The organism is Dactylosporangium salmoneum, from assembly GCF_039532525.1.
Lineage (GTDB): Bacteria > Actinomycetota > Actinomycetes > Mycobacteriales > Micromonosporaceae > Dactylosporangium > Dactylosporangium salmoneum.
Map to the genome: position 1 here is coordinate 60,242 of NZ_BAAARV010000016.1, position 115,343 is coordinate 175,584.

General features: G+C 74.6%; 87 protein-coding genes (2 of these 87 running past the window's edge). 35 read left to right on the forward strand and 52 right to left on the reverse strand.

All coding sequences use genetic code 11. The annotated features are described in order from the left end of the window. Both ABD352_RS08030 and ABD352_RS08035 read right to left on the reverse strand, forming a co-directional pair. On the reverse strand, positions 1–279 hold the 5' portion of the coding sequence (locus ABD352_RS08030; protein WP_344611591.1) for an FGGY-family carbohydrate kinase. Its footprint begins 1,206 nt before the window's first position; only the first 279 of its 1,485 coding nucleotides appear in the window; the start codon lies at positions 277–279; its stop codon lies off the left edge, out of view. A gap of 283 nt (positions 280–562) precedes the next feature. Continuing rightward, a complete protein-coding gene (locus ABD352_RS08035) occupies positions 563–1,534 on the reverse strand; it encodes a LacI family DNA-binding transcriptional regulator (protein ID WP_344611592.1) in 972 nt (323 codons plus the stop codon). Between the two features lie 163 nt (positions 1,535–1,697). Here ABD352_RS08035 and ABD352_RS08040 point away from each other — a divergent pair, with 163 nt between their 5' ends. Continuing rightward, positions 1,698–2,804 carry a glycoside hydrolase family 172 protein gene (locus tag ABD352_RS08040; RefSeq protein ID WP_344611593.1) on the forward strand — a complete coding sequence of 369 codons (1,107 nt, stop codon included), beginning with the start codon at positions 1,698–1,700 and terminating at the stop codon, positions 2,802–2,804. 85 nt (positions 2,805–2,889) lie between these two features. Further along, positions 2,890–4,443: a glycoside hydrolase family 183 protein gene (locus ABD352_RS08045; RefSeq protein WP_344611594.1), complete on the forward strand. Its 1,554-nt coding sequence runs from the start codon at positions 2,890–2,892 to the stop codon at positions 4,441–4,443. 76 nt (positions 4,444–4,519) lie between these two features. Here ABD352_RS08045 and ABD352_RS08050 read toward each other — a convergent pair whose 3' ends face one another. From ABD352_RS08050 to ABD352_RS08070, 5 genes are all read right to left on the reverse strand, one after another. Then, positions 4,520–4,828, reverse strand: coding sequence for a hypothetical protein (locus ABD352_RS08050; protein WP_344611595.1), 309 nt, complete (start codon positions 4,826–4,828; stop codon positions 4,520–4,522). Beyond that, a complete protein-coding gene (locus ABD352_RS08055) occupies positions 4,825–5,646 on the reverse strand; it encodes a carbohydrate ABC transporter permease (RefSeq protein WP_344611596.1) in 822 nt (273 codons plus the stop codon). The genes ABD352_RS08050 and ABD352_RS08055 overlap by 4 nt, the downstream gene beginning before the upstream one ends. Positions 5,647–5,656: 10 nt before the next feature. Then, positions 5,657–6,517, reverse strand: a complete 861-nt coding sequence (locus ABD352_RS08060) for a carbohydrate ABC transporter permease (protein WP_344611597.1) — start codon at positions 6,515–6,517, stop codon at positions 5,657–5,659. 182 nt (positions 6,518–6,699) lie between these two features. Then, the gene (locus ABD352_RS08065; RefSeq protein WP_344611598.1) at positions 6,700–8,028 is read right to left on the reverse strand and encodes an ABC transporter substrate-binding protein; all 1,329 of its coding nucleotides are present in this window, start codon (positions 8,026–8,028) and stop codon (positions 6,700–6,702) included. Between the two features lie 46 nt (positions 8,029–8,074). Continuing rightward, positions 8,075–9,196 (reverse strand): glycoside hydrolase family 183 protein, encoded by a 1,122-nt coding sequence (locus ABD352_RS08070; protein WP_344611599.1) that lies wholly within the window; start codon positions 9,194–9,196, stop codon positions 8,075–8,077. Positions 9,197–9,607: 411 nt separating this feature from the next. Here ABD352_RS08070 and ABD352_RS08075 point away from each other — a divergent pair, with 411 nt between their 5' ends. Both ABD352_RS08075 and ABD352_RS08080 read left to right on the forward strand, forming a co-directional pair. Further along, complete coding sequence (locus ABD352_RS08075; RefSeq protein WP_344611600.1) at positions 9,608–9,811, forward strand: hypothetical protein; 204 nt, start codon at positions 9,608–9,610, stop codon at positions 9,809–9,811. A 106-nt stretch (positions 9,812–9,917) separates the two neighbouring features. Further along, the gene (locus ABD352_RS08080) at positions 9,918–10,124 is read left to right on the forward strand and encodes a hypothetical protein (RefSeq protein WP_344611601.1); all 207 of its coding nucleotides are present in this window, start codon (positions 9,918–9,920) and stop codon (positions 10,122–10,124) included. A 30-nt stretch (positions 10,125–10,154) separates the two neighbouring features. On the opposite strand, the gene ABD352_RS08085 is transcribed toward ABD352_RS08080, so the two are convergent. Continuing rightward, complete coding sequence (locus tag ABD352_RS08085) at positions 10,155–10,655, reverse strand: ArsR/SmtB family transcription factor (protein WP_344611602.1); 501 nt, start codon at positions 10,653–10,655, stop codon at positions 10,155–10,157. A gap of 50 nt (positions 10,656–10,705) precedes the next feature. Between ABD352_RS08085 and ABD352_RS08090 the strand changes: the two genes are divergently transcribed. Then, on the forward strand, positions 10,706–11,254 hold the full coding sequence (locus ABD352_RS08090; RefSeq protein WP_344611603.1) for a peptide deformylase: 549 nt from the start codon (positions 10,706–10,708) through the stop codon (positions 11,252–11,254). On the opposite strand, the gene asnB is transcribed toward ABD352_RS08090, so the two are convergent. After that, positions 11,251–13,047, reverse strand: coding sequence for an asparagine synthase (glutamine-hydrolyzing) (gene asnB, locus ABD352_RS08095; RefSeq protein WP_344611604.1), 1,797 nt, complete (start codon positions 13,045–13,047; stop codon positions 11,251–11,253). The genes ABD352_RS08090 and asnB overlap by 4 nt on opposite strands. A gap of 113 nt (positions 13,048–13,160) precedes the next feature. Between asnB and ABD352_RS08100 the strand changes: the two genes are divergently transcribed. Beyond that, positions 13,161–14,501 (forward strand): ammonium transporter, encoded by a 1,341-nt coding sequence (locus ABD352_RS08100; protein WP_344611605.1) that lies wholly within the window; start codon positions 13,161–13,163, stop codon positions 14,499–14,501. Here the strand turns inward: ABD352_RS08100 and ABD352_RS08105 are convergent. Both ABD352_RS08105 and ABD352_RS08110 read right to left on the reverse strand, forming a co-directional pair. After that, entirely contained in the window at positions 14,445–16,520 is a 2,076-nt protein-coding gene (locus ABD352_RS08105) for a beta-galactosidase (RefSeq protein WP_344611606.1), read from the reverse strand. The genes ABD352_RS08100 and ABD352_RS08105 overlap by 57 nt on opposite strands. Before the next feature lie 22 nt (positions 16,521–16,542). Then, positions 16,543–17,547, reverse strand: coding sequence for a hypothetical protein (locus ABD352_RS08110; protein ID WP_344611607.1), 1,005 nt, complete (start codon positions 17,545–17,547; stop codon positions 16,543–16,545). A gap of 276 nt (positions 17,548–17,823) precedes the next feature. Between ABD352_RS08110 and ABD352_RS08115 the strand changes: the two genes are divergently transcribed. Continuing rightward, positions 17,824–18,012, forward strand: a complete 189-nt coding sequence (locus tag ABD352_RS08115) for a hypothetical protein (RefSeq protein ID WP_344611608.1) — start codon at positions 17,824–17,826, stop codon at positions 18,010–18,012. 101 nt (positions 18,013–18,113) lie between these two features. After that, positions 18,114–18,755: a hemerythrin domain-containing protein gene (locus ABD352_RS08120; RefSeq protein ID WP_344611609.1), complete on the forward strand. Its 642-nt coding sequence runs from the start codon at positions 18,114–18,116 to the stop codon at positions 18,753–18,755. On the opposite strand, the gene ABD352_RS08125 is transcribed toward ABD352_RS08120, so the two are convergent. Both ABD352_RS08125 and ABD352_RS08130 read right to left on the reverse strand, forming a co-directional pair. Then, the gene (locus tag ABD352_RS08125; protein ID WP_344611610.1) at positions 18,733–21,045 is read right to left on the reverse strand and encodes an ATP-binding protein; all 2,313 of its coding nucleotides are present in this window, start codon (positions 21,043–21,045) and stop codon (positions 18,733–18,735) included. The genes ABD352_RS08120 and ABD352_RS08125 overlap by 23 nt on opposite strands. Beyond that, complete coding sequence (locus ABD352_RS08130; protein ID WP_344611611.1) at positions 21,038–22,216, reverse strand: MFS transporter; 1,179 nt, start codon at positions 22,214–22,216, stop codon at positions 21,038–21,040. The genes ABD352_RS08125 and ABD352_RS08130 overlap by 8 nt, the downstream gene beginning before the upstream one ends. Before the next feature lie 149 nt (positions 22,217–22,365). On the opposite strand from ABD352_RS08130, the gene ABD352_RS08135 reads away from it, so the two are divergent. The 4 genes from ABD352_RS08135 to ABD352_RS08150 are packed head-to-tail and all read left to right on the forward strand — an operon-like array spanning position 22,366 to position 26,152. Next, positions 22,366–22,533, forward strand: a complete 168-nt coding sequence (locus tag ABD352_RS08135; RefSeq protein ID WP_344611612.1) for a hypothetical protein — start codon at positions 22,366–22,368, stop codon at positions 22,531–22,533. 3 nt (positions 22,534–22,536) lie between these two features. Then, positions 22,537–23,976: an MFS transporter gene (locus ABD352_RS08140; protein WP_344611613.1), complete on the forward strand. Its 1,440-nt coding sequence runs from the start codon at positions 22,537–22,539 to the stop codon at positions 23,974–23,976. After that, complete coding sequence (locus tag ABD352_RS08145; RefSeq protein ID WP_344611614.1) at positions 23,973–24,872, forward strand: LLM class flavin-dependent oxidoreductase; 900 nt, start codon at positions 23,973–23,975, stop codon at positions 24,870–24,872. Before ABD352_RS08140 ends, ABD352_RS08145 begins: the two co-directional genes overlap by 4 nt. Further along, positions 24,869–26,152: an LLM class flavin-dependent oxidoreductase gene (locus ABD352_RS08150; RefSeq protein ID WP_344611615.1), complete on the forward strand. Its 1,284-nt coding sequence runs from the start codon at positions 24,869–24,871 to the stop codon at positions 26,150–26,152. Before ABD352_RS08145 ends, ABD352_RS08150 begins: the two co-directional genes overlap by 4 nt. A 10-nt stretch (positions 26,153–26,162) precedes the next feature. On the opposite strand, the gene ABD352_RS08155 is transcribed toward ABD352_RS08150, so the two are convergent. From ABD352_RS08155 to ABD352_RS08175, 5 genes are read right to left on the reverse strand one after another with little or no spacing between them, the layout of a single operon-like run. Beyond that, positions 26,163–27,080: a dihydrodipicolinate synthase family protein gene (locus ABD352_RS08155; RefSeq protein WP_344611616.1), complete on the reverse strand. Its 918-nt coding sequence runs from the start codon at positions 27,078–27,080 to the stop codon at positions 26,163–26,165. Then, a complete protein-coding gene (locus ABD352_RS08160; RefSeq protein ID WP_344611617.1) occupies positions 27,077–28,084 on the reverse strand; it encodes an ABC transporter ATP-binding protein in 1,008 nt (335 codons plus the stop codon). The genes ABD352_RS08155 and ABD352_RS08160 overlap by 4 nt, the downstream gene beginning before the upstream one ends. Continuing rightward, positions 28,081–29,958 carry a dipeptide/oligopeptide/nickel ABC transporter permease/ATP-binding protein gene (locus tag ABD352_RS08165; RefSeq protein WP_344611618.1) on the reverse strand — a complete coding sequence of 626 codons (1,878 nt, stop codon included), beginning with the start codon at positions 29,956–29,958 and terminating at the stop codon, positions 28,081–28,083. Before ABD352_RS08165 ends, ABD352_RS08160 begins: the two co-directional genes overlap by 4 nt. Next, positions 29,955–30,908, reverse strand: coding sequence for an ABC transporter permease (locus ABD352_RS08170; RefSeq protein ID WP_344611880.1), 954 nt, complete (start codon positions 30,906–30,908; stop codon positions 29,955–29,957). The genes ABD352_RS08165 and ABD352_RS08170 overlap by 4 nt, the downstream gene beginning before the upstream one ends. A gap of 9 nt (positions 30,909–30,917) precedes the next feature. After that, complete coding sequence (locus tag ABD352_RS08175) at positions 30,918–32,537, reverse strand: ABC transporter substrate-binding protein (RefSeq protein WP_344611619.1); 1,620 nt, start codon at positions 32,535–32,537, stop codon at positions 30,918–30,920. A gap of 150 nt (positions 32,538–32,687) precedes the next feature. Here ABD352_RS08175 and ABD352_RS08180 point away from each other — a divergent pair, with 150 nt between their 5' ends. Beyond that, positions 32,688–33,413, forward strand: coding sequence for a FadR/GntR family transcriptional regulator (locus ABD352_RS08180; RefSeq protein ID WP_344611620.1), 726 nt, complete (start codon positions 32,688–32,690; stop codon positions 33,411–33,413). 187 nt (positions 33,414–33,600) lie between these two features. On the opposite strand, the gene ABD352_RS08185 is transcribed toward ABD352_RS08180, so the two are convergent. Next, complete coding sequence (locus ABD352_RS08185; RefSeq protein WP_344611621.1) at positions 33,601–34,278, reverse strand: FadR/GntR family transcriptional regulator; 678 nt, start codon at positions 34,276–34,278, stop codon at positions 33,601–33,603. A gap of 100 nt (positions 34,279–34,378) precedes the next feature. On the opposite strand from ABD352_RS08185, the gene ABD352_RS08190 reads away from it, so the two are divergent. Continuing rightward, entirely contained in the window at positions 34,379–36,412 is a 2,034-nt protein-coding gene (locus ABD352_RS08190; protein WP_344611622.1) for a beta-galactosidase, read from the forward strand. On the opposite strand, the gene ABD352_RS08195 is transcribed toward ABD352_RS08190, so the two are convergent. From ABD352_RS08195 to ABD352_RS08205, 3 genes are all read right to left on the reverse strand, one after another. Beyond that, complete coding sequence (locus ABD352_RS08195) at positions 36,373–36,789, reverse strand: DNA-binding protein (protein ID WP_344611623.1); 417 nt, start codon at positions 36,787–36,789, stop codon at positions 36,373–36,375. The genes ABD352_RS08190 and ABD352_RS08195 overlap by 40 nt on opposite strands. A 45-nt stretch (positions 36,790–36,834) precedes the next feature. Beyond that, the gene (locus ABD352_RS08200) at positions 36,835–38,028 is read right to left on the reverse strand and encodes a glycoside hydrolase family 27 protein (protein WP_344611624.1); all 1,194 of its coding nucleotides are present in this window, start codon (positions 38,026–38,028) and stop codon (positions 36,835–36,837) included. A gap of 81 nt (positions 38,029–38,109) precedes the next feature. Next, a complete protein-coding gene (locus tag ABD352_RS08205; RefSeq protein ID WP_344611625.1) occupies positions 38,110–38,499 on the reverse strand; it encodes a hypothetical protein in 390 nt (129 codons plus the stop codon). A gap of 124 nt (positions 38,500–38,623) precedes the next feature. Here ABD352_RS08205 and ABD352_RS08210 point away from each other — a divergent pair, with 124 nt between their 5' ends. The 4 genes from ABD352_RS08210 (at position 38,624) to ABD352_RS08225 (ending at position 41,849) form a co-directional block, all read left to right on the forward strand. Beyond that, positions 38,624–39,388, forward strand: coding sequence for an IclR family transcriptional regulator (locus tag ABD352_RS08210; RefSeq protein ID WP_344611626.1), 765 nt, complete (start codon positions 38,624–38,626; stop codon positions 39,386–39,388). 126 nt (positions 39,389–39,514) lie between these two features. Further along, complete coding sequence (locus ABD352_RS08215; protein ID WP_344611627.1) at positions 39,515–40,699, forward strand: FAD-dependent oxidoreductase; 1,185 nt, start codon at positions 39,515–39,517, stop codon at positions 40,697–40,699. A gap of 18 nt (positions 40,700–40,717) precedes the next feature. Continuing rightward, a complete protein-coding gene (locus ABD352_RS08220) occupies positions 40,718–41,332 on the forward strand; it encodes a TetR/AcrR family transcriptional regulator (protein WP_344611628.1) in 615 nt (204 codons plus the stop codon). A gap of 31 nt (positions 41,333–41,363) precedes the next feature. Beyond that, positions 41,364–41,849, forward strand: a complete 486-nt coding sequence (locus ABD352_RS08225; protein WP_344611629.1) for a TetR/AcrR family transcriptional regulator — start codon at positions 41,364–41,366, stop codon at positions 41,847–41,849. Here the strand turns inward: ABD352_RS08225 and ABD352_RS08230 are convergent. Continuing rightward, complete coding sequence (locus ABD352_RS08230) at positions 41,846–42,556, reverse strand: GntR family transcriptional regulator (RefSeq protein WP_344611630.1); 711 nt, start codon at positions 42,554–42,556, stop codon at positions 41,846–41,848. The genes ABD352_RS08225 and ABD352_RS08230 overlap by 4 nt on opposite strands. Before the next feature lie 68 nt (positions 42,557–42,624). Here ABD352_RS08230 and ABD352_RS08235 point away from each other — a divergent pair, with 68 nt between their 5' ends. Together ABD352_RS08235 and ABD352_RS08240 are read left to right on the forward strand one after the other, a co-directional pair. Beyond that, positions 42,625–43,302 (forward strand): N-acetylmannosamine-6-phosphate 2-epimerase, encoded by a 678-nt coding sequence (locus tag ABD352_RS08235; RefSeq protein ID WP_344611631.1) that lies wholly within the window; start codon positions 42,625–42,627, stop codon positions 43,300–43,302. A gap of 267 nt (positions 43,303–43,569) precedes the next feature. After that, entirely contained in the window at positions 43,570–44,514 is a 945-nt protein-coding gene (locus tag ABD352_RS08240; RefSeq protein ID WP_344611632.1) for an ROK family protein, read from the forward strand. Between the two features lie 212 nt (positions 44,515–44,726). Here the strand turns inward: ABD352_RS08240 and ABD352_RS08245 are convergent, their stop codons facing one another. Next, positions 44,727–45,557: a patatin-like phospholipase family protein gene (locus ABD352_RS08245; protein WP_344611633.1), complete on the reverse strand. Its 831-nt coding sequence runs from the start codon at positions 45,555–45,557 to the stop codon at positions 44,727–44,729. Between the two features lie 63 nt (positions 45,558–45,620). Between ABD352_RS08245 and ABD352_RS08250 the strand changes: the two genes are divergently transcribed. From ABD352_RS08250 to ABD352_RS08265, 4 genes are all read left to right on the forward strand, one after another. Then, on the forward strand, positions 45,621–46,271 hold the full coding sequence (locus ABD352_RS08250; RefSeq protein WP_344611634.1) for a pentapeptide repeat-containing protein: 651 nt from the start codon (positions 45,621–45,623) through the stop codon (positions 46,269–46,271). A gap of 87 nt (positions 46,272–46,358) precedes the next feature. Further along, a complete protein-coding gene (locus tag ABD352_RS08255) occupies positions 46,359–47,156 on the forward strand; it encodes an alpha/beta fold hydrolase (protein WP_344611635.1) in 798 nt (265 codons plus the stop codon). Between the two features lie 2 nt (positions 47,157–47,158). Further along, positions 47,159–49,555, forward strand: coding sequence for a SpoIIE family protein phosphatase (locus ABD352_RS08260; RefSeq protein WP_344611636.1), 2,397 nt, complete (start codon positions 47,159–47,161; stop codon positions 49,553–49,555). Beyond that, positions 49,552–49,899, forward strand: coding sequence for an STAS domain-containing protein (locus ABD352_RS08265; protein ID WP_344611637.1), 348 nt, complete (start codon positions 49,552–49,554; stop codon positions 49,897–49,899). The genes ABD352_RS08260 and ABD352_RS08265 overlap by 4 nt, the downstream gene beginning before the upstream one ends. Before the next feature lie 85 nt (positions 49,900–49,984). Here ABD352_RS08265 and ABD352_RS08270 read toward each other — a convergent pair whose 3' ends face one another. From ABD352_RS08270 to ABD352_RS08360, 19 genes are all read right to left on the reverse strand, one after another. Then, positions 49,985–50,281, reverse strand: coding sequence for a MoaD/ThiS family protein (locus ABD352_RS08270; protein ID WP_344611638.1), 297 nt, complete (start codon positions 50,279–50,281; stop codon positions 49,985–49,987). Then, complete coding sequence (locus tag ABD352_RS08275; protein WP_344611639.1) at positions 50,278–51,393, reverse strand: WD40/YVTN/BNR-like repeat-containing protein; 1,116 nt, start codon at positions 51,391–51,393, stop codon at positions 50,278–50,280. Before ABD352_RS08275 ends, ABD352_RS08270 begins: the two co-directional genes overlap by 4 nt. Positions 51,394–51,459: 66 nt before the next feature. Beyond that, positions 51,460–52,752, reverse strand: coding sequence for a lysine N(6)-hydroxylase/L-ornithine N(5)-oxygenase family protein (locus tag ABD352_RS08280; RefSeq protein WP_344611640.1), 1,293 nt, complete (start codon positions 52,750–52,752; stop codon positions 51,460–51,462). A gap of 10 nt (positions 52,753–52,762) precedes the next feature. Beyond that, positions 52,763–53,386: an isochorismatase family protein gene (locus ABD352_RS08285; protein ID WP_344611641.1), complete on the reverse strand. Its 624-nt coding sequence runs from the start codon at positions 53,384–53,386 to the stop codon at positions 52,763–52,765. Between the two features lie 6 nt (positions 53,387–53,392). Next, positions 53,393–54,982 carry a (2,3-dihydroxybenzoyl)adenylate synthase gene (locus ABD352_RS08290; protein ID WP_344611642.1) on the reverse strand — a complete coding sequence of 530 codons (1,590 nt, stop codon included), beginning with the start codon at positions 54,980–54,982 and terminating at the stop codon, positions 53,393–53,395. Next, the gene (locus ABD352_RS08295; RefSeq protein ID WP_344611643.1) at positions 54,972–56,162 is read right to left on the reverse strand and encodes an isochorismate synthase; all 1,191 of its coding nucleotides are present in this window, start codon (positions 56,160–56,162) and stop codon (positions 54,972–54,974) included. Before ABD352_RS08295 ends, ABD352_RS08290 begins: the two co-directional genes overlap by 11 nt. A gap of 26 nt (positions 56,163–56,188) precedes the next feature. Further along, complete coding sequence (locus tag ABD352_RS08300; RefSeq protein ID WP_344611644.1) at positions 56,189–56,941, reverse strand: 2,3-dihydro-2,3-dihydroxybenzoate dehydrogenase; 753 nt, start codon at positions 56,939–56,941, stop codon at positions 56,189–56,191. A 30-nt stretch (positions 56,942–56,971) separates the two neighbouring features. Further along, entirely contained in the window at positions 56,972–58,297 is a 1,326-nt protein-coding gene (locus tag ABD352_RS08305; RefSeq protein WP_344611645.1) for a cation:proton antiporter, read from the reverse strand. Next, the gene (locus ABD352_RS08310) at positions 58,290–59,075 is read right to left on the reverse strand and encodes a siderophore-interacting protein (RefSeq protein WP_344611646.1); all 786 of its coding nucleotides are present in this window, start codon (positions 59,073–59,075) and stop codon (positions 58,290–58,292) included. Before ABD352_RS08310 ends, ABD352_RS08305 begins: the two co-directional genes overlap by 8 nt. Further along, a complete protein-coding gene (locus ABD352_RS08315; RefSeq protein WP_344611647.1) occupies positions 59,072–59,872 on the reverse strand; it encodes an alpha/beta fold hydrolase in 801 nt (266 codons plus the stop codon). The genes ABD352_RS08310 and ABD352_RS08315 overlap by 4 nt, the downstream gene beginning before the upstream one ends. Then, positions 59,863–61,575: an ABC transporter ATP-binding protein gene (locus tag ABD352_RS08320; protein ID WP_344611648.1), complete on the reverse strand. Its 1,713-nt coding sequence runs from the start codon at positions 61,573–61,575 to the stop codon at positions 59,863–59,865. Before ABD352_RS08320 ends, ABD352_RS08315 begins: the two co-directional genes overlap by 10 nt. Further along, on the reverse strand, positions 61,568–63,187 hold the full coding sequence (locus tag ABD352_RS08325) for an ABC transporter ATP-binding protein (protein ID WP_344611649.1): 1,620 nt from the start codon (positions 63,185–63,187) through the stop codon (positions 61,568–61,570). The genes ABD352_RS08320 and ABD352_RS08325 overlap by 8 nt, the downstream gene beginning before the upstream one ends. Beyond that, complete coding sequence (locus ABD352_RS08330; protein ID WP_344611650.1) at positions 63,184–74,586, reverse strand: amino acid adenylation domain-containing protein; 11,403 nt, start codon at positions 74,584–74,586, stop codon at positions 63,184–63,186. The genes ABD352_RS08325 and ABD352_RS08330 overlap by 4 nt, the downstream gene beginning before the upstream one ends. Beyond that, on the reverse strand, positions 74,583–89,414 hold the full coding sequence (locus ABD352_RS08335) for an amino acid adenylation domain-containing protein (RefSeq protein WP_344611651.1): 14,832 nt from the start codon (positions 89,412–89,414) through the stop codon (positions 74,583–74,585). Before ABD352_RS08335 ends, ABD352_RS08330 begins: the two co-directional genes overlap by 4 nt. A gap of 73 nt (positions 89,415–89,487) precedes the next feature. Further along, the gene (locus ABD352_RS08340; protein ID WP_344611652.1) at positions 89,488–89,700 is read right to left on the reverse strand and encodes an MbtH family protein; all 213 of its coding nucleotides are present in this window, start codon (positions 89,698–89,700) and stop codon (positions 89,488–89,490) included. Then, on the reverse strand, positions 89,697–91,175 hold the full coding sequence (locus tag ABD352_RS08345; protein WP_344611653.1) for a tryptophan 7-halogenase: 1,479 nt from the start codon (positions 91,173–91,175) through the stop codon (positions 89,697–89,699). Before ABD352_RS08345 ends, ABD352_RS08340 begins: the two co-directional genes overlap by 4 nt. Then, a complete protein-coding gene (locus ABD352_RS08350; protein WP_344611654.1) occupies positions 91,172–91,405 on the reverse strand; it encodes a phosphopantetheine-binding protein in 234 nt (77 codons plus the stop codon). The genes ABD352_RS08345 and ABD352_RS08350 overlap by 4 nt, the downstream gene beginning before the upstream one ends. Continuing rightward, entirely contained in the window at positions 91,402–91,992 is a 591-nt protein-coding gene (locus ABD352_RS08355; RefSeq protein ID WP_344611655.1) for a GNAT family N-acetyltransferase, read from the reverse strand. The genes ABD352_RS08350 and ABD352_RS08355 overlap by 4 nt, the downstream gene beginning before the upstream one ends. Further along, entirely contained in the window at positions 91,993–93,021 is a 1,029-nt protein-coding gene (locus ABD352_RS08360; protein ID WP_344611656.1) for an iron-siderophore ABC transporter substrate-binding protein, read from the reverse strand. Positions 93,022–93,139: 118 nt separating this feature from the next. On the opposite strand from ABD352_RS08360, the gene ABD352_RS08365 reads away from it, so the two are divergent. The 3 genes from ABD352_RS08365 to ABD352_RS08375 are packed head-to-tail and all read left to right on the forward strand — an operon-like array spanning position 93,140 to position 96,002. Next, positions 93,140–94,159, forward strand: coding sequence for a FecCD family ABC transporter permease (locus tag ABD352_RS08365; protein WP_344611657.1), 1,020 nt, complete (start codon positions 93,140–93,142; stop codon positions 94,157–94,159). Continuing rightward, complete coding sequence (locus ABD352_RS08370; protein WP_344611658.1) at positions 94,156–95,157, forward strand: FecCD family ABC transporter permease; 1,002 nt, start codon at positions 94,156–94,158, stop codon at positions 95,155–95,157. Before ABD352_RS08365 ends, ABD352_RS08370 begins: the two co-directional genes overlap by 4 nt. Then, positions 95,154–96,002, forward strand: a complete 849-nt coding sequence (locus ABD352_RS08375; protein WP_344611659.1) for an ABC transporter ATP-binding protein — start codon at positions 95,154–95,156, stop codon at positions 96,000–96,002. The genes ABD352_RS08370 and ABD352_RS08375 overlap by 4 nt, the downstream gene beginning before the upstream one ends. On the opposite strand, the gene ABD352_RS08380 is transcribed toward ABD352_RS08375, so the two are convergent. The 3 genes from ABD352_RS08380 to ABD352_RS08390 form a co-directional block, all read right to left on the reverse strand. Next, positions 95,978–96,496 (reverse strand): TrmH family RNA methyltransferase, encoded by a 519-nt coding sequence (locus ABD352_RS08380; RefSeq protein WP_344611660.1) that lies wholly within the window; start codon positions 96,494–96,496, stop codon positions 95,978–95,980. The genes ABD352_RS08375 and ABD352_RS08380 overlap by 25 nt on opposite strands. Positions 96,497–96,577: 81 nt before the next feature. Beyond that, positions 96,578–97,081, reverse strand: coding sequence for a flavin reductase family protein (locus tag ABD352_RS08385; RefSeq protein WP_344611661.1), 504 nt, complete (start codon positions 97,079–97,081; stop codon positions 96,578–96,580). Between the two features lie 63 nt (positions 97,082–97,144). After that, on the reverse strand, positions 97,145–97,534 hold the full coding sequence (locus tag ABD352_RS08390) for a hypothetical protein (RefSeq protein ID WP_344611662.1): 390 nt from the start codon (positions 97,532–97,534) through the stop codon (positions 97,145–97,147). A gap of 137 nt (positions 97,535–97,671) precedes the next feature. Here ABD352_RS08390 and ABD352_RS08395 point away from each other — a divergent pair, with 137 nt between their 5' ends. The 4 genes from ABD352_RS08395 to ABD352_RS08410 all read left to right on the forward strand — a co-directional run bounded on the left by ABD352_RS08395 (position 97,672) and on the right by ABD352_RS08410 (position 101,462). Beyond that, on the forward strand, positions 97,672–98,370 hold the full coding sequence (locus ABD352_RS08395) for a 4-carboxy-4-hydroxy-2-oxoadipate aldolase/oxaloacetate decarboxylase (RefSeq protein ID WP_344611663.1): 699 nt from the start codon (positions 97,672–97,674) through the stop codon (positions 98,368–98,370). After that, positions 98,363–99,430, forward strand: coding sequence for a 4-oxalomesaconate tautomerase (locus tag ABD352_RS08400; RefSeq protein ID WP_344611664.1), 1,068 nt, complete (start codon positions 98,363–98,365; stop codon positions 99,428–99,430). The genes ABD352_RS08395 and ABD352_RS08400 overlap by 8 nt, the downstream gene beginning before the upstream one ends. A gap of 14 nt (positions 99,431–99,444) precedes the next feature. Continuing rightward, entirely contained in the window at positions 99,445–100,398 is a 954-nt protein-coding gene (locus ABD352_RS08405) for a VOC family protein (RefSeq protein WP_344611665.1), read from the forward strand. Between the two features lie 68 nt (positions 100,399–100,466). Continuing rightward, positions 100,467–101,462 carry an amidohydrolase family protein gene (locus tag ABD352_RS08410; RefSeq protein WP_344611666.1) on the forward strand — a complete coding sequence of 332 codons (996 nt, stop codon included), beginning with the start codon at positions 100,467–100,469 and terminating at the stop codon, positions 101,460–101,462. A 1-nt stretch (position 101,463) separates the two neighbouring features. Here the strand turns inward: ABD352_RS08410 and ABD352_RS08415 are convergent, their stop codons facing one another. From ABD352_RS08415 to ABD352_RS08430, 4 genes are all read right to left on the reverse strand, one after another. Then, entirely contained in the window at positions 101,464–102,135 is a 672-nt protein-coding gene (locus ABD352_RS08415) for a hypothetical protein (RefSeq protein WP_344611667.1), read from the reverse strand. Between the two features lie 142 nt (positions 102,136–102,277). After that, positions 102,278–104,470, reverse strand: a complete 2,193-nt coding sequence (locus tag ABD352_RS08420; protein ID WP_344611668.1) for a carbohydrate-binding protein — start codon at positions 104,468–104,470, stop codon at positions 102,278–102,280. Between the two features lie 14 nt (positions 104,471–104,484). Next, a complete protein-coding gene (locus ABD352_RS08425) occupies positions 104,485–106,677 on the reverse strand; it encodes a ricin-type beta-trefoil lectin domain protein (RefSeq protein WP_344611669.1) in 2,193 nt (730 codons plus the stop codon). A 334-nt stretch (positions 106,678–107,011) separates the two neighbouring features. After that, the gene (locus ABD352_RS08430; RefSeq protein WP_344611670.1) at positions 107,012–108,040 is read right to left on the reverse strand and encodes a LacI family DNA-binding transcriptional regulator; all 1,029 of its coding nucleotides are present in this window, start codon (positions 108,038–108,040) and stop codon (positions 107,012–107,014) included. A 73-nt stretch (positions 108,041–108,113) separates the two neighbouring features. Here ABD352_RS08430 and ABD352_RS08435 point away from each other — a divergent pair, with 73 nt between their 5' ends. Further along, positions 108,114–108,965, forward strand: coding sequence for an SAM-dependent methyltransferase (locus tag ABD352_RS08435; RefSeq protein ID WP_344611671.1), 852 nt, complete (start codon positions 108,114–108,116; stop codon positions 108,963–108,965). 168 nt (positions 108,966–109,133) lie between these two features. Here ABD352_RS08435 and ABD352_RS08440 read toward each other — a convergent pair whose 3' ends face one another. Together ABD352_RS08440 and ABD352_RS08445 are read right to left on the reverse strand one after the other, a co-directional pair. Next, positions 109,134–110,009 (reverse strand): TIGR03560 family F420-dependent LLM class oxidoreductase, encoded by an 876-nt coding sequence (locus ABD352_RS08440; RefSeq protein WP_344611672.1) that lies wholly within the window; start codon positions 110,007–110,009, stop codon positions 109,134–109,136. A 35-nt stretch (positions 110,010–110,044) separates the two neighbouring features. Next, positions 110,045–110,539, reverse strand: a complete 495-nt coding sequence (locus tag ABD352_RS08445; protein WP_344611673.1) for a pyridoxamine 5'-phosphate oxidase family protein — start codon at positions 110,537–110,539, stop codon at positions 110,045–110,047. Between the two features lie 37 nt (positions 110,540–110,576). Here ABD352_RS08445 and ABD352_RS08450 point away from each other — a divergent pair, with 37 nt between their 5' ends. From ABD352_RS08450 to ABD352_RS08460, 3 genes are all read left to right on the forward strand, one after another. Beyond that, complete coding sequence (locus tag ABD352_RS08450; RefSeq protein WP_344611674.1) at positions 110,577–110,945, forward strand: Mth938-like domain-containing protein; 369 nt, start codon at positions 110,577–110,579, stop codon at positions 110,943–110,945. Between the two features lie 123 nt (positions 110,946–111,068). Then, on the forward strand, positions 111,069–114,581 hold the full coding sequence (locus ABD352_RS08455; RefSeq protein WP_344611675.1) for a ThuA domain-containing protein: 3,513 nt from the start codon (positions 111,069–111,071) through the stop codon (positions 114,579–114,581). A 167-nt stretch (positions 114,582–114,748) separates the two neighbouring features. Then, positions 114,749–115,343, forward strand: the start of a protein-coding gene (locus ABD352_RS08460) for a glycosyl hydrolase family 18 protein (protein ID WP_344611676.1). The gene runs 1,307 nt beyond the window's last position; the window shows 595 of its 1,902 coding nt (coding positions 1–595); the start codon lies at positions 114,749–114,751; its stop codon lies off the right edge, out of view.

Here is a 115,343-nt window from a genome sequence, read left to right on the forward strand (position 1 = left end):
GCCGTCCTCGTCGGCGATGACCACGCACGGCCCCATCCCGCTGACCCCGACGGCGACGATCCGCTCCGGCGCCGCCGGATCGGCGAGCAGCTCGCGGACGATGGAGACGGCCTCGTCCCACCAGACCTCGGCGTCCATCTCCACGTGCCCGGGGTGCGGCCGGCGCACGTCGTGGTTGCGCGTGGCGCTGGCGAGAATCGTCCCCTGCAACGAGACGAGCACGCCCTTGGTGCTCGAGGTCCCGACGTCGATGCCGACGACCGCGGCGCTGTTCGTCATGGAGCCAAGATGGCAGAAATCGATTTCAGCGTCAATGGCGCCGAGGGGCCCGGAGTCGCACAGGAACGCACGCGTTCCCGTGCCCGCGGCCCGTGAAACCGTTATGACCGAACAACCCGCGCGCACAGGGCCGCCGCGCGGCGTTGCACGGCCCCCGGGAGGCGCGCCACTTGCGAGCGCCTTCGAGCCTCAGGCGGCGTTCCGGCCGGGCGGCTAAAGGCCAGCGGACGAGCACTGGCGGACGAAGGCCGGCGGACGAGCACTGGCGGACGACCGCGGGCGGTCAGCGAGGGGCGACGCGGCTGCGCAGCACGATGGTGCGGGCCGGCTGGTCGTCGCCGTTGATGCGCTCCAGCAGCAGGTTGGCCGCCGTCGTGCCGATCAGCCGGGCCGGCAGGGCCACCACGGTGATGGGCAGCGGCACCAGCGGCACGAAGGGCAGGTCGCCGAAGATGGCCAGGCCCGTGGCCGGCGGCAGGATGCCCCGCTCGGCCAGCACCTGCAGGGCGCCGACGCTCATGAGGTTGTTGGCCACGAAGACCGCGTCCGGCGGCTCGGGCAGCTCCAGCAGCTCGGCCATCGCCTGCTCGCCGCCGTCGACCCGGAAGTTGGCGTAGCGCAGCAGGTCGGGGTCGGGGGTCAGGCCCGCGGCCGTGAGCGCGCCGGCCCAGCCGTCGGCGCGGCCGGTGGCGGTCTCGACGTCCTTGGGGCCGGTGATGCAGGCGATGCGCCGGTGGCCGGCCTCGAGCAGGGCCTTCGTGGCCGCGCGGCCGCCCGCCCGGTTGTCGACCGTGACCGCGTCGATGTCGAAGCCGTGCGGGCCGCGGTCGACCGCGACGACCGGGCGGCCGCGCTCGATCAGCTCGCTGACGTCGCTGTGGTCGCCGGCGGCGGCGAGGATGACGCCGGCCATGTTCGCGCCGATGGCGATGTCGAGGTACTTCGCCTCTTTATCATGATCTTCGTCGGTGTTGCACAGGACGACCGAGTAGCCGGCGGCCTGGGCGACGTCCTCGACGCCGCGGGCGAGGGAGGTGAAGAACGGGTTCTCGATGTCCGGGATGACCAGGGCGATCACCTCGGAGTTCTGCCGGCGCAGCGTCCGGGCCGTACGGCTCGGGCGGAACGACAGGGCTTCGGCGGCCTCGCGCACCCGCTTGGAGCGCTCGGGGCTGACGTTCATCCCGTTCATGACGCGCGACACGGTCGCCGGGGAGACGCCGGCCAGCCGGGCCACCTCATAAATCGTTGACATGACTCCCCTGTCCGGGCCGGGTGCCACCGTACCTGCGAGTTTATCCGGCCCGTGCCGCCGCGATTGACACGTTACCCGCGGCAGCCTACAGTCCCCTGAAATCGATTGCACACGGGTTGTGATCACTCATACTCCCGCGCCTATCGCAAGGAGCCTCGCGAGCATGAACGCAATCTCGCGGCTGCGGACCGTGCAAACGCGGTCGATCAGCCCGGAGAACTTCGACGGCTCGGCCGGCGGCGGGGGCCGCGCGACCGAAGGCACCGGCGCCTCCTGCGCCCGCGACCTCGGGCCCGGCTGGAAGATCTCGCCGAGCGTCGACATCGAGCCCGGTGCGACCTTCACGCTGGGCGAGATCGAGGGCGCCGGGCGCATCACGCACTTCTGGATCACCACCCACAAGGACAACTGGCGCACCCTGCTGCTGCGCGCCTACTGGGACGGCCGCGACGAACCCGCGGTCGAGGTGCCCTACGGCGACTTCTTCTGCCACGGGTGGGGCGAGTTCGCCCAGGTCAACTCCCAGATGGTGGCGTCCAACCCGCACGGCGGCTTCAACTCGTACTGGCCGATGCCGTTCCAGAACGGCGCCCGGCTCACCATCGAGAACACGTCGGTCGTGCCGGTCCGGGTGTACTACCAGATCACCTACGAGATCGGCGGCGACTACAGCGGCGAGGGGTACTTCCACGCCCAGTGGCGGCGCAGCAACCCGCTGGAGTACCTCAAGACGCACGTCTTGCTCGACGACGTCGTCGGCGCCGGGCACTACGTCGGCACGTATCTGGCCTGGGGCGTCAACAGCAACGGCTGGTGGGGCGAGGGCGAGATGAAGTTCTACCTCGATGACGACGACGAGTACCCCACCATCTGCGGCACCGGCACCGAGGACTACTTCGGCGGTGCGTGGAACTTCGACGTGCCCGGCAAGGGCTATACCGAGTTCTCCACCCCGTACCTGGGCATGCCGCAGGTCATCCGCCCCGACGGGCTCTACGTCAGCCAGCAGCGCTTCGGGCTGTACCGCTGGCACGTGAGCGACCCGATCCACTTCGCGACCCGTCTGCGCGTCGAGGTCCAGGCCCTGGGCTGGCGCTCGGGCTGGCGCTACCTGCCGCTGCGCGACGACATCGCGTCCACGTCGGTGTTCTACCTCGACCGGCCGACCACCAACCGGCCGGCGACCCCGAGCGCCGACGACCTGGAGATCCATTTAGGCGCCGCGCCGGTACCCGACCTCGGCGCACAACCCCCGAGGCAACCGGACTGATCCCGGACCGCGGCCCCACAGCGTCGGGACTCCGGACCGCGCCGCATCGGGCGGCGCGGCGGGTCCCGAGGTAAGGAGCCCGCAAGTGCCCCTTCGAAGCAGTCTCCGAAAGACCGCCGCCGCCACGGCGGTCCTCGCCCTCACCACCACCGGCCTCGTCGCGCTCGACGCGGCGCCGGCCCTGGCCACGGCGGCGCACACGTCGGCGAGCCTCATCGAGAAGCTCACGGGGCCGGACGGCCCGAACAACACCTGGGGCCGGTGGGACGTCAAGGCCACCGACCTCGGCATCCTGTGGGACAACGGCGCCGGGCAGACCCTGGCCGCGTTCGGCGACACGTTCGGCGACGCCTGGGTCGGCCCGGGCGGCGGCGTCCTCGGCCCCGGCGACGGCTACTGGCGCAGCAACGTCCTGCTCCGCTCCGGCGACACCAACCTGGCCGACGGCATGCACTTCGACAGCGCGGTCACCGGCGCCGACGGCCGGGCCCGGGAGATCGTGCCGGGCCTGCACCAGCCGGACGGCACCGGCGAGGTAACCAAGATCCCGACGGCGGGCATCTCGGTCGGCACCCGGCAGTACCTCTCGTTCATGTCGGTGCGCCACTGGGGCCCGCCCGGGCAGTGGGACACCAACTACGCCCGGATCGCGTACTCCGACGACAACGGCACCACCTGGTCCACGGCCGGCACCCCGACGTGGAACAACCCCGGCCTCAACGACCACTTCCAGATGCAGGCGTTCGCGCGCAACGGCGGGTACGTCTACGTCTACGGCACGCCCAGCGGGCGTCTCGGCAGCGCCTACGTGGCCCGCGTGCCGGAGGCGCAGATGCTCACCCAGAGCGCGTACCAGTACTGGAACGGCAGCACCTGGGTGACGAACAACGAGGCCGCCGCCGTGGCGATCGTCGGGGCGCCGGTGTCGGAGCTGTCGGTGCGCTACGACAGCTGGAGCGGCAAGTGGCTCATGATGTACCTGCAGGGCGAGGACATCATCATGCGCACCGCCACCAGCCCGCAGGGGCCGTGGAGCGGTTCGCAGGTGGTGGTCAGCTCGGCGGACTACCCGGGCCTGTACGGCGGCTTCATGCACCCGTGGAGCGCCGGCGGCACGATCTACTTCACCATGTCCCAGTGGGACCCGTACAACGTGTACCTGATGAAGGTGCAGATCAACGCGGCCGGGCAGATCGTCAACCCGAACCTCATGGGTGACCCGAGCTTCGAGCGGGGCGCGCTCAACAGCACGGGGACCGGCGGCTTCTGGGCCTGCAACGGCAACTGCGGCATCGACAACGCGCACTGGGGCTACTCGGGCGACCGCAACGGCTTCGCGCGGTACAACCACGGCTGGCAGGACGTGCACCAGACGGTGCCGGTGACCGCGAACACCAACTACCAGCTCACCGGGTGGCTGCGCACGTCGCCGAACAGCGACAACGGGTTCTTCGGCGCGCGGGGCACCGACAACGCGGTCATCTCCGAGGCGCACTTCGTCGCGGTCGGCCCGTGGACGAGGTTCGTGGTGAACTTCAACAGCGGCAACCGCACCGCGGTCGTGGTCTACGGCGGGGTGTGGACCGACCACGGCGACATCTGGATCCAGCTCGACGACTACTCGGTCGTCAAGGTCTGAGGCAACGCAGAGGCGGCCGCGCGCGGGTCAGAGCGACTCGAGCGCGGCCGCCGCACCGTTGGCGGCCGCGCGCGGGTCAGAGCGACTCGAGCGCGGCCGCCGCACCATTGGCGCGCAACGTCGACAGCGCACGAAGGTACGGCCCGGTGAAGCGCGGATCGTCCACGAGGGAGCCGAACAGGTCGCGCTGGCGCAGGACGTCGCGCATGCGGGCGTCGGCCGGCAGCAGCCCGACGCCGAGGATCGCCCGGTCGCGGGCCAGGCCGAGCTCCAGCAGCCGGTCGACGACCATCGCCTGGTGGGCGCGGTGGAAGCCACCGACGCCCACGTGCACGATCCCGGCGCGCAGGCCGGCGCGGTCGTACGTGAAGCGCTCCGGCGTCACTTGATGCCCGAGATGCGCACGCCGTTGACGATGAAGCGCTGGAAGAACAGCAGCAGCACGAGGGTCGGCAGCGACGCGATCGCCGAGCCGGCCATGAGCATGCCCCAGTCGTTGCCGCGCTCGGTGCGGAACGAGCCGAGGAACTGCATGATCTGCGTGAGGTTCGGGTCGGTGATGGTGAGGATCGGCCAGACGTAGGCGTTCCAGTAGGCGAGGTACGCCGTGATGCCCATGACCGCGAACGGCGCGCCGGACTGCGGCAGGAAGATGCGCACGAAGATCTGCCAGCTGGTGGCGCCGTCGATGCGGGCCGCCTCCTCGATGGCGAGCGGCACGCCGAGGTAGAACTGGCGCAGGAAGAACATCTGGGCGGCCGACGCGACGCCGGGGATGATGAGCACCGCCATCGTGTTGAGCATGCCGAGCTTGCTGACCACCATGAACGAGGTGAGCAGGATGGCCATGCTCGGGATGAACATGGGCAGGATGCAGTACAGCCACCAGAACTTCTTGCCGGGGAACTCCAGGCGCGCGAAGGCGTAGGCCGCCATCGAGTTCACCACCAGGCTCAGCGCGGTGAAGATGAGCGCGCCGATGAAGGTGACCACCATGGCCCGGGAGAACTCCGGGTCCTTGACGATGGTGACGTAGTTGTCGAAGTTCCACATCTCGGGGAAGAACTGGAACGGCGAGCGCAGCACCTCGGTCTTGCCCTTGAAGGCGGCGATCGCCATCCAGGCCAGCGGGAACAGCACGCTGAGCGTGATGATCACGACGAACGCCCAGGAGGCGACGCGCTGCAGCGGGGTCTTGTTCATCGCGCGCCTCTCAGCCGTCGACGGACTTGTCGGAGTTGACCAGCCGGAAGATCACCAGCGAGAGCAGGCCGAGCGCGATGAACAGCAGCAGCGAGGCCGCCAGGGAGAAGCTCGTCGCGTACGGCGTGAAGTCCCGGAACCGCTGGAAGATGTACAGGTTGGGGGTCGTCGAGGAGTCGACCGGCCCGCCGTTGGTCATGACCAGGGGCAGGTCGAACATCTGGATCGCCAGGGTGCACTCGGTCACCAGCAGGTACAGCACCACGTTCTTCAGCAGCGGGATGGTGATGGAGAACGTGCGGCGCAAGTACCCCGCGCCGTCGATCGCGGCGGCCTCGTAGTACGCCTCCGGGATGTCGAGCAGGCCGGCGAGCATGATGAGCGTGGTGAGGCCGAAGCGCAGCCAGATGCCGGTGACCGCGATCGAGGGCAGCACCACGTCGGGGTCGTTGAGCCAGTCGACCGGCCCGATGCTCAGGAAGCCGACCATCCAGTTCGTGACGCCCTGGTCCTGGTACATGAAGCCGAAGATGATGGCGGCCACGACGGAGGAGACGACCGCCGGCAGGTAGACCGTGGTCTTCATGAAGGCGGCCACCTTGCCGCTGAGCGTCTTGATGAACGTCGCCAGCACCAGCGACAGGACCAGCTCGGCGGGGACGGTCAGCAGGGTGTAGTACACCCCGAGCCCCAGCGACTTCCAGAAGCCGTCGCTGGTGAGCACGTACTTGTAGAAGTCGAGGCCGACGAACACGGACGGCTGGTAAAAGCTGATCTTGAAGGTGCTCAGGTAGAACGAGTAGAGCAGCGGCCACACGACGAAGATGCCGAGCAGGATCACCATCGGCGCGATCATCAGGTAGGCGGTCACGCCGTCCCGGCGGGGCCGGCGGCGGCCGCGGGGGCGGGCAGCGTCACCGGCCGGGGCCTCGGGAGCGGACGCCGCTTCCGCGAGGCCCGCCGGACTTAAAGTCGACACGGGTCGACCCCCTCGAGATACGGGGCGCCCGGGAGCGCGGCCTGCGCGCTCCCGGGACGCCGGGAACTTGGCGGTCAGCTCTTGGGGGCGGTGCCCTTGAGCTGCTGCTTCTGGATGACGTCGTTGATCGCGTCGTCGGCGGTCTTCATCGCCTTGGGGATGTCGGCGGTGTTCTTCATCGACGACTCGAGCGCCGTGCCGAAGGCGAGCGCCACGTCGAACGGGTAGGCCGGCTCCTGCTTGCCGTGCGCGACGATCTGCTCCGAGATGACCTTCATGAACGGGTCGCTCGTCGCCTCGGGGGTGCCGGCCAGCGCCGTGTCGACGGAGGTGCGCACGGTGTACTTCGAGAAGCCGCTCGTCTTGAAGAAGTCGGCCATGATGGCGGGGTCGCCGGCCAGCAGGTACTTCACGAAGTCCGCCGCCTGCTGCTTGTTCTTGGTCTTGCCGTCGACCGTGAGCGTCCAGCCGCCGAGGGTGGCGGTCGGCTTGCTCGGGTCGCCGTCCAGCGACGGGAACGGCGCCACCGCGGTCTTGGACAGCATGTCCTTGTAGTCCGCCTTGAGCGCGCCGACGGCCCACGAGCCGTTGGCCATCATCGCGACCTCGCCCTGGCCGTAGGGCAGCGCGTCGGGGTAGCCCACCTTCGGCGTGCGCGGCATGAGGTTGCCCTGGTACAGCGACTTGTAGAGCTCGGCGATCTTGGCGAAGCACGGGTCGGTGGCGCGGCCCTTCGACCAGTCGTCGGTGATCGGCAGGTAGCCGCAGGCGTTGTACTGCAGGCCCCAGCTGGACCAGGCCAGGTCGTTCGCGGTCGAGGCGATGGTCATGCCCTTGACGTTGCCGGTGGTGAGCTTCTGCGCCCAGGTGAGCAGGTCGGCCCACGTCTTGGGCGGGCTGGCCGGGTCGAGGCCGGCCGCCTTCACCAGGTCGGTGCGGTAGTACAGCACGGTGGAGGGCTCGACGAGCATCGGGTAGGCGTAGTGCTTGCCGTTGATGGTCACGAAGCTCTTGACGTTGTCCTTGACGTCGGCGAACGCGTCGGCCGGCAGCAGCCCGTCGAGCTCGGTGAACTGGCCCTGGGCCACCCCGGCGGGGATGTTGCCGTAGCTGGTCGTGGCCACGTCGGGCGCCTTGCCCGCGGCCTGGGCCGCCTTGAGCTTCTGCTGCCAGGTGTCGGCCGGCACGACCTGGTAGTCGATCTTTACCTTGCTCTGCGAGGCGTTGTACTGGTCGACGTACTTCTTGAACCAGGCCTGCTGGTAGTCCTCGAACTTCTGTTGCCAGAACGTCACCGTGGTCTTGCCGTCGCCGCCGGCCCCGCTGCTGCCACCACAGCCGGCGAGGGCGGCGGCGGCGAGCACAACGGCGGTCAGCGCGGCCGTAATCCTCAAACGAGTCACGTGCCACTCCTCCTCAATGCGCGATTCAATCAAAACAGCGGCGGAACTATTTGCGGTCGGATCGCACCAGGTCGGCCCGGTACCAGAACACGTTGTAGGGGCCCCACAGCGACAGCGCGAAGTACACGGTGCGTCCGTCGCCGCTCACGCGCGGCCACAGGTACGGCGCGTACAGCCCGGGCGCCTCGGCCTGCGAGACGAGCGTGATGGCCTCGCCCCACGGGCCCCACGGCGTGACGCCCTCGCGGATGACCGCGCTCTCGTCGGCGCCGCGGGTGTACGTCATCAGCCACCGCGACAGGTAGGGGCTCCACGCCACCGACAGCTCGCCGGCGGTGTCCTCCACGACCGTCCGCGCGGCGGCGGGGTCGGGGCTCCACCGCGGCTCGCCGCCGGCGGTGGTGCCCGCGAAGTACCGGTACGCCGACTGGTCCTCGACGTCGCGCTCCGCGACCTTCATCAGCGAGACCGGGCCGAAGCGGCCGTGCGTGACGCCCCAGAAGTAGATGTCCCCGCCCACCTTCGCCGTGCCGACCTGGACGAACCGGCTGTCGCCGGGCCAGCGGGGGGTCGCCGGCTTCGTCCAGGTCTGCCCACCGTCGACGGACTTGGCGAACCCGGAGTAGTTGGTCTCCCACTCCCCCGGCTCGCCCCAGTGCCGCACCGACATGTAGGCCAGGTACATGGCGCCGCCGGCCTCGAACCCGTAGGTGGGGATCGTGGTCATCTCGGCGCCGTCGGCCTTGCGGGAGTCGATCAGCTCCTTGGCCCAGCCGATGTCGTCCACGACGTACCCGTCCAGGCGCAGGCCGTCCGCGGGATCGTCGTCGCCGGTGTACGCCAGGGTGTTGGACCGCCACTGCGTGCCGCCACCACCGGTGAGGCCGGGGTCGCGCTGTCCGAACGTGTCACCGAAGACCATCCACGTCTTGCCGCCGGCCTCGAACATCGAGCCCAGGTCCTGCCCGGCGATCGCGAACCGGTCGGTCCGGTTCGGCGAGCCGGGCCCGGTCACCTGTGCGACCTGCCGCACCTGGGCCACGCCGGCCAGCACGAGCGGCTCGTCGCCGGTCGCGATCATCGGCTCACTCCCCTTCGAGCAGCCCGCCGCCAGGACCGCCGAGACCGTCAGGAACGCCCAGGTGGCGACGTACTTGCGAGGCTCCATCGCCGCCCCCTCGATCTCGGTTGCGTAGCAGTGAACTCGAAGAAATCGGTTTCGTCAAGAGTCCGGGCATCACGCAGCTTTCAGCGCTCTGAGCTGGGGAAACTGAGCTTGAAACCGATTGCAGCAAGGGCTCCCGCAGGCCGCGTGCGCACCCCTCCAGGGCCACCGTCCGGTGGGCAAATGCCCAGGTGAACAACGATGTGACCGCGGACACGAGGGCCCACATTGCAAATCGATTACACGCAGATTACCAAGGGGCTCAGGCGAGCGGCTCGACCGTGAACACCAGTTCCTGACCCTGCTTGAACGGCCGCACCACCTCGACGTTCTCGTAGGCGACGCCGCCGGGAATGGGCGCGCGGCTGCGACCGCAACCACCCCGCCTACAGCCCAGGCCAGGTCGCCCAGTGCGTGCAGGGCTCGGCCTTCCCGGACCGCTACGACCAGGTCGCCTCCACCGCGCAGTCGCTGCTGACCCGGGCCGAGCGGATGGCCATCGTCTTCGCCAAGGGCACCACGAACGACGTGTACGTGGCCCTGTCGAACGGGTCGAGCTTCCCGCCCAGCACGAAGTGGCACGACTTCTTCGGGCTGCCGGGCGAGACCACCCTCTGACCAGCCCGCACCACGCGGCTACCGAGCGCCGCACCCACGGCGTCCGGTAGTACGTGCGGTCTAGAGTCTCGCGCAAGCCCATCCCAGCGACAGGCCCGAGCGCCCCATGCTCGTCGAGGCCGGCAGCGACGCTTCCAGCGACGCGCGGAACTATCGCTGCCATCAGCGGCTCTGGCTCTGGCCCCTCCCGCCGCCGGTTGACTTCGAGTTCGTCGTCGAGTGGCGGGACGTCGGCATCGGCCAGGTCTCCGCGACCATCGATGGAAGCGAAGTCGTCCGCGCGGCGCAGCACGCCGCACCGTTCTGGGTTTGACGCCGCCGGCGCGGTGGAGCTGCGGCCGGGCTACTGGGGCGCGTCGGGGCCCATCATCGGGAAGACGCGGGCGACCACGGCCACCGGGCCGGTGCCCGGCGCCGGGCGGGCCTCGCGGTGGCGGTACCGCTCCACGAGCGCCCGCACCGCGCCGGCCAGCTCCGCCATCTCGTCCGGCGTGAGGTACACGACCTGGGAGAACGCTTCGTCGCGGCGCCACTGCGCCGGGGCCTCGTCCCGCATGGCCAGCCAGCGCCGGTAACTCTCGTCCTCGAGGCCCCGGGCGAGCTCGCCGAGGTCGGCCGGCGGCCGCTCGCCCGCCAGCCGCCAGGGCTTCTCCCGCCCGCGGCCCGGGACCGGCTCCACCAGTCCGTGCCGGGCCAGCTGCCGCAGGTGGAAGGAGTGCAGGCCGGACGAGCCGCCCAGCTCGCGGGCCGCCTCCGTCGAGGTCACCGTGCCGCGCTCGCGCAGCAGTTCCAGCAGGGCCACCCGGACCGGGTGGCCGAGTGCGGCGACGGGCTGTCGGGTCATCACTTTGCAAAGTATGGTGTTTGCAAAGCTTTGAGGCAAGGAGACTCGCGATGACCGTGCTGCCCATCCGGCTCTTCGGAGATCCGGTCCTGACCACGCCCGCGGAGGAGGTGACGACGTTCGACGCCGAGCTGCGCCGCCTCGTCCGCGACCTGACCGACACGCTGCGGGCCGAGCAGGGTGCCGGCCTGGCCGCCCCGCAGCTGGGCATCGGCGTGCGGGCGTTCGCCTTCCACGTCGGCGGCGTGCGGGGCCACCTGGTCAACCCGGTGCTGAGCTTCCCCGACGAGCAGGAGCAGGACGGGCCGGAGGGCTGCCTGTCCATCCCCGGGCTGTACTTCGACACCAAGCGCCGCCTGCACACGGTCGCCAAGGGCTTCACCGACCGGGGCGACCCGATCCAGGTGGTCGGCACCGGCGAGATGGCCCGCTGCCTGCAGCACGAGACCGACCACCTCGACGGGGTGTGGTTCATCGACCGCATGGACGCGCAGCGGCGCCGCGCGGCGATGCGGGCCATCCGCGAGGCGCCGTGGTTCGGCAACGACGCCCCGCGCGTGAAGGTGAGCCCGCACCCGCTGCTGGGCGGGCGCCGCTAGACGAGCACGCGCACCGGCTCCCGGCGCATCCACACGTCCAGGCTCAGCGCCTGCTCGGCCGAGCGCCGGGTCGGGTGCCCGGCCAGCCCGGGGTCGAGCAGCGGGGCGGCCGGCGAGTCGGTGGCGACGCGCTCCAGCGTCTCGCGCAGCGCCCGCTCGTACTCGGGGTCCTGGGTAACCGGGTACGGGCTCTTCACCCGCTGCACGACCGACTCCGGCAGCGCGTCCGCGGTCGCCGCGCGCAGCAGGCTCTTCTCCCGGCCGTCGAAGGTCTTCATCGACCACGGGGTGTTGTAGACGTACTGCACCAGCCGGTGATCGCAGTACGGCACCCGCACCTCGAGGCCGTGGGCCATGCTCATCCGGTCCTTGCGGTCGAGCAGGATGCGCACGAAGCGGGTCAGGTGCAGGTAGCTGATCTCGCGCATGCGCCGGTTCCGCGGGTCGGGGTCGTCGCCGTGCTCGACCTCGGCGAGCGCGTCGCGGTAGGCCTGCGCCCGGTAGCCGGGCACGTCCAGCTCGGCCTGCAGCCCGGTGTCCAGGGCGGTGAGGTCCGCTTCGGCCATGACCAGCCACGGGAAGGTGTCGGCCCCGACCGTCTCCGGCGTGTGGAACCAGGAGTAGCCGCCGAACACCTCGTCGGCCGCCTCGCCGGACAGCGCCACCGTCGAGTGTTCGCGCACGGCCCGGAACAGCAGGTACAGCGACGTGAAGATGTCGCCGCCGAAGGTGGGCAGGTCGGCCGCGTCGATCACGGCGGCCCGGTCGAGTGGGTCCATCAGGTCGCCCGCGTCCAGCACGATGTCCTGGTGGGTGGTCCCCACGTGCCCGGCCAGGGCGTGGACGTACGGCGCGTCCGGCGTGGGGCGGAAGGCATCGGGCGTGAAGTGCTCGGCCTGGCCGGCGAAGTCGACGGCGAAGGAGCGCAGCGGGCCCTCGCCGCGGGCGGTCAGGGCGGCGTGGGCCAGCGCGGTGATGGCCGAGGAGTCCAGGCCGCCGGAGAGCAGCGCGCACAGCGGCACGTCGGCGATCGTCTGGCGGGCCACGATGTCGTCGAGGAGCCCGCGCACCGTGCGCACGGTGGTGCCGAGGTCGTCGCGGTGCTCGGCGTAGCTGGGGCGCCAGTACCGGCGGCGGTGCACGCCGTCGCGGCTGACCCGCACCGTCTCGCCGGGGATGACCTCGCGCAGGCCGCGGTACACGCCGTGACCGGGCGTCTTGACCAGGGCGAACAGCTCGCGCAGCCCGTCGGCGTCGACGACCGCCTCGGCGAGCGGGTGGGCGAAGATCGCCTTGGGCTCGGAGGCGAAGAGCACCGCGCCGTCGGCGGTGCGGTAGTAGTACAGCGGCTTGACGCCCATCCGGTCGCGCACCAGCACCAGCTTTTCGCGCCGCACGTCCCAGACGCCGAAGGCGTACATCCCGTTGAGCAGGTCGACGAAGTCCTCGCCCCACTCGACGTACGCGCGCAGCGCCACCTCGGTGTCGCTCTCCGTGCGGAACCGGTGGCCCCGGTCGCGCAGCTCGTCGCGCAGCTCGCGGTAGTTGTACAGCTCGCCGCTGTAGGTGATGGCGGCGATCTCGCGGCCGTCCTCCTCGACGACCATCGGCTGCGCGCCGCCGGCGAGGTCGATGACGGCCAGCCGGCGGTGCCCGAAGGCCACGTGCTCGCGCACCCACAGCCCCTCGGCGTCCGGCCCGCGCAGGGCCATCGTGCCGGTCATGGCCCGCGCCGCCGCCTGCTCGGCCCGCACGTCACGCTCAAGGTCGACCCAGCCCGCGATGCCACACATGGGACGGCGGTACCCCCGTGTCGGAGGGGTAACCGGCGTAACACGGCCGAAACTCGGCGGACGTTCCGGCGAAATTCCTCCCCGGCAGGCTGTCCCGGCCGCCAAGAGGCGAGATGAAGGGGAACGCGATGCCGCAGGGCTTCAGCGCCGGGGACACCGCCTGGCTGCTCGTCAGCGCCGCACTGGTACTGCTCATGGTCCCCGGCCTCGCCCTGTTCTACGGCGGCATGGTCCGGGTGAAGAGCGCCCTCAACATGCTCATGATGTCCTTCGCCTGCCTGGCCGTGGTCACCGTCGTGTGGGTCGTCGCCGGGTACTCCCTCGCCTTCGGCCCCGACGCCGGCGGCGGGCTGATCGGCGGGCTGCGGCACGTGGGCCTGCAGGGCATCGACGGGCACCACCTCACCGGCTCGGTGCCGACCGCGGCCTTCGCGGCCTTCCAGCTGATGTTCGCCGTCATCACCGCCGCGCTGCTCAGCGGCGCGATCGCCGACCGGGCCAAGTTCGGCGCCTGGATCGGCTTCGTGGCCGTGTGGGTCCTCGCCGTCTATGTGCCGATCGCGCACTGGGTCTTCGGCGGCGGCTGGATCGCCACCCACCTGCGCATCTTCGACCTCGCCGGCGGCACCGTCGTGGAGATCAACTCGGGCGCCTCCGGGCTGGCCCTGGCCCTGGTGCTCGGCCCGCGCCTGGGCTTCCGGGGCGATCCGATGCGCCCGCACAGCCTGCCCCTGGTCGTGCTCGGCGCCGGGCTGCTGTGGTTCGGCTGGTTCGGGTTCAACGCCGGCTCGGCCCTGACCGCCGGCGGCGGCGCGGCGATGGCGTTCCTGAACACGCAGGTGGCCGGCGCGGCCGCGATCTGCGGCTGGCTGGTCGTGGAGCGGTTGCGCGACGGGCACCCGACGACGCTCGGCGCCGCCTCGGGCGCGGTGGCCGGGCTGGTCGCGATCACCCCGTCGTGCGGCTCCGTCAGCCCGCTGGGCGCGCTGGCGATCGGCGCGATCGCGGGGGCGGCGTGCTGCTTTGCGGTGTCGTTGAAGTACCGCCTGGGCTATGACGACTCCCTGGACGTGGCCGGCGTGCACGGCGTGGGCGGGCTGCTCGGGACGCTGCTGATCGGGCTGCTGGCCACGAGCGCGGTCACCGGCGGCGATTCCGGCCTGTTGTACGGCGGAGGCCTCGCGCTGCTGGGCCGGCAGGCCATGGCCGTGGTGGTGGTCGCGGCGTACGCGTTCGGCGTCACCTGGCTGCTGGCCAAGGGGGTCGACCGGCTGGTCGGCTTCCGCGTGAGCGAGGAGCACGAGCGGACCGGCCTGGACCTGGTCGTGCACGCCGAGACCGCCTACGAGCTGCACGCGACGTCGGGCGGGGCGCGGACCGTCGTGCCCCACCAGGGCCTATCGCACGCGCCACGCCCGGCGCGCCTCGACGCGAACCCGGTCGACGGCCAGTAGCGGGCCGCCGGCGGCGTCGGCGCGGCGGCGGGCGTCCTCCGGCAGGTGCACGGGCGCGCCGGGGTCGAGCGGCAGCACGTGCAGGGTGACCTCGCGGCCGGGCCCGTAGCCCGCGTCGCGCAGGCTCACCACCCAGTGCGAGCCGTCCCAGAACCGGTCCGTGGCGGCGCGCCCGTCGATGCGCAGCTCGGCCACGTCCCCGGCCCAGTCGATGTGCAGCAGCGCGTCGGACTCGCCGGCCCACCCCGGCAGGTCCAGCGCGTACACGGCGGCAAGCTCGTCGAACACGCGGGCCGAGGGCGCGGAGGCGCGGCCGGCCCGCTCGCCGTACCGCCGCGGCGGGCGGAACTGCCGGACCGGGCGCGCGACGACGTCCTGCGCGGGCGCGCCCGGCCCGTCGGGGCGCAGCGGCAGCGGGCGGAACGCGCCGGCGGCGGGGTCGTACTCGAGCACCTCGGGCGCCGGGCCGGCGCCGCGCGCGACGATCCGCCCGTCGGCGCCCCACCCGAGGTCGGCGGCGGACAGCAGCAGCCGCCGCTCCCCCTCGCGCACCCAGGCGATCGCGGAATCCCCGGGCGTCAGCACGAGCAGGTCGAGCCCCGCGGCGCCGTCGCGCAGCCGCAGCGGCGAGCGCCCGGGCTCGACCTCGCCCACCCCGGCCACCTCCACGGGGATCCCCTCGTCCGCGCACAGCACCAGCGTGGGCACCGCCCCGGGCAGCACCGTGAGCGCCGACGCGGTGGCCCAGCGCAGCCGCACCCCGCCGGCCTCGAGCCCGACCGGCCACCGCGCGAGCGTGCCGGGCGGAATGTCGACGGGCCGCGACGGCAGCTCGACGCCACCGACGGTGAACCGCGCGCCGGGGTACGTCGCCAGGGGCTCGTGCGGCTGGTGCCAGGCGATGAACAGGAACGCACCGCGCACCGCCCACCGCAGGCCGTCGCCGCCGGGCAGCCACGAGGGCGCGGCGGTGAGCTCCTCGGCGAACGCGGCCAGGAACGCGTGCTGGCGGCGCAGCTCGGCGTGGCCCGCCGACAGGGTGCCGGCCTCGCCGATCGGGGCGTGGAAGTCGTACCCGAGGCGGGGAACGTCGTTGGGGTACCCGGTGGCGTGCGACTCGTGCGTGCCCTCGGCCTGGCCTTCGACGGCGACGCCGGGCGGGTTGGTGCCGCCGGCGTACATGTAGTAGCCCTGCCACACCGACCCGCTGCCGAGCTTGCAGTGCGCGACGGCGGCGACGTCGCGCCCCGAGGGCCGCGGCCGGCGGTGGTACGCGGTCGCCATCCCGCCGCCGAGCTCGCACGTGATCGGCGGGACCGGCCCGGGCGGCGCGGCCGGGCGGGGCGGGTCCCAGGCGTGGGAGAAGCGGAACTGGGCCCGGAAGGCGGGGTCCCAGGGCGCGTCCGCGTCGGCCCAGAAGCCGTCGCCGTAGCCGGAGTACACCGGCACGACCTCGCCCTCGGGCAGCCGCGCCCCGTCCCACGCGGTCGCCGTCCACAGCGGCGCCGCGATCCCCGCCCCGAGCGCCAGCCGCTTGAGCGTGACCAGGTGCCCGGGGTCGTCGAGCAGCTCGTTCTCCAGCTGCACGGCCAGCGGCACGCGCCCGGCCACGGCCCCGCCGATCCGGCCGAACCACTCGCGCACCAGCTCGAGGTACGCGGGGTCGTCGCTGCGATGCGCGACCGGCGACTCCCGCACCCAGTCGGGGAAGCCGCCGTTGCGCAGCTCGCCGTGCACCCACGGCCCGATGCGCAGCACGGTGTCCAGGCCCGTCGCCGCGCACAGGTCGAGGAAGGCGGCGAGGTCGAGCCCGCCGGCGAACGACGCCTCCCCGCGCCTCGGCTCGTGATGGATCCAGGGGACGTACGTCGACACGACGCTCACCCCGCCGGAGCGCATCAGCTCGAGGCGCTCGGCCCAGCGCGCCCGCGGGACCCGGCTGTAATGCAGCTCGCCGGAGACGGGGATCCACGGCCGGCCGTCGCGCAGCATCCCTCGCCCGGTCAGCCGGTCCCCCATGATCACACGGTAGCCGGTGCGCTCAGCCCGCCCTCACGATGGCCAGCACCGCGGCCACGATGCGGGCCCGCTCGGCCCGGTCGCGCAGCAGCCGCACGACGTGCTCGCCGCCCGGGTCGTCCTGGTGCGGGAGGCGGTCGATGAGCGTGCCCGCGCCGTCGCCGAAGACCAGGCTGATCACCTCGGTGACGACGGTCTCGGCGTCCTCGCCCGCGCGCAGCCGGGCCCGGATGGCGATGACCGCCTCGTGGGCGAGGTCCTGCAGGTGTACCTCGTCCCGCTCCCCCTCCCCCACCAGGTCCAGGGCGTGCAGCTGCGGGCCGTCGGGGTCGGCGGGGGCGAAGCGCGGGACCGGCACGTGCTTGTGGCCGAGCGGGCCCTCCACGTAGCGGGCGTACCACTCTGGGCGGCTGCGCATGACCCGCAGTACCGCGTCGATGTCCCGGCGCACGTCGGAGCCGTCGGCGGCGTCCCAGCGGCCGGTGAACCGGCAGCGCTGGTCGGTCCACGCCTCGGTCGGCCAGACCTGTGAGCCGGCGGTGGCGGGGTTGCCGACCCACACGAGCATCTGCACGCTCAGGTGGACCAGCCAGCGGTCGCCGCCCAGGCCGTCGACTAGCCACTTCGGCGGGCGGGGGCGCTGCAGGGCGCCGATCGCGCCGCGGCGGCGGCGATGGCCGTCCACGGTGGCCGAGGTGAGCAGGCCGCCGATCCAGGCCTCGAGGTTGTCGATGGGGCGCACCGAGCGGTGCACCACGTCGTGCACGACCGCCTCCACGTCGTCCTGGAAGCGGTCGAAGCAGTCGTCGACGAGGTGGCGCACGGACACCGCGCAGCCGTTGTGGCCGCGGCGGCGCTCCAGGCCCTGGGTCAGGCCGCTCCACACCACCGGGTACGCCACGCAGTACGCGCCTCCGACCAGGCGCTTGCGCTCGGCGTCGCCGGCCTCCGCGACGCTCGCCGCGAGCGTCCCGAGCCGCGCGAGCCGGCGGACGTCCTCGGCCGCGGTCGGCCCGGATCGAGGCATGACGAATCCCTTCATCGCTGGCAGGGATGGCTTTGGCGCGACGGCCGGATCGCTGTCGTCAGTCTGGCAGCGTGCGAAGTGGAATGAACGATCCGTTCCGGTCGTCAGGTGATCCGTTCGGAGGGGGCCGATCCGGCTCCGACCGGTCCGTCAGGATCGCCCAGCCGCACCACGGCGTACGCGACGACAGGCTCACGCAGGGAGGTCGACCTCGGATGGCATTGCCCCGCCGATGTGGGAGCACCGGCCGCTCCGCCGATCTGGGAGCATAGGGACATGGCCCCGCAATCCGCGCAACCGCCCGGCGACCGCCTCGCCGAGCTGCTGCGGCGGGAGCTGCGCAGCGCCCGGACCGAGGCGCTGGACGACGGGGCCGACCCGGACGAGGTGACCGCCGACCTGACCGAGCGGATCCGCCGCCTGCGCCGGCTCAACGAGACCGGCTGGGACGAGGACCGCCCGTAACTGTGTGGGCGGTGTGTGGGTCCCGTTGGTGGGCCCGCGGCGCCGCGGGCCCCACGCTGGAGCGCATCGGTTCGATGTGACTATGCAGCGGAGGTACATAGATGGGACCCGACGTCCAGGAGATGGTGGTAATCCACCGGGTGTTCCGTCGCGAGCTGGCGGCCATCCCGGCGCTGGTGCGCGCGACCACCCCCGGCGACACCGCCCGCGCCGGCGTCATCGGCGCGCACGCCGACTTCGTGCTGGGCTTCCTGCACGCCCACCACTCGGGCGAGGACGAGCTGCTCTGGCCGCTGCTGCTGCAACGGGCGGCGCCCTCGGCCGAGCTGGTGCGCACCATGCAGGCGCAGCACCACGGGGTCGAGGAGGCCACGGAGGCGACCCGCGACGCGCTGCGGGCCTGGACCGCCGCGCCGGACCGCCCGGCGGCGGATCGGCTGGCCGGCCTGGTCGAGCGGCTGCGCGAGGCGCTGGTGGCCCACCTCGACCTGGAGGAGCGCGAGATCCTGCCCCTGGTGAGCCGGCACGTCAGCGCGGCCGAGTGGGCGGCGCTGGCCGAGCACGGCAAGAACGCCACCCCGCGCCGCCAGCTGCCGCTGGTGTTCGGCGCGCTGCTGGAGGACGCGAGCGCGGACGAGCGGGCCGGGCTGCTGGCCGCGGTGCCGGCGCCGATCCGCTTCTTCCTGCGCACGGCGGGGGCGCGCCAGTACCGCCGGCACGTCACCCGCGTCCGGGCGGCCTGACCCCCCGGGCCAGTTCGGCGACGCGTTCGAGGGGGAGCAGGCGCCCCTCCTCGAACGCGGCCCGGAACCCCTCCTCCCCCAGCGCCGCGCGCAGGGCCGCCGCCTCGGCCCGGGCGGCGCGCCGGTCGGCCGGCACCCGCCCTGCCTCCCCGGACGAGGGCGCGGCAGGCTCGCCGGTGACGGTCGCGGCGGCGCCGAGCAGGACCGCGGCCGCGCGCGGGTCGCCGAGGCGGTGGGCCGCCGCGGCGAGGGCGGGCAGCGCGTAGGCGAGCGTCCACCGGCTGCCCGCGGCCGCCGAGCGCGTCACCGACTCGGCGAGCAGCCCGGCGGTGGCCGGCAGGTCACCCTCGGCCTCGGTGACGGTGGCCCGCATGTTGAGCACGAGCGCGATGGCGAACGCATTGTCCGTGCCGCGGGCGACCCGCTCGGCCTCCTCCAGTCGGCGCCCGGCGGCGGCGAGGTCGGCGGCCAGGATGGCGACCTGTGCCCGCACCCCGAGCAGCAGCGCCCAGGCCCACCGATCGGCCGGCTCGTCCGGCGCCGTCCCGTCCGGCTCGGCCACCGCGGCCACGACCCGCCGCGCGCCGGGCCCGTCCCCGACGAACGCGGCGACCAGCCCCGCCAACGCGGCCGTCTCCACCGATACGCCGGCGCGCAGCGCCGCGGTGGTGTCCGCCCACGCCCGGTCGAGGTCTCCGAGGGCGTAGGACAGCACCCCGCTCGCGGCGAGCGCGGGCGCCACGGGCCTGCCGGAGGACAGGGCGGGGCCGAGCCAGCCGAGGGCCTCCGTGGCGTGGGCGCGCAGGGCGAGGTACGGCCAGACGGCCCACACCAGGTCCGCGACTTCGGCGGCGCGGCCGGCCGCGAGGAGGTGCCCGGCCGCCGCGGCCAGGTCGGCGTGGGAGCGCTCGAGGCCGTCCAGCCGCCCGATCAGGCCCGGCCCGCGCAGGTCGCCGGCGGCCTCCAGCGCCTCGGCGAGGAAGTGCTCCGCGTGCCGGTCGGCCGTCGGCGCGGCGTCGGGCGAGGCCGCGAGGCGCTGCCGGGCGTACTGCCGGATCGGCTCCAGCATGCGCAGCCTCGTCCGCCCGTCGGCCTCCGGCGGCACGCGGGTCAGCAGGGATTGCTCCACGAGCGCGGTCAGCCCGGTGAGGCCCGTGCCGCCGACCGCCTCGGCCGCCTCCACGGTGAACGGCGCCCGGAAGGCGGCCAGCCGGGCGAACAGGCGGCGCTGGTCCGCGTCGAGCAGGTCGTGGCTCCAGTCGACCGTGTCCCGCACGGTCTGCTGCCGCTCGGGCAGGTCGCGCAGGGCCCCGGCGGACATGGCCTCGTCCAGCCGCTCCAGCAGGGCGGCCGGCTCCAGCAGGCGGGCCCGGGCGGCGGCCAGCTCCAGGGCCAGCGGCAGGCCGTCCAGGCGCCAGCAGATCGCGGCGATGGTCGGGGCGTTGGCCGCGGTCACGGTCAGCGGGGCGCCCATGGCGGCGGCCCGGTCGAGGAACATCGCCACCGCCGGCGCGCCGGCCACGCTCGCCGGGTCGTCCAGCGCCCACGCGTCGGGCCCCTCGAGCGGCTCGACCACCACCTCGTGCTCGGCCCGGATGCGCAGCGGGGACCGGCTGGTGGCCAGCACGACCAGGTCGGGGCAGGCCGCGACGAGGGCGGCCACGGCGTCGGCGGCGCCGGGCAGGTGCTCCAGGTTGTCCAGCACGAGCAGCAGCCGGCGCCCGGCGAGGTGGGCGGCAAGCGCGTCGAGCAGGGGGCCGCGCCGGCGCTCGGGCATGCCCAGCCGGCCGGCCACCTCCTCGAGCAGCCGCGCCGGGTCGCGCTCCCGGGCGGGGTCGCGCTGCCGGGCCGGGTCGCGTAGTGCGGCGAGCTCGACCACGACGTGCCCGTGCGGGAACTGCCCGGCGGACCGCGCCGCGACGTCGAGAGCCAGGCTGGTCTTGCCGACCCCGCCCGGGCCGGTGAGCGTGACGAGCCGCCGCGCGGACAGTAGCCCCAGAACCTCCGCCGCCTCCTCGTCCCGGCCGATGAGCCGCGACGCCGGGGGCGCGACGGCCGGCGCGGCGGCGGACGCGGTCAGCTCCTCGAACTCGGCCTCGGTCAGGCCGAGCGCGTCGGCGAGGGCGCGGACCGTGTGCGGGTACGGCCGCCGCCGCACCCCGCGCTCCAGCCCGCCGATCGCGTTGACGGTCAGCCCGGCCCGCGCCGCCAGTTCCTCCTGGGTGAGCGCGCGCCGCTCCCGCCACTGCCGCAGCAGCACGCCGAAGGCCCCGGGCCGAACGTCAGTCACGCCGATACGCTAACGACGGCTGGGCGATCATGAACCGCCACAGCACCAGTTGTACCAACGCGAGCGCCACGGCGAAGGGCATCAGGGTCCACACGCCGGCGTGCTGGGACAGCCAGCCGGCCAGCCACGGCAGCGCGGCCCCGCCCACCACCGAGAAGCCGTTCATCACGCCGATGGCGGTGGCGACCAGGCGGGGCTCGACGAGGTCCGGCACGACCGTCATCGCGGTCGGGAAGAGCGGGGCCAGGCAGAAGCCGAGGAGCACGAAGCCGGCCGTGGCGACCGCCGCGACCGGGGCCGCCCAGATGAGCCCGGCGCCGCCGGCCACGCCGAACAGGCACACGGTGGCCATCGCGCCCGGTCCGACGCCGGCCCGCGCCGCGGCCGGGCCGATGAGGAAGCGCCCCAGGGCCAGGCCGAGCCAGTAGCCGCTGACCGTGTAGCCGGCCACCAGGGCCGGCTCACCGTGCTCGCGCACGAGGAAGGTGAAGGCCCACGTGCCGACGGCGATCTCGAGCCCGACGTACAGCGTCAGGAACACCGAGCCGAACACCACCGCCGGCCGCCGGACGGCCTCGCCGAGCGCGCCGCCGGTGCGCGCTCCCCCGGCGACCGGCGAGCGCGGGTGGGCCAGCAGGAAGCCGGCGACCAGCGGGAGGGTGACGATGCCGAGCACGAGCCACACCGAGGTCCAACGCAGGTACTGCACCAGCCAGGCCGCCAGCAACGGCCCCGCGAGCGCCCCGACGCCGAAGAACGCGTGCAGCCGGTTGAGCAGCGCGGACGAGCGGGGCAGCCCGGCCAGGTACACGTTGAGCAGTGACTCGAGCAGCCCGGTGCCGTACCCCAGCAGCAGCTGCACCGCCACCAGCACCGCGAACGGCGGGCGGGTGGCGAGCGCGAACGCGGCCGCGGCGTGCACGGCCCCGCCGACGGCCAGCGCCGTGCCCATCGGGACGCGCTGCAGCACCGCCCCGGCCGTCGCCCCGGCGACCATGAACCCGGCCGAGCTGGTGAAGAACGTGAGGCCGATCGTCGCCTCGTCCACGCCGTAGTCGGCGATCTGGGCCGGCAGCAGGATGCCGCCCACCCCGGCGCCGAGACCGACGAGGACCATCGCGGCGTACGACAGCCGCACCGGCGCCCGGGGCGGGCGAGGCGTGAGATGCACGCCGAGATGGTAAGGCGCCGCAAGGGCCCACGCCCGTTGCCGACCGCACTGGTCGCGCGGCCGGACCCGGCCGGGTGGGTGACGCCTGCGAAGGGCCACCGACGGCTGTTTCCTATCTTTCCTATAGGAAAACTGCTATCGTCGTCCGCATGCGCTTGCGGCGATTCTTGAGCCGGCTGCTGACCGCGCCGATCGACTGGTTGCTGAGCCTCGCGGACGAGCCGCCGCGGCGCACCAGCCCGCAGGAGGCCTCGCTCTGGGCAGAGCTGGCGACGGAGCTGCAGCTGCGCCGGATCGCCGGCCGCGCGGCCCGCTGAGCGGTGGACCGCGGGCACCGCCTGATCCTGCTCGTGTGCCTCGGCGCCGGCTGGACCACCCTGCTGGACCAGGCCATCCTCACCGTCGACCTGCCGGCCCTGCGCGCCTCCCTGGGTGCGAGCGACGCCACCCTGCAGTGGGTGATGGCCGGCTACTCGCTCACCTTCGGCCTGGCGCTCGTCCCGGCCGGCCGCCTCGGCGACATGTTCGGCCGGCGGGCATTCTTCGCCGGCGGGATCGCCCTCTTCGCCGCCGGTGGGATCGCCGCCGCCTGCGCCGACCGGGCCTGGCTGGTGGCGGCGGCGCGGCTGGCCCAGGGCGCCGGCGCGGGCACGGTCAACCCGCAGATCATCGGCCTCTTCCAGGATCTCTTCCGGGGCAGGGCGCGGGCCCGGGCGCTGGGCGCCTACGCGGCCATCGGCGGCCTGTCCGCCTCCGCCGGCCCGCCCCTGGGCGGCCTCATCCTGCAGCTGGCCGGCCCCGACCCCGGCTGGCGCCTGGTGCTGCTGGCGAACCTGCCCTTCGCCCTCGTCACGGTCCCGCTCGCGCTGCGCGTGCTCCCACCCGGCCGCCCGTCCGGCCGCCGGAGCGACCTGGACCTGCCCGGGGTGCTGCTGCTCGGGGTGGCCACCCTGGGCGCGGTCCTGCCGCTGGTCGGCACCCCCGGCGGCTGGCGCTGGGCGCTCCTCGCCGCGCCGGCCGTGGCGGGGCTGGTCGCCTGGGAGCGGCGCTACACCGCGCGGGGCCGCACGGCGCTGCTGCTGCCGGCGCTGATGCGCAGCCGCGGCTACGTGCTCGGCACCCTCGTGGCCATGTGCTACTTCGGCGCCACCCTCGCGCTCAACCTCGTGCTGTCGTTGTACCTGCAGGAGGACCTCGGCCTGCCCCCGCTCGCCGCGGCGGCCATGGCGCTGCCCAGCGCGCTCGGCTTCGCCGCCGCCTCGGCCCTCGGCGCCTCCGTGGTGGGCCGCTACGGCCGGCCCGGCGTGACGGTCGCGCTCGCGGCGGCGGTCGCCGGCGTCGGGGTGGACGCCGCCGCCGTGGCGGTGCTGCCCGGCCGGCCGGGCGCGGACACCGCGCTGATCGTCGCGCTCGCCGCCGGGCAGCTCGTCACCGGTGTGGCCGGCGGGCTGGTCAACGCCCCCAACCAGGCGCTCACCCTCGAGCACGCCCCGCCCGGCGCCAACGGCCTGAGCGCGGCGATCCTGCAGCTCGCGCAGCGCCTCGCGGCCGCCGTCGGCATCGCCGCGGTCACCGCCCTCTTCCTCGGCGGGGCGGCCGGCGGCCGGGTCGCGCTGCTGCACGGCGTGCTGCTGTGCCTCGGCCTGGTGCTGCTCGCGCTCGTCTTCGCCATCGCCGACCGCGACCGCCCGGGCCGCGACCCGGGCCGGCCGTCCCACCAGACATCGGAGCACGAGGCATTGGAGGTAGCCCGACCATGACACTGCACGTCGCGCTGGAGCTCGGCGGTGGGCGCGATCCCGCCGACATCGAGGCCCTCGCCCGCGCCGCGATCGCCGCCGAGGAGGCGGGCGTCGCGCTCGTCACGCTGGCCGACGAACCGGTCGGCGGGGGCGTGCGGATCGAGGCGGGGGTGCGGGCGGCGTTCCTGGCCCGGCGTACCGCGCGGATCGGCCTCGCCCCGCAGCTGCACGTCACCGCGACCGAGCCGTTCCACCTCGCCACCCAGCTGGCCAGCCTCGACCACGCGTCGCTCGGGCGCGCGGCCTGGGTGGTCGGCGCCGCCAACACCGAGGAGGCGCTGGCCACCATCGGGCGGGCACCGCTGGACGCCGCCGGGCTGCGCCGCGAGGTCGACGACGTCATCGACGTGGCGCGGCGGCTGTGGGACTCGTGGGAGGACGACGCCGTGATCCGGGACGTGCCGAGCGGGCGGTTCCTGGACCGCGACCGGGTGCACCACGTCAGCTTCGAGGGCGCCACGTTCTCCATCGCCGGGCCGCTGATCACGCCGCGGCCGCCGCAGGGGCAGCTCGTCGTGCTCGGGGCGGACGCGCTCGGGGTCACCGCCCGGCTGGACGTGGCGCTGGTCGGCGGCGGCTCGATCGGCGAGGTGCGGCGCCGGGCCGAGCTCGCCCGGGCCGGGGGCGCCCCGCTGGTCTTCGCCGACTTCGCCGGCCCGCGGCCCCTGCCCGAACTGCTCGCCGCCCTGGACGGCGTCGTCGACGGCGTGCGGCTGCACCCGGCCGCGCCCGACGACGACCTGGCGTGGCTGTCCACCGTGGACAAGCCGCCGCTGCGCGCCACCCTGCGCGAGACGCTCGGCCTGCCCCGCCCCGAGAACCGCTACGCCACCTCCGGAAGGGAAACGACATGAGCCGGCTGCATCTCGGCGTCTTCTTCACCGGCGTCGGACCGAATCTGCTGTGGACGCGGCCGGACTTCGCGCCGCACACGCACATCGACACGTTCGTGCACGTCGCCCGGACCCTCGAGCGCGGGCTGTTCGACGCGTTCTTCCTCGGCGACGGCCTGCGGGTGCGGGAGAACCGCGGCCGGGTCCACGACCTCGACGTGGCCGGGCGCCCGGACGCGATCACCCAGCTCGCGGCGCTCGCCGCGGCGACGGAGCGCATCGGGCTGGTCGCCACGCAGAACACGACGTACAACTTCCCGGCGGATCTGGCCCGGCGCCTGGCGAGCCTCGACCTGGTGTCGGGCGGGCGGGCCGGCTGGAACGTCGTAACCACCGACAACGCGTGGACCGGGGCCAACTTCCGCCACGGCGGCTGGCTGGCGCACGAGCGGCGCTACGAGCGGGCCGGCGAGTTCGTCGAGGCGGCCAAGGCGCTGTGGGCGGCCCGGCCCGGCGAGCTCGTCGAGCGCCGCACCGGCCTCGTCGACCTGCGCGCGGAGGCGACCGTGCCGGCCAGCCCGCAGGGGCGCCCGGTGCTCTTCCAGGCCGGCGACTCCCCCGGCGGGCGCGACCTGGCCGCCCGCCACGCCGACGTGGTGTTCTCGGCCAACACCGGCTACGCCGAGGCGGTCGCCTACGCCGCCGACCTGCGGGCCCGGCTGGCGGCCTACGGGCGCGCCCCGGACGCGGTGCGCATCCTGCCCGGGGCCTCGGTCGTGCTCGGCGACACCGCGGCGGAGGCCGAGGAGAAGGCGGCGTGGATCCGCCGCGAGCAGACCACCGGCCCGCGGGCCATCGCCTATCTCGAGCAGTTCTGGGGCAAGGACCTGTCGGGCTACGACCCGGACGGCCCGTTGCCGGACATCGAGCCGGCGGACGGGGAGCTCGACCCGTCCCGCGGCACGATCCCGATCGAGATGCGCACCGGAAAGGTGGAGCGGATCCGGCAGTGGCGGGAGCTCGCCGCCGAGCGCAACCTGTCGATCCGGGACCTCGTCATCGAGGTGACGCCCGCGCACGGCGCGTTCGTCGGCACGCCCGGGCAGGTGGCCGACGAGTGGGCGCACTACGTGCGCACCCGCGCGGTGGACGGGTTCAACCTGCTGCCGCAGCTGCTGCCGGGCACGGTCGAGGAGGTGGTGGACCGGCTCGTCCCGCAGCTGCAGGAGCGCGGCGTGTACCGCACCGAGTACGAGGGCACCACACTGCGCGAGCACCTCGACCTGCCACCGGTCGGCTGACCGGGCCGGCTCAGCGCAGATCGGCGGCGGCCAGGTACGTGCCGACGGCGGCGATCTCGGACTCGTCGAGCGGGATCTGCGGCACGGCCGTGGTCGGGTGCGCGATCACGCCGAGCAGGTACAGCGCCGCCTTGAACGCCCCGAGCGCCGACGAGCCGTGGCCCATCCGGGACCGCCCGACGGCGACCAGGTCGAAGAGGCGCACCAGCCGCTCCTGCTCGCGCCGGGCGGCCACCCAGTCGCCGTCGCGGGCGGCCCGGTACAGCCGCGCGTACCCGTGCGGGTCGACGTTGCCCAGCCCCGGCACCACGCCGTCGGCCCCCATCCACAGGGCCGAGTCCACGGTGATCTCCGAGCCGGTGAAGACGGCGAAGCCCTCCGGGCGGTCCAGCAGCAGCCGGCGCAGGGCGGCGTCGTCGCCGCTGGAGTCCTTCAGGCCGGCGAGCACCCCGTCGGCGGCCAGGGCCAGCAGCAGGTCGCCCGGCAGCTTGCTGTGCACGGAGACGGGGAGGTCGTAGGCGTACAGCGGGATGCCGGTCCGCTCGGCGAGGGTACGGAAGTGCAGCTCGATCTCGGCCGGGTGGGTCCGGGTGTAGAAGGGCGCGGTGGCGACCAGGCCGTCCACGCCGGCCCGGACCGCGGTGAGCGCGTGGTCGAGCACCCGCAGGGTGGTCATGTCGATCGCGCCGGCGAGGACCGGCACCTGCCCGGCGACGTGCCCGACGACGGTGTCGAGCACGACCCGGCGGTGGGCGTCGGGCAGGAACGCCACCTCGGAGGTCGACCCGAGGACGAACAGCCCGTCGACGCCCCCGGCCAGCAGGTGATCCACCAGCCGGACCAGGGACCCGGTGTCCACCTCGAAGTCCGGCGTGAGCGGGGTGCACACCGGGGGGATGACGCCGGTCAGTGCGGTGGCGGTGGTCATGCGCGCTCCTGTGCTTGGCTGATCAGTTCACGGTCGGTGGCCCCGTCGCGCACCGGATGGAAGCAGCGGAAGGCGTGCTCGCCTTCCGACGTGAAATCGGGCATTGCTCCCGCACAGGCCTCGTCCGCTTTCCAGCAGCGGGTGCGGAAGGGACAGCCGCTCGGGGGCCGGGTAGCCGAGGGCACCGGGCCGGCGAGCGGGATCGGGTCGATCGGGTGCAGCAGGCCGGGCGTGGCCGAGAACAGCGCCCGGGTGTACGGGTGGCGGGCGCCCTGCGGCACCGCGGTGGCCGGGGCCTGCTCGACGATCCGGCCGAGGTACATCGTCACCACCCGGTCGCTCATCCGGCGCACGGTCTGGATGTCGTGCGACACGAACACCAGCGCCAGGTTGAGCCGGGCCTTGAGGTCGAGCAGCAGGTTGAGGATCTGCGCCCGCACCGAGACGTCCAGGGCGCTCGTCGGCTCGTCGGCGATGAGCAGGTCCGGCTCCAGCGCCAGGGCGCGGGCGATGGCCACCCGCTGGCGCTGGCCGCCGGACAGCTGCCCGGGCAGCGCGTCCAGCGCGCCGGCCGGCAGCCCGACGAGGGCGAGCAGCTCCCGCACCCGCGCGTCGCGCTGGGCGCCCTTGCCGCGGCGGTGGACGTCGAGCGGGTCGCGCAGGATGCGGCGCACCGGCAGGCGCCGGTTCAGCGCGGTCGACGGGTCCTGGAAGACCATGCCGGTGCTGGAGCCGATCATGGTACGGCGCCGGGCCGCCGGCAGCGCCCAGATGTCCTCGCCGCGGAAGCGGACGGTGCCGGCCGTCGGGCGCTGCAGCCCGACGAGCACGCGGGCCAGGGTCGACTTGCCGCAGCCGGACTCGCCGACCACGCCGACCGTCTCCCCCGCCCGGACGGTGAGCCCGGCGCCGGTGAGCGCGTAGACCCTGTCCCGGGCGAAAAGCCCGCCGGTGCGCGCCTTGTGCACCACGTGGACGTCGCTGAGCTCCAGCAGGTCGGTCATCGGGACACCTCCGCCAGGTCGAGGGCCGGGTGGTGGCAGGCCACCGCGTGGGTCGCGCCGATGAGGTCCGGGGCGGTGTCCCGGCAGACCTCGGTCGCCATCGGGCACCGGTCGGCGAAGCGGCACCCGGCCGGGAAGCCGGACGGCGAGGGCACTACGCCGCGGATCTGGGTCAGCCGCTCGGCCCCGGCCTCCAGGGACAGCACCGAGCCGAGCAGGCCGCGGGTGTAGTGGTGGGCCGGTGCGCCGATGAGCGCCGAGGTCACGCCGGACTCGACGATCTGCCCGCCGTACATGACGACGATGCGATCCGTGACGTCGGACACCAGCGCCAGGTCGTGCGAGACGAGGATGAGCGCGAAGCCGAGCTCCTCGCGCAGCCGCAGGAGCAGCTCGATCACCTGGGCCTGCACCGTCACGTCCAGGGCGGTCGTCGGCTCGTCGGCGACGATGAGCCTCGGGTCGCGCGACAGGGCCATGGCGATGAGGACCCGCTGGCGCTGGCCGCCGGACAGCTCGTGGGGGTACGCCGACAGGGTCCGCGCCGGGTCGAGCCCGACCATCTCCAGCAGCTCGGCCGGCCCGCGCCGGCCGCCGCGCCGGACGAGCTGCTTGAGCTGGGCCCGGATGGTCATCGCCGGGTTGAGCGAGGACAGCGCGTCCTGGTAGACCATCGCCATGTCGTGGCCGAGCAGCCGGCGGCGCTGCCTGGCCGAGAGGCTCAGCAGGTCCCGGCCGGCGAACTCGACGCGGCCCCGCACCCTCGCGCCGCGCGGCTGCAGGCCCATGACGGTGAGCGCGGTCAGCGACTTGCCGCAGCCGGACTCGCCGACGAGGCCGAGCACCTCGCCCGGGCGCACGTCGAAGGAGATGCCGTCGACGATGTCGACGTCGGCGTGCCGGCCCGGGAAGCCGATGGCCAGGCCCTCGACGCGCAGCACCGGCTCGCCCTGGGGCAGCGGGCGGGCCCGCTCCGCGATGCGCCGGGCCGCCTCGGCGAGGCCGGGCAGCTCGGTGACCTCGCCGGACCCGGGGTGGGCCCGTTCCATCGTGTCGTCGGTGTTGCTCCGCGCCTTCGTGCCGGGCGCGGCCCACGCGTCCGCGACGCCCTCGGCGAGGATGTTCAGCGCCAGCACCGTGACGAGGATCAGCAGGCCGGGGAAGACGGTGGCCCACCAGCCGCCGAGCAGCACCATGTTGCGCCCGTCGGCGATGACGCTGCCCCAGGACGGGTTCGGCGGGCGGACCCCGGCGCCGATGAAGGACAGCGAGGCCTCGAAGACGATCGCGTCGGCGACCATGACGGTGCAGAAGACCAGCACGGGCGCGGCGCAGTTGACGGCGACGTGGCGCACCAGGATGTGCCACGTGCGGGCGCCGATGGTGCGCTCGGCGGCGATGTAGTCCTCCTCGTACTGCGCGAGCACGTTGGCCCGCACCACCCGCGCCACGGACGGCACGTAGAGGAAGGCGATCGCCAGCACCAGCACCTGGATGCCGCCGCCGAAGACCGCGACGAGCACGGCCGCCAGCGCGATGCCGGGGAAGGCCATGACGACGTCGAGGACCCGCATGACGGTCTCGTCGACGCCGCGGCGGGAGGTGGCCGCCACGGCGCCGATGAGCGAGCCGGCGACCAGCGCGATGAGCGTGGCGCCGAGACCGATGAGCAGCGAGAAGCGGGCGCCGTACATGAGCCGGCTGAGGATGTCGCGGTTGCTGCTGTCCAGGCCCATCCAGTGCCCGCCCGACGGCCCGCCGCCGACGCCTTCCTGCACGTAGGGCGAGTGCGGGGCGAGCAGCGGGGCGGCCAGCGCGGCCACCGCGACGACGGCCAGGAGGACCACGGCGATCCAAGGCGCCAGGCGCTTCATGCGGCGCTCCTCAGGCGGGGGTTGACCAGCAGGTACAGGACGTCGACGAGCAGGTTCACCACGACGAACCCGACGGCGATGGTGAGCACCACGCCCTGCACGACGGCGGGGTCGCCGTCGCGCACCGCGTTGATCATCAGCTGGCCCATGCCGGGCAGCGCGTAGATCTGCTCGATGACCACGGCCCCGCCGAGCAGGTACCCGATGCGCAGGCCGAGCACGGTCAGCGGGTTGATGAGCGCGTTGCGCAGCACGTTGCGCCCGACCACCACGACCGGCGGCAGGCCGCTGCCGATCGCGGTGCGCACGTAGTCCCTGTCGAGCTCCTCGACCATCGAGGTGCGGATGATCCGGGTCAGCTGGGCGGCGACCGGCAGCGACAGCGACAGCGCGGGCAGCGTCATCGAGCGCAGCCAGCCGGAGAACGAGTCGGCCGGGTTGATGTAGCCGCCGGTGGGGAACCAGCCGCGGTCCACGGCGAGGTACTGGATCATCAGCAGCGCCAGCCAGAACGCCGGCGCGGCCACGCCGACCAGCGACACGAGCCGGATCACCTGGTCCGGCCAGCGGTCCCGGAAGATCGCCGCGGTGACGCCGAACAGCAGCGCCAGCACCACCGCGACGAGCAGGCCGAGCAGCGTCAGCTGCAGGGTCAGCGGCAGCGCGGTGGAGACCGAGTCGATGACCGGCGCCTTGGTCAGCACGCTGGTGCCCATGTCGCCGTGCAGGAGGTCGCCGACGAACCGCACGTAGCGCACCGGCAGCGGGTCCAGCAGGCCGTTGTCGACCTGGAACTGGTGGACCTGCTCCGGGGTCGGGTTGGCCCCCTGGAAGTACGCGTACTCCGGCTTGCTGTCGGAGAAGCGCATGACGATGAACACGAACGCGATGACGCCCAGCAGCAGCGGCACCAGAATCAGCAGCCGGCGGACCAGCATGCGCACGACCATGCCCACGGCTCAGGTCCGTTTCGCCTGCAACAGGTTGATCCCGGGGTACCCTTGCGCCCGCACCCCGCTCAGCTTCTTGGCGTCCCACGCCGTCATCAGCTCGGTGTGCACGACCGGGTAGAGCACCGCCTGCTCGGCGATGACGTCGAGGTAGGCGTGCACGAGCTCGAGCTTCTTCTTGGCGTCGGGCTCGGCCGTGGCCGCGTCCATCTTCGCGAAGAGGTCCTTGGCGGCCGGGCTCGAGTCCCACTTGGTGTACTTCATCCAGGTGCCGCCGGACGTGTAGTTGTACCGCAGGATCAGATCGGCGTCGAGCCCGAACTGGTTGGGGTTGGACGCCGCCGCCACCACCTGGTACCCCTGCGACTGGTCCATCTTGGTGAACAGCGCGCTGGTGTCCTGCGGCTGCAGCGTCGTCTTGACCCCGATCGCCTCCCAGGAGTTGGCGATGGTGGGCAGGCAGTCGACGATCCAGCTGACGTTGACGGCCATCAGCGAGATGGTGAGCCCGGTGACCCCGGCCTCGGCGAGCAGCGCCTTGGCCTTGTCGGGGTTGTAGGCGTACACCGTGGAGGCCTTCTGGTAGGAGGGGTTCTCCTGGTTGAGGAAGCTGGTCGAGGCGGCGCCGTGGCCCTTGAGCGCCACGTCGATCATCTTGCCGGTGTCGATCGCGTAGAACAGCGCCTGGCGCACCCGCACGTCGTCGAACGGCTTCTGGGCGGTGTTGAACATCAGGAACATGTGGTTCATGCCCTTGCCGCCCTCGACCGTCAGCCCCGACTTCGCGAGCTGGTCGATGTTCGCGTACGGCACGTTGTCGGCGATCTGCGCCTCGGCCGACCCGCCGGAGATCTTCGCGACCCGGGCGGAGGCGTCGACGATGCTCAGCCAGTTCATCTTCTTCACGGCGGCCGGGCGCGGGCCGTTGTACCCCGCGTAGGCCTCGAACGTGGTGTTGGACTTCGGCTGGTGCGAGGCCTGTTTGTAGGGCCCGGAGCCGACCGCCTTGCCGGACTTGGCCGCGTCCCAGCCGCCGGCCACCCCGAAGACGTGCTTCGGCATGATCTTGGCGATGGTGAGCCGCTGCACGGCGTCGGGGAACGGGAACTTGAAGAACAGCTCGACCGTGCGGTCGTCTACCTTGCGTACGGTCTCGAGCCAGGAGCGGAAGAACGAGCCGATGAGCACGTTGGCCTTCGGGTCCAGCACCCGCTCGTAGGTGAACAGCACGTCGTCGGCGGTGACGGGCTGGTCGTCGTGCCACTTCGCCCCGTCGCGCAGCGTGAAGCGCCAGGTGGTGGCGTTGACGTCGGACGGCAGCGCGGTGGCCAGGGCCGGGTACGGCGCCCGCGTGACCGGGTCGGTGTCGAGCAGACCCTCGTAGATGTGGCAGTTGGCGGCCATCGTGAACGCCGACGCCGTCATCGTGGGGTCCCAGCTCTGGTCGTTGCCGTAGCCGATGACCGCGGTGATGAGGTCCTTGTCCCCTTCCCCGCCGGACGATCCGGTCGAGGCTGGCCCGCCGCAGGCGGCGAGGGTCGAGCTGATCGTCGCGGCGGCGCCGAGTGCGCCGCTGTACCGCAGGAAGTCGCGGCGGCTGAACGCGTGCCGTGAAGCCAGGGTGTGCACGGTGCCTCCTATGTGGGCGGTTGTGAGATCGGCCTAACATTGGACGTCCCACATCCCATGTCCTGTCGTAGTCTGGAGGCTAGGACGTCTATCGCACGACGGTCAAGAGTTCGTAGGATGTCCCACCAAGCCACAACCCTGGGGAGCGACATGACCACGGCGCGCAGTGATCGACTCGGCAATCGGCGCCGTAGCCGGGCGCTCGAGGTGCAGGACGAGGTCAAGGAGCTGATCCTGCGCCGCCGCCTGGTCGCCGGCGACCCCCTGCCCACGGAGTCGGAGCTGGTCGAGGAGCTGGGCGTGGGCCGCAACGCCGTGCGCGAGGCCCTGAAGGCCCTCCAGGCCGTCGGCATCGTCGACATCAGGCACGGCTTCGGCATGTTCGTGGGCCGGATGTCCCTCAACGGCCTGGTCGACGAGCTGGCCTTCCACAGCCGGATCACCATGGGCGACGAGCGCAGCCACCTGGGGTACATGATCGAGATCCGCGAGGCCCTGGAGAGCGGCCTGGTCCAGCTGCTCATCGACCGCGACCCCGTCGCCGAGCCCGTCGTGGACGAGGTGCTGGAGCGCATGGAGGCCGAGGCGAAGGTCGGCATGGTCTCGCCGGAGACGGACAAGCTCTTCCACGACGCGCTCTACCGGCCGCTGAACAACCCGCTCGTCGGCCAGCTGCTGGGGGCGTTCTGGGACGTGTACCACCAGTTGCGCGACGACCTGGGCGAGCCCGACGAGGCGCCGGACGACGTGGCCCGCAAGCACCGGGACATCCGCAACGCCGTGGTGGCCGCGGACCGCGACGCGGCCGCATCTGCCATGCGCGCCCACTTCGCCGGGGTCCGCGCCCGCCTGGCGCGCCTACAAGAGAAGAACTGAGAAACAGGCTTTCGCGACATGCCGGGCGCTGCGCCCGCCTGGCGCGCCTACAAGAGAAGAACTGAGAAACAGGCTTTCGCGACATGTCGGACGCTACGCGCCACGACATGTCGGATTTATACCCCGACAGGCACCGACAGGTGATACATGCGAACCTCGCGGTTCGCAGCGGGGCAAAGGCCGTCAGTCAGGCGGCCATCGCGGCCCGGGCCTGCGCCACCCGCTGCTTCACGTCGTGGAAGTGCAGCCGCATCGCCTCCCGGGCCGCCTCCCGGTCGCCGGCCCGCAGCGCGTCGACGATGCGCCGGTGGTTGGCCACGGTCTGCTCGGCGCCGTCGGGCGGGGCCAGCTCGTCGTCGCAGGAGTGGTACACGTCCCAGAACAGCCCGATGAGCTGCAGCACCAGCTCGTTGCCGCAGCTCTCGTAGAGCAGCGCGTGGAAGGCCCGGTCCGCCCCGGCGTCGTGCGCCATGCCGTTGACGAGCGCGTCCAGGGCGGCGAACCGCGCCTCGCTCACCGTGCCGACCACGTCGCCGACGAGCCCCACCTCCAGCAGCTCGCGCACCTCGACGAGGTCCTGCAGCGCGCGGATCCCGCCGCCCGGGCCGGAGCGCACCCGGAAGGTCAGCGACGGGGTGAGCACATCCAGGGACGCGCGGCCGACGAAGGTGCCGTACCCGTGGCGGATCTCGACGATCCCGAGGGCCTGCAGCGCCCGGATGGCCTCCCGCACGCTGTTGCGGCTGGCCCCCAGCAGGTCCATGAGCTGCGGCTCGGTCGGCATCGGCGCGCCCGGCGGCAGCTCCCGGTCGTGGATCAGCTCGACGATCCGGTCCTGCACCGAAGTTCCCGCGCGCTTGGCCATCGACCAACCCCTCCCAGACCTTGACGCCCGTCGGCGCAGCCTCCTAAGGTCCGAGGACAGAGGACGTCCTACGTCCTACCACTTCCCGAGAGGCTCACCGATGACGATGCCTGGGCTCATGTTCGGCGGGGACTACAACCCGGAGCAATGGCCCGAACCGGTATGGGACGACGACGTGCGGCTCATGAACGACGCCGGGGTCACGCTCGTGTCGGTCGGGATCTTCGCGTGGGCCGCGGTGGAGCCGCGCCCCGGGCAGTACGACTTCGGCTGGCTCGACCGCGTGCTCGACAAGCTCGCGGGCGCCGGGATCGGGGTCAGCCTGGCCACGATGACCGCCTCGCCGCCGCCGTGGCTGGCCGCCCGGCACCCGGAGACGTTGCCCCAGCGGGCCGACGGGACGCGGCTGTGGCCCGGCGGCCGGCAGCAGTACTGCCCCTCCAGCCCCGTCTACCGCGAGCACGCGGCCCGGCTCGTCGAGCGCGTCGCCGGGCGGTACGCCGCGCACCCCACGCTGCGGCTGTGGCACATCGGCAACGAGTACGGCTGCCACGTCCGGCAGTGCTTCTGCGACGTGTCGGCCGAGGACTTCCGGCGCTGGCTGCGCGGGCGCTACGGCGACCTGGACGCGCTGAACGAAGCCTGGTCGACGACGTTCTGGTCGCAGCGGTACGGCGAGTGGTCCGAGATCCTGCCGCCGCGCACCGCCCCGACGTTCGCCAACCCGGCCCAGAAGCTGGACTTCGCGCGCTTCAGCAACGAGGCGATCCTGGCCTGCTACACGATGGAGCGCGACATCGTGCGGCGGCACACCCCGCACGTGCCCGTCACCACGAACTTCATCGGCCTGGTGCACAAGCCCATCGACTCCTACCGCTGGGCCCGCGAGCAGGACGTGGTGAGCCTCGACAGCTACCCCGACCCGTACGACCCGCGGGCCCACGTCGAGGCGGCCTTCGGCTACGACCTGGTCCGCGCCGCCCGCGGCGGGCAGCCCTGGCTGCTCATGGAGCAGGCGCCGGGGGCGGTCAACTGGCGGGAGCGCAACGCGGCCAAGCCGGCCGGGGTGCTGCGGCTGTGGACCTGGCAGGCGATCGCCCAGGGCGCCGACGCCGCGCTGTTCTTCCAGTGGCGGCAGTCCGCGGGCGGCGCGGAGAAGTTCCACTCCGCGATGGTCCCGCACGCCGGCCCGGACAGCCGCGGCTACCGCGCCGTGCGCGAGCTGGGCCGCGAGGTGGGCCGGCTGGCCGAGGTGGCCGGCACCCGGGTCGCCGCCGACGTCGCCGTGGTGCACGACTGGGACAACTGGTGGGCGCTGGAGTCCGACGCCCACCCGGCCGTGCTCGACCTGCTGCAGGCCCACCGCGTGCACTACGACCCGCTGTTCGACGCGCACGTGAGCGTCGACGTGGTCCCGCCCGGCGCCGACCTGAGCCCCTACCGGCTGGTCGTCGTCCCGAACGCGTACCTCATGAGCGCCGCCACCGCGCAGCGCCTGACGACCTACGTCGAGCTGGGCGGGCACCTGGTGGTCTCGTTCTTCTCGGGCATCGTCGACGAGGCCGACCGCGTGCACCTCGGCGGGTACCCGGCGCCGCTGCGCCGCGTCCTCGGCCTGAGCGTCGACGAGTTCCACCCGCTCGCCCCGGATGCCACCGTCGCCATCGACGGCGGCCACGGCACGGTCTGGTCGGAGTGGGTCGTGCCCGAGGGGGCCGCGACCGTGGCGGCGTTCCGCGACGGCGAGCTGGCCGGCCGCCCCGCCGTCACGCGCCACGAGTTCGGCGCCGGCGTGGCCTGGTACCTCGCGACCCGCCCGTCCATCATGCGCGCGCTGCTCGGCCGCGCCCTGTCCGAGGCCGGCGTGACCCCGGTGCTGCCGGACCTGCCCGCGGCCGTGCAGGCGGTCGAGCGCCGCGGCGACGCTCGCCGATACCTGTTCCTGCTCAACCACGGCGCCGAGCCGGCCACGGTGGCACTGCCCGAGCCCGGAGCGGACCTCCTGTCCGCCGACGGCCGTCCACTGTCGACGGTGACGCTGCCGCCGCGCGGCGTCGCCGTGATCCGCACGGCCTCGACCGGGGCCGCGACCGATCACGTCGCCGGGTCGCTTCGGCCCTCCAGCCGCTCGTAGCGCTGCCGGGCCGCCTGCGGGGTGCCCAGGCCGAGGCTCAGCGCGATGTCCTGCCAGGTCATCGCCCGGGCGCGGGCGGTTCTGAGCAGGTAGAGCTCCGTGGCGTCCACTTCCGCCCGCACCTCGGGCAGCAGGGTCAGCGCCGCGACCAGGTCGGACTTGTCCAGCGGGGGTTCGCCCGGGGCCGGCGGGATCGACCCGGCGGCCATCGCCGCCGCGACGCGGACCACCTCGTGCGGGGCGGCGACGTCCGCGTGGGTGTGCCGCGAGCGCAGCTCGGGCGATCCGGCGTGGCGCTCGGTGAGGTGGGCCAGCGCGGTGTACACCCGCTCCGCGCGCCGCGCCTCGGGGTCGGGGAAGGTCAGCATCTCCGTCATACCTTCGGAGCATGCCAGCTAAACGATCCGTTTTCAACAGATTGTTCAAACTCGCCGGACCACGCGGAACATGACGGCCCCGTGCGCGGGCACCGTCGCGCCGATCCGTCCGGTGCTGCCGCTCGTGGTGCCGGTCCAGAGATCGCGCACGGTGTACCGCCCGGGGCCGGGGTCCCAGCCGATGGTGGCCGCGGCGCCGGTCTCGTTGAACAGCACCACGGCGGTGTCGCCGCCGGCGAGGGGCCGGGTCAGCACGTCGAGCCCGCCGGAGGAGGACACCAGCCGGGCCGGGCGGCCGAGCGGGTCCTGGTCGACCGCGATGACGTCCCGGTTGGCCAGGTCGGCGAGGGTCTGCGGGGCGGCGGCGGTGAGGTCGGCGCCGGCGATGAGCGGCGCCGCCATCGCCGCCCACAGGCTGAGCTCGGCCCGGTCCTCGGTGGCGCTCATCCCGTTGCCGACCTCGAGCATGTCGGGGTCGTTCCAGCCGCCGGGCCCGGCGTAGCCGGACAGCCCGACGGTGGCGTGGAAGACGGCGAGGAGGCTCGCGAACGTCGGCGCGATGTCGGGCGTGGTGCGCCACAGGTTGCCGTAGCCGGCGCCCCACGCCCACACCCGGTCGGCGCCCCAGGAGCACAGGCTGAACACGATCGGCCGCCCGGTCGCGGCGAGCGCGTCGCGCATGGCGGCGTAGCGCTCCCGGGCCGACGCCTCGTCGCCGCCCTCGCACGACGTCTGGCCGCACCCGGGTCCCGCGTAGCAGTTGTCGTACTTCACGTAGTCCACGCCCCAGGCCGCGAACGCCGCCGCGTCCTGCCGCTCGTGCCCGAGACTGCCGGGGAGGCCCCCGCACGTCCGCACGCCCGCGTCCTCGTAGATGCCGAGCTTCAGCCCGCGGGCGTGCACGTAATCGGCGAGCGCCGCGATGCCGTGCGGGAACCGGACGGGGTCGGCCCGCAGGTCGCCGCGGGAGTCGCGGGCCGGGGCCATCCAGGCGTCGTCGATGGTGACGTAGACGTACCCGGCGTCGCGCAGCCCGGTCGCGACCATCCGGTCCGCCGTCGCGCGGATCAGGTCCTCGGTGACGTCCAGGCCGTAGGCGTTGTAGTCGTTCCAGCCCATCGGCGGCGTGCGGGCCAGGCCGTTGCCGAGCCGCGGCAGCGGGTCCCCGGACGCCCGGAGCAGTGCCAGCGCGGCGAGGACCAGGAGCACGGCCACCCACGCCGTCCGGGGAACCCGCATGACCGGAAGGCTAGCCGCCGGCCCTGGCAGTCTTCTGCCGTTCGGCTGCCAGTGCCCTGGACGGGCCTCGCCCGGCCGGGATCAGCGGGTGAGGTACCGCGGGATGTCCCCGCTGAGCAGCGCGGCCCGGCCCAGGCGGGTCAGCGTGATCTCCTCGCGCACGTAGTCGGCGCCGAGGTAGCGCCACAGCACCAGCCGGTTGTGCTCCAGCACCTGCACCGCCTCGTAGACGATCTCGCGCACCGGCGCCGCGTGCGGCGAGGCCTGCAGCAGCGAGACCCGCTGCAGCTCCGGGATGCCCTGGGCGATCTGGCGGAACACCTGGTCCACCTGCAGCAGCGGCCGCTGCTCGTGCAGGGTCGCCCCGCAGCCCAGCCACAGCACGACGACGGCCAGCTCGCGCGGGTCGGACTCGTACAGCGCGCGCAGGTCGGCGATGCAGGCGAGGTTCGGCTGGTGGGGCGCGCTCATAGCGACAGTCTTCCATCTGGCGGAAGATTCCCGGCGCCGCCACGGCCATCGCCGCGCGTCCATGGATCCTTGACGCACCCGGCGGGGACGCCATACCGTTTCGCGAGAGGCCGGGGGGACGTCGATGACCACCGCCAGTGCTGCCGCCCGTACCGTCACCAGCCGCGTGCTCAGCGTCCTCGACGCGTTCAACGGGGAGCACCGCCGGCTGAGCCTCTCGCAGATCAGCCGCCGGGCCGGCATGCCGCTGGCCACCGCGCACCGCCTGGTCGGCGAGCTGGCCGCCTGGGGCGCCCTGGAGCGCGCCGCCGACGGCCGCTACCAGATCGGCCTGCGGCTGTGGGAGGTCGCCGCGCTCGCGCCGCGGGGGCTGGGGCTGCGCGAGGCCGCGATGCCGTACCTCGAGGACCTCTACGAGGCCACCCACCAGCACGTCCAGCTCGCCGTGCTCGACGGCGTCGACGTCGTCTACGTGGAACGGATCTCCGGCCGCCACGCGCTGGGCGTGCGCTCCCGGGTCGGCGGCCGCCTGCCGGCCCACGCCACCGGCGTCGGGCTGGTGCTGCTCGCGCACGCGCCGGCCGGGGTGCTGGAGGAGTACGTCGCCCGCCCCCTCGTCGCGTTCACCCCGCTCACCATCGCCGACCCGGCGCGGCTGCGGGCCACCCTGGACAAGGTCCGCCGGGCCGGCCACGCGGTCAGCGACCGCCAGGTGCAGATGGACGCGGTGTCGGTGGCCGCCCCGGTGCGCGACCTCGAGGGCCGGGTGGTCGCCGCCCTGTCGGTGATCGTCCCCTTCGACGGCATGCAGCCCGCCGCCCTGGTCCCCGCGGTGGTCACGGCCGCCCACGGCATCTCCCGCACGCTGCTGCGCCGCGCCGCCGCCTGACCACCTGGGAACCCGGCCTTTCGCCCATACCGCACCCGGCCGAGGGCCATCCTGAGGAAGACACGGGTGGCCGTTGACGAACATGTTCGTTACGATCGTGTTCGGCAACGGAGAGAGGGGACACAGGTGGAGGACATCGTGATCGTCGGGGGTGGGCTCGGCGGGCTCACGCTGGCGCGGGTGCTGCACATCCACGGCATCGAGGCGGCCGTGTACGAGCTGGACGACTCCGGCCGTGCCCGCGGCCAGGGCGGCATGCTCGACATCCACGACGACAGCGGGCAGGTCGCGCTGCGCGAGGCCGGGCTGTTCGAGCAGTTCCGCGGGATCGTGCACCCCGGCGGGGAGGCCATGCGCATCCTCGACCGGCACGGCAACGTGCGGGTCGACGAGGAGGACGAGGGCGGGCGCGGGCGGCCCGAGGTGGACCGCGGGGACCTGCGGCGCATCCTCGTCGAGTCGCTGCCCGAGGGCACGATCCGGTGGGGACGCAAGGTGGCGGGCGTCGAGCCGCTCGGCGGCGGGCGGCACGAGGTGCGCTTCGCCGACGGCTCCAGCACGACCGCGGGGCTGCTCGTCGGGGCCGACGGGGCCTGGTCGCGGGTGCGGCCGCTGGTCAGCGACGCGAAGCCGAAGTACGCCGGGATCACGTTCTTCGAGATCGACCTGTTCGACGCGGACCGGCGCCACCCCGGGGCGGCGCAGGTGGTGGGCGGCGGGATGCTGTTCGCGCTCGGGGCGGGCAAGGGGTTCCTCGCGCACCGGGAGACCGACGGGAGCCTGCACGTCTACGCGGCCCTGCGGGTGGACGAGGACTGGATCGCCGAGGCGGGCTTCGGCGGGGTCTGGTCCGGGCCGGCGGGCTCTCGCCCCGATCCGGGCTCCGGCGGTACCGCGGAAGCCAGGAGCAGGCTCGTGGAGCAGTTCCAGGGCTGGGCCCCCGAGCTGGTCGCCCTCATCGAGGAGGCCGACGGGCCGCTGGTGCCGCGGGCCATCCACGCGCTGCCGGTCGGGCTGCGCTGGGACCGGGTGCCCGGCGTGACCCTGGTCGGGGACGCGGCCCACGTCATGTCCCCGTTCGCGGGCGAGGGGGCCAACCTCGCGCTGCACGACGGGGCGCTGCTGGGCAAGGCGCTCGCCGAGTGGCCGGGCGACGTCGAGGGCGCCCTGGGCTCGTACGAGGAGGCGATGTTTGCCCGGGCCGCGGCGTCGGCGGCCGAGGCCGCGGAGAACCTGGAGATCTGCTTCCGCGACGACGCCCCGCAGAGCCTCATCGACCGGTTCGCCGCCTACGCCGCAGCGGGGCGATAGGCACTACCCTCTCACCGCATGGCGGTGCGCGGTGAGACGTACGGCGGGCAGACGCGCCAGGAGCGCGCGGCCGGCCGCCGGGAGCGGCTCGTGGCCGCGGCGGTGCAGCTCTTCGCCGACCGCAGCTTCGACGAGGTCACCGTGGCCGACGTGTGCGCCCGGGCGAGGGTCGCCAAGCGGCACTTCTACGACGACTTCACCGACCGCGCGGCCCTGCTGCTGGCGGTGCACCACGAGCTCAACGAGTGGCTGCTGGCCGGGGTGGCCGCAGCCGTGCCCCGCCAGCCCGCCGGCGTCGAGGAGCTGCTGCGCCCGATGCTCGCCGCCCTGGTCCGGCAGCTCGCCGAGCACCCGCAGCGGGCCCGGGTCATCTACATCAACGCCCCGCGGATGGAGCTGCACCGGCGGGGCGTGCTGCGCCGGGACGCGCGGTTCCTCGGCGCCCTGGCCCGGCCGGTGCTGCCCGTCCCCCGCGATCCGGCGCGCTACGAGCGGGTGTTCCTGGCGCTGATCGCGGGGGTGAGCGAGGTCGTCATCGACTGGGTCTGGCACGGCATGACCGACCCGCCGGAGCCGCTGGTCGAGGACCTGACGGCGTTCGGCGTGTCGGTCATGGCCGGCCTCAGGAGCTGACCCGCTCCTGCTCCGGCAGGTCGGTCACGCCGTGCGCGACCGCCTCGTCGTGGCGGCGCCGGGCGCCCGGCAGGGCGAGGGCGGCCACCACGGCCAGGGCGGCGACGCCCGCGCAGACCCCGAGGCCTGCCTGACCGCGGCGGTCGACGAGATCCGCCGCGAGACGGGCGACGTCCCGCTGGATCGCGTGCCGGCGGTCATCGCCGCCCAGGTCGCCGCCGTCGGCCCGCAGGGCCCCACGGGCCAGCTCATGCTGCTGCTGCGCTCCTCCGGCGACGAGCGCGCCGAGGAGATCCGCCGGGGTGTGCTGCGCACCTCGGCCGAGCGCCTGGCCGCGGCGGCCGGCTGGCGCCCCGGCGACGACGACACCCTGCTGCGGGCCCAGGTGGTGCTGGCCGCGGCGCTGGGCATCGTGCTGCTGCGCGCCTCCGGGGCCCTCGAGCCGCTGCAGTCGGCCGGCGAGGAGAACCTGACCGGCCCCCTGCGCGAGATGGTCGGCGCGCTGCTGGACCGCTAGCCGGGCCGGGTCACCTCGAGCTCGAAGGCGTAGCGGTCCGCGCGGTAGGTCGACACGGCCCGCTCCACCGGCCGGTCGCGCTGGTCGAACGCCGTCCGCTCGACCACCAGGGCCGGGCCGAACGCGGGCACCTCCAGCAGCGCGGCGGTGTCGCGGTCCAGCACGGTGGCGCGGATGGTCTGCTCGGCGCGGCGGAGGCTGATGCGGTACCGCACGAGCAGCGTCTCGTAGAGGGAACCGTCCAACGCCCCGTCCAGCAGCCCCGGGACCGCGGCCGCGGGCAGCCACGAGTCCTCGACGCACATGGGCACCCCGTCCGCGGTGCGCACCCGCGAGACGTGCACCACCTCCTCGGCCGGGCTCAGCCCGAGCGCGAAGCCGACCTCGGCCCCCGCCGCGGTGATCCCGGCCGACCGCAGCACCGAGCCGGCCCGCAGCCCGCGCCCGCGCATGTCCTCGCTGAACGAGGTGAGCTCGATCCCCTTGGTGATCGCCGGCCGGGCCACGAACGTGCCGGCGCCGCGCACCCGGTACACCCGCCGCTCCCGCTCCAGCCGCTCCAGGGCCTGCCGCACGGTCATCCGGCTCACGCCGAACTGCTCGGCCAGCTCCCGCTCGGCGGGCAGGCGCGCGTGCGGCGCCAGCTCCCGCTCGATGAGCCGGCGCAGGTGCTCGTGCAGGATGCCGTGCTTGGTCGTCTGGTCCATACCACCGCGATGGTACAGCGGCCTGCTACGCTTTCGTGGTCTAGACCAATATCGGATGGAGGGTCGCGATGAGACCGGTCCTGACCAAGCTGGCCGGCGGGCTCGTGGTGTCCTGCCAGGCCCCCGAGGGCCACCCGCTGCGCTCCCCCGACGCCATCGCGCGGCTGGCCGCCTGCGCGGAGCTGGGCGGCGCCGCGGCCGTCCGGGTCAACCACCCCGACGACGTGCGCGCGGTGAAGGCCGCGGTGTCGCTGCCGGTGATCGGGCTGCACAAGGTCCGCGCCGACGACCGCTACCTCATCACCCCCACCTGGGCCCTGGCGGAGGCCCTGGCCGAGGCCGGCGCCGACATCATCGCCCTGGAGGCCACCGGCCGCGCCGACGTCCCGGTCGCCGAGTTCGCCGGCCGGGTGCGCGCCGAGCTGGACCGCCCGGTGATGGCCGACGTCGCGACCCTGGAGCAGGGCGAGGCGGCCTGGGCGGCGGGCGCGGACCTGGTGGCGAGCACGCTGTCCGGGTACACGGCGGACAGCCCCCAACGGACGGACCCCGACCTGGCCCTGGTGGCCCGGCTGGCGGCGGCCGGGGTGCGCACGGTCGCGGAGGGCCGCCTGGCCACAGCCGAGCACGTGTCGGCCGCCTTCGCCGCGGGCGCCTACGCGGTCGTCGTCGGCACCGCCATCACCGACCCGCTGGCCCTGACCCGCCGCCTGGCCGCCGCGACCCCCACCGGAACCACCCGATGACCTCCGGACCCACCGCCGCCCCGACGCCCACCGGGACCCTTTGATGACCTCCGCGCCGCCCGGCGGCCTGGCGTCCTCGCCCCGCCGCGCACTCACCCTTCGGCCCGCCGCCACCGTCGCTGCCGCGGGCGCTCCTGCCGCGGGCGCTCCTGCCGCGGGCGCTCCTGCCGCGGGCGCTCCTGCCGCGGGCGCTTCCGGCGCGGGCGTCCCCGGCGCGGGCGTCCCCGGCGCGGGCGCTCCCGGCACGCACCTCGCCGCGGTGGCTCGATGACCGCCACCATCGGCATCGACATCGGCGGGACGAAGATCGCGGCCGCGCTGGTCGGCCCCGACGGGACCGCGGGGCGGGTGCGGCGCGTGGCCACCCCCGCCACCGAGGGGCCGGACGCGGTCCTGCGCGCCGCCATCACCCTCGCCCGCGCCACCGCCCGCGAGGCCGCCGACGCCGGCGCGGCCCCGCTCGCCTGCGGCGTGGGCACCGCCGGCACCGTCGGCGAGGACGGCCGCATCTCCCACGCCACCACCTCGCTGCCCGGGTGGACGGGCACCGACGTGCGCGGCGCCCTGGCCGCCGCGCTCGGCCTGCCCGTGGTGGTCCGCAACGACGTGCAGGCCATGGCCGTGGCCGAGTCCCGCCTCGGCGCCGCCGCGGGCGCCCGCACCGCGCTGGTCGTCGCGGCCGGCACCGGCATCGGCGGCGCCGTGGTCGCCGACGGCATGCTGCTGTCCGGCCGGACCGGGTTCGCCGGCAGCGTCGGGCACCTGCCCTCCCCCGTCACCGCCGGCCGGCCCTGCGGCTGCGGCGCCCTCGACCACGTCGAGTCCTACGCCGCCGGGCCCGCCATCGCCGCGGCCTATGCGGCGCGGGCGGGGCTGGCCGTGGTACCGCCGCTGGAGACCGTGGCGGAGGCGGCCCGCGGCGGCGCACCGGAGGCGGAGGCGGCGATCGCCGAGGCCGCCCACGTCCTGGGCGCCGGCCTGGCCACCGCGGCCAACCTCCTCGACCCCGACGTCGTGGTCCTCGGCGGCGGCGTGCTGGGCCTGGGCGACGGCTTCGTGCAGGCGGTGGCCGCCACCCTGCGCCGCGCCGCCCTGCCCGGCCCGGCGGAGGTCCCGCTGCGCATCACGACCTTCGGCCCCGCCGCCGTCCTCACCGGCGCCGCACTCCTCGCCCACGAGCTGGGCAGATCGGCGGTGCGGTTCATCCCGTGAGGGCCGGCATCTCCCGCGCGGCGGCGCCCCGCGGCTCACCCCGCACCGACGCACACGTCCCGCACGGCGGCGCCCCGCGGCTCACCCCGCACCGACGCACACGTCCCGCACGGCGGCGCCCCGCGGCTCACCCCGTAGCGGCCCGCACGTCCCGCGCGGCGGCGCCAGCGCCGCGCTGCCGGCCCGCGAGCCCGGCAGAACGGCGGGACGGCTCACCCCGTAGCGGCCCACACCTCCCGCGCGGCGGCGGCCAGCGCCGCGCCCTGGCGCAGGCCCGCGTCGACCGCCGCGGCCCGCCGGGAGGGGTCGAGCACGTTGGGGCCGATCGCCTCGACCGCCTGCTCGTCGGGCTCCACGACCAGGCTGCGGTGCGCGCCGGCGGCGGCGATCTCGCGCCGGATGACGGGGGCCAGCAGCGCGCCCATCGGGGCGATCACGATCATCGCGGCGGCCCCGGCGGCCAGGTCGGCGTTGGTGCCCGAGCGCACGCCGCCGTCCATGTACCGCCGGTCGCCGATCGTCACCGGCGGGAACACGCACGGCACGGCGCAGCTGGCGGCCACGGCGAGCGGCAGCGGCACCCCGCCGGCCCGGTCGAAGACGGCCGGCTCGCCGTCCGCGGTGTCCACGGCGGTGATGCGCAGGTCGCGGCCGGGCCACTCGGCCACCGGCAGCTGGGCGCGCAGCCGGGCGACGTGGGCCGCCTCGTCGCCGGTCGGCGCGGCCAGGGCCATCCGGCCCACCTCGGCCATCGCCTCGGCGCGGGGGCGCGAGCGGTCGGCCAGCAGCGCGAACGCGGCCAGCGCCGGGGTCACGTCGACGGCCGGGGCGGCGCCGTCCACCGCCGCGCGCTGGTGCTCGACCGCGGCGGCCAGGTCGACGCCGGCGGCGAGCACGGCGCCGACGACGGAGCCGGCCGACGTACCGATGATCAGGTCCGCGTCGGCCAGGGCGACGCCGGCCCGGCGCAGGCCCTCGAGGATCCCGAACTCCCAGGCGATGCCGGTCATCCCGCCGCCGCCGAGCACCAGCGCTCTCGTCATTACCGCAAGGTAACACCCGGCGGCTCATCCGGCGGACACGCCTTCGCCGGCGACCATGGAGGCATGCCGGCCCGGCGCACCGTCGGCGCGTTCACCCTCATGGCGGTCGCCCTGGTCGCCGGGGCGCTGGTGCTCGGGCACGGGCACGGCGCCGACCACGGGCGGCGCTGCGCCGACAACCGGGCGGTCGACCTCGGCGGGCAGACGATCACCGCGATCGACCTCGACGGCAAGCCGTTGCGCTGCGCGAACCTCGAAGGGTCCACAGTGGACGGTCCGATCGGCCAGGCCAACCTGAGCGGGGCCAACCTGCACCGGGCGACGCTGCGCGACGGCGCGATGACGGACGTGGACCTGACCGGCGCCGATCTGAGCCGGGCGGTGGCCCGGTCTGCCGAGTTCACCGGCGTGAAGCTGAACCGGGCCGACCTCGGCGGCGCCGACCTGCGCGACAGCACGCTGACCGACGTCGGGCTGACCCAGGCCCAGCTGCGCGACACCGACCTGCGCGCGGTCGCCTTCGTGCGGACCGACCTGCAGGGCGCCGACGCCCGCGGGGCCGACCTGACCGGCGCCACGCTCACCGACTCCAACCTGCGCGGCGCCCGCCTGGACGGCGCCGACCTGGGCGGCACCACGTGGGTGAACGTGGTCTGCCCGGACGGCGCGAAGTCGACCGACGGCAGCTGCGAGGGCCACCTGCACCCGCGCTGAGCCGGGACGCGGGGACGCCGATCCCCACCGGCTTCAGGCCGCCGCGTACTTTACTCAGCACGGCGAGCCCGGGTAGCGTCACAGCCCGTGAGCGTTGTGGAGCGTAACAACGTGCGGCTGCTCGGCCCGCAGGACGCCCCCGCCATGGTCTTCGCACACGGGTTCGGCTGCGACCAGAACATGTGGCGGTTCGTCGCCCCCCGCTTCGCCGACGACCACCGGGTGGTGCTCTTCGACTACGTGGGCGCGGGCGGCTCCGACCTGTCCGCCTACTCGCCCGAGCGGTACGGCTCGCTGGACGGCTACGCCGACGACGTGCTCGAGCTGCTCGCCGAGCTCGGCCTGCGCGACGTCGTCTTCGTCGGGCACTCGGTGTCGGCGATGATCGGCGCCGTCGCCGCGATCAAGGAGCCGGACCGGTTCGGGCGGCTGGTCCTGGTGGGGCCGTCCCCGAAGTACATCGACGACGGCGACTACTACGGCGGGTTCAGCGCCACCGAGATCGACGAGCTGCTCGACTCGCTGGACAGCAACTACTTCGGCTGGTCCAGCGCGATAGCCCCGGTGATCATGGGCAACACCGAGCGGCCGGAGCTGGCCGAGGAGCTGAGCAACAGCTTCTGCCGCACCGACCCGGCGATGGCCCGGCAGTTCGCCACGGTGAGCTTCCTCTCCGACAACCGGGCCGACCTGGGCCGGGTGCCGGTGCCGACGCTGATCCTGCAGTGCTCGGACGACCTCATCGCGCCGCGCGAGGTCGGGGAGTACGTCCGCGCCCACATCCCCGGCAGCGAACTGGTGGTGCTGAAGGCGACCGGCCACTGCCCCCACCTGAGCGCCCCCGACGAGACCTACGAGGCGATCGCCGCCTTCGTGCGGGACTGACCGTGCCCGAACCGCTGCCCGATGAGAACGCGGAGGATCTCTACGACAGCGCGCCGTGCGGGTACCTCTCGCTGCGCCCGGACGGCACCATCGTGCGCGTCAACCGGACGTTCCTGGACTGGACCGGCTACGGCCCCGGGGAGCTGACCGGCCGGCGGATCCAGGAGATCTACGCGGGCGGCAGCCGGATCTTCCACGAGACGCACCTCGCGCCGCTGCTGCACCTGCAGCGCGAGGTGCGCGAGATCGCCGCCGAGTTCCGCCGCGCCGACGGCACGCGGCTCGACGCCCTGATCAACGCCCAGCTGCGGGACGGCCCGCCGGCACTGATGCGGATGACCGTGTTCGACGCCACCGACCGGCGCACCTACGAGCGGGAGCTGCTGGCCGAGCGGCGCCGGGCCGAGCGCAACGCGACCCGGGTCCGGCTGCTGCAGGACGTGGTGCTGCGCTGCGCCGCGCTGGAGCGGGCCGAGGAGATCGCCGGGCCGATCGAGCGGGTCGGCGCCGAGGCCTTCGCGGCCACCCGCACCCGGGTGTTCCTGCTGGACGAGACGGCGGCCGCGCTGCGCCCGCTGGACGGGGCGGGGCCGCTGGTCTCGCTGGACGACCCCGGCCCGGAGGCGCAGGCGGCCGGACGGCTCGACGTCGTGGAGGACGCCGCCGCGGGCGGGGTCCGGATCGTCACGCCGCTGGTGGCCGACGTGCGGGTACTCGGGGTGGTGTCGTTCGAGTTCGACGGCGGCGGCGCGCTGGACGACGGGGCGATCGAGCTCATGCGCACGATCGGGCGGCAGGCCGGACAGGCCCTGGACCGCATCCGGCTGCTGGAGGAGACCACCCGGCGGGCCTGGCAGTCGGGCTTCCTGGCCCGGCTCAGCCGCGCCCTCTCCGAGACCGCCGGCTACGCGGGCCGGGCCCGCCGCCTGGTCGAGCTGCTGGTCCCGGAGGTCGCCGCGTACGCCCAGATCGACCTGGAGGAGGCCGGCGCGCGGGCCTCGGCGCCGGAGGGCGCCGACGGCTGGACCGTCCCCACCGACGTGCTCGCCGCCGTCCACGCGGCCGGGCGGGCCGGCCGGCTGACCGGGGTGCCGCTCATGGCCACCGACGGCCGGCGGGCCATGGTGCTGCCGCTGCGGGCCCGCAACGCGGTCATCGGCACGCTGCTGCTGACCGCGGCCGAGCAGGACGCCCCCGGCCGAGCCGGGCGGGCCGACGTCGGGCCCGACTTCCTGGCCGACCTCGCCGACCGGGCCGGGCTGTCGCTGGACAACGCGCGGCTGTCCGAGCGGGACCGGGAGGTCGCCGACACGCTGCAGCGCAGCCTGCTGTCCGGGACGTGGCCGCAGGATCCGCGGTACCGCGTGGCGACCGAGTACCGCCCCGCGGTGCACACGCTGGAGGTCGGCGGCGACTGGTACGACGTCTTCGCCACCTCGGCCGAGAGCGTCGGCATCGTGGTCGGCGACGTGGTCGGGCGCGGCCTGCACGCGGCCAGCGCCATGGGCCAGCTGCGCAGCGCCGTGCGCGCCCTGGCCACCGCTCAGGACGGGCCGGCCGCGGTACTGCGGCACATGGACGAGTTCGTCGCCTCGTTCGCGGCCGGGCAGATGACCACGGTCGCCTACGCGGAGCTGTCGCTGGACAGCGGCGAGCTGCGGTACGCCTGCGCCGGCCACCTGCCGCCGCTGCTGGTCGAGCCGGGCGGGGTGCCCACCTACCTGTGGGAAGCCCGCTCCGGCCCGCTGGGCGCCACCGCCGGCGGCCGGGCCCGGGCCGAGGCGGCGCTGACGGTACCCCGCGGCTCGCGGCTGCTGCTCTACACCGACGGGCTCGTGGAGCGCCGCGGCGAGCAGCTGCAGCGGCGCCTCGACCGGCTGGCCGAGCTGGCCGCCGAGCACTGGCAGACCCCGCTGTCCGCGCTGGCCGGCCGGCTCAGCGACGCGATGCTGCCGGACGGCGGTGGCCACGACGACATGTGCCTGCTCGCCCTCGACTTCGCCGACGCGCCGCCGTTCCGGGCCGAGGTCCCGGCCCGGATGTCGGAGCTGGCCGGGCTGCGCGCGGCGCTGGACCGCTGGCTGGCCACCCAGGGCGTCGGCGACTACGACCGGTTCGGCATCGTGCTGGCCACGGCCGAGGCGGTGGCCAACGCCATCGAGCACGGCTACGACTTCGACGAGGGCCGGGCGGTCGGGGTGCTCGCCCAGGTCGACGGCGACGCGGTCGCGGTCCGGGTGGCCGACTCCGGCCAGTGGCGCCCGCCCCGCTCGGCCCTGCAGCGGGGCCGCGGCCTGGCGCTGATCGGCCGGCTCATGACCAACCTGGTGATCGACCGCGGCGTCGGCACCACGGTCCTGATGCGCCGCACCGTCAGCCCCGGAAGGCTTGGAGTATGAGCGGCGAGCGTCAGGTCCGGGTGTACTCCGCCGGTGGTTGCGAGATCGTCCAGCTGGTCGGCGAGATCGACCACGCCACCGCCCCCCTCGTCGAGCGCGACGTGCTGGTGAGCGTCCGCGCCTCGACCGGCGTCGTCGTGGACCTCTCCGAGACGACGTTCCTGGACAGTGCCGGCCTGCTGTGCCTGGACCGGGTGATCACGGTGTTCAGCGACCGGGGCGCGCCGGTGCGGGTGGCCGCCCCGGCCGCGGGCATGGTCCGCTTCACCCTGGACCTGATCGGCTTCCTGCCCGGCCTGCTGGCCGAGGACGTCCCGGCGGCGCTGGCCGAGATCGCGGTCTGACCGGCGGTCGAGGCTAGCCTCCGGCCATCGCGCGAGGACGTCCCAGCGGCGCTGGCCGAGATCGCGGTCTGACCGGCGGTCGAGGCTAGCCTCCGGCCATCGCGCCGACGACCAGCAGCGGCTGGGCGCCGCGGGCGACCGGCTCGGGCAGCGGGGCGTCCGGGGAGTCGTTGCTGAGGTCCTCCTCGCAGGCGTAGAAGCGCACGAACGAGCGCCGCCGGCCGGTCGCGCGGTCGCGGATCGTGCCGCGCAGCGCGGGGTACAACTCCTCCAGGGCATCGATGACCCGCCGCAGGGTGACCTCGGGGCCGACGTCCAGCTCCACCTCGCCGCCGACCTTGGCCAGGGTCTTGAGGTGCGCCGGCAGCACGACGCGGATCACGGCAGCGCCTGCACCTCGACGGACAGCACGGCCGGCAGGTCGCGCACGATCGGCGCCCAGCTGTCGCCGGCGTCGGAGGAGCAGTACACCTGGCCGCCGGTGGTGCCGAAGTAGATTCCGCAGTCCTCGAGGGTGTCGACCGCCATCGCGTCGCGCAGCACGTTGACGTAGCAGTCGCGCTGCGGCAGCCCCTCGGTCAGCGGCTCCCACGCGTCGCCGCCCTGCCGGCTGCGGTAGACGCGCAGCCGCCCGTCGGGCACGTAGTGCTCGGAGTCACTCTTGATCGGCACGACATAGACGGTCTCTGGCTCGTGCGCGTGCACCGCGATCGGGAAGCCGAAGTCGCTCGGCAGGTCGCCGCTGATCTCCCGCCAGTTGCCGCCGCCGTCGTCGGAGCGCATCACGTCCCAGTGCTTCTGCATGAACAGCACGTCGGGCCGCGACGGGTGCATCGCCAGCCGGTGCACGCAGTGCCCGACGTCGGCGTCGGGGTCGGGGATCTGCCCGGAGACCAGCCCGCGGTTGATCGGCCGCCAGCTGTGCCCGGCGTCGTCGGAGCGGAACGCCCCGGCCGCCGAGATCGCCACGTAGATCCGGTCCCGGTGCACCGGATCGAGGATGATCGTGTGCAGGCACATGCCGCCCGCGCCCGGCTGCCAGCGCGGCCCCGACGCGTGGGTGCGCAGCCCGGTGAGCTCCTGCCACTCGTGCCCGCCGTCGGTCGAGCGGTAGAGGGCCGCGTCCTCGCCGCCGGCGTAGACGGTGTCGGGGTCGTCATGGGACGGCTCGAGGTGCCAGATCCGCTTGAACTCCCACGGTCTCGGCGTGCCGTCGTACCACAGGTGCTCCCCCACCTCCCCCGCGTAGGTGAAGTCGTTGCCGACCGGCTCCCACGTGCGGCCGCCGTCGTCCGAGCGCTGGATCAGCTGCCCGAACCAGCCGCCGGACTGCGACGCGTAGAGCCGGTCGGGATCGGCCGGCGAGGCGTTGACGTGGTACACCTCCCAGCCCCCGAAGTGCGGGCCGTCGATCTGCCAGTCGCGGCGCGCGCCATCGGCCGTGAGGACGAACGCTCCCTTGCGCGTGCCGACCAGGACTCGGACGCCGGTCACCGGCACCACCCCCTTGCTCGCATCCTTGCACGGAAGGGACGGCGCCGCTCGGCTTCGCCACGTCACTCAGGGTGCCGTGTTGACCAGCGGGCGTGGGACTGCCGCGGGACCGGCGGGGCGGCGGGCGGCGATCGAGGCGGTGATCTCGCCCGCACGGACGGCCACGGCGGAGAGCAGGGTGGACGTGATGCCGTGGGCGTGCTCGGTGCCGCCCTGCAGGTACACCCCGGCGCGCAGGGCGGGGTCGGTCGCCACCCGGTAGTCGCGCCCGACGAGTGGCAGGCGCTCCTCGTCGCGGCGGCAGTGGACGGCGGCCGCGCCGAGCAGGGCGAGCGCGTCGACCGGGCGGTAGCCGGTGGCGTAGACGATGACGTCGGCCGCGAGCTCCGTGCGCGCGCCGGTGGGCAGGTGCTCGACCACGGCGGTCACCCCGTCGGGGCGGGCGTCCAGACCGGCGATCCGCGAGGCGTTGAGCATGCGCAGGCGGGGGCGGCCGAGGACCTGCTCGCGGTACGCCCGGCGGTAGAGGTCGGTGATGAGCTCGCCGTCGACGACGGAGTAGTTGGTGTTGCGGTGGTAGTCGAAGAGCATGCGCTTGACGTCGGCCGGGGCGTCGAAGTACAGGTCGACGGCGGACGGGTCGAAGATGCGGTTGGCGAAGTTGCTGTCGTCGGCCGGGCTGTAGCCGTAGCGGAAGAACACCGAGCAGACCTCGGCCGTCGGGTAGCGCTCGTGCAGGAACGCGACCGACTCGGCGGCGCTCTGCCCGGCGCCGACCACGACGAAGCGGCTCGGATCGGGCGAGGCGAAGGACGCGGCGCGGTGCAGCATGTCGAGGTTGTGCCAGACCCGCTCGGCCGGGACCACGCCGGGTGGCAGGCTCGGCTCCAGCCCGACGGCCACGACCACGTTGCGGGCCCGCAGGCGGCGCGGGCCGGCGACGACCTCGAGCAGCTCGCCGTCCTCGACCGGCACGACGTCGGTCACGGTGTGGCCGTAGAGGACGGGCACGCCGACGCGGTCCGCGGCCCACCGCAGGTAGTCGTGGAACTCCACGCGCAGCGGGTACATCGTCTTGTAGTTGATGAAGTCGGCCAGCCGGCCCTGGGCGTGCAGGTAGGACACGAAGCTGTAGCCGCTGGCCGGGTTGCGCAGGGTCACCAGGTCCTTGAGGAACGACACCTGCATGGTGGCGTCCTCGAAGAGCATGCCCCGGTGCCAGCCGAAGCGCTCCTGCTTCTCCAGGAACGCGGCGCGGACGGGCTCCCGGGCGGTCGCGTTGTGCTCCTCGATCGCGATCGCCAGCGCGAGGTTGGACGGGCCGAAGCCGATGCCGACGACGTCGTACACAGGGTCCATCTCGAACCTTTCAGCTGAAGGTGAGCTCGGCCGCGGTGGCCACGACGCCGCAGCGGTCGCGGACGTGGCGCAGGGCGTCGCGGTGGTGGGCGGGGCTGAAGTCGGCGACGGCGTCGGCGACGACGAACGGCTGCAGGTCGCGCATGAACGCGTCCAGGGCCGTGGCAAGCACCCCGATGTGCGCGTAGACGCCGGTGATGACGAGCTGGTCGCGGCGGCCCAGCACGTCGGCGAGCGGGGTGCCGGCGAAGGCGCTGTAGCGGCGCTTGGTGATCCGCACGTCGCCGGGGGCGGGGGCGAGCGCGTCGAGGATGGCCAGCGCCCGGTCGTCCGGCGGCGGTCCGTCGCCCCAGAAGTCCTGCAGCAGGCCGCGCTCGGCCCGGCTCTGGCCGCCCGGCTGGGCCGAATACACGACCGGGATGCCGAACTCGGCGGCGAGCTTGCGCAGCGCGTTGATGTTGTCCACCACCCGGCCCAGCAGCGCCTGGTCGGCGGTGCCGAAGGGGGCCAGGAAGTAGTGCTGCATGTCGTGCACCAGCAGGACCGCCCGATCGGGGTCGGGCCGCCAGGGCACGCGGGCCTCGGCCAGGGTGAAGCCGGTCGGCACCGGGTACGGGGTGATGCGAGGCAGCACTGGGGTTCAGCCTTTCTGCAGAGCGCGCAGGGCCGCGCGCAGCTCGCGCCGGCTGGTCTTGCCGACGCCGGTGACGGGGAACGCGTCGAGGACCTGCAGGCGGTCCGGGATCTTGTAGGCGGCCAGGCCCCGCTCGTGCAGGTGCCGGCGCAGGGCGGGCAGGGTGGGCGGGTCCTGCCCGGCCCGGGGCACGACGAAGGCGCAGGTGCGCTCGCCGAGGTAGGCGTCGGGCACGGCGACCACGGCGGCGTCGTGCACGGCGGGGTGGGTCAGCAGGTGGTTCTCCACCTCCTCGGCGGCGATCTTCTCGCCGCCCCGGTTGATCTGGTCCTTGGCCCGCCCCTCCACGACGAGGTACCCGTCGTCGCGGCGGCGGACCACGTCGCCGGTGCGGTAGAAGCCGTCGGCGGTGAACGCCTCGCGGTTGTGCGCGGCGGCCCGGTAGTAGCCGCGGATGGTGTACGGGCCGCGGGTGAGCAGCTGCCCGGCGGCGCCCGGCGGCACGGGCCGGTCCTCGTCGTCGACGATGCGGATCTCGTCGTCCGGGCTGATCGGGCGCCCCTGGGTGTGCAGCACGACCTCGTCGGGGTCGTCGAGGCGGGTGTAGTTGACCAGGCCCTCGGCCATGCCGAAGACCTGCTGCAGGCGGCAGCCGAGGGTCGGGGCGACCCGGGCGGCGACGGTGCTGCCGAGCTTGGCCCCGCCGACCTGGAGCACCTCCAGGCTGCTCAGGTCCGGCCCGGAGGCCATGGCGGCGACGGCGTCGAGCCACAGCAGGGCCAGCGGGGGTACCGCGGCCGTGATCGTGACCCGCTCGGCCGCGATGAGCGGGAGCACGGTCGCGGGGTCGGGCCGCCGGGCGAGGACGATCCGGCCGCCGGCGTGCAGCGCGCCGAGCACCCCGGGCGAGGACATCGTGAAGTTGTGCGCGACCGGCAGCGCGGCGAGGTAGACGCTGTCCGCGGTCAGGCCGCAGATCTCGGCGCTGGCCCGCACGCTGTAGAGGTAGTCGTCGTGGGTGCGCGGGATGAGCTTCGGCAGCCCGGTGCTCCCACCCGAGAGCTGCAGGAAGGCGACCTCACCGGCAGATGGGAGACCCAGGTCCGGGTAGGCGCTCTCGTACAACGTGGACAGTCCGATGTGGATGCCAGGGGCGCCCGCCACGATGGTGGTCGCCGGGGCCGCGGCCGCCGCGAGGGTGCGATGGTCGAAGCCCTCGTGCACGTCGGTCGTGATGAAGGCGACCGCCTCGGTGTGGGCGCAGAAGTAGCCGATCTCCGCCGCCCGGTGGGCCGGCAGCGCGAAGACCGGCAGCGCGCCCAGGCGGAACAGCGCGAAGACGACGTCGAAGTACTCGGCGCGGTTGGGCAGCTGCACCACCACCCGGTCGCCGCGGCGCACCCCGATGCGGTGCAGCCCGCCGGCCAGGCGCAGCGCGCGGTCGCGCAGTTCGCCGTAGGTGACCCGGCGCTCCCCGTCGACGACCGCGATCCGGTCCGGGTGGGCGTCGGACCGCGAGCGCAGCAGGTCGTCGAAGGTCTGGCCGGTCCAGTAGCCCTGCTCGCGGTACCGACGGGCGAACTCCTCAGGCCACATCGGCGCTCTCCGCGGCCAGGCCGAGCGCGGCCAGCATCGTGCCGAGCTTGGCGGACGTCTCGGCCAGTTCGGCCGCCGGGTCGGAGCCGGCGACGATCCCGGCCCCGGCGTAGAGGTCCAGCCCGGCGGGGTCGGCCAGGGCGCAGCGGATGGTGACCGCCCACTCGCCGTCGCCCTCGGCGTCGACCCACCCGACCATGCCGGTGTAGAGGCCGCGGTCGAAGGCCTCCAGCTCGCCGATGGCGGCGCGGGCGGCGGCGGTCGGCGTGCCGCACACGGCCGGGGTCGGGTGCAGCGCGGTGGCGAGCGCGAGGGCGCTCACCCCGGGGTCGGCGACGGTGCCGGCCACGACGGTGCCGAGGTGCCACATGGTGGACGTGCGCACCAGCGTGGGCTCGGCCGGCACGCTCAGCTCGGCGCAGTGGGGCCGCAGCGCGCCGGCCACCGCGTCGACGACGACGGCGTGCTCGTGGCGGTCCTTGGCCGAGCGCAGCAGGGCGGCGGCGCGGCGGGCGTCCTCGGCCGGGTCGGCGCTGCGCGGCGCCGAGCCGGCGAGGGGGTGCGCGGCGACCCGCCGCCCCCGGCGGGAGACCAGCAGCTCCGGGCTCGCCCCGAGCAGCGTGCGCCCGCCGCCGGCGTCGATGCCGAAGGTGTACGCCGAGGGCTCCCCCGCGGCCAGCGCCCGCACCACGGGGGCGGGGTCGAAGCCGGGCGCGTCGACCCGCAGCGAGCGGGCCAGCACGACCTTGGTGTAGGCGCCGGCGTCGATGTGCCGCACGGCGCGCGCGACGGCCTCGGCGTAGCGGGCCGGCTCGGGCGCGGGCCGCAGCCCCAGGATCCCGACGGTGCCGGCGGCCCGCATGGCCTGCCCGGCCGAGGGCGGGGCGCCGCGGCGCAGGCGCATCGGCACGACGAGGTGGTCCCGGCCGCCGGGGGCGAAGGGAACCGCCCCGACCACGGCGCGGACCGGGTGCCCGGCCGCCTCGGCCACGCCGAGCACCGCGCGGACGCGCCGGTCAAGGTCGGCCAGGCCGTCGGGGCGGCCGGACGGGGGCACGGCGAAGTACGTCCCCTCGGCCAGCAGCGTGCCGCGCGGCGACGCGAACACCGACGAGGCGCCGGGCCGGTACTCGGCCACGAGATCGGGCTCGGTCTCCACGGAGACGGAGACGGTGGTCACTGGTGGTTGCTCCCTTCGGCCGGCGCTCAGGCGCGCAGCGTTGCCCCGCCGTCGACGTACAGGTCGTGCATGGTGATGTGCCGGGCCCGGTCGGAGGCGAGGAAGAGCACGGCGTCGGCGATGTCCTCGGGCGCGGCGAGCCGCCCGAGCGGGATGCCGGCCCGGAACGCCGCCGGGTCGCCGGCGACGACCGCGGCCGCCCCGCCCGGCCCCCACAGGGCCCGCTGCATGGGCGTGTCGGTCGACCCGGGCGCGACCACGTTGCAGCGGATGCCGAAGGGCGCCAGCTCCAGCCCGAGGCTCTTGGTGAAGTGGGTGGCGGCCGCCTTCGACGCGGCGTAGGCGGCCATACCGGCCCGCGGCACGCCGGCCGCGTTGGAGGAGACGGTGACGATGACGCCGGACCGGCGGGGGACCATCCGCCGGGCGACCGCGCGGCTGGCGTGGAACACCCCGGCCGCGTTGACGGCGAACGTGTCGGCCCAGTCGCCGTCGCCGAAGTCGACGACCGGCCCGGTGCGCAGGATGCCGGCGACGTTGGCCAGCACCGCGATCGGCCCCAGCTCGGCCTCGGCCCGCTCGACGAGCGCGTCGACCTCGGCCGCGACGGCCACGTCGGCGGCGATGCCGGCAATCCCGTCGTGCCCGGCGGCGAGCTCGGCCACCGCGTCGCCGTCGCGGTCCACGGCGGCGACCCGGGTCCCGCCGGCCGCGAACGCCAGCGCCACGGCCCGGCCGATGCCACGGCCAGCCCCGGTGACCACCGCGATCCCGTTCATGATCCTCCTCGTTTGTGAGGTTAGCCTAACCTAATTTCCGACCGACGCCAGAGCCCGCCCGCGCTCGTTCTCGGCCGGGGTCACGTCGACCCGGGCCATCGCCCGGCGCAGGATCGGCGGCCCCATCACCGACGTGACCACCGCGATGAGGACGATGACCGTGTACGTGGCCACATTGAGCACGCCGAGGCGCAGCCCGGTGGTGGCCACCACGACCTCGACCACGCCGCGGGCGTTCATCCCGGCGCCGAGCGCGATCGCCTCCCAGTGCGACAGGCGGCTCCCCCGGGCCCCGAGGTACGCCCCGGCGAACTTGCCCAGGATCGCGATGGCCAGCAGCGCCACGGCGGCGACGAGGACCCGCCAGTCGGCCAGCGCCGTGAGGTCCATCCGCAGCCCGGCGGTGGCCAGGAAGATCGGGGCGAGCACGGACAGCGTGACCGTGCGCAGCGGCGCCAGGTCGGTCCACAGTGGACGGGTGGCGTCCCCAGGCTCGCCGCGGGCCTGCCCGACGAGGATCCCGGCGACGAACGCGCCGAGGAGGGCCTCCATGCCCATCGCGTGGGTGGCCGCCGCGCCGAGCAGGATGACCACCACCGCGGTGGTGACCCGGGGCCCGCCGTCGCCGGCCCGCCCGGCCGCCCGCAGCGCCCGCCGCACGACCGGGCGGCCGACCAGCAGGGCGGCGGCGAGGAAGCCCACGAGGTACACCAGGGACAGCGCGACCGACCCGGCGTGCACGCCGGTGGTGGCGGCGGCCGCGACCACCGACAGCAGCAGCCACCCGACGGCGTCGTCGACCGAGCCCGCGGCCAGGGTGAGCTGCCCGATGTCGCGGTGCAGCAGGCCCATGTCGGCGAGGGTCTTGGCGATGACCGGGATGGCGGTCACGCACATCGCGACGCCGAGGAACAGCGCGAAGACCCAGCGCTGGGTGCCGCCGGGGATGAGCGCGCCGGGCACGACGAACCCGGCGGCGACGCCGAGCGCCAGCGGCAGCAGCAGCCCGGCCAGGCTGACCCGCACCCCGGTCGACCCGCGGCGGCGCAGCAAGGCCACGTCGACCTGGGCGCCGGTGACCCCGACGAGCAGCAGCACGCCGACCTGGCCCACCGCGTCGACGAGGTGCAGCTGGTTCGCGTCGGCGGGCAGCAGCCAGGCCACGGCACCGGGGGCGAGCGCGCCGAGCAGCGACGGGCCGAGCAGCACCCCGGTGAGCAGCTCGCCGACCAGCGCCGGCAGGCCGAGGCGCACCGCGAGGCGGCCCAGCGCGAGGGCGAGGAGCAGCAGCAGCGACAGCTGCAGCAGGAAGACCAGCAGCGCGTGCGGCGCGAGGCTCGGCAGCGGGCTACTCATCGTCGTCCTCGTGGTGGTCGAGGTTGACCACGCCGCGGCGCCAGTACCCGTCGATCTCCAGCCACTCGCGGTTGAGCCCCAGCCCGCGCAGGTGCCGGCGGATCGGCTTGAGCCCGGTGGCCTCACCGGCGATCCACACGTAGCCCTCGCCCGGCGGGATCGGGTGGGCGAGCACCGCCTCCGTGAGGGTCTCGCCGCGGTCGCGGTGCAGCCAGCGCACGGCCGCGTCGGCCCGGGTGGTCAGCGGCTGCTCCTCCTTGGCCCCGTCGACCTCCACGAAGGCGTGCACCCGGGCCCGCTCGGGCAGCCGCTCCAGCCACGCCCCGAGCGCGGGCAGGGCGGTCTCGTCGGCGCCCAGGAGGTACCAGTCGAAGGTGAACGGCACGACGTTGGACCCTCGCGGCCCGAGGATGCCCACCCGCTGCCCCGCAGTCGCCCGGGCGGCCCACGTCGCGCCCGGGCCATGCCCGTGCAGGGCGAAGTCGATGTCCAGCTCGCGCCGCTCGGGGCGCAGGTAGCGCACCGTGTAGTCGCGGTAGATCGGCAGCGGCGCGCCGGGCGGCGGCGGCTCCAGGCCGTCCTCGCCGAGCGTCGGCATGACCGGCAGGTCGGCGCCGGGCTCGGGGAAGAACACCTTGACGTGGTCGTCGGGGGCGGCGTGGCAGAAGCCGTCGAGCTGCTCGCCGCCGAGCGTCACGCGGACCATGCCCGGGGTCAGGGTGCGGACCCGGCGCACCTCGAGCAGCCGCGGGGTGAGCTCGTGCCAAACGAGGGTCATGAGGGGTCCTCCTGGTGGAAAAAGGCGATCATTCGGGCATTCACCGGGCCGGGCTGCTCCAGGTATCCGTAGTGGCCGGCGTCGGGGATCTCGGCGTAGCGGGCGCCAGGGATGGCCGCGGCCACCGCGCGGGCGCCGGGGGCCGGCGCGACGATGTCGTCGGCGAAGCCGAGGACGAGGCAGGGAAGACCGATGCCGGCGTACTCCCCCAGCCGATCCGACTCCGCATCGAACTCGGTCCGGCTCGCAGCACTCGCCCCGGCTCCCGGCAGCGACAGGGCGAACACGTCGAGCCAGTCCTGGGCGGCGCGGTCGTCGGCGAGCGTGCGCGGCGAGAGGTTGAGGACGGCCCGGACCACCGCGAGGTACTCGCCCGGCACCTCGGCGTCCCTCGCCGTGGCCGCGCCGATCGCCTTCTGGAACGCGCCCTGCCGCCCGAAGGTGGCCATGAGCACGGCCCGGTCGACCAGCTCGGGCCGGCGAAGGCACAGCTCGGCCGCGACCCGCGCGCCCATCGACGACCCGGCGAGGCGGCACGGCGCGAGGCCGAGCCGCTCGATCAACGCGGCGGCGTCGGCCACCAGGTCGTCGAACGTGACCATCGGCGGCGTGTCGCTGGGCGGCACACCGCGCGCGTCGAAGGTGACGACCCGGAACCCGGCGGCGACCAGCGCCGGCACCTGGTGCAGGTGCCAGGTGCGGCCGCGGGCCCCGCCACCGGCCAGCAGCAGCACCGCCGGGCCCTCGCCCTGGTCCTGGTACCGCAGCCGCACCCCGTTCACCTCGATCACCGGCATGCCGCCTCCAGCGGCTCGCCGGTGCCGTCGGCCACGATCCGGCCGGCGTCCAGCCGCACGACCCGGGGCAGCCGCTCGATGGTGCTGGGCCGGTGTGCGATCACCAGCACCGTGCGGTCGCGGCGCAGCCGGGCCAGCGCGGCCTCGATGCGGTGCGCGGTGGCCGGGTCCAGGTCGGCGGTGGCCTCGTCGAGGATGAGCACGTCCGGGTCGATCATCGCGGCCCGGATGAGCCCGACCAGCTGCCGCTCCCCGGCGGAGAACCGCTCCCCGCGCCGCCCCAGCTCGGCGTCGAAGCCGCCGGGCAGGCCGGCCACCCAGGCGTCGAGGCCCAGGCGCGCGGCCGCGACGGCGAAGTCGGCCCTGGTCGGCTCGCCCGGGGCGAGGGCCAGGTTGTCGGCCAGGGTGCCGGCGATGACGTGCACCTGCTGGGGGATGAGGACCAGGCGGCGGCGCAGGACGGCCGGGTCGAGGGCGGCGAGGTCCTCGCCGTCGAGGCGGACAGTGCCGGCGTCGGGGCGGTAGAGGCCGCACAGCAGCTTGGCCAGCGTGGTCTTGCCCGAGCCGGTCTCGCCGACCAGGCCGGCGTGCTCCCCGGGGCCGAACGCCACGTCGATCTCGCGCAGGACGGGTTCGCCGTCGCGGTACGCGTACGTGAGCCCCTTCGCGACGAGGCCCCTTCCGGACGTGCGAGCCGCGGGCGAAGTCGCCGGCGCCCCGGTCGCGTCGAGCAGGTCCAGCAGGCGGGCCAGGCCGACCCGGGACTGCAGCATCTCGCCGACCACGAGGGTGAAGTCGTCGACCGAGCTGAACAGGTCGCGGCTGGCCAGCACGAAGGTGACCACCACGCCGACGCTGACCACGTCGCCCCCGGCCAGCAGCCCGCCGCCGACCAGCAGCGCGGCCGTGGTCAGCCCCTGCACGACCCAGGTCCCGTCGATCCAGGTCGCGGCCCGCTGGGCGGCCCGGGCGGTGCGCAGGTACCCGCCGGCGTCGCCGCGCAGCCGGGCCAGCCAGGTGCCGGTCGCCCCGTCGATCTGCAGCTGCTCCCGGGCCTGCAGGCTCTCCGCGAACGTGGCCGCCAGGGTCGCCTGGGCCGCCGCCTCCGCCGGGTACGCCCGCTCGGCCGCCCGCCGGAACGCCCGCGTGATGAGCCACATCGGCGGGGCGAACACGACGAGCAGCAGCGCGGACAGCTCCCACGACGAGGTGAGCAGCACGATCGCGGTGAAGACCAGGTACCCGCCGAGCGAGATGACGTCCGGCAGCTGGCTGCGCACGAACGTGGCCAGCTCGGCGATCTCCACCGTGGAGCGCCGCAGGAGGTCGCCGCCGCGGTGGGCCTCGAGGAACCGCAGCGGCGTGCCGCCCAGCCGCTCCACGACCAGGTCCCGCAGCCCGTGCACGACCCGCTCGCCGGCCCGGGTCAGCAGCACCTCGGACGCGCGCAGCAGCAGCATCCGGGCGACGACCAGGACCAGCACGGCGGCGGCGATGGCCAGCAGCCCGTCGCGGTCGTGGTCGAGCAGCCGGTCCACGGCCCGCCCGATGAGCACCGGCACCAGCGTGAGGGCCAGCGTGGACAGCAGGTTGACCGCGACCCCGGCCGCGACGATCCTGCGGTGCGGGCGCAGGTGCGGCCAGGCGCGGCCCAGCACCCGGCGCAGGTCCGGCTCCTCGGCGAGCATCCGCACGTCAGCCATTGCCCACCAGCTCCTCCACTCGGTCCGCGTGCTCGGCCACCGCGGGGCGCGAGGTGGCGAAGATGACGGTCACGCCCAGCTCGCGCAGGCCCGCGAGGATGCGCTGCTCGGTCCGCGCGTCGACCGCCGAGGTGACGTCGTCGAGCAGCAGGACCCGGGCGCCGCGCAGGAGCCCCCGCGCGAGGGCCAGGCGCTGGAGCTGGCCGCCGGACACGGTGTTGCCGCGCTCGCCGACCTCGGTGGCGAAGCCGTCGGGGAGGCCCTCGACGAACTCGAGGATCGCGGCGGTACGGCACGCCGCCCGCAACTGCTCGGCGGTGATGTGGTCGCGGCCGAGGCGGAGGTTGTCCTCGATGGTCCCGGACAGCAGCAGCGGCCGCTGCCCGACCAGCGTGACGGCGCCGCGGACGTCCTCGATGCGGGCCTCGCGGAGGTCCGTCCCCCCGTAGCTGACGGTTCCTTCGTCGGGGTCTTCGAGGCGCGCGAGGAGCCGTAGCAGCGTCGACTTGCCGCTGCCCACCGGGCCGGTGATCGCCACGAACTCGCCCGGCTCGACGTCGAGGTCCGGGAGCTTGATCGGCGCGCGTTGCTCGCGCCTGACCGCGGCGCTGACGATCCGGACCTCACCGGTCTCGCCGAGGTCCCGGTTCCCGCCGGACAGCTCGGGCTCGGCGGCCAGGACGGCGCCGACGCGGCCGGCCGCGGTCCAGGCGTCGCCGAGCTGGTTGAACCGGAAGGTGAGCATCATGACCTGGCGGCCCAGCAGGGTCATCCAGCCGGCGAAGGCGACCAGCCCGCCGACCGAGAACCGCCCGTCCAGCACCGCCAGCCCCCCGGCGGCGAGCCCGACCGCCGTGGCCAGCCAGGGCACGAACGGCGCGTGGGCGGCCCACGCCGCCGCGATGCGGGCCAGCGCCAACGTTCGGTCACGAACGGTCCGGCTGGCCGCGTCGTGCCGGCGGACCAGCACGGTCTCGCCGCCGAGGCCGCGCACCGCGGTGCTGGCCGACAGCAGGTCCTCGACGGCGTCGGCCCGGGCGCTGTGCGCGGCGGACAGGGCCGAGTTGGCCCGCTCGTACCGGCCCGGGTACCACAGGTTGACGGCGAGCAGCAGCGGTACGGTGCCCAGCCCGACGACCGCCAGCACCGGCTCCAGCGTGGCGACCACCACGAGCACGGTGACGAGCCCGAGCACGCCGCTCGCGAGCGAGGGCACCGTCGAGAGCCAGACGATGAGGGTCTCCACGTCGCGGGTCCCTCGGGTGACGAGGTCGCCGGCCGAGAACCGGTGCGCGGTGCGCGCGTCCCAGCCCAGCACCCGCCCGGCCAGCCGCTCCAGCAGCGCGTTGCCGGTGCGGACCCCGGCGAGCGTCGCCCACCAGCGCATCGCGAGCTCGGCGCCGGCGAGCGCCACGGAGACGGCGAGGGTGGCGCCGGCCCACCAGAGCAGGGCGCGCCGGTCGCCGCCGGTGATGCCCTCGTCGAGCGCCCGGCCGAGGCACCACGGCAGCAGGATCAGGCCGCCCTGGTACCCCAGGCCGCCGGCCCACGACGCGGCGACGCCCCGTCCGGAGCACCGCAGCGCCCACCCGAGCAGCGCGGCGGGCCTCATGCCGCCACCTCCGCCAGGGCCGCGACGGTGCCGAGCCCGACGAGGCCGCGCAGGCTCAGGTCGAGCCCGGCCGCGCGGGCCAGGCTCACCAGGCGCATGGCCGCGATGCTGTCGCCGCCGAGGTCGAAGAAGCTCTCCTCGGCACCGACCTCCGCCAGGCCCAGCGCGGCCGCGAACAGCCCGGCGAGGCGCTCCTCGGCCGGGCCCCGCGGCGCGCGGCCGGCCGCGGCGAAGACGGGGCGGGGCAGCGCGGCCCGGTCGAGCTTGCCATTGACGGTCAACGGGATCGCGCCGACCGCGACGACGGCGGCCGGCACGAGGTACCCCGGCAGCCGCTGACCCGCCCAGGACCGAAGCGCCGCAGGCTCGGCCGCGCCGACCACGTAGGCGATGAGCCGGCCGCCGTCGGCGACCACGACGGCCTGCGCGACCTGCGGGTGCTCGGCCAGCGCGACGGCCACCTCGCCGGGCTCGACCCGGTGCCCGCGGATCTTCACCTGGTCGTCGGCGCGGCCGAGGTAGTCGATCCGCCCGTCGGCGGTCCAGCGCACGACGTCGCCGGTGCGGTACAGCCGGGCGCCGGGCTCGCCGCCGAACGGGTCGGCGACGAACCGGCCCGCGGTGAGCCCGGGCCGGCGCAGGTAGCCCAGGGCCAGCTGGGCGCCGCCGATGTACAGCTCGCCGGCCACCCCGGGCGGCACGGGCCGCAGCCGGTCGTCGAGGACGTAGAGCGCGGTGTTGGCGACCGGGCGCCCGATCAGGGCCCGCGGCACCTCCTTGACCCGCTGCACGACCGAGTCCACCGTGCACTCCGTCGGGCCGTAGAAGTTGTACGCCTCGGTGCCGGGCAGGCTCGCCATGGCCGTCCACAGTGGATCAGGCACGGCCTCTCCGCCGACGCCGAGCACGGCCAGCCCGGCCGCGTCGAACCCGGCCGCGAGCAGCTGTTCCAGGTGCGACGGCGCCACCTCGATCATGTCGATCCGGTTGTGCCGCAGCAGTTCGGCCAGCAGCCGCGGATCCTTGCGGGGCTCGTCGGTGACCAGGTGCAGCTCGTCGCCGCCGAGCAGGGCGAGCAGCGGCTGCCACGAGGCGTCGAACGCGAACGACCAGTTGTGCGCGACGCGCAGCGGGCGGCCGAGGCGCTCGGCGGCCGGACCGAGGATCCGGTCGCGGTGGCTGTGGAAGAGGTTGACGACGGTGCGGTGCGGCACGAGCACGCCCTTCGGCCGGCCGGTGGAGCCGGAGGTGTAGATGACGTACGCCGGGTGCTCCGGCGTGATCGCGGCCTTCCCGCCCCGGCGCTGCGGCAGCTCGCCGTCGAGCACCAGCCGCGCGGCGCCGGCGGGGAGCAGGTCCACTGTGGACTCGACGGCGAGGGTGACGACCGGCCGCGCGTCGTCGAGCATCGCGGCGATGCGGGCCGGCGGGTACTCGGGGTCGATCGGCAGGTACGCCGCGCCCGAGCCCATCGCACCCAGGATGGCCGGCACGATGTGCTCGCCCCGCGGCAGCAGCAGCGCGACCAGCTCGCCCGGCCGGGCCCCGGCCGCGGCCAGGACGCCGGCCAGCTCGTCGGCCTCGGCAACCAGCTGCGCGTAGGTCCAGCGGCGCGCCCCGACGACCAGCGCGGTCGCGTCGGGGGTGCGCGCGGCCCACCCGGCGACCAGCCCCGGCAGGGTGGCCGGGGTGACCGGCAGCGCCCCGTCGTTCCAGTCGCGCAGGATGCGCCGCCGCTCGTCCGCGGTGAGTGCGTCGGCCCGGTCGACGGCCCGCTCGGGGTCGGCGGCCACCCCGGCGGCCAGCGCGACCAGCCGGTCCAGCAGCAGCCGGGCGGTGGCCTCGTCGACGGCGTCGGTGCGGTACTCCAGCGTCAGGTGCAGCCCGTCGTCCTCCGCCGCCACCAGGGTGAGCGGGTAGTGGGTGGCGTCGCGGGCGCCGGCCCCGGCCAGCTTGAGCCCGGCGGCCCGCTGGCTGTCGTCGAGCCGCTCGGCGTCGACCGGGTAGCTCTCGAACACGACCAGCGTGTCGAACAGCTCGCCCACGCCGGCCAGGCGCTGGATGGACGCCAGCCCCAGGTGATGGTGCTCGATCAGGCCGGCCTGCTCGGCCTGCAGCCGGGCGAGGAACGCGGCCCAGCTCTCCCCGGGCACCAGGCGGGCCCGCACGGGCACGGTGTTGATGAACAGCCCGATCATGTCCGCGGCGCCGGCCAGGTCCGGCGGGCGCCCGGCCACGGTGGCCCCGAAGACGACGTCGGCGCGGCCGGTGAGCCGGCCCAGCAGGACGGCCCAGAGCGCCTGGACGAGCGTGTTCGGGGTGATGCCGCGGGCGCGGGCCAGGGCGGCCGCCGCGGGCGGCAGCTCGACGCTCACCTCGCCGGGCAGTCCCGCCGGTCGCCCGGTGGCGCCGGGCGCGACCAGGGTCGGCTCGGCCACTCCCGCCAGCGCCGAACGCCACGCCGCCTCGGCCGCGCCCGTGTCGGCGGCGGCGAGCCAGGCGAGGAAGTCGCGGTACGGCCGCGCGGGCGCCCCCGAGGCCCCCGCGTAGGCGGCGAACAGCTCCCGCGCGACCAGCGGCCCGGACCAGCCGTCGACCAGCACGTGGTGCTGGGTCAGCACGAGCCGGTGCCGGTCCGCGCCGAGCCGCAGCAGCAGCATCCGCAGCAGCGGCGGCGCGGCCAGGTCGAAGGGCGCGGCCCGCTCGGCGTCGGCGAGCCGCTCGGCCGCGCCGGGCGCGGTGGCGTCCGCCACCTCGAACGGCACCGCCCGGGCGCCCGCGACGACCTGGACCGGCCGCCCGGACGCCGTCGTGGTGAACGCGGCCCCGAGGTTGGGGTGGCGGGCCAGCAGCTCGCCGGCCGCGGCCCGCAGCCGGTCGGGGTCCAGCGGCCCGTCGAGGTCGAGCAGCTGCTGCACCGCGTACCCGGCCGGGTCGAGCTGGTGCAGGTAGAACAGGCCCTCCTGCAGCGGGGTGAGCGGCAGCACGTCGGCGAGGCCCGGGTACCGCGCGGCCAGCTCGTCCAGCTCCCCCTGCCCCACCGCGGCGAGCACGTCGGACGGCGTCAGCCAGTCGGAACCGGCCAGCGCCGGCAGGGCGGCGGCCCACCGGTCGAGCAGGCCCCGGACGGTGTCCGCGGCGACGGCCCCGCGCGGGTAGGCCGCCGCGATGACCAGCGCACCGTCCACGACGGACGCCTCGACGCTCAGGGCGTGCCGGACCGGGAGATCGTCGCCGGCGTCGCCGCCGAGTCCCTCGCCGTCCTGCCGCCCCAGGTAGTTGAACAGCACGGGCGGGCGGGGCCGCCCGGCGAGCGCGGCGGCCGTCCCGGGGTTGAGGTGACGCAGCAGGCCGTAGCCGATGCCGCCGTCGGGCGCGGCCCGCAGCTGCGCCCGGACCCGCCGCAGCGCCGTTGCCGGGTCGGTGGCGGCCAGCCGGACGGGGCGGACGGTGGTGAACCAGCCCACGGTGCCGGACAGGTCGGCCCCGGGCAGCAGCCGCTCCTCCCGGCCGTGCCCTTCGAGCTCGACGAGCACGTCGCCGCCGGCGGCCAGCGCGAGCCCGGCCAGCAGCACGTCCTGCAGGTTCACCCGCGGCGCGGGCAGCGCCGGCACGGACACCCGCGCGGTGAGCAGCTCCAGGGTGCCGAGCGTGTCGGAGGACCCGAGCGCGACGTCCCCCAGCAGCACCGGCGGGCCGTCCAGCACCGCCTGCCAGTACTCCAGCTCGCCGGCCCGCTCCCGCGCGGCCCGCACGAGCGCGTGCGCCCACTCGCGGAAGGAGGTGCCGGGCGCCGCGACCGGCTCGCCGGCCAGCCCGGCCCGCAGCAGCGGCCACGACACGGCGTCGACCGCGAGGTGGTGGACCTCCAGCAGCAGCCGCCCGCCGTCCCGGCGCACCGCGCGCAGCATCCGGCCCGCGGCCGGGTCGAGGTCCGCCGCGCCGATCAGCGCGGCGGCGTCGACGGCGCCGGGCGGGGGCACGTGCAGGCCGGCGCCGGTCCACCGGGCCCGCAGCACGTCGTGCCGGTCGAGCAGGGCCTGCAGCCGGGCCGCCAGCTCGGGGCCGGGGTCGGGCAGGACCATCGACTGGCTCAGCCGCGGGTCGGCCGCGCCCGGCTCCAGCATGATCGGGGTGGCCGGGACGTCGCCCCAGCCCGCGGACGCGTCGCGCCGCTCGTCGCCGGCCGGCACCGCGACCGCGGCGAGGCCCTCGACGGTCGGGCGGGCGAAGACGTCCCGGGCGGTGATGCGCCAGCCGGCCTCGCGGGCCCGGGCGGTGAGCCGCAGGGCGAGGATGCTGTCCCCGCCGAGCGCGAAGAACCCGTCCCGCACGCCGGCCCGCGGCAGCCCGAGCACCTCGGCCACGAGCCGGGCGAAGACCTCCTCGGCCGGCGTGCGCGGCGTGTCGGCGCCCGCCTTCGCGGCGAAGTCGGGGGCGGGCAGGGCCTTGCGGTCGAGCTTGCCGCTGGCGGTCAGCGGCAGCGCGTCCAGCCGGACGAACGCGGCCGGCACCATGTGCTCTGGCAGCGTCCGGGCCAGCACCGCGGCCGGGTCGGCCGGGGCCGCGGCGCCGGCCACCAGGTAGGCGACCAGGCGGCGGGCCGGGCCGTCGTCGCGGGCCACGACGGCCGCCGCGGCGACCCCGGGCAGCGCGGTCAGGGCGGCCTCGATCTCGCCCGGCTCGACCCGCAGGCCGCGGATCTTCACCTGGTCGTCGGTGCGCCCGGCGTACTCCAGCCGGCCGTCCGTGGTCGCCCGCGCGAGGTCGCCGGTGCGGTAGAGCCGCGCGCCGGGCGCGCCGAACGGGTCGGCCACGAACCGCTCGGCGGTCAGCCCGGGCCGGCTCAGGTACCCGCGGGCCAGTTGCACGCCGCCGAGGTACAGCTCGCCGACGACGCCGGCCGGCACCGGCCGCAGCCACGGGTCGAGGACCACCGCGGTGGTGTTCCACAGTGGACGGCCGATCGGGACCGGGCCGGCGGCCGCCGGGTCGACCGGGTGATGGGTGACGTCGACCGCGGCCTCGGTCGGGCCGTAGAGGTTGTGCAGCTCCACCCCGGGCAGGACCGTGGCGAAGCGACGGGCCAGGTCGGCCGGGAGCGCCTCGCCGCTGCAGATGACCCGCCGCAGCGGCAGGCCCGCGGCCGAGGGCTCGTCGAGGAACGCCCGCAGCATCGACGGGACGAAGTGGACGGTCGTGACCCGCTCCCGGCGGATCAGCCCGGCGAGGTACGCCGGGTCCCGGTGCCCGTCCGGCCGGGCGACGACGAGCGTGGCCCCGGCCAGCAGCGGCCAGAAGAACTCCCAGACCGACACGTCGAAGCCGGCCGGCGTCTTCTGCGCGACCCGCTCCCCCGCCGCGAGGGGGTACGCGTGCCGCATCCACAGCAGCCGGTTGACGATCGAGCGGTGCGCCACCACGACGCCCTTGGGCCGGCCGGTGGAGCCGGAGGTGTAGATGACGTACGCGGCGGCGCCGGGAGCGACCCGCACCGGCGCCAACGGCCGCGATGGGCGCTCGTGCACGTTTTCCGGCGTCAGTACCGTCACCGCTCCCGCATCCGCCACCAGCATGTCGGTCCGCTCGCGGGGCAGCGCCGGGTCCAGCGGCAGGTACGCCGCCCCGGCCCGGTGCACGGCGTGCAGCGCGACGACGAGGTCCAGCGACCGCGGCAGCGCGACGGCCACGACCGTCTCCGGCCGGGCGCCCAACTCCTGCAGCCGCGCGGCGAGCGCCTCGACCCGGGCGTCGAGCTCGGCGTAGGTCACGGTCCCGTCCTCGGCCACGACGGCGACCGCGCCCGGGTCCCGGCGCGCCGCCGCGGCGAAGAGCTCCGGCAGCGTGGTCGCCGGCACGGGGTGAGCCGTGTCCGGCAGCGCCGCGTGGCCGGACAGCGCGCGGCCCACCGGCCGCTCGGGGGCCTGGGCCAGCTCGGCGAGGAGGGCGCCGTACCGGTCGATGAGCTCCTCGGCGAACTCGGCGGGGAACACGTCGCCGCGGTAGGCCAGGCCCAGCCGCAGCCGCTCCCCCGGCGCGACGGCGAGGGTGAGCGGGTAGTGCGGCGCATCGTCGCCGGCGACGCCGGTCATCCGCAGCCCGCCGGCCCCGGTCGCGGCCCGCAGCCCGTCGCCGTCGAGCGGGTAGCTCTCGAAGATGGTCAGCGTGTCGAACAGCTCGCCCAGGCCGGCGAGGCGCTGCACGTCGCCCAGCGGCAGGTGCTGGTGCTCCAGCAGCGCGGCCGCGGCGCCCTGCACCCGGTCCAGCAGCCCGGTCCACGGCTGCGCCGGGTCGAGCGCCACCCGGACCGGCAGCGTGTTGATGCAGAACCCGACCATGTCCTCGACGCCGGGCACCGCGGCCGGCCGCCCGGACACGGTGGTGCCGAACACGACGTCGGTCCGCCCGGTCAGCTGCACCAGCAGGACCGCCCAGGCGGCCTGCACGACGGTGTTGAGCGTGACCTGCCGCTCCCGGGCCAGCGCGGCCAGCCGCGCGGTGACCTCGGCCGGCAGCTCCCGCTCGGCCTTGCCGGGCCGCGCGTCGAGCACCGCACCGGCCGCCGGCGCGACGAGCGTCGGCTGCTCCAGCCCGGCCAGCGCCGCCCGCCAGGCCGCCTCCGCCGCCCCCCGGTCGGCCCGCAGCAGCCAGCGCAGGTAGTCGCGGTAGTCGCGCGGCCGGCCGACGTCCCGCCCGGCGTAGAGGTCGAACAGGTCCCGCACGGCCAGCGGCGTCGACCACCCGTCGAGCAGCACGTGGTGGTTGGTGAGCACGAGCCGGTGCGAGCCCGGGAGCCGGACCAGGGTCAGCCGCAGCAGCGGCGGCCGGTCCAGGTCGAACGGGCGCCCCCGGTCGGCCGCGGCGAGCCGCTCGAACTCGGCCTCCGGGTCGCTCACCGCGGAAAGGTCCACCTCGGCCCACGGCGGCTCGGCCCGCGCGGCCACGGCCTGGCGCAGCACGCCGCCGGGCCCGGCCGGGAAGGCGACCCGCAGCGCGGCGTGCCGGTCGAGCAGCGCCCGCCCGGCGGCCCGCAGCCGCCGCGCGTCCAGCGGCCCGTCGAGCTCGATGACCTGCTGCACGACGTACGGGTCGACGTCCCCGGCCAGCGCGGCCAGGAACACCAGGCCCTCCTGCAGCGGGGTGAGCGGCCACACGTCCTGCAGCCCGCCGGGCCGCCGCTCCAGCGCCTCGATCTCGCCCTGCCCGAGCCCCGGCTGCAGCAGGTCCGACGGCGTGAGCCCGGCCTCGACGGCGCACAGCTCGCCGAGCGCCGCGAACCAGTCGGCGGCGATCCCGCGCACGGTTTCCTCGTCGAGGACGCCGGAGGGGTACGTCAGCGCGACGCTCAGCCGCCCGTCCACCACCGCCGCGTTGATCTCCAGGGCGCGGGCCAGCGGCATGTCCGGCTCGGCCGCGCCGCCCAGCCCGCCGCCCGCCCCGGTCTCCGACCGCCCCAGGTAGTTGACGACGACCTGCGGCTCGGGCCGCCCGGCCAGCGCGGCGCGCCCGGCCGGGTCGAGGTGGCGCAGCACCCCGTAGAGCGCGCCCGCGTCCGGCACCGCGCGCAGCTGTTCCTTGACCCGCTTGAGCGCGGCGGTGGGCCCGCCGGCGCCGGGCGTGAGGCGCACCGGGTACTCCGTGGTGAACCAGCCGACGGTCCGCGCGAGGTCGGCCCCGGGCACGAGGTGCTCCTCGCGCCCGTGCCCCTCCAGCTCGACCAGCAGCCCGTCGCGCCCGGTGCGGCGGGTGACGGCCAGCGCCAGCCCGGCGAGCAGCGCGTCGGCCGTCCCGGCCCGCACGGCCCCGGCCGCGGCGGTCAGGGCGGCGGTGCGCTCCGCGTCCAGCTCGACGGTGAGGGTCCGCGCGGTGGCGACGGTGTCCCGGCCCGGGTCGACGGCCCGCGCCCCGAGCGGCGGCTCCGGCTCCCCGCCGAGCACCTCCAGCCAGTACCCGAGCTGCTCCCCCGCCGCGGCCCTGCCGAGCCCCGCCGCCCACTCCCGGAAGGGCGTGCCCTTGGCGGGCAGCTCCGGCGCGCGGCCGGCCGCCAGGTCGGCCCCGATGATCTGCCAGGACACGGCGTCCACGACGCTGTGGTGGGCCACGAACGCGAGCTGCCTGCCGCACCACACGACCTGCAGCATCACCCCGGCGGCCGGGTCGAGCCGGTCGGCCGCGGCCGCCACCTCGTCCTCGACCGCCCCGGTCCCGCGCCGGACCACGGAGGCGGCGGCGACCGCCCCCTGCGCCGGCACGACCAGCCCGGCCGCGGTCAGCCGCGCCCGGAGCAGGTCGTGCCGGTCGAGGAGGGCCTGCACGATGCTGTGCAGGCCGTCCACGGTGAGCCCGGCGGGCTCCGGGAACACCATGGACTGGCTGTACCGCCGGTGCGGCCCGGCTCCGAGCAGCCAGGCCACCGCGGGCGTGAGCGGCACGGCCCCGATCCCGCTGCCGGCGGCGACGGGCGCGGCGCCGATCGGCTCGGCCACGGCGGCGAGCGCGCCGACGGTCCGCAGCTCGAAGACCTGCCGCGGCGTGATCCGCAGCCCCGCGCCCCGCGCCCGGGCGACGAGCTGGATGCTCACGATGCTGTCGCCGCCGAGCCCGAAGAAGCTGTCCTCGACCCCGACCGACGCGAGCCCGAGCACCTCGGCGAAGAGCCCGCAGAGCACCTCCTCGGCCGCTGTGCGCGGCCGCTGGCGCCCGCTCATCGCCGCGAAGTCCGGCGCCGGCAGCGCCCGCCGGTCCACCTTCCCGGCCACGGTCAACGGCATGCGGTCCAGCGCCACGAACGCCGCCGGCACCAGGTGGTCGGGCACCCGCCGCGCGACCCACTCCCGCAGCCCGTCGGCGGCGCCCACCACGTACGCGACGAGCCGCCCGTCCACGGCAACCACCACGGCCTGGGCCACGCCGGGGTGCTCGGCCAGCACGGCGGCCACCTCGCCCGGCTCGACCCGGAACCCGCGGATCTTCACCTGATCGTCCGCCCGCCCGAGGAACTCGAGCCCACCATCGGCCCCCACCCGCACCAGATCCCCGGTCCGATACATCCGCTCACCGGGCACAAACGGATCCGCCACGAACCGCGAGGCCGTCAGCCCAGGCCGATCCAGATACCCCCGCCCCAGCTGCGCCCCCGACAGGTACAACTCACCCATATCCACCGGCCGCAACCAGCTATCCAGCACATACGCCCGGGTGTTCCCGATCGGCCGCCCAACCGACGGCAAGTCATGCTCCCCGACCCAAGCCATCAACGTGTCGACCGTGCACTCGGTCGGCCCGTACAGGTTCACCCCGTTCGACCCCAACGCCGACCACACCTGCGCATCAGCAGCCTCACCACCCAGCGCCACCATCGCCGGACGATGCCGCCCCTCATCCAGCAGACCCGCCGCCAGCAACGGACCCGCCAACGACGGCGTCACATCCAGGAAGTCGATCCGGTGCTCGTCCACATAGGACACGAACAACTCGGGGTCCCGGCGGGTCTCGTCATCCAGCACGTGCAACTCGTGGCCGGCGACCAGCCACAGCACGCCCTCCCACGAGGTGTCGAACACGGTCGCCGCCGAGAGTGCCGCCCGCACGTTCCGGCGGTCCCCCATCAACCGCTGCCGGTGATGCTCGAACAGGTTCAGCAGGCTCGCGTGCTCGACCAGCACACCCTTCGGCCGACCCGTCGAACCCGACGTGTAGATCAGATACGCGCCCGAGCGCGGACTGATCGCGGCCGGAAGCTCACCATCCAGCATTGGAAAGTCCGGCTTCACCACGACCGCCGGGCGAGCGTCCGCGAGGAGGTAGTCGATGCGCTCCTGCGGATAGTCGGCGTCGACCGGGAGATACACCGCGCCCGCGCGCAGCACGGCCAGCCACGCCACCACCGCTTCGGGCGACCGCGGCAGCAGGACGGCCACGACCTTCTCCGGACCGGCACCGTGCGCGACCAGCGACCGCGCCAGACGGTCCACCCGGGTCGACAGCTCCGCGAACGTCCACGGCGCCAACGCGACCGCGTCCGGCGTCCGCGCGACCGTCGCCAGGAAACGGTCCACGATCGTGCCCTCGCCGACCGCCACCGCCGGACCATCGAGGGTCGAGGACGCCGCGGACAGATCGAGCAGGCGGGCGTCCGGGTCGTCGGCGAAGGAAGACAGCAGGGCACCGAGGCGGTCCAGGATCCGCTCGGCGGCGGCGCGGTCGAACACGTCGGGGCGGTACTCGGCGCCGAGAACCATGTCCTCGCCGGGCACCACGGTCAGGGTGAGCGGGTAGTGGGTGGCGTCCCGGCCGGTGACCGCGGCCAGCCGCAGCCCGGCCGCCTGCTCCAGCGCGCGCAGCCCGTCGGCGTCCAGCGGGTAGCTCTCGAACACGAGCAGGGTGTCGAAGAGTGGCCCGACGCCGGCCAGGCGCTGGACCGCGGCCAGGCCGACATGCTGGTGGTCCAGCAGCGCGGCCTGCTCCGCCTGCAACCGCCCCAGGTACGCGCCCCAGGTATCGGCGGGCCGCGGCCGCACCCGCACCGGCAGCGTGTTGATGAACAGCCCGACCATGTCCTCCGCGCCCGGCAGGTCGGCCGGCCGCCCGGACACGGTGGCCCCGAAGAGGACGTCGTCGCGGCCGGTCAGCTCGCGCAGCACCAGCGCCCACGCGCCCTGCACGACGGTGTTGACGGTGACGCCGACGGCCCGGGCGCGGGCGGCCAGCCGCCGCGCGTCGACGGTCCGCTCGATCGCCTCGGGCTCGGCCGCGGCGGCCCGGGCGGCCCCGGGCCGTACCAACGTCGGCTCCTCCACGCCCGTCAGGGCCTCGCGCCAGGCCCGCTCGGCCGCGGCCCGGTCCTGGCGGGCCACCCAGGCCAGGTACTCCTTGTACGGCCGGGCCCGCGGCGGCTCCGCCCCGGCGTAGAGGGTGAGCAGGTCGCGCAGGAGCAGCGGGGCGGACCAGCCGTCGAGCAGGATGTGGTGCGCGGTGAGGATCAGCCGGTGCCGCCGCGGGCCGAGCCGGACCAGCGCCCACCGCAGCAGCGGCGGCCGGCCCAGGTCGAAGGGGCGGCGGCGCTCCGCCTCGGCCACCTCGTCCGCGGCGGCGGCGTCGGCGTCGGCGTCGGCGTCGGCGTCGACCTCCGACCAGGCCACCGGCACCGAGGACGGGACCAGCTGCACGGGCTGGCCGGCCTTGCGGGGGCGGAACGCCGCGCGCAGGTTCGCGTGCCGGTCGAGGACCGCCTGCGCCGCCGCCCGCAGCCGGCCCGCGTCCAGCGGCCCGTCGAGGGTCAGCACCTGCTGCACCACGTAGACGTCGGGGTCGCCGGCCGAGTACGACGACAGGAAGTAGAGGCCCTCCTGCAGCGGCGACAGGGGCAGGATGTCCTGCAGTCCGCCCGGGCTGGTCACACGGTCCTCCACTCGTCTTCGAACTCGTCGATCTCGTCCTGGCTCAGGCTGACCAGGCTCAGGTCGGATGGTGTGTGCCCGCCGCCGCCCGGCGCGGCGGCCGCGGCGCGCAGCCGGTCCAGCGCGGCGAGCCACAGCTCGCCGAGGCGGTCCACGTCGGCGGCGTCGAGGACGCCGTCGAGGTACGCGATGCGCACGTCCAGCTCGGGCCCGCCCGGCAGGTCCAGCGTCCCGGCGTTGATCTCCAGCGGGTGCCCGGCCGGGAACGCCGGGTCGAGGCCGTCGCCGAGCGCGTCGCCCTCGGCCGCGGCGACCCAGTCGGCGCCGTCGTCGCCGGAGCCGGCGGCGAGCCGGCCGAGGTAGTTGAACAGGATCTCCGGCCCGGTCGCGGCGGCCAGGGCGGCGCCGGCGGCGGGGTCGAGGTACCGCAGCAGGCCGTACCCGGCGCCGTGGTCCGGCACCGCGCGCAGCTGCTCCTTGACCCGCTTGAGCGCGGCGGCCGGGTCGTCGCCGCCGGGGTCGAGGCGGACCGGGTGCTCGATGGTGAACCAGCCGACGGTGCGGCTCAGGTCGCTGCCGGGGACGAGGTGCTCCTCCCGGCCGTGGCCCTCCAGGCGCAGCAGCACACCGCGCCGGGCCGTCGCCGGGCGCCACTGCCGGACGGCGACGGCCAGGCCGGCGAGCAGCACGTCCTGTACCCCGGCGTGGAAGGCCTCGGGCACGGTGGTGAGCAGCGGCCGGGTCGCCTCGGCGGGCAGCCGCAGGACCCGCTCGCGCAGCCCGCCCACGGTGTCCCGCCCCGCCTCGACGCGCCGGGTGCCGATCGGCTCGTCGGCACCGTCCAGCATGGACAGCCAGTACGGCAGCTCCGCCGCCCGCGCCCGCGCGAGACCGCCCGCCCAGGTGCGCAGGGACGTGCCGACCGGGGCCAGCGCGCCGCCGCGGGCGGCGACGGCCAGGTCCCCGGCGAGGATGCGCCAGGACACGCCGTCGACGACGAGGTGGTGCGCGACGAGCAGCAGCCGCCGCTCGCCGGGGAACCACACCGCCTGCAGCATCCGCCCGTCGGCGGGTGCGAGCCGGCGCACCGCCGCGGCGTGCTCGGCCGGCAGGTCCGCCAGGCCGCCGGGGGCGATCCGCAGCAGGTCCGCCGGGTCCGGGCCGCCGGGCGGCGGGACGAGCAGGCCGTCGCCGGTCCAGCTCGCCCGCAGCGCGTCGTGGCGGTCGAGCACGGCCCGCAGCGCGTCGGTCAGGCCGTCGCGGGTGAGCGCCGCCGGGACGCGCAGCAGCAGCGCCTGGGCGAAGGTGCCGAGCGCTTCCCCGGCGTGGTCGCGCAGCCAGGCCACGATCGGGGTGAGCGGCACGGCACCGACGCCGGCGTCCGGGGCCTCGGCGGCGGGCGCCGCGGCGGCCTCGGTGACGGCGGCCAGGGCGGCCACGGTCTGGTGCTCGAAGACCTGGCGGGCGGACAGCTCGAGGCCGGCGGCGCGGGCCCGGGCGACCAGTTGCAGCGCGACGATGCTGTCGCCGCCGAGGGCGAAGAACCCCTCGTCGACGCCGACCTCGCCGACACCGAGCAGTTCGGCGAAGAGGGCCGCGAAGAGCTCCTGGCGTACCGTTGCCGGCTTTTCGGAAGTCCGGTCGGCGACCGGCTCGGGCAGCGCGGCCCGGTCGACCTTGCCGCCCGCCGTGCGCGGCAGCGCCGCCATGGGCACGACCACGGCCGGCACCAGGTGCTCGGGCAGCCGCCCGGTCGCCCAGGCGCGCAGCTCGGCGGGGTCGGCGCCGCCCTCGGTGTAGGCGACGAGGCGGCCGTCGCGGGCCACCACGGCGGCGTGGCGGACCGCGGGGTGCTCGGCGAGCGCGGCGGCGACCTCAGCGGGCTCGATCCGGAAGCCCCGGATCTTCACCTGGTCGTCGGCGCGGCCGAGGAACTCCAGCTGCCCGTCGGCGTCCCAGCGGGCCAGGTCGCCGGTCCGGTACATCACCCCGCCGGCCGCCCCGAACGGGTCGGCGACGAAGCGCTCGGCGGTGAGGCCCGCCCGGCCGAGGTAGCCGCGGGCCAGCCCGGCGCCGGACAGGTACAGCTCGCCGGGGACGCCGGGCGGCACGGCCCGCAGCCGGCCGTCGAGCACGTAGGCGCGCTTGTTGCGGTCGGGCCGGCCGATGCGGACCGGCGCGCCCGGCGCGCAGGCCCAGAAGGTCGAGTTGACGGTGGCCTCGGTCGGACCGTACGCGTTGAGCATGCGGTGCCGGCCGGCCCAGCGGTTCACGAGGTCCCCGGCGAGCCGGTCCGCGCCCGCGATGACCCGCACGCCGGCCGGAACGACCCCGTCGGGCAGTGCGGCCAGCGCGGCGGGCGGCAGCGCGAAGTGCGTGACGCCGTGGTCCCGCACGAACTCGGCGAACGCGGCACCGACCCGGGCCGCCTCGGGCACCACGACGAGGGTGGCGCCGCGCAGCACGCTCGCGGCCAGCTCGGCCACGGTGACGTCGAAGCTCGGCGAGGCGAACTGCGCCACCCGGTCGCCGGGCCCCACGTGCCACGCCTCGGCGAAGGTGTCGGAGAGGTCGGCGAGCCCGGCGTGCGGCACGATCACGCCCTTGGGACGCCCGGTCGAACCGGAGGTGTAGATGACGTACGCCGCGTTGCCGGGCCGCGCCGCGGGCAGCGGTGCGCCGTCCTCGTCCTCGTTCTCGGCGCCCGGGCCCACCACCGGCAGCCCGGCGGGCCGCGGGCCGCCGTCCTCGTCCTCGTCCTGGGCGCCCGGGTCTACCACCGACAGCCCGGCGGGCCGCGGGCCGCCGTCCTCGTCCTCGTCCTGGGCGCCCGGGCCTACCACCGGCAGGCCGGCGGGCAGCGTGGTCGTGCCCGGGGCGGCGATGGCCAGGACCGGGTCGGCGTCGGCGGCCAGCAGGGCGACCCGCTCCGCCGGGTAGGCCGGGTCGACCGGCAGGTACGCGGCGCCCGCCTTGGCCACCGCCAGCTCGGCCGCGAACAGGTCGGCGGAGCGCGGCAGCAGCACCATGACGATCCGCTCCGGCCCGGCCCCGAGCCGGACCAGCCGCCGCGCGAGCCGGTCGGTGCGCGCGTCCAGCTCGGCGAAGGTCAGGCGCACCGGGCCGTCCTCCATCGCGACCGCGCCCGGGTCGGCCGCCACCCGCTCGGCGAACAGCTCCGGCAGGGTCCGCGGCCGGGTCGGGCCGCGCACGCCCTGCCAGTCCTCCGCGACCGCGCGCCGCTCGGCCGGGGTGAGCAGGTCGAGCTCGCCGACCCGCCGGTCCGGCGCGGCGACCGCCCCGGCGAGGAGCCGCACGAACCGCTCGGCCAGCGCGACCACGGTGGCACGGTCGAAGAGGTCGGCGCTGAACTCGATGACGCCGCGCAAGCCGTCCTCGCCGTGGTGCTCGGTGACGACCACCCCGAGGTCGAACTGGGCGACCCCGGTGTCGACCGGCACCGGCTCGGTCCGCAGCCCGGGCAGGCCCGGCGCCTCGGCCGGCACGTGCTGGAAGGCGACCATGACCTGGAACAGCGGGTTGCGCCCGGGCGCCCGCGGCGGGTTGACCGCCTCGACGACCCGGTCGAAGGGCACGTCGGCGTGGCCGAACGCGGCCAGGTCGGCCGCGCGGACGCGGGCGAGCAGCTCGGCGAAGGACGGGTCGCCGGAGACGTCGGTGCGCAGGACCAGGGTGTTGACGAAGAACCCGGCGAGGGCGTCGAGGCGCTGGTCGGGGCGGCCCGCGACCGGGCTGCCGAGCGGCACGTCGTCGCCGGCCCCGACCCGGTGCAGCAGCGCGGCCAGCGCCGCCTGCACGACCATGAACACGGTGGCCCCGGCCCGCCGGGCGACCGCCCGGATCCGCTGGTGGGTCTCGGCCGGCACGTCGAAGGTGACGATGCCGCCGGCGTAGGTGGGCGCGGCGGGCCGCGGCCGGTCGGCCGGCAGGGCCAGCTCAGCGGGGACGCCATCGAGGGCCTCCCGCCAGAACGCGAGCTGCCGGGCGGAGCCGGCCTCGGCGGCCAGGAGATCGCGCTGCCAGAGGGCGTAGTCGGCGTACTGCACGGGCAGCGGCGCCCAGTCCGGCGCCGCGCCGCGCGTCCGCGCACCGTAGGCGGCGCCGAGGTCGGCCACCAGCCGCCCCTCGGACCACTCGTCGGTGACGATGTGGTGCAGCAGGAGCAGCAGCACGTGCCGGTCCGGCCCGACGGTGAACAGGTGCGGGCGGACCAGCAGCTCCGACGCGAGGTCGAAGGGGTGCCGCGCGGCCGCGGCGAGCCGGCCGGACAGCTCGCCGCCGGTGCACTCGGCGACGGTCCATTCCGGGTGCGGGGCGGGCAGCACCCGCTGCACCGGCCGGCCGTCGACGGTCGGGAACACGGTACGCAGCCCCTCGTGCCGCTCCAGCACGTCGAGCAGCGCCAGCCGCAGCGCGCCGGCGTCGAGCGCCCCGGTGAGCCGCAGCGCGAATGCCACGTTGTACGTCGGCCCCGGCCCGTTGAGCTGATGGTCCAGCCAGAGCCGGTGCTGGGCGGGCGAGACCGGCAGCGGATCGGGCCGCTCCCGCGCCTCCAGCCGCGGCAGCCCGCCGTCGCCGCCGTCGCCCCGGTCGAGCCGGGCGGCCAGCAGCGCGACGGTCGGCGCGTCGAACACGGCCCGGACCGGCAGCGCCGCCCCGAACACCGCCCGCACCCGCGCGGCGAGCGCGGTCGCGGTGAGCGAGTGCCCGCCGAGCGCGAAGAAGTCGTCCCCGGTGCCGACGGCGGCGACGCCGAGCACCTCCCCGAACAGCCCGCAGAGGATCTCCTCGGTGGCGGTCCGCGGTGCGCCGCCGTCCCCGGCAAGGGCGGCGAAGTCCGGCGCCGGCAGCGCCCGCCGGTCCACCTTCCCGGCCACGGTCAACGGGATCCGCTCCAGCGCCACGAACGCGGCCGGCACCAGGTACTCCGGCAGCCGCTGCAAAACCCACTCCCGCAGCCCGCCGACATCCCCGGCCACGTAGGCGACGAGCCGCCCGTCGACCGCCACGACGACGGCCTGCGCGACGTCCGGGTGCTCGGCCACCACCGCGGCCACCTCACCGGGCTCGACCCGGAACCCGCGGATCTTCACCTGATCGTCGGCCCGCCCGATGAACTCGAGCCCCCCGTCGACCCCCAACCGCACCAGATCCCCGGTCCTATACATCCGCTCACCGGCAACAAACGGATCCGCCACGAACCGTGAGGCCGTGAGCCCCGGCCGATCCAGATATCCCCGCCCCAGCTGCGCCCCCGACAGGTACAACTCACCCATATCCACCGGCCGCAACCAGCTATCCAGCACATACGCCCGGGTGTTGCCGATCGGCCGCCCAACCGACGGCGCCGAGTGCTCCCCAACCCACGCCATGAGCGTGTCGACGGTGCACTCGGTGGGCCCGTAAAGGTTCACCCCACGCGGGCCGAGCGCGGACCACACCTGCGCATCAGCAGCCTCACCACCCAGCGCCACCATCGCCGGACGATGCCGCCCCTCATCCAGCAGACCCGCCGCCAGCAACGGACCCGCCAACGACGGCGTCACATCCAGGAAGTCGATCCGGTGCTCGTCCACATAGGACACGAACAACTCGGGGTCCCGGCGGGTCTCGTCATCAAGCACGTGCAACTCGTGACCGGCGACCAGCCACAGCACGCCCTCCCACGAGGTGTCGAACACCGTCGCCGCGGACAACGCCACCCGGACGTTCCGGTGGTCCCCCATCAACCGCTGCCGGTGATGCTCGAACAGATTCAGCAGACTGGCGTGCTCAACCAGCACACCCTTCGGCCGACCCGTCGAACCCGACGTGTAGATCAGATACGCGCCCGAGCGCGGACTGATCACGGCCGGAAGCTCACCATCCAACAGCGGAAAGTCCGGCCTCACCACAACCGCCGGCCGAGCATCCGACAGGATGTAGTCGATCCGGTCCTGCGGATATTCGACGTCGACCGGCAGATACACCGCGCCCGCGCGCAGCACCGCCAGCCACGCCACCACCGCTTCGGGCGACCGCGGCAGCAGGACGGCCACGACCTTCTCCGGGCCGGCACCGTGCGCGACCAGCGACCGCGCCAGACGGTCCACGCGCACCGACAGCTCCGCGAACGTCCACGGCGCCAACGCGACCGCGTCCGGCGTCCGCGCGACCGTCGCCAGGAAACGGTCCACGATCGTGCCCTCGCCGACCACCACCGCCGGACCATCGAGGCTCGAGGACGCCGCAGACAGATCGAGCAGGCGGGCATCCGGCGCCGAGGCGAAGGAGCGCACCAGCGCCGCGAACCGCGCGAGGATGCGGTCCGGCCCCAGGTCGAGGTCCGGCCGGTACTCCAGCCGCAGCCGAAGCCGGGCACCGGGAACCACGACCAGGCTGAGCGGGTAGTGGGTGGCGTCGACCGGAATCCCGCCGCCGATGCGCAGCCCCGGCACGTCCGTCACCGCCGCCCCGGTCGGGTAGCTCTCGAACACCGTCAGCGTGTCGAACAGCTCCCCGACCCCGGCCAGCCGCTGGATGGCCGCCAGCCCCACGTGCTGGTGGTCCAGCAGCGCCGCCTGCTCCCCCTGCAGCCGGGCCAGGAACCCGGCCCACGTGTCCACCGGCCGGGGCCGCACCCGCACGGGGACCGTGTTGATGAACATGCCGACCATGTCCTCGGCGCCCGGCAGGTCGGCCGGCCGCCCGGACACGGTCGCCCCGAAGACCACGTCGTCGCGCCCGGTCAGCTCGCGCAGGACCAGCGCCCAGGCGCCCTGCACGACGGTGTTGAGGGTGAGGCCGCGCGCCCGGGCGGCGGCGACGAGCGCCTCGGTCCCGGCCTCGTCGACGACCACCTCGGCGACCTCCGGCAGCGCGGCGACCGCGGGCGCGCCGGGGGCCACCAGCGTGGGCTCGTCGAAGCCGTCCAGGGCGGCCCGCCAGGCGGCCTCGGCGGCGGCCCGGTCGCGGCCGGCGAGCCAGGCCAGGTGGTCGCGGAACGGCCGGGGCGCGGGGTTGGGCTCCCCGGCGTACAGGGCGAACAGGTCGCGCATGGCCAGCGGCCCCGACCAGCCGTCCATGAGCAGGTGGTGCTGGGTGACCAGCAGCCGGTGCTCGCCGGGCGACACGGTCGCGAGCACGAACCGGACCAGCGGCGGCGCCGCCAGGTCGAACGGCCGGCGCCGCTCCTCGGCGGCCAGCGCCGCCAGGGCCGCGACCTCGGCCTCGACCTCCGCGAACGGGACGGTGACGGAGGCCGCGACGGCCTGCACGGGCCGGCCGGACACGGTCCGGTCGAAGCCACCGCGCAGGTTCGGGTAGCGCGCCAGCAGCGCCTCGGCGGCCGCGCGGAGGCGGGCGGCGTCGACCTCGCCGGCGAGGGTGTAGACCTGCTGGACGGTGTAGACGTCCGGGCCTTCGCCGCCGGCCTCGGCGAGGTAGTACAGCCCCTCCTGCAGCGGCGTCAGCGGCAGCACGTCGGCCAGGCCCGGCCGGCGGGCGGACAGGTCGGCGAGGTCCGCCGCGCTCAGGCCGGCCAGCGGCACGTCCGACGGGGTGAGGGCGCCCGCGTCCGGCGCCGCGGCGGCCGCGCGGATCGCGACGAGCGCGGCGAACCAGTCGTCGGCCAGCCGGCGGGCGTCGGCGTCGGCGAGCGCGCCGGCCGGGTAGGAGAACTCGGCCCGCAGCACCGGCCCGTCGGCGGTGTCCACCGTGGACGCGTTCACGGCGAGGCGGTGGTGGACCGGCATGCCCGGTGCGGCGACGGCGTGTGCGGCCGGCAGCTCGGGGGCGAGCCCCCAGGGCGTCTCCGCGGCGGCCGCGAACCGGCCCAGGTAGTTGAACAGCACCTCCGGCTCGGCGTCGGGCAGCTCGGCGGGGGTGCGCAGGTGGCGCAGCACGCCGTAGCCGAGGCCGCCGTCGGCGATGGCGCGGAGGCGGTCCTTGACGCCGCGGACCACGGCGGCGGGGCCGCCGGCAGCGGACGGGAGGCGGACCGGGTACTCGCTGGTGAACCACCCGACGGTGCGGACCAGGTCGGCGCCGGGCACCGCCTGCTCCTCGCGGCCGTGGGACTCCAGGGCGACCAGCGGCTCGGCCGCCGCCCCGGTGCGCCGGGCCAGCGCCAGCACCAGGGCGGCCAGCAGGACGTCCTGGACGCCGGCCCGCAGCGCGTCGGGCACGGACGTGAGCAGCGGCCCGGCCAGCGACGGGTCGGCGGTGACCACAACGGTCCGCAGCGTGGCGGCGGTGTCCCGGGCCGGGTCGAGCGGGGCCGCGCCCAGGCGGGTCACCGGGCCGGCGAGGGCCGAGCGCCACGGGGCCGGGTCGGCGAGGGCCGAGCGCCACGGGGCCGGGTCGGCGGCGACGGCCTGCAGGGCCAGGGCCCAGGCGCGAAACGGCGTCCCGGCGGGCGGCACGGCCTCGCCACGGGCCGCCGCGGCGATGTCCTCGGCCAGGATGCGCCAGGAGACGCCGTCGACGACCAGGTGGTGGGCCACGAGCAGCAGCCGCCCGGGCGCGGCGCCGCGGTCGAACCAGACCGCCCGCACCATGGCGCCCGCCGCCGGGTCGAGCCGGTCCGCGGCCGCCTCGCGCTCGGCCGCGACGGCGGCGGCGAGGTCATCGGGGTCGGAGACCACCCGGAGGTCCAGGTCGAGGGGCGCGTCGGGCACGACGAGGGACCAGCGGTCCCCGGAGGCGTCCAGGCGGGCGCGGAGCATGTCGTGCGGGGCCAGCGCGGCCGCCACGATGCGCGAGAGCGTCCCGCGGGTCATGCCGGCCGGGGTGTACAGCACCATCGCCTGCGAGTAGCGGGAGACGTCGGCGCGCAGGGACCGCAGCCAGGCGACGATCGGGGTCTCGGGCACCGCGCCCACGCCCGAGGCCGCCGGGGCAGCCGCCGCGACGGGCGACGCTACCCGGGCCAGGGCGGCGACGGTCTGGTGCTCGAAGACCTGGCGCGGCGCGATGTGCAGGCCCGCGGCCCGCGCCCGGGAGACCAGCTGGATGGACAGGATGGAGTCGCCGCCCAGCGCGAAGAAGCCGTCCTCGACGCCGACCGCGGCCACGCCCAGCAGGTCGGCGACGAGGCCGGCCAGGATGCGCTCGTTGCCGGTGCGCGGGGCCGTGGACGAGGACGGCGCCGGGGCCTCGATCTCGGGCAGCGCGTCGCGGTCCACCTTGCCCGCGGTGGTCAGCGGGAACGCGTCCAGGGCCATGACCGCGGCCGGGACGAAATGACCGGGCAGGCGCTCGGCGGCCCACTCGCGCAGCCCGTCGGCGCTTCCGGTGACGTAGGCGAGGAGGCGGTGGTCGCGGGCGAGGACCACGGCCCGGGCGACCGCCGGGTGGGCGGCCAGCGCCGCCTCGACCTCCGCGGGCTCGACCCGGAAGCCGCGGATCTGCACCTGGTCGTCGGTGCGGCCGAGGAACTCCAGGTCGCCGCCGGGCGTGCGGCGGACGAGGTCGCCGGTGCGGTACATCCTCCGGCCCGTGACGAACGGGTCGGGCACGAAACGCTCGGCCGTGCGCGCGGGGGCGCCGAGGTAGCCGCGGGCGAGGCCCTCGCCGCCGAGGTACAGCTCGCCGGGGACGCCGGGCGGCACCGGGCGCAGCCGCTCGTCGAGGACGTGGGCGGTGCGGTTGAGGTCGGGGCGGCCGATGAGGACCCGGCCGGCGCCCGGCGCGGCGGCCCAGACGGTCGCGGTGACGGTCGCCTCGGTCGGCCCGTAGGCGTTGACCAGGCGGCGCCCGCGCGACCAGCGCTCGACCGTGTCGGCCGGGGTGGCCTCGCCGCCGACGACGACGGTGACCGAGGCCGGGATCGCGGTCTCCGGCAGCGCGGTGAGCAGCGCCGGGGGAAGGTCGGCGTGGGTGAGCCGCCGCGCCCGCGCGAACTCGCCGAACTCAGCACCCACCCGGGCCTCCGGCGGCACCACGACCAGCGTCCCGCCGCACAGCAGCGAGGCGGCGAGCTCGCTGACGGACACGTCGACGGCGGGCGACACGTACTGGGCCACCCGGCCGCCGGGCCCGGCCCCGAAGGCGGCGCAAACGCTCTCGACGAGCGCGGCCAGGCCCGCGTGCGGGACGACCACGCCCTTCGGCCGGCCGGTGGAGCCGCTGGTGTAGATGACGTACGCCGGGTGCTCCGCCCGCACCGCGACGCCGGGATCGGTGGCGTCGCCGGAAAGGTCGGCCACGGTCACCACGGGCACGCCCGGGAACGGCTCGGTCCCGGCGGCCGCGATGAGGGCGACGGGCGCGGCGTCGGCGATCTGGTCGGCCGCCCGGGCCCGCGGATGGTCAGGGTCCAGCGGCAGGTGGGCCGCGCCGGACTTGGCCACCGCCAGCAGCGCGACGATCAGGTCGGCGGAGCGCGGCAGCCGTACCGCCACGAAGCGCTCCGGCCCCGCCCCTGCCCCGATCAGCGTGCGGGCCAGCCGGTTGGCCAGCGCGTCCAGCTCGGCGTAGGTGAGCGAGCGGTCCCCGTCCTCGACCGCGACCGCCCCCGGCCGCGCGGCCGCCTGCTCGGCGAACAGCCGCGCCAGGGTGCGCGGCGGCACGTCCCGGCGCGGCCCCTGCCAGGCCCCGGCCAGCGCCGCCCGCTCGGGCCCGGACAGCAGCTCGGCCGCGCCGATGCGCGCTCCGGGCGATCCGGTCACCGCGACCAGCAGCCGCAGGAACCGGTCCACGATGGACTCGGCGGTGGCCCGGTCGAACAGGTCCGCGCGGTACTCCAGCGACCCGGCCAGCCCGCCGGCCCGCTCGGCGACGTCGAAGGTGAGGTCGAACTTGGCGGTGCCGGTGGGCACCAGGCGCGGCTCGGCGCGCAGGCCGGGGAAGCCGGCGACGGCGGGCAGCGGGGCCTGGTAGGAGACCATCACGCTGAACAGCGGGTGGTGGGCCAGGGTGCGGCCCGGGTTGAGCGCCTCGACCAGCTCGTCGAAGGGCACGTCCTGGTGGGCCAGGGCGGCCAGGTCGGCGGCGCGGACCCGGCCCAGCAGCTCGGCGAAGGTCGGGTCGCCGGAGACGTCGGTGCGCAGCACCACCGTGTTGACGAAGAAGCCGACGAGCCGCTCCAGGGCGTCGTCGCCGCGGCCCGCGACCGGGGTGCCGAGGGTGATGTCGTCGCCGGCGCCGAGGCGGGACAGCAGCGCGGCCACCGCGGCCTGGACGGTCATGAAGAGCGTGACGCCGTGGCGGCGGGCGAGGGCGCGCAGGTCGCGCTCCAGCTCCGGCGGGATCGGGAAGGCGACCGTGCCGCCGGCCGGCGCCGGGCGGGCCGGGCGGGGGCGGTCGGTGGGCAGGCGCAGGACCTCGGGCGCGCCGGCCAGGGCGGCCCGCCAGTACTCCAGGTGCCCGCCGATCGGCAGGGCGGCCTGCCAGGCGGCGTAGTCGGCGTACCGGACGGGCAGCGGCGCGAAGGCCGGCGCCCGGCCCTCGGCGCGGGCCGCGTAGGCGGTGGCGAGGTCGTCGAGCATCGGGGTCAGCGACCACTCGTCGCCGGCGATGTGGTGCACGAGCAGCAGCAGCACGTGCCGCCCCGGCCCGAGCGCGAAGAGCCGGGCCCGCAGCGGGATCTCGGCGGCGAGGTCGAACGGCACCCGCACGGCGGCGTCGATCGCGGCGTCGAGCCCGTCCGGCGCGACGTCCACGGCGGCCAGCTCGACGGCGGCCGGGCGCAGCACGGGATGCGGCTCGCCGTCGCGCTCGGCGAAGACGGTCCGCAGCGGCTCGTGCCGGACGGCCAGGTCGGCCAGCGCGGCGCGCAGCGCGGCCCGGTCCAGCGGCCCGTCGAGGTCGAGCGCGAGCGGCAGGTTGTAGGTGGCGCTCGGCCCCTCCAGGCGCTCCACCACCCACAGCCGCCGCTGGGCCGCGGACAGCGCGTCCGGCCCGGGGGCGGGGCGCAGCGGCGGCCGGGCCGGCCCCGATCCGGCGGAGGCGGCGACGCGGGCGGCCAGGGCGGCCGCGGTCGGCGCGTCGAAGACGTCACGCAGGGCCAGGTCGGCGCCGAAGACCGCGCGGACGCGCGCCACGACCCGCGCCGCGAGCAGCGAGTGCCCGCCCAGGGCGAAGAAGTCGTCGCGCGGCCCGACCGCGCCCACGCCGAGCACGTCGGCGAAGACCCCGGCGAGCAGCTCCTCCTCCGGCGTGCGGGCCGCCTCGGTCGCACCCCCGGCATAGTCGGGCGCGGGCAGGGCGCCCCGGTCGAGCTTGCCGTTGGGCGTGGCCGGCAGCGCGTCGAGAACCAGCACGGCCGCGGGCACCATGTAGTCCGGCAGGGCCTCGGCCGCCCGGTGGCGCAGCGCGGCCGCGTCCACGGCGACACCCGGGGCGGGGACGGCGTAGGCGACCAGGCGGCGGTCGCCGGGGCGGTCCTCGCGGACGATCGCGACCGCGCGCAGGACCGCTGGGTCGGCGGCCAGGACCGCCTCGACCTCACCGAGCTCGATGCGGAAGCCGCGCAGCTTCACCTGGTGGTCGACCCGGCCGAGGACGTCGAAGGTGCCGTCCGGGCGGCGCGCGGCGAGGTCGCCGGTGCGGTACATGCGCTCGCCCGGCGCGAACGGGTCGGCCACGAAGCGGGACGCGGTCAGCCCGGGGCGGCCCAGGTAGCCGCGGGCGACGCCGGCGCCGCCGAGGTACAGCTCGCCGGGGAAGCCGTCGGGGACCGGGCGCAGGGCGGCGTCGAGGACGTAGGCGCGGGTGTTCCAGATCGGGGCGCCGACGCTCACCGTGTCGTCGGTGAGGGGGTGGGCGGTGGACCAGATCGTGGTCTCGGTCGGGCCGTAGAGGTTGGTCACGGAGGCGGCGTGCTTGCGCAGCGCGGCGGCGAGGTCCGGCGGCAGCGCCTCGCCGCCGACCAGCACCCGCAAGCCGGAGAGGGCGGCCGGCCCGCCGGGGGCCTCGACCAGCTCGCGCCACAGGGTGGGCGTCGCCTGGACCACGGTCGCGCCGGTGCGCCGGACCATGTCCGCCAGCGCCCGCGGGTCCTGGACCGTCTCCTTCGGGGCGAGGACCACGGCCGCGCCGGTCAGCAGCGGGAGGTACAGCTCCAGGCCGGAGATGTCGAAGCTCACCGTGGTGACGGCGAGCAGGCGGTCCGACGGCGCCAGCGGCACCTCCTCGCGCATGGCGAGCAGGAAGTTGACGAGGTTCTCGCGGGTGATCACGACGCCCTTGGGGCGGCCGGTGGAGCCCGACGTGTAGAGCACGTAGGCGGCGTCGTGCAGCGGGCTCCCCGGCCCGCGCTCGTGCACCCCGCCGGCGTCCACCAGCAGCGCGGGCGCGGCGTCGGCGAGCATGAAGGCGAGCCGGTCAGCCGGGAAGTCGGGGTCGAGCGGCAGGTAGGCGGCGCCCGTGCGCTGCACCGCGAGGAGCGTGACGAGCAGCTGCTCGGTGCGCGGCAGGCACACGGCGACGGTCCGCCCGGGCGCGGCGCCCCGCCCGCGCAGGTCCGCCGCGAGCCGCTCGACCCGCTCGTCCAGCTCGGCGTAGGTCAGGGAGGTGCCGGCGTGCATCAGCGCCACGCCGCCCGGCGTCCGCCGCGCCTGCTCGCGCCACAGGCCGTCCACGCCCGACGGGGGCAGCGGCCGCGGCGCGACGGGGTCGGGGTCGCGGCCCAGGCTCAGCCGGCCGGTCGGGGCCGAGGGCTCCAGCGCGGCGAACGACGCGAGCAGCGCGGCCAGGCGGGCCGCGTGGGCCTCCACCGCGGACTCGGCGTAGCGGGCCGGGTTGGCGTCGACCACGATGGACGTGAGCCGGTCGTCGATGGTGATGGACAGGTCGTCGACCGGGCCGGGCGACAGGTATCGGGGCGTGCCCGGGCGGCCGGCGAAGGACAGCGTGGCCGCGAACGGCTTGATGTTCACCCACGGGCCGACCAGGCGGCGCTCCCCGCCGACGAGGCCCAGGTCGCGGCGGATGTCCTCCCCGCGGTACCGCTGATGCGCCCGGACGGAGCGCACCTCGGCCCCGACCCGGGCGACCAGCTCGGCCACCGAGTCGGCCGGCCGCACCGCCACACGCAGCGGCAGCACGTTGACGGCGGTGACCGGCACCCGCGCGGCGACCGAGCCGAGCCGGCCCATCATCGGCAGCCCGAGCACGACCTCCCCGGCCCCGGTGAGCCGGTGCACGTAGAGCGCGACGGCGGCGAGCACCGCCTCCATCCCGATGCCGAGAGCGGGGTCGAGCTCGACGGTGCGGCGGATGAACGTAGGGCTCGGCCGGACCGGCCCGCCGGAAAGGTCCGGCACCTCGACCCCGTCGAGGCGCGCGGCCCAGAACTCGCGGTCGGCGGCGAAGCGGGGCGACGCGCGGTAGGCGGCGTCCTCGGCCACGACGTCGGCCAGCGACCCGAACGGGCTCGGCGCCGGCTCCTCGCCCGCGGCCAGCGCGGTGTACACGGCGGCGAGGCGCTGGGCCACGAACGCGAAGGTGTAGGCGTCCATGACGACGTGGTGGCAGCGCTGGTACCACGTCCACGCCCCCGGCCCGCGCCGGACCAGCGCCTGCGCGAAGACCGGCCCGTTCACCAGGTCGACCGGCGCGCTGAGCCACGCCTCGTCGACGTCCTCGTCGCGCACCTCGAGGTGCCAGTCCAAGGACGCGATCTCCTGGCTGGGGGCCGCGTCGATGCGCACCCGGAGCGCCTCGGCCTCGTCGACGACCAGGCGAAGGGCCCGCTCGAACAGCCCCGGGTCGACATCGCCGTCGATGTCGATGCCGGCGGCCGTGGTGAACGCGGGGCCGGGGTCGAGCTGGTGGGCATACCAGATCCCGGCCTGGGCTCCGGTGAGGTCAAGACGGTCGGGCACGGTGCGGTTTCTCCTCAGCGCAGGGCAGGGCCCGCGCACCGGAATGGCGCGGCGGGCGGGGACCGGTCGGCGGTCAGGCACTCATCTCGGCGATGAGGCTGGCGGGCCGCATGTCGGTCCAGTGCCGTTCGACGTAGTCGAGGCAGGCGTCGCGGGCGTCCTCGCCGAAGACGATCCGCCAGCCGGCGGGCACGTCGGCGAAGGTGGGCCACAGCGAGTGCTGGTTCTCGTCGTTGACCAGCACGTAGTACCGGCCCTCGGGGTCCTCGAAGGGATTGGTGCTCATCGCGTCGCCTCCGGTTCGGTCCAGCCCAGGCCGTCGCCGCTCGGCACGAGGCCGCCCTCCAGCAGCGGCAGCTCCCGGGCCTGCTCGCCCTGCACGCCACGGACCTGGATGTTGTTCATCTCCTGCATGACCTCGCGCACGACCGGCGTGCCGAAGAGGTGGTGCATGCGCTCGCCGGACGGGGTCTGCATGTCCCCGGTGCGCTCGACCGCCCCGGCCAGCGCCTCGGACGAGGCGACCAGGCCGGTCAGCGCCTGCTCGCCGGAGTGCACGCCGCCGACCAGCGTCACGAAGGCCTCCAGGTCGGTGCTGGGGAGGTTCGTGACCTTGCGGGCCTTCCAGAAGTACGACTCCTCCGTGGTCTGCATGTCGTAGAACGCGGAGAGGAACTCGTAGAAGACGCGGTACTCGCGGCGGTAGCGGCCCTCGAACTCGGTGAACACCCGCTCCTGCGGCAGGGCACCGTCGAGCACCGTGTTGATGGAGCGGGCGGCGAGCAGGCCGGCGTAGGTGGCCAGGTGCACGCCGGTGGAGAAGACCGGGTCGATGAAGCAGGCGGCGTCGCCGACCAGCACCATGCCGGGGCGGTGGAACGTGCTGTTGGTGTACGAGTAGTCCTTGCGGGTGCGCAGTTCGCCGTAGACGCCGTCGGTGACCCGCGTGGCGTCCGACAGGTAGTCCTTGACGATCGCGCAGCGGTCGATGAAGCCCATCAGGGCCTGTTCCTGGTCGCCCTGCAGCCGGGCGGCGTGCTCGCGGCTGATGACCGCGCCGACGCTGGTCAGCGTGTCGGACAGCGGGATGTACCAGATCCAGCCCTCGTCGAAGGCGGCGCAGAGGATGTTGCCCGAGTCGGGGGCGGGCAGGCGCTTGCCCCCCTCGAAGTAGCCGAACAGCGCGATGTTGCGGAAGAACTCGGAGTACACCCGCTCGCCCTTGACGTGCTGGTGGATCCGGCTGCGGTTGCCCGAGGCATCGACGACGAAGCGGGCGTGGATCTCGCGCTCGACGCCGTCGGGGCCGGCGTAGCGGACGCCGCGGACCCGCTCCTCGTCGGCGAGGACGTCGGTGACCGCGCTGTTCTGGCGCACGTCCACGCCGTGCCTGGCCGCGTTGCGCAGCAGGATGTCGTCGAACTTCATCCGCTCGACCTGGTAGGCGTACGAGGTCGGGCCGGACAGCTCCGGGGCGACCGCGAAGAGGAAGTTCCACGGCACGGGGTTGGTCCCCCAGCGGAAGCTGCCGCCGCGCTTGACGGTGAACCCGGCGCGCTCGAGCTCCTCGCTGACGCCGAGCATCCGGGCGATGCCGTGCACTGTGGACGGTAGAAGGGACTCACCGATCTGGTACCGCGGAAAGGTCTCCTTCTCCAGCAGCACGACCCGGTGCCCGCGCCGGGCCAGCAGCGTGGCGGCGGTCGACCCGCCCGGCCCGCCGCCGACCACGACGACGTCGGCGTTCTCCGTTGTACTCAACGCTTCTCCTCCAGCAGGTTCCACCAGGCGGCGACCGTCGGCTCCAGCGCCAGGTCGAGGTAGCCGGCCTCGAAGCCGGCCGAGCGCCAGCGGGTCGCCAGGCTCATCAGCCGGATCGAGTCGAGGCCGAGGTCGATCAGGTTGTCGTCGTCGGCGAACGCGGACGGCTCCTCGCCCAGCGCCTCGGCGACGTCGCTGCGCATCCGCTCGCGGCTCAGGGGTGCGGTCATGGGCCTTCCTTCTCGTAGCTCAGCAGTTCGGCCCGCTTGTGGCCGAGTTCGTGGATGCCGATGGGCCGGAAGCCGGCGGCGGCGAACATCCGGCGGGCCACGACGTGCCGCTCGTCCGGGTCGGCGAGGACCCGGCGGCAGCGCGGGTCGGCGCGGAACAGGCCCTCGGCGAGCGCCCGGACCATGGCCCGGCCGAGGCCCTTGCCGGTCCGCTCGCGTTCGCCGATGGCCAGGTGCACGCCGAGGTCGTACGGGTCCGCCGCGTAGCAGCGGCCGACCACGTCCCGCGGGGTGCGGTAGACCTCCACGTAGGCCAGCGGCGCGCCGTCGTGGGAGACGAGGTACGGCCGGGAGTGCACGCCGGCCAGCTGCCCGGCGAGCTCCCCCGCCCACTGCTCGGCCGGCCACGCCGCCTGCCAGAACGGCACCACGTGCGGCTCGCCCATCCAGCGGCTCACCAGCGCCGGGTCCGGGCCGGCCGGCCGCAGGCCCCGGACCGTCCACGGTGGACCGAGCACCGGGGCCGGCGGCGGCCCCGCCGCGACCACCGCCGCGGCGAGCCCGGCCGTGACCTCACGCGTGGACACTCAGCCGGCCGCCTTGGCGGCGGTGGCGATCGTCGGCAGGACGTTGCCGATGATGTACTGCACCGAAAGCGGCGTCGGCGTGCGCAGCGACGAGAACTGCGCGTCGCTCAGCGCCACGTACGAGCCACGCTTCACCGACCCGAGCCCCTTGAACAGCGCGTTGCCCTCCAGGGCGGGCTTGAGGCCGGCCTCGGCGTAGTAGACGAGCGTGACGTCGGCGTCGATCACGCCGACCTTCTCGAGGCTCAGCTGGACCGCGAAGTCCTCGCCCTGCAGGGCGGCCACGCTCGGGGCGAGCACCATGCCGAAGTCGTTGAGCATCTTCACGCCGGCGTCCTTGTCGGAGCGCAGCACGCCGATCGAGCCGGCCTCCCAGACCTGGCTGAGCGAGAACTTCTTGCCGGCCAGCTCCGGGTGGTCGCTCTTGGCCTTGGTCACCTTGCCCTCGACGTCGGCGACGATCTTCTCCGCCTCGGCGCTCTTGCCCACGGCCTTGGCCACCTGGCGCAGCGTGGTCTGCCACGGGTCCTCGAAGGCGCCGGTGGTCTCGTAGGCGGTGGTCGGCGCGAGCTTGCTGAGCTTGGCGTACTCGTCCTGGATGTAGTAGTCGCCGCCGGCCAGGATCAGGTCCGGGTTCAGCGCCGCGATCTTCTCCACGTCGAAGCCGTTGTCGCCCGCGGACAGCACGGCCGGCTTGCCGGTGAGCAGCGGCTTGGCCCACGCGGTGACGCCGTCCTCGCCGGAGGACTCGGCGATGCCGACCGGCTGGACGCCGAGCACCAGCAGCGCGTCGAGGTCGGCGTCGGAGAGGGCGACGATCCGCTTCGGCGCGGCCGGGACGGTCGCGGTGCCCAGCTTGTGGGTCAGCGTGACGGGGTAGCCGGCCGCGGCCGGCGCGGCGCCGGATGGGGCGGCGTCGGCCGAGGTGCCGGCCGCGTCGTCGCCGCAGGCGCCGAGCAACGCGACGCCCGCGACGAGCGCGAGGCCGGCGGCCAGGGCCCGGCGGGCGGGGCGCAGGGAGAAGGTCATGTCGGGCTCACACTCCGGTTGTTAGGTTAGGCTAACCTAAGTTAACGGAGGACCCCGATCGCGGGCAAGTGTGAGGTAAGGCTAACCTTTCTTCGACTTTCAGCGATAGAGGTGATCGATGACCGCCCCAGGGACGGTGTTACCGGTACGGCGCGGAGCCGCCCTCGCCGGGCTGGGCTCGGCCGTCGCCGTGGCGGTGGTGCTGAGCCTCGCCGTCGGCGCGCAGGACCTCGCCCCCGCCGCGGTCTGGCGGGCCGTCGTCGATCCGATCCCCGGTGCGGAGGCCACCGCGATCGTGCGCGACCTGCGCCTGCCCCGCACGATCCTGGGGCTGCTGGCCGGGCTGGCGCTCGGCGCGGCCGGCGCGCTCATGCAGGGGCACACCCGCAACCCGCTCGCCGACCCGGGGCTGCTCGGCATCTCGGCCGGCGCCTCGTTCGCGGTCGTCATCGGCATCCAGGTCGGGGCGAGCGGGCTCACGGGGTACATCTGGTTCGCCTTCGCCGGCGCGCTGCTGGCCAGCGTCCTCGTCTTCGGCATCGCCTCCGGGCGGCGCGGCGGCCCGACCCCGGTCACGCTCGCCCTGGCCGGCATGGCGATCAGCGCCCTGCTGTCCGCGTTCACCCAGTCATTGCTGCTGTCCGACGACGCGAGCCTCAACGTCTACCGGTTCTGGGTGGTGGGCTCCCTGGCCGGCCGCGACGCCGGCGTGGCCGCGCAGGTCGCCCCGTTCATCGCCGCCGGGCTGATCCTGGCGCTGGTCAACGCGCCCGCGCTCAACGCGCTCGGGCTGGGCGAGGACGTGGCCCGGGCGCTCGGGCAGCGGGTCTTCGCCGCGCGGGTGGTCGGGGTGGCGGCGATCGTGCTGCTCACCGGCGCGGCCACCGCGGCCTGCGGCCCGATCGGGTTCCTCGGGCTGGTCGTGCCGCACGCCGCGCGGGCGCTCACCGGCCCCGACCACCGCTGGCTGGTGCCGGCCTCCGCGCTGGCCGGCGCGACCGTGCTGCTGCTGGCCGACGTGGCCGGCCGGGTCGTGGTGCGCCCGGCCGAACTGCAGACCGGAATCGTGCTCGCGGTCGTCGGCGCGCCCTTCTTCATCGCCCTGGTCCGCCGCCGCCGAGGGGCGGTCCGGCTGTGACCCGGGTCCTCGCGCTGCGCACCGCGACGGTCTGCCTCGCCGGGCTGGCGGCGGCCCTCGCGGTGGCGGTGGCCGCCATCGGGCGGGGCAGCTTCGCCATCCCGCCGGGCACCGTCGTCGACGTGCTGCTGGGTGGCGGTACGCCCGGACAGCGGCTCATCATCATGGACCTGCGGCTGCCGCGGATCCTCGCCGCCCTGCTCGTCGGCGCGGCCCTCGCCGTGTCCGGCGCGCTCACCCAGACCGTCGCCCGCAACCCCCTCGCCAGCCCCGACGTGCTCGGGGTGACGAGCGGCGCCTCGCTCGGCGCCGTGGCGCTGATCGTGCTCGCCGGTCCGGCCGCCGCGGGGGTACCGCTGGCCGCCCTCGGCGGCGGCCTGCTCGCCGCCCTCGGCGTGTACCTGCTCGCGTGGCGGCGCGGGGTGGACGGCTACCGGCTGGTGCTCGTCGGCCTCGGCGTCGGCGAGATCGTGCAGAGCGGCGTGTCCTGGTTCCTGGTCCGGGCCGACATCGTGGACGCGACCAAGGCCACCATCTGGCTCAACGGCTCGGTCGCCGGGGCCGGATGGGCGCAGGTCGGCCCGCTGGCGATCGCCCTCGCCGTGCTGCTGCCCGCGGCGCTGGCCACCTCCTTCACGCTGCGGGCGCTGCAGTTCGACGACGACGTGGCCCGCTCGCTCGGCGTGCGGCTGCAGGCGGCCCGCCTCGCGGTGGTCCTCGTCGCCGTGGCCCTGGCCGCCGTGGCCGTGTCCGCGGCCGGCCCGATCGAGTTCGTCGCCTTCGTGGTACCGCAGGTCGCCCTTCGGCTGTGCGGAGGCTCCCGGCCGCCGATGCTCGCCTCCGCCGCGCTCGGCGCGCTGCTGGTCGCCGCGGCCGACCTCGCCGCCCGCACCGTGCTGCCCGGCCGCGAGCTGCCGGTCGGCCTGGTCACCGCCATCGCCGGCGCGCCATACCTGTTGTGGCTGCTGGTCCGCGACAACCGGAGGAACACGGCATGACCACTGTGGACGGTGTACGGCTGCGGGCGCGCGGGCTGCGGCTCGGGTACGGCGACGACGTCGTGGTCGACGGGCTGGACCTCGACGTGCCCGGCGGCGCGGTCACGGCCGTCGTCGGCCCGAACGGCTGCGGCAAGTCGACCCTGCTGCGGGCGTTGGGCCGGCTGCTGCGCCCGCGCGCCGGCGAGGTCCTGCTCGACGGCCGGCGCATCGAGCGCATGCCGACCCGCGACGTGGCCCGCATCATCGGGATGCTGCCGCAGAGCCCGGTCGCCCCCGACGGCCTGACCGTCGCCGACCTCGTCATGCGCGGCCGCCACCCGCACCAGAACTGGTTCCGCCAGTGGTCCGCCGCCGACGCCGGCCTGGTCGCCGAGGCCCTCGAATGGACCGACATGCGCGACCTGGCCGACCGTCCGGTCGAGGCCCTCTCCGGCGGCCAGCGCCAGCGCGCCTGGCTGTCCATGGCGCTGGCCCAGGGCACGGAGATTCTGCTGCTCGACGAGCCGACCACGTACCTCGACCTGAGCCACCAGATCGACGTGCTCGACCTCGTCGCCCGGCTGCACCGGGAGCGGGGCCGTACCATCGTGATGGTGCTGCACGACCTCAACCTGGCCGCCCGCTACGCCGACCACGTGGTGGCGATGCGGACCGGGCGGATCGTCGCGCAGGGCCCGCCGGCCGAGGTGTTCACCGCGCCGCTGCTGGCCGAGGTCTTCGGCCTGGCCGCGCTGGTGGTCCCCGACCCGGCGACCGGCACACCCCTGGTGGTCCCGCTGCCCCGCACGACCAGCACGCCCCCGGCGGTGGAGAGGGGTCACAGCAGGCCGGCGAGCTTGTAGAGGACCAGGGAGCCGGCCACGGCGACGTTCAGGCTCAGCCCGGTGCCGACCATGGGGATCTCGACCGCGCCGTCGAGGAGGTCCAGGGCCTCGGGCGGGATGCCGGTCGACTCGTGGCCGAGCACCATCACGGTTCGGCGGCGGGCGGCGGGCAGGTCGGCCAGGCGCATGGCCTCGTCGGCCAGTTCCACCCCGAGGACCCGGGCGCCGCCGGCCCGCTCCTCGGCCAGCCAGCGCAGCGGGTTGCCGACGCGGTGCACGCAGGCCGGCTGGCGCAGCGTGTTGCCCCGGGCGAGGGCCTCGTCGACCCAGGGAAACGACGGCGCGGCCAGGCACGCCCCGACCGCGTCGCAGGTCCGCAGTAGTGTGCCGAGGTTGGCGCCGTGCATGGGCCACAGCGGCGCGGCGATGAGGTGCCCCAAGCAGCGGTGCCGGCGGGGACGACGGGACGAGCGGATCTCACGCGGGGTACGAACCCGGATCGCGGTGCTCATGTGGAGCGTGCTTCGCGGCGCACGCGAGCCATCGACGACGAATGGTCCCCACGATCATAGCGGGAGCGGCGGCCCGGCAGGCTACTGGTGCAAAGGCGCGCCGTCGAGGGACGCAGCGTCGACGACGAACTGGCGCTCGTGGTACACGAGGCGGCCGTCCGACGGGCCGATCGCCACGTCGAGCACCTCGGCGACCACCACCGTCGACGCGCCCACCGCGACCCGCTGCAGCGGCACGCAGACGAGCGCGGCGGCCGCCTTGTCGAGCACCGGCTCGCCGGTCGGCAGGTACCGCCACCCCTGCTCGGGGGTGAACCGCGGGCCGCCCGGCCGGGCGAAGTCCTGCGCCAGGGCCGCGTGCGCCGCGCCGAGCAGGTGCACCACGAGCCGGTCCGCCGACGCGATCAGCCGGGCCGACGGCGAGTCCATCACCGAGAACGACAGCGCGGGCGGGACCAGCGACACCGAGGCCACGCTCGACGCGGTCAGCCCCGCCGGGCCGGACGGGCCGCACACGGTAATGACCGCGACCCCGGTCGGGTAGCCGCGGAAGGCCGCCTTGAACAGTTCCACCACTGGACTCACGATAAAACCTCAACATTGCTTGAGGTCAAGGTCAATGCGGTGTGACAAGTGCCCTGCCGGAGGTCAGCCGGGTGTGACGAGCCCCTGGAGCCCGACCAGGATCGCCACGATGCCGAACACGGCCAGCAGCAGCGCCGCGCCTGCCGGCACCTCGCCGGGCGCCGGGTCGGCCGGCCGCTGACGCCCGGTCAGCCGCTCCCAGAGCAGCGCCACGCCCACGCCGATGCCGACCACCTCGAAGTGGAAGACGCGCGGCCCGGCCAGCAGGTGGGTGAGCAGCCAGGCCGCGCCGGCGGCGAGCGCCACGATCCCCACGATCCAGCCGAAGGGGGCCACCCGGTCGGCGAACCGGCCGAGGTCGTCGCCGACCCGGGGCAGCCGGCGCAGCAGGGCGATGGCGAGCAGGAACCCGCCGGCGATGTTCGCGAGGTCGAGCAGCAGGGCCAGGAGCACGCGGGCAAATCTAACGCACGCCGCGGCGGCACCAGGGCGCCATTATTGTTGACAATCGGCTTCCGTATGCCGGAAAGCCCAGCACCCATTGCTGATCGATTGTTGACAATCATGACGGTGGCCCTAGGCTGAGGCGCATGGCGAGAAACGTCGTCGTGACCGGGGTGCCACGGGCGGACATCGCGGCGGCCGAGCGGCTGGGCGGCTTCGGGGTGGCGACCGTCCACGAGGCGCTCGGGCGGACCGGCTACCTCGGGCCCGAGTTCCGCCCGGCCTGGCCCGGCGCGCGGGCTGGCGGCACGGCCGTCACCGCGCTGTGCTGGCCGGGCGACAACCTGATGATCCACGTGGCGGTGGAGCAGTGCCGGCCGGGCGACGTGCTCGTGGTCGCCACCGCCGCGCCGAGCACCGACGGGCTCTTCGGCGAGCTGCTCGCGGTGTCGCTGCGGGCCCGCGGGGTGCGCGGCGTCGTGCTCGCCAGCGGGGTGCGCGACGTCGCGGCGCTGCGCGAGATGCGCTTCCCGGCCTGGTCGCGGGCGATCAGCGCGCAGGGCACGGTGAAGGCCACGGCCGGGTCGGTGAACCTGCCGGTGGTGCTCGGCGGGCAGGTGGTGCACCCCGGCGACGTGGTGCTCGGCGACGACGACGGCGTCCTGGTGGTACCGCGGGCCGACACCGGCCGGGCGCTGGCCGCCGCGCAGGAGCGGGCCGACAGGGAGGACGCCGCGCGGGCCGCCTTCGCCGCCGGGGAGCTGGGCCTGGACCGCTACGGGATGCGCCCGCGCCTGCGGGAGCTGGGCATCGAGTACGTGCGGTACGACGACCACCATGGCTGAGGGCTACGACGCCACGGGCGTGCGGTGCACGATGCTGCGCGGCGGCACCTCCCGCGGCCTGTACTTCGAGCCCGCCGACCTGCCCGCCGACCCGCGCGCCCGCGACGAGCTGCTGCTGCGGCTCATGGGCACGCCCGATCCGCGCCAGATCGACGGCCTCGGCGGGGCCACCTCGCTGACCAGCAAGGTGGCCGTCGTCGGCCCCTCGGCGCACCCCGGCGCCGACGTCGACTACCTGTTCCTGCAGCTCGGCGTCGGCGAGGCCACCGTAGGCGACCGGCAGAACTGCGGCAACATCCTGGCCGGCGTCGGGCCCTTCGCGGTCGAGCGCGGGCTGGTCCCGGCCGGCCCGGCGGAGACCTCGGTGCGCATCCGGATGGTGAACTCGGACAGCGTGGCCGTCGCGACCTTCCCGACGCCGGGCGGGCGGGTGGAGTACCGCGGCGGCACCTCCATCGACGGCGTCCCGGGCACCGCCGCGCCCGTCGTGCTCGCCTTCGCCGCCGCCGGCGAGCTGCTGCCCACGCGGCGGGTCCGGGACGAGATCGACGGGGTGCCCGTCACGCTGGTCGACAACGGCATGCCGGTCGTCCTCGCGCGGGCCGCCGACTTCGGGCTGACCGGGGCCGAACCGCCAGAGGTGCTGGCCGCCGACGCCGCGCTGCTGGCCCGCGTCGACGCGCTGCGCCGCTCGGCCGGCGAGCTGATGGGCCTCGGCGACGTTTCCCGCGCATCGGTACCGAAGACAGTCCTCGTCGCCCCGCCGCGCGACGGCGGCCAGGTGGCCACCCGCTCCTTCATCCCCGTCCAGCCGCACACCTCGATCGGCGTGCTCGCCGCGGTCAGCGTCGTCACCGGCCTGCTGCTGCCGGGCGCCGTCGGCCACGAGCTCACCGCCGGCTGGCCGGACGGCTCCCGGGTCGACGTCGAGCACCCGAGCGGGCACCTGCTGGTCGACGCCGTGCTCGACGCGGCCGCCGACCCGCCCCGGGTGGTGCGCTGCGGCGTGGTCCGCACCACCCGCAAGCTCTTCGACGGCGTCGCCTACCCCCGCGCGTGAACCGGAGACCGCCCATGCCGCCCCTGCACCACGTCGCCCACCTCGCCCACGTCGAGCTCCGCACGCCGGCGTTCGACCGCAGCCTCGACTTCTTCACGCGGTACCTCGGCCTGTCCGTCAACGGCGAGGCCGGCGACTCGGTGTTCCTGCGCGCCTGGGACGACTACGAGCAGGCCACCGTCAAGCTGACCCGGCACGCCACCTCGGGCGTCGGGCGCACCTGCCTGCGCGCGGCCACCCCGGAGGCGCTCGGCAAGCTGGTCGGCGCGCTGGAGGCGACCGGCCGCGGCCTGGGCTGGACCGACGGCGACCCCGGCTACGGCCCCACCTACGCCTTCACCGACCCCGACGGCCACGAGTTCGGGCTGTACTACGAGACCGAGTGGTACCGGCCGCCGGAGGCCCTGCGGCCGGCCCTGAAGAACCAGGCCGGCGCCTACCCGGGCCACGGGGTGAGCGTGCGCCGCCTGGACCACGTCAACTACCTCGGCGTCGACGTCGAGGCCAACCGCGACTTCCACCGCGACACGCTCGGCGCCCTCGTCACCGAGCAGATCGTGCTGGACGACGCGAGCGTCGACGGCAGCTGGACCACCTACACCAGCAAGGGCTACGACGTGGTGTACACCCGCGACCGCACCGGCACGCCCGGGCGCCTGCACCACCTCGCCTTCGCCACCGACTCCCGCGAGGACATCCTGCGGGCCGCCGACATCGCCCTCGAGCAGGGCGTCCACATCGAGACGGGCCCGCACAAGCACGCGATTCAGCAGACCTTCTTCCTGTACGTCTACGAACCCGGCGGCAACCGCGTCGAACTGTGCAACGCGGGCGCCCGGCTGGTCCTCGCCCCCGACTGGCGCACGGTCGACTGGACCGAGGCCGAGCGCGCGAAGGGCCAGGCGTGGGGCCTGCGGACGATCCCGTCGTTCCACACCCACGGCACGCCGCCGGTCGCCGGGGCCTGACGTGATCATCGACTGCCACGGCCACTCGTTCCACACCCACGGCACGCCGCCGGTCGCCGGGGCCTGACGTGATCATCGACTGTCACGGCCACTACACGACCGCCCCCGCGGCCCACGCCGAGTGGCGCCGGGCGCAGCTGGCCGCGCATGAGCGGGGCGAGGCGCCGCCGCCGTACCCCGCGATCACAGACGACGAGATCCGCGCCGGCATCGAGGGCAGCCAGCTGCGGCTCATGGACGAGCGCGGCATCGACCTGACCCTCTTCTCGCCCCGGGCCTCGGCCATGGGCCACCACGCCGGCGACGAGCGGACCAGCCTGGAGTGGGCGCGGGCGAGCAACGACCTGGTCGCCCGGGTGGCGGGGCTCTTCCCGGGCCGCTTCGCCGGGGTCGGGCAGCTGCCCCAGTCCCCCGGCGTGCCGATCGAGCGCTCGGTCGCGGAGCTGCGCCGCTGCGTCGAGGAGCTGGGCTTCGTCGGCTGCAACCTCAACCCCGACCCGAGCGGCGGGCACTGGACCTCGGCCCCGCTGACCGACCGGTCCTGGTACCCGCTCTACGAGGCCCTGGCGGAGCTGGACGCGCCGGCCATGGTGCACGTCTCCGCGGTCACCAACCGCAACTTCCACGCCACGGGCTCGCACTACCTCAACGCCGACACGACGGCGTTCATGCAGCTGCTGCAGGCCGACCTGTTCCGCGACCTGCCCGGCCTGCGGCTGGTCCTGCCGCACGGCGGGGGCGCGGTGCCCTTCCACTGGGGCCGCTTCCGCGGGCTGGCCGGGATGCTGGGCCGCCCGTCGATCGAGGAGGCGCTGCTGGGCAACGTCTTCTTCGACACCTGCGTCTACCACCAGCCGGGCATCGACCTGCTCTTCGCGGTCCTGCCGGAGGACAACATCCTCTTCGGCTCCGAGATGGTCGGCGCGGTCCGCGGGATCGACCCGCGGACCGGCCACCACTTCGACGACACCCGGCGCTACGTCGACGCTCTGGGCCTGGGCGCCGAGGCCCGGGCGAAGGTCTACGAGCGCAACGCCCGCCGGGTCTACCGCCGGCTGCCCTGACTCAGCCCTGGTGCTGCGGCGGCTGCGGGTACCCACCCTGCTGCGGCGCCGGGTAACCGGGCTGCGGCTGCTGCGGGTAGGGGGCCGGCGACTGCGGCGCGGGCGGGAACGCGCCCTGCTGCGGCGCCGGGTAGCCGGGCTGCGGCGCCGGGTAGCCCGGCTGCTGCGGCGCGGGGTAACCGGCCTGCTGCGGCGCGAAGCCGCCCTGCGGCGCGGGGAACCCAGGCTGCGGCGCAGGGAAGCCGGGCTGCGGCTGCGGGGCCGGGTACCCGCCCTGGGGCTGGGGCGCCGGGAACCCGCCCTGCGGCTGGGGAGCGGGGTAGCCCGCCTGCGGCGCCGGGAAGCCGCCCTGGGGCTGCGGGGCGAAGGCCGGGCCGCCCGCTGTCGCCGGCTGGTACTGCGGCTGCGGCGCGTCGTTCTTGCGCTTGATGGCCGCGCGAACACCCTGGATGATCAGCAGCACCGGCATGATCAGGATCTTGAGGCTGATGATGATCCAGCCGCCGAACAGCAGCACCCAGCCGGCCCAGATTGCCATGCCGAGCCCGGCTATGACGCCGAAGACGCGCCAGCCGGTCGAGTTGCCCGGCAGCAGGGCGCTGCCCACCGTGGCGAGACCGCCGACGATGTAGACCAGGAGCAGCATATCGCCGCCCGTACCGTTGAGATCCACGCCCGTTCCTCCCTGGGTGTTCCGCGACGTGCCAGGGTACGCGCACGAACCCGATGTTGGATGTCCCGTTTTCCGGTCGAATCGGACGATCGCGGCCGGTCCCGGAGCATGCCCGGGACCGGCCGCGCGACGCCCTGCAGCGTCAGGCAGTGAGTCGGAAATAGTCGAGGTTGAAGCCGCCGGTCTCGCAGTACACGGTGACCAGTTGGTCGCCGGCCGGGAGCGTGACGGTGGCGTGCACCGACTGGTACGCCGCCCAGCCGCCGGTGTCCGGCACCGAGACCGTGGTCAGCACCGTGCCGGCCGCGTCGCGCAGGCTGACCGCGTTCGCGGCGGTCGCGCCGGTGCCGTTGGCCACCCGCAGCTCCAGGTCGTACGTGCCGGCCTGGGCCACGTCGAGGCGGTACTGCAGCCAGTTGCCCGCCGCCGTCCACCCGATGTTCTTCCCGCCGCTGGCCGCCGGGTTGTTCTCGACGAAGTTCGCCCCGCCGTCGGTCCAGCCGTGCTCGGCCACGTAGGCCTCGGCCTCGACCTTCTCCCCGATCGGCGCGCCGTGCGGGCGGACCGTCACGTGCACGGTCGTCTCGGCGCTCGCCGCGCCGTCGGTCACCCGGAACTTGAGGTCCAGGGTGCCGGCCGTGGTCGGGTGCAGGCTGACCTTGCCGGTGGCCGCGTCGACGGTGACCCCGTCGGGCAGGTCGACGGCGTAGTAGGCCAGGGCGTCGCGGTCCCGGTCGGTCGCCCGGAGCTGGAACGTGGTGGTCGTGTACTGGTCGGCGGTCACGTCCGGCACCGCGGCGAGGTCCGGCGCGTGGTTGCCCCGCGGGCTGGGCACGTCGGCCCGCCAGCGCAGCGTCGCGTAGGCCCCGGCCGGGATCGTCTCCACGAACTGGCGCCCGGCGAGGACGACCCGGACCGTGCGGGGCGCTGCGTTGGCGTTGCCCACGACCGCCACGAAGTCGTCGCCGTCGCGGTAGACGACGTTGCCGACGCCTCCCGCGGTGGCGCTGGACTCGACCCGGGTGTGGCGCGGCGTGAGGTACTTCGCGAACTGCCCCATGGTGTAGAGCTCGTCGCGCACCGTGAACGTGCGGGCGTTGGTGTCGACCTTCACGAGGCGGTCGGGCCACTTGGTGGTGGCGGCGACCTGGTTCCAGTCGACGTTGTTGTCCCGCAGCGGCGTCCAGTGCAGCGTGCCGCCGTCCTGGTCGGTGGTCTGCGCCCACATGACGTAGGAGGACGCGTCGAGCCGGAAGTAGCTCAGGATCGTGGCCGGCGACAGGTCGCTGGTCTCGGTCATGTGCACCGGCTTGCCGTACGTCTCGTAGGCGTCGCGCATCACCGTCGGGTCGCCCCAGTAGGGGTGGAAGGCGATGGCGTCGGCCGCCTTGCGGGCCGCCGGGTCGTTCATGATGCGGTAGTAGTTCTTCGTCGCGGTGCTGTTGGGGTCCTTCCAATCCCAGAAGTTGAAGTCGTGGACGTAGACGTCGACGTCGCGGGGCAGGTACTTCTGCATCGCCACGGCCAGCTTCTGCTGCTGCTCGACGCTGATGTCCATGGCCGGGTAGACCACGTCCATGCCGGGCTCGTTGAGCAGGGTCAGCGCGTCGACGTGGATGCCCTTGCGGGCGTAGGCGTCGACGAACTTGGCGTAGTAGCGGGCGAAGACGTCGATGCAGTCGTCGCGCAGCTTGCCGGCCTGGTAGTAGTCGGAGCTGCTACCCGGCTTCAGGGCGACCTCGCCGAGGAACTTGTTGTTGGTCTTCATCCACGCCGGCGCGCTCCAGGCGGAGGCGAAGAACGTGGCCTTCGGGTTGTACTTCTGGATCAGCTTGATGGTGTCGACGATGTGCAGGTCGACGTCGCGCTGGATGGAGAAGTACTTCAGGCCGAAGTCGTCGGCCACGCCGGCCGGCAGGTCGTCCTCGGACCAGAAGGGCAGGTGCTCGATGAGGTCGGGGCTGCCGATGGTGAGCCGGAAGCGGCTCAGCCCGGCCCCGGTCCGCGGGTCGACGAGGAGCCGGACGGCGTCCTCGCGCTGCTGCGGGGTCAGCTTCCACAGGTTCGACACGCTGGTCTCGTCGAGCGAGAAGCCGATTCCGGCGTACTGCTGCCGGGCCTGGCTCGGGTCGACGACCACGGTGACGTCGGCCGCGGCGGCCGCGTTGTCACCGACCCGGACCGTCGGCAGCGGCTTCCAGGCCGCCGCCGCGCCGGTCGAGTAGGTGCCGGTCACGACCTCCCCTCGATGGTGCTCCGGCGCCGCGGTCGCGGGCGCCGCACCAACCACAAGGGACAGTGCCGCGGTCGATGCGATGGTCATGATGCGTCGCATGTTCCCTCCCCCGGTCACGGGCCGCTGACCAGGTACTCGACCTGGTGACCGCTGTTCACGGCCGCGCCCGTGTTGTTGATGACGTGCGAGATGGTCCCGACGCCGCCGAGCGAGACGGTGACCATGTCGTGGAACTTGACCCCGGACTTCACCGGCACCTCGAAGGCGTGCGCGTCGACGACCGAGGAGTTGACGTTGAAGTAGCAGTAGCTGCCCAGGCCCCAGGCCTCGTGCGTGGTGACCGAGTCGGCGACCTTGTAGGCGGCCCAGCCCTGGGTGGAGCCGTTCATGAAGGAGGCCTGGTTCGGCGGGTCGTAGGGCATCTCGTTCTGGTAGAAGTACGTGCGGCCGTTGTTGCCGTTCCAGATGGTCTGGTACTGCTGGAAGTGCTCGACGAACAGCCCGTAGAAGGTCACGTTGTTGCCGTTGACGACCAGGCCGTTCTGGGCGGTGTTCGAGGTCCAGCCGACGCCGGACCCGTGGTCGGCCCGCCAGATCCACGAGTGGTCGCCGATGACGTCGTTGCTGTTGATGCGCAGGCTCACGGTGGCCTTGCCGACGCCGGCCCCGCCGATGCGGAAGAACACGTCGGACAGCGTGGTCGGGTTGCCGGCGTGGCTGGCGGAGGAGCCCGACGGGCCGATCTCGGCGAGCACCGCGGAGTTGGTCGTGCCGGCGTCGAAGAGCAGGCCGGCGAGCTTGATGCCGTCCACGTCGGCGGTCGTCAGCGCGGTGATGCCGCCGTCCGGCACCAGCGTGGCCAGGCCGAGGCCGAGCACGATGGTGTCGGCGCGGGTGACGTTGAGCGTCTGGTTGAGGTGGTAGACGCCCGGCGTGATGAGCAGGTTCTTGCCGGCGGACAGGGCCGCGTTCATGGTGGCCGCGGTGTCGCCGGGCTTGATGACCGCGAACTGGCTGATCGGCAGGCTGGTGCCGGCCGCCGAGCCGCTCGACCAGCTGGTGCCGGAGGAGTTGGTGCGCAGGGCCGGGACGAAGACCTGGTAGGCGCCGGCCGAGTCGACGTACAGGAACGGCTTCTCCCGGATCACCGGCGAAGTACCGACGGTGGTGTACGGCGGGGAGGGGAAGCTGTTGCCCGGCGCGCCGGTGTCGCCGACGAAGACCTGGTTCCAGTTCGAGCCGGTCCAGCTGCCCATCGCCGAGTTGCGGGTGAGCCACTGCTGCTGCGTGCCGGACTGGATCTGCCCGTCGATCTTGCTGTCGGCGATGAAGCCGCCGGAGGACCAGCCGCCGTCGGACAGCGCCAGGTTGCCGCGCACGTGCATGCGCCGGTACGGGGCCGCCTGCGACACCGCCCAGCGGTCCAGCCCGCCGGTCGGGGTGACGGACAGGTTCTCGGCCGAGCGCCAGAAGTTCTGGGTCGCGTTCTGCGAGCCGTCCGGCCACCAGTCGGCCTCGGCGTGCACCGCGCCGTTGATGACGACGGCGTCCGGGGTGAGCCCGAGCCCGGCGACCTGGGTGTAGAAGCCGACGTTGGCGTCGACGTTGTACGTCCCGGGCTTGAACAGCAGCGCGTACCGCTGGCTGCCGAACTGGTTGCTCACCTGCCCGTTGAAGACCGAGTTGAGCTTGTTCTGGATGGTGGCCTGGGACATCGACGGGTCGAAGACCGTCACGTTCGGGCCGAGGTCGGGGTTGTTGGGGTTGTTCGGCACCCCGGTCGCGGTGGCCGTCGGCTGGCTGGTCGCGCCGCTGAAGTTCCACTTCTGGTTGGCGGTGCCGGCGCAGGACCAGAGCTGCAGCTTGGCCCCGTCGGCGAGGTTGTTGTCCTTGATGTCGAGGCACTTGCCGGACTTGGTGTTGACCAGGTCGTGGCTCGCGTTGAGCGTCCACTTCTGGCTGGTCACCGTGTCGTAGCAGGTCCACATGTGCACGACGGCCCCGTCGGTGGTGGCCCCGTTGGCCACGTCGAGGCACTTGCCGAGGGCCTGCACCGAGCCGTTGTCGGCGAGGGTCCAGGTCTGGTTCTGGCTGCCCGCGTAGCAGGTCCACATCTGCGGCTGGTTGCCGTCGGCGGTGGAGCCGTTGGTGACGTCGAGGCACTTGTTGTTGGCGGAGCTGGTGATCTGTCCGCTGCTGGCGGCTGAGGCACTGGTCACGGCGAAGACTCCGACGACGCCCACGGAGGCGGCGGTCACCGCGATCGTGAGCAGCGCCGAGCGCCGGACTCGTCCGGTAGCTGGCATGGGTGTCCTTTGTCCCTTTGGCGGAGGGTGGGGGTACCAGCAACGAAACACGGCCCGCGGTGCGCATGTCAACGCATCGCTGTAACTATTTTCGAGTTTCGACGAAAGAGTTTATGAAACACGCGTCAACGGTGGGCACGAAACGGCTTGAAGGCGATAAGTCGGGCGCTTCGCGCCGCGACTTATCGGACTTATACCCTGTCAGGAGGAATGTCCGAAGCCGCGGCGAAGCGTGGGTTTACGCCGGACCCGTCGAGCCCCGAATCACGAGCTCCGTGGCGTGGGTTTACGCCGGACCCGTCGAGCCCCGAATCACGAGCTCCGTGGCGTGGGTTTACGCCGGACCCGTCGAGCCCCGGATCACGAGCTCCGTGGCCAGCTCGACGTGCAGGGCGTCCAGCTCGTGACCGGTGAGCATCCGGCCGAGCAGGCTCACCGCCATCCGCCCCATCTCCCCCAGCGGCTGCCGCACGGTGGTCAGCTGCGGGTGCGTGGCCCGGCTGACGTCGATGTCGTCGAAGCCGGCCACCGACAGGTCCCCCGGCACCCGCAGCCCCCGCTCGGCCGCCGCCTGCAGCGCGCCGACCGCCATCTTGTCGTTGAAGGCGACCAGCGCGGTGGGCCGGTCGGCGAGGTCGAGGAGCTCGGCCGCCGCCGCCCGGCCGGCCTCCACGGTCGGGTCGTTCACGGTCCGCAGCAGCTCCGGCGCCGGGTACACGCCCACGCCGACCAGCGGCGCGGTGTACCCGGCCAGGCGGTCGCTCATCGCGGTCCAGTCCAGCGGACCGCCGAGCACCCCGACCCGGCGGTGGCCGAGCTCGACGAGGTGGGTCATCAGCCGCCGGGCCCCGGCGAAGTTGGCCGCCGACACCGCGGCGATGTTGCGCGGCGGTGCGGTGCGCGGGTCGACCACCACGAACGGGAAGCCCTGGTCGCGCAGCCGCTCCAGCTCCTCCTCCGGCTCCGGCGGCAGGATCAGGATCGCCCCGGTCACCTGCGGCCAGGCCATGAGCGTCGGCAGCACCCCGGTGCGGTTCCAGGCCGACTCGCCGGCGTCGACCACGGCGTGCATGCCGTGCACGTCGAGCGCCTCGGTGATCGCCGAGACGATCAGGCCGAAGTAGTCGGTCAGCAGGTAGGGGCAGCGCACGTACACCCCGTTGTCGGCCTTGGGCACGCCGGCCCCGCGCCGCCGGGGCGCCCGCCGCCCGAGCCCGCCCATCGCCTGCAGGACCTTGTCGCGAGTCTCCGGGGCCACGTTGGCCCGCCCGTTGAGCACCCGCGACACGGTCGCGATCGACAGGCCGGTCTGGGCGGCCACGTCCCGGACCGTGACGCGTTGGTCCTCAGCTGTTTCACCCATTTGTTTCATCGCCCACCAGGGTAACCCGCCCGCCGCATTGAACCGTTCGGCCGTATTGGCAGTTAGTACGGGTGTGACCGCTGCGCACGCCGAGGCCGTCCGGCGCTACTACGACCGCAACACCGCCGCCTTCGACCGGCTGGGCCAGGGCGGGGCGTCGATCCACCGCGCGGTCTGGGCCCCGGGCGTGACGACCCGCCCCGAGGCGTTCCACCACGTCGACGAGCTCATCCTCGCCGCGCTGCCCGACGACGTCGCCGAGCCGGCCGTCGTCGACCTCGGCTGCGGCCTCGGCGCCAGCCTCATGTACCTCGCCGGCCGCGCCCCGATCCGCGGCGAGGGCCTGACCATCAGCCCCCGCCAGGCCGAGGGCGCCACCCGCCTGCTGGCCCGCGCGGGCCTGGCCGGCCGGGTCCGCTGCCGCGAGGGCAACTTCCTGGACGTGCCCGCGGACCTGCACGGCCGCGCCGACGTAGCCTTCTCGATCGAGGCGTTCCTGCACAGCCCCGACGCCGGCGGCTACTTCCGCGAGGCCGCCCGCGTGCTGCGCCCCGGCGGCCGCCTCCTCGTCTGCGACGACTTCCGCACGCCGGCCGCGGCCGCGCCGGACCTGCCGCCGCGCCAGGCCCGGCGCCTGGCCGAGTTCCGCGACGGCTGGCGGGTCGGCTCGCTGCTGACCGTCGAGCAGGTCCGCGCCGCCGCGGCCGGGGCCGGCCTCGACCTCGCCCGCGACACGGACCTGACCCCGCACCTGGAGCTGCGCCGCCCCCGCGACCGGTTCATCGCCGCGCTGGTCACCGCCGGCCGCCCCCTGCGCCCGCGCGGCGAGTACTGGCGGATGCTCTCCGGCGGCGACGCGCTGCAGTGGTGCCTGCTGGGCGGCCTGCTGCAGTACCGGTTCCTGGAGTTCCGCCGCGCGCGGTAGCACGGCGGCGCCCGCCGCGCTCAGGAGACGCCGCAGACGATGAAGCCGGGCTCGCCGCCCGGACCCGCTCCCGGTGCGGCGGGCGCGGCTCCAGCTCCCGCAGCTCGGCGTCGAGCACGCGCTCGCGGCAGTGCGCGGCGAACCCGGGCCGCGGCTTACGGGGGCGGCCTACTCGACCAGCGAGCGGATCGTGTCCATGGCCTTGAGCCGGTCGGCGCCCTTGCCGAGCAGGCGGTCGGGGACGATGAGCTCGTCGAGGCCGATGCCGCGGTACTCCTCGACGGTGTCGCGCAGCCGCTCGGGCGACCCGCCGATGACCGGCATCGGCGCGTCCGGCACCGGGCCGTCGACCACGACGAGGGCCTGGGCGGTGCGCCGGATCGCCCGCGGGTCGCGCCCCTGCTCGGCGCAGAAGCCGTCGAGGACGCCGGACTTGTGGGCGATGACGTCGGGCCGGCCCCAGGTGTTCCAGACGTCGGCGTACTTCGCGACGATGCCGAGCATCCGCCGCTCTCCCCCGCCGCCGATGAGGATCGGCAGCTCCTCCTGCAGCGGCTTGGGCTCGCAGACCGCGTCGGTGAGCGTGTAGTACTCGCCGGCGAAGGTGGTCCTGGGCCGGCGCAGCAGCCCGTGCAGGACCTCGAGGGCCTCGACGAAGCGGTCCAGGCGCTGCTTCACCGGGGGCAGCTCGATGCCGTACTGCTCGTGCTCGTTGACCTGCCAGCCCGCGCCGACGCCGAGGGTGAACCGGCCGCCGGTCACGTGGTCGGCGGTGGCCGCCATGTTGGCCAGCACGGCCGGGTGCCGGTACGTGTTGCCGTAGACGAGTGTCCCGAGCCCGAGCCGCGGCACGGCGGCGCCGAGCGCGGCGACCAGCGTGCCGCACTCCAGGGTCGGCGCGTGGGGGTCGCGCCCCGGCCCGGCGTCGGGCATGAAGTGGTCGGCCACGTACACGCCGTCCCACCCGGTCGCCTCGGCGTGCCGGGCCACCTCGAGGATCTCGTCGTACCGCTGCAGGGCACCGGGCCAGATCGAAAGTCGCATGAATACCTCTATACAGCGCGAAGGCGAGGGCGTTCTCAGAAGGTGTAGCGGTTCTGTGAGTACGGGTCCTTGCCGAAGGCGAACACGACCCGCGGCGCGACACGGTACACGTCCGCGACCCCGCCGGCGTGGTGGAACGCGCCGTCGCGCACCTCGAACCGCCACGCCTCGCCGTACTTGGCCTCCCACGCCGCCGCCGCGCGCCGCAGCGTCGCGTCGTCCCGCAGCAGCTGCGCCTCACCCTCCACGACCACGTCCAGCCCCCGGTCGAGGGCGTCGGTCCCGGTGGTCAGCGCCACCGCCGGGTTCCCGGCGAGGTTGCGGGCCTTGCGCTCCTGTGCGCCGGTGGTGAACAGCATCGCGTCGTCGAGCCAGACCGCGATGAGCGGCGTGACGTGCGGCCGCGCCTCCGGCCGGACCGTCGTCAGCCAGTACACCCCGGCCCGGGCCAGCCGCTCCCGCACCACCTCCCACGAAACCGCCACGGCCTCGGGGTCGCTGTACCGTTGGTCCAGTACGGCATCCGGCACGGTCTCCTCCTGCGCGTCGAAGGTCAGGTGTAACCCGATGCTCCCACGTTCGCCCCGGATCCTTGCCGTTTCGTGGGGTTCGATCGAGGTGGAGTCGCTGGGCGAGGTGAAAGACCTGAAGGCCTGGCCCGGCGGCGCCCGCGAGTGGGACTGGAACGAGACCGGCACCCGCCACTCCCCCGGCATCCAGCCCGGGGACGTCGAGGAGCTGCTGGAGGCCGGCGCCACGACGGTCGTGCTGTCCCGGGGCATGGAGCTGCGCCTGGGCGTGCCTCCCGCGACCGTGGCCGCCCTGGAGGCCGAGGGCGTGACGGTCCACGTGGCCGAGACGACCGAGGCCGTGGAGATCTACAACTCCCTGGTCGGCACCACGCCGGTCGGCGGCCTGTTCCACTCGACCTGCTGATCCCACCGCGCTGCGTGACCGCCGGATGACGCTCCGTCGAGCGCGCCGGAGCGGGGTAGACAGCACTCCATCGATTCCCCATCATTGGCGTCGATCTCTACGTCACGGGGGTAGGTGGGATCGATGCGCGGCACCAATGTCGCTGTCATTCGTAGGTCCGGCCGGGTTCTGGCCGTGTTCGTCGCGGCCTTGCTCGCCGCGTTCGCAGGCGTCCGGCCCGGTGCCGCGGCGCCGGGCGATCCGGCCTTCAAGGTGCTGGTCTTCTCCAAGACGACCGCGTTCCGCCACGACTCGATACCGGCCGCGATCCAGGCCATCAAGAACCTCGGGACGGCGAACAACTTCGCCGTCGACGCCACCGAGGACGACACGCTGTTCACCGACGCCAACCTGGCGCAGTACAAGACGATCGTGTTCCTGTCGACCACCGGCGACCCGCTGGGGACGCAGGCCGAGAAGGACGCGTTCCAGCGCTACATCGAGCAGGGCGGCGGCTTCGTCGGCGTGCACGCGGCCGCCGACACCGTCGCCACCTGGTCGTGGTACCAGCAGCTCGTCGGGGCCACATTCCTGAGTCACCCGGCGGTCCAGGCGGCCAAGGTGGTGGTCGAGGACTCCACCCACGCGGCGACCCAGGGGCTGCCGGCGTCGTTCACCCGCACCGACGAGTGGTACGACTTCACGGCCAACCCGCGCCCGTCCGTGCACGTGCTCACCTCGGTCGACAACAGCTCCTACAGCGGCTCGACGATGGGCTCGGACCACCCCACCACCTGGTGCCAGGTCTTCGACGGCGGGCGGTCGTTCTACACCGCGCTCGGGCACACGACGGAGAGCTGGAGCGAGGCCAACTTCCTGCACATCGTGCTCGGCGGCATCCTCACCACGTCCGGCACGGTGCTCAGCGACTGCGGCATCTTCCAGAAGGTCCCGCTGGACACCAACACGTCCAACCCGATGATGCTCGACGTCGCGCCCGACGGGCGGGTGTTCTACATCGACCGCCTCGGCGACGTGAACATCATCCAGCCCGCGGGCGGCACCACGTTCGCCGGGCACCTCGGCGTCTTCCCGGACTACGAGAGCGGGCTGCTCAGCATCGCGCTGGACCCCGCCTTCGCCACCAACCACTGGGTCTATCTCTTCTACTCGCCCACCACGGCGAGCGTTGACCGGCTGAGCCGGTTCACGATGAACGGCGACACCCTGGACCCGGCGAGCGAGAAGGTGCTGCTCGACGTGCCCGTGCAGCGGGCCGATTGCTGCCACCACGGCGCCGGCATGGTGTTCGACAAGACCAGCGGCAACCTCTGGCTGTCCACAGGGGACAACACCAACCCGTTCGCCTCCGACGGCTACACCCCGATCGACCAGCAGGCCGGCCGGGAGATCTGGGACGCCCAGCGCACCGCCGGCAACACCAACAGCCTGTCGGGCAAGGTGCTGCGCATCCACCCCGAGGCCAACGGGACCTACACCGTCCCGGCCGGCAACCTGTTCGCGCCGGGCACCGCGAAGACCCGCCCGGAGATCTACACCATGGGCGAGCGCAACCCGTTCCGGATGGGCATCGACCCGAAGACCGGCTACCCGCTGGTGGCCAACTACGGCCCGGACGCCACCACGGCGAACCCGTCGCGCGGCCCGGAGAACACCGTCGAGTGGGACATCCTCAGCGCGCCGGGCAACGCGGGCTGGCCGTACTGCATCGGCAACAACGCGAAGTACGTGCAGTACAACTTCGCCACGAAGACGTCGGGCTCGGCGTTCGACTGCGCGGGCGGGCCGACCAACGCCTCGCCGAACAACACGGGCCTGACGAAGCTGCCCCCGGCGGTGCCGGCCACGGTCTGGTACCACTACCAGTCCGACCCGGCGAACTTCCCGATCCTGTCCGGCGGGGCGCCGATGGCCGGCCCGGTGTACCGCTACGACGCGAACCTGGCCTCCGACCGCAAGTGGCCCGTGCGCTACGACGGCCGGGCCATCTTCGCGGAGTGGAACAGCAGCAAGATGTACACGTTCCGGCTGACCGCGGACGGCAAGGGCGTCTCCGCGATCGACCCGCTGCTGCCCTCGTTCTCCTTCCTCAAGCCGATGGACTTCAAGTTCGGCCCGGACGGCTCGCTGTACCTCATCGAGTGGGGCTCGGGCTTCGGCGGCGACAACGCCGACTCGGGCATCTACCGCATCGACTACGTCACCAGCGGCCCCGCGCCGACCGTGCAGGCCACCGCGGACAAGACCAACGGCCACGGGCCGCTCACGGTGAACTTCAGCAGCACCGGCTCGTCGACGCCGGGCGGCGGCGCCCTGACGTACAGCTGGGTCTTCGGCGACGGCAGCACCTCCACCGCGCCCAGCCCGAGCCACACGTACACCGCGAACGGCAGCTACACGGCGGTGCTGACGCTGCGCAACGCGAACAACAAGACCGCCACCGCGAGCTTCAACATCACGGTGGGCAACACGGCGCCGACGGTCGTCATCACCGGCCCGCCCAGCGGCGCCTTCTTCCAGTGGGGCGACCGGGTGCCGTTCTCGGTCACGGTGAGCGACCAGGAGGACTCGCCGGTCAGCTGCGCCGACGTCCACGTGCAGGCGATCCTCGGCCACGACACGCACGGCCACCCGCTGGAGTCCTACGGTGGCTGCACGGGCACGGTGGTCACGACCCTCTCCAGTGGACACTCCGAGGGCGACAACATCTTCTACGTCCTGGAGGCGTCCTACACCGACAAGGGCGGCCCCGGGGCACCCGCGCTGACCACCCGCAGCCAGGTGATCCTGCACTCCAAACGCAAGCAGGCGGAGTTCTTCAGCAACACCGGGCGCACCGCGACCGGCAAGGGCACCGACAACCCCGGCGTGCAGGTCGAGACCGGCGCGGACAGCGCGGGTGGCGGCTCGGACATCGGGTTCATCCAGGACGGCGACTGGTGGAGCCTCGAGCCGGCCTCACTCTACGGGGTCAGCGCGATCTCGCTGCGGGTGGCCTCGCAGACCAGCGGCGGCATCCTCGAGGCGCACTGGGACTCGCCGACCGGCACGGTGCTGGGCACCGTGTCCGTCCCCGGCACCGGCGCCTGGCAGACGTACACGAACGTGACCATGGGGCTCAACAGCCCGCCGGCCGGCAGCGGCAAGCTGTACTTCGTCGCGCGCAGCCCGTCGAACGCGTCGGGCTTCCTGTTCAACGTCAACTGGCTGGACTTCATCGGCGAGGGGGTCACCGCGCCGGCGGGGACGGTGATCAGCCTGCGGGCCCGGATCAACGGCAAGTACGTGACCGCGGAGAACGCCGGCGCGGCGTCGCTCATCGCCAACCGGACCGTGATCGGCCCGTGGGAGCAGTTCGACATGATCGACCTCGGCGGCGGCAACATCGGGCTGCGGGCGCACGCGAACAACTCCTACGTCTGCGCCGAGACCGCCGGCGCCGCCGCGCTGATCGCCAACCGGGGCGCGATCGGGCAGTGGGAGACGTTCCAGCTCATCCGCAACGCCGACGGGTCGGTGTCGCTGAAGGCCGGCATCAACGGCAGCTACGTCACGGCGGACAACGCGGGCGGGTCGCCGCTCATCGCCAACCGCAGCGCGATCGGTCCATGGGAGAAGTTCGATCTGATCAGCTGAAAAGCCGCAAGACACCACAGGTGGGAGGCGCCCGGCGACCGGGCGCCTCCCACTTTGCGTTGCGGGAAAGCCGCTCTTGTCCATCGGCATCGGTCGCTATAAAATCCCCGTTAACAGTTAAGAATGTTTACTGTTAACGGGATGCTCTCGGTTACAGGAGGAGCGAGATGCGCAGACCCGGAAGACTCGCCACCGGCCTCGCGGCCACCGTCCTGGCGGCTGCCACCGCCTGGGGCGTCGCCGCCCTCAACAGCACCGCACCCGCGCAGGCCGCCACCACCAGCGGGGGCGTCAAGTTCGCGTACTTCACGCAGTGGGGCATCTACCAGAACGCGTTCTACCCGAAGAACCTCGACACCAGCGGCATGGCTGGCAAGCTCGACTATCTGGTGTACGCATTCGAGAACATCAACCCCACGACGCACCAGTGCTTCGAGGCCGACTCGGCCGCCTCGCAGGACGAGAACAACCCGAACGCGGGCGACGGGGCCGGTGACTCCTTCGCCGACTACGGCAAGTCCTACGGCGCGGACATCAGCGTCGACGGCGTCGCCGACACCTACAACCAGCCGATCGTCGGCAACTTCAACCAGCTCAAGAAGCTCAAGGCGAAGTACCCGAACCTGAAGATCCTGGTCTCCATCGGCGGCTGGACCTACTCGAAGTACTTCTCCGACGCCGCCGCCACCGACACGTCCCGCAAGGCGCTGGTCAGCTCCTGCATCGACATGTTCATCAAGGGCAACCTGCCCTCGCGCAACG

Coding starts and splice junctions, on each gene's coding strand:
- ABD352_RS08035 (WP_344611592.1), bottom strand. CDS start 1,534: ATGTCAACGATTTATGAGGTGGCCCGGCTGGCCGGCGTCTCCCCGGCG.
- ABD352_RS08040 (WP_344611593.1), top strand. CDS start 1,698: ATGAACGCAATCTCGCGGCTGCGGACCGTGCAAACGCGGTCGATCAGC.
- ABD352_RS08055 (WP_344611596.1), bottom strand. CDS start 5,646: ATGAACAAGACCCCGCTGCAGCGCGTCGCCTCCTGGGCGTTCGTCGTG.
- ABD352_RS08070 (WP_344611599.1), bottom strand. CDS start 9,196: ATGGAGCCTCGCAAGTACGTCGCCACCTGGGCGTTCCTGACGGTCTCG.
- ABD352_RS08080 (WP_344611601.1), top strand. CDS start 9,918: ATGCTCGTCGAGGCCGGCAGCGACGCTTCCAGCGACGCGCGGAACTAT.
- ABD352_RS08085 (WP_344611602.1), bottom strand. CDS start 10,655: ATGACCCGACAGCCCGTCGCCGCACTCGGCCACCCGGTCCGGGTGGCC.
- ABD352_RS08090 (WP_344611603.1), top strand. CDS start 10,706: ATGACCGTGCTGCCCATCCGGCTCTTCGGAGATCCGGTCCTGACCACG.
- asnB (WP_344611604.1), bottom strand. CDS start 13,047: ATGTGTGGCATCGCGGGCTGGGTCGACCTTGAGCGTGACGTGCGGGCC.
- ABD352_RS08100 (WP_344611605.1), top strand. CDS start 13,161: ATGAAGGGGAACGCGATGCCGCAGGGCTTCAGCGCCGGGGACACCGCC.
- ABD352_RS08105 (WP_344611606.1), bottom strand. CDS start 16,520: ATGGGGGACCGGCTGACCGGGCGAGGGATGCTGCGCGACGGCCGGCCG.
- ABD352_RS08110 (WP_344611607.1), bottom strand. CDS start 17,547: ATGCCTCGATCCGGGCCGACCGCGGCCGAGGACGTCCGCCGGCTCGCG.
- ABD352_RS08115 (WP_344611608.1), top strand. CDS start 17,824: ATGGCCCCGCAATCCGCGCAACCGCCCGGCGACCGCCTCGCCGAGCTG.
- ABD352_RS08120 (WP_344611609.1), top strand. CDS start 18,114: ATGGGACCCGACGTCCAGGAGATGGTGGTAATCCACCGGGTGTTCCGT.
- ABD352_RS08135 (WP_344611612.1), top strand. CDS start 22,366: ATGCGCTTGCGGCGATTCTTGAGCCGGCTGCTGACCGCGCCGATCGAC.
- ABD352_RS08145 (WP_344611614.1), top strand. CDS start 23,973: ATGACACTGCACGTCGCGCTGGAGCTCGGCGGTGGGCGCGATCCCGCC.
- ABD352_RS08150 (WP_344611615.1), top strand. CDS start 24,869: ATGAGCCGGCTGCATCTCGGCGTCTTCTTCACCGGCGTCGGACCGAAT.
- ABD352_RS08155 (WP_344611616.1), bottom strand. CDS start 27,080: ATGACCACCGCCACCGCACTGACCGGCGTCATCCCCCCGGTGTGCACC.
- ABD352_RS08160 (WP_344611617.1), bottom strand. CDS start 28,084: ATGACCGACCTGCTGGAGCTCAGCGACGTCCACGTGGTGCACAAGGCG.
- ABD352_RS08165 (WP_344611618.1), bottom strand. CDS start 29,958: ATGAAGCGCCTGGCGCCTTGGATCGCCGTGGTCCTCCTGGCCGTCGTC.
- ABD352_RS08170 (WP_344611880.1), bottom strand. CDS start 30,908: ATGGTCGTGCGCATGCTGGTCCGCCGGCTGCTGATTCTGGTGCCGCTG.
- ABD352_RS08180 (WP_344611620.1), top strand. CDS start 32,688: ATGACCACGGCGCGCAGTGATCGACTCGGCAATCGGCGCCGTAGCCGG.
- ABD352_RS08185 (WP_344611621.1), bottom strand. CDS start 34,278: ATGGCCAAGCGCGCGGGAACTTCGGTGCAGGACCGGATCGTCGAGCTG.
- ABD352_RS08190 (WP_344611622.1), top strand. CDS start 34,379: ATGACGATGCCTGGGCTCATGTTCGGCGGGGACTACAACCCGGAGCAA.
- ABD352_RS08195 (WP_344611623.1), bottom strand. CDS start 36,789: ATGACGGAGATGCTGACCTTCCCCGACCCCGAGGCGCGGCGCGCGGAG.
- ABD352_RS08200 (WP_344611624.1), bottom strand. CDS start 38,028: ATGCGGGTTCCCCGGACGGCGTGGGTGGCCGTGCTCCTGGTCCTCGCC.
- ABD352_RS08205 (WP_344611625.1), bottom strand. CDS start 38,499: ATGAGCGCGCCCCACCAGCCGAACCTCGCCTGCATCGCCGACCTGCGC.
- ABD352_RS08210 (WP_344611626.1), top strand. CDS start 38,624: ATGACCACCGCCAGTGCTGCCGCCCGTACCGTCACCAGCCGCGTGCTC.
- ABD352_RS08220 (WP_344611628.1), top strand. CDS start 40,718: ATGGCGGTGCGCGGTGAGACGTACGGCGGGCAGACGCGCCAGGAGCGC.
- ABD352_RS08230 (WP_344611630.1), bottom strand. CDS start 42,556: ATGGACCAGACGACCAAGCACGGCATCCTGCACGAGCACCTGCGCCGG.
- ABD352_RS08235 (WP_344611631.1), top strand. CDS start 42,625: ATGAGACCGGTCCTGACCAAGCTGGCCGGCGGGCTCGTGGTGTCCTGC.
- ABD352_RS08240 (WP_344611632.1), top strand. CDS start 43,570: ATGACCGCCACCATCGGCATCGACATCGGCGGGACGAAGATCGCGGCC.
- ABD352_RS08245 (WP_344611633.1), bottom strand. CDS start 45,557: ATGACGAGAGCGCTGGTGCTCGGCGGCGGCGGGATGACCGGCATCGCC.
- ABD352_RS08250 (WP_344611634.1), top strand. CDS start 45,621: ATGCCGGCCCGGCGCACCGTCGGCGCGTTCACCCTCATGGCGGTCGCC.
- ABD352_RS08265 (WP_344611637.1), top strand. CDS start 49,552: ATGAGCGGCGAGCGTCAGGTCCGGGTGTACTCCGCCGGTGGTTGCGAG.
- ABD352_RS08280 (WP_344611640.1), bottom strand. CDS start 52,752: ATGGACCCTGTGTACGACGTCGTCGGCATCGGCTTCGGCCCGTCCAAC.
- ABD352_RS08290 (WP_344611642.1), bottom strand. CDS start 54,982: ATGTGGCCTGAGGAGTTCGCCCGTCGGTACCGCGAGCAGGGCTACTGG.
- ABD352_RS08300 (WP_344611644.1), bottom strand. CDS start 56,941: ATGAACGGGATCGCGGTGGTCACCGGGGCTGGCCGTGGCATCGGCCGG.
- ABD352_RS08305 (WP_344611645.1), bottom strand. CDS start 58,297: ATGAGTAGCCCGCTGCCGAGCCTCGCGCCGCACGCGCTGCTGGTCTTC.
- ABD352_RS08310 (WP_344611646.1), bottom strand. CDS start 59,075: ATGACCCTCGTTTGGCACGAGCTCACCCCGCGGCTGCTCGAGGTGCGC.
- ABD352_RS08315 (WP_344611647.1), bottom strand. CDS start 59,872: ATGCCGGTGATCGAGGTGAACGGGGTGCGGCTGCGGTACCAGGACCAG.
- ABD352_RS08320 (WP_344611648.1), bottom strand. CDS start 61,575: ATGGCTGACGTGCGGATGCTCGCCGAGGAGCCGGACCTGCGCCGGGTG.
- ABD352_RS08325 (WP_344611649.1), bottom strand. CDS start 63,187: ATGAGGCCCGCCGCGCTGCTCGGGTGGGCGCTGCGGTGCTCCGGACGG.
- ABD352_RS08340 (WP_344611652.1), bottom strand. CDS start 89,700: ATGAGCACCAATCCCTTCGAGGACCCCGAGGGCCGGTACTACGTGCTG.
- ABD352_RS08350 (WP_344611654.1), bottom strand. CDS start 91,405: ATGACCGCACCCCTGAGCCGCGAGCGGATGCGCAGCGACGTCGCCGAG.
- ABD352_RS08360 (WP_344611656.1), bottom strand. CDS start 93,021: ATGACCTTCTCCCTGCGCCCCGCCCGCCGGGCCCTGGCCGCCGGCCTC.
- ABD352_RS08365 (WP_344611657.1), top strand. CDS start 93,140: ATGACCGCCCCAGGGACGGTGTTACCGGTACGGCGCGGAGCCGCCCTC.
- ABD352_RS08375 (WP_344611659.1), top strand. CDS start 95,154: ATGACCACTGTGGACGGTGTACGGCTGCGGGCGCGCGGGCTGCGGCTC.
- ABD352_RS08380 (WP_344611660.1), bottom strand. CDS start 96,496: ATGAGCACCGCGATCCGGGTTCGTACCCCGCGTGAGATCCGCTCGTCC.
- ABD352_RS08395 (WP_344611663.1), top strand. CDS start 97,672: ATGGCGAGAAACGTCGTCGTGACCGGGGTGCCACGGGCGGACATCGCG.
- ABD352_RS08400 (WP_344611664.1), top strand. CDS start 98,363: ATGGCTGAGGGCTACGACGCCACGGGCGTGCGGTGCACGATGCTGCGC.
- ABD352_RS08405 (WP_344611665.1), top strand. CDS start 99,445: ATGCCGCCCCTGCACCACGTCGCCCACCTCGCCCACGTCGAGCTCCGC.
- ABD352_RS08420 (WP_344611668.1), bottom strand. CDS start 104,470: ATGCGACGCATCATGACCATCGCATCGACCGCGGCACTGTCCCTTGTG.
- ABD352_RS08425 (WP_344611669.1), bottom strand. CDS start 106,677: ATGCCAGCTACCGGACGAGTCCGGCGCTCGGCGCTGCTCACGATCGCG.
- ABD352_RS08430 (WP_344611670.1), bottom strand. CDS start 108,040: ATGGGTGAAACAGCTGAGGACCAACGCGTCACGGTCCGGGACGTGGCC.
- ABD352_RS08440 (WP_344611672.1), bottom strand. CDS start 110,009: ATGCGACTTTCGATCTGGCCCGGTGCCCTGCAGCGGTACGACGAGATC.
- ABD352_RS08450 (WP_344611674.1), top strand. CDS start 110,577: ATGCTCCCACGTTCGCCCCGGATCCTTGCCGTTTCGTGGGGTTCGATC.
- ABD352_RS08455 (WP_344611675.1), top strand. CDS start 111,069: ATGCGCGGCACCAATGTCGCTGTCATTCGTAGGTCCGGCCGGGTTCTG.